The organism is Luedemannella helvata, assembly GCF_039528415.1.
GTDB lineage: Bacteria > Actinomycetota > Actinomycetes > Mycobacteriales > Micromonosporaceae > Luedemannella > Luedemannella helvata.
On record NZ_BAAALS010000016.1, the window covers coordinates 1 to 114,460 of the forward strand.

The window sequence follows — 114,460 nt, forward strand, 5'->3', positions numbered from 1 at the left end:
GCATGACGGAGATCCTCTCAAGAAAAGAGGTCTCTACCAGCACCGGGGCGGTTCATGAGGTCGCCTGGGGCTTGTGTGCGTGAGGGTGCAGTCGAGTTGCCTGGCGCGGAGGTGCTTGATCGGGCTGCGCGGCTGGCCAGATCCAAGGTTTCGTATTACGTTTGTGGGGTGGAGATACACCGGTCGGCACGCCGACACGACATTACCGATGCGGCCATGCTCCACGCCGCCACCAACCGCCTGGTCGCCTACCCGTTGCAGGACGACGAAGAGCTAGGGCCGCGCCGCGAACTGCGGCTTGGACCAGACCGGGCGGGCAATCTGCTCGAGATCGTTGTTCTCCTCCTCGACGACGACCGACAGTTGATCATCCGCGCGATGCGCATGCGACCCAAGTACCGGGATCTGCTGCCCTAACCCAAATGAGGACAAGCCATGAGCCAGCACAAGCAACCAACGCCCACCTCGGGCGGTGTCCCCGTCACCGACGACTTGGTCAACCAACTGGCCGACGAAGCCGAAGCCGGCTACGACGTCGAAGCCCTACGCCGACGCGGTGGCCGCCCGTTGATGGGCTCCGGTCCTGCCGACGTCGTGCCGGTACGGCTCGACCCAGCACTACGCGCCGCTCTGACCCGCCGCGCCGAAGCCGACAACCGCACCGCCAGCGATGTCATCCGCGACGCCCTGCGAGCCTGGCTCCACGCCGCATAACATCGACAGGCATCCTCAGCAGGCCCGACGCGCGTCAACGCGATGGTGTGCACCACGGTGCGGTGACGTGCGCCCCAGTTGATGTCACTACCGATGCCAACATCACTGGACATCTATGCGGCTCCGGGCCCGACTCGATGAAACCGCTGGTAGCCAGCGAGATCGCCGCCACTCGGCATCTGCGGTCCCGTGAAAACTCCACACGTACTATGTACTCGCAGGGACGGCGCCGGTCTTAGGCTTGTTCCTCGGTCCTGTGCTGTTCATCACGACGTGTTAGATTGACGACTGTCGCTCTATCCGGTAGCGGGCCGTCCCTTCGGCCGGTGAGGAGCCAGTCATGACACGTACCCGAATGTCCCTTGTTCTTTCCTCGGTCGCCGTGGCCACCGCGGCCGTCGGGGTCAGCCTCGTCGTCGCGCCCTCCGCAAACGCGGCGGTCGGCGACTTCGATTTCAGCAGGCCCGAGACCGTGGCGAGCAACCTGACGGCGCCCTGGGGCATGGACTTCCTCCCCGACGGGTCCGCGCTGGTCACCGAGCGCGACAGTGCACGAGTCCTGCGGGTGCGTCCCGGGTCCGCTGCCACGACGGTGACGACGGTGTCCGGGGTCGTCCCCGGCGGCGAGGGCGGGCTGCTCGGCCTGGCCGTCTCGCCCACCTTCGCCACCGACAACTACGTCTACGTCTACTACACGGCCGCGTCCGACAACCGGATCACGCGGTTCCGGCTCGACAGCCCGGGCACCCAGCAGACCGTCCTGACCGGACTGGCCAAGGCCAGCTACCACAACGGCGGCCGGATCGCGTTCGGCCCGGACGGCATGCTCTACGCGGGCGTCGGCGACGCGGGCAACACCGCCAACGCGCAGAACCAGTCCAGCCGCAACGGCAAGATCCTGCGCATGCGGCCCGACGGCAGTGTCCCCGCGGACAACCCGATCTCCGGCTCGCTCGTCTACAGCCTCGGCCACCGCAACGTGCAGGGCCTCGCGTGGGACTCGGCCGGCCGGCTCTTCGCCAGCGAGTTCGGCCAGAACACCTGGGACGAGGTCAACTACATCGTGCCGGGCGGCAACTACGGCTGGCCCAACGTCGAAGGATCGAGCTCGAACACGCAGTACCGCAACCCGATCGTCACCTGGACCACCGCGGAGGCGTCGCCGAGCGGGGCCGCGATCGTGGGCAGCAACCTGTTCGTCGCCGCGCTGCGCGGCACCCGGCTGTGGCAGGTGCCGCTCAACGGCACGTCGGCCGGCACGCCGATCGCGCAGCTCACCGGCACGTACGGGCGCCTGCGCACGGCGGAGCTGGGCCCGGACGGGTACCTGTGGGTGGCGACCAGCAACCGTGACGGGCGCGGCTCGCCGGCCTCGAACGACGACCGGATCCTGCGGTTCCCGCCGGTCGGCGGCACGCCCACGAGCGGCCCGCCGACCACGAGCGCGGCGCCGACCTCGACCCGGCCGCCGACGAGCGCCCCGCCGACCACGACGCGGCCGCCGACCAGCGGCGTCGACACGCAGGCGCCGACGGCGCCGGCCAACCTGGCGTACTCGCTGAGCGGCACGACGCTGACCCTGACCTGGACCGCGTCCACGGACAACGTCGGGGTCACGGCCTACTACATCGACGAGCAGTACTCCGACTACATCCAGCGGCGAACGGTGACCGCGCCCGCCACCTCGCTGACCATCACCATCACCAACCCCGGCGAGCTGCACCGCTACACGGCCTACGCGCGCGACGCGGCGGGCAACATCTCGCCCGCGTCGAACACGGTCAGCTTCGGCACCCCGCCCACCTGCTGGCCGCCGGCGCCGTGCAGCCCGCCGCCCACCTCACGGCCGCCGACGTCCGCGCCGCCGACCAACCCGATCGCCACCTGCGCGGTGACGTGGGAGCCCAACACCTGGTCGAACGGGTTCGTCATCAGCGTGACCCTGACCAACCGGGGCAGCGCCGCGCTGTCGAGCTGGGCGCTCACCTGGACCTGGCCCGGCAACCAGGCCATCACCGGGTACTGGAGCAGCGTCATCACCCAGTCCGGCAGCAGCGTGACCGCCCGCAACGCCGCGTGGAACGGCACTGTGGCGCCCGGGGCCAGCACGAACTTCGGCTTCCAGGGCACGTACTCCGGCACGAACGCGCGGCCCGCGACCATCAGCCTCAACGGCAGCGCCTGCGCCATCAGTTGACCCATGCGGCCATGCCGGCCTGTCGATGTCTGTCGGCAAGCCGGCATGGCCGATCGGGGGTGCGTGCTTCGTGACGGCGTGGCGCAGAATGGCTACGTCACGGCAGCGGGCATCGGGCCGCCGCCGGCGTAGGCGAGCGGGGGATGTCACGTGTCGGTCGGCGAGGCGCCGCGGGTCCGGCCACTGCGCCGGGGCGATCCCGAGCAGCTGGGGCCGTACCGGATCGTGGGGCGGCTCGGCGAGGGCGGCATGGGGACCGTCTTCTACGCCGAGAACGGGGACGGGCAGCCGGTCGCGCTCAAGGTGATCCGGCCCGAGATCGCCGATGACGACGACTTCCGGCGCCGCTTTCAGAAGGAGGTCGACCGGGCCCGCCAGGTGCCGCCCTTCTGTACCGCCGAGGTGCTCGACGCCGACACCGACCACGACCCGCCGTACCTGGTGGTCGAGTACGTCGACGGGCCCACCCTGTCCAATGTGGTGCAGGAGCGCGGGCCGCTGAGCCCGGCCAACCAGCACGGGCTGGCGGTCGGCATGGCGGTCGCGCTCACCGCGATCCACGGTGCCGGCGTCATCCACCGCGACCTCAAGCCCAGCAACGTGCTGCTGGCGCCCGGCAGCCCGAAGGTCATCGACTTCGGCATCGCCCGCGCGGTCGTCGGCCACGACCCGCAGACCCACACGGACCAGATGATGGGCACGGTCGGCTACATGGCCCCCGAGCGGCTGGAGCCGGGCAGGGTACTGACGCCGGCGGCCGACATCTTCGCCTGGGGCGCGGTGGTCGCGTTCGCGGCGACCGGCCGCACCCCGTTCCGGGCCGAGGAACCGGCCGCCGTCGCGCTGAAGATCGTCTCGGAGGAGCCTGACCTCGAAGGGCTCACGGGGCAACTGCGCGACCTTGTCGAGCTGGCGCTCGCGAAGGACCCGGCCGCCCGGCCCACCGCGCGCCAACTGGTCGACCGCCTGCTGGCCGGGGAGGGGTTCGCGAGCGCCGCGACCGACCGGCCGGCGGCCTTCGCCGAGCAGCCCGAGGTGCTCGCCGCGGCCGGGATCGTGCCCGCCACCCAGCCTGTGCCCGGGGCCGCCGACACGGCCGTGCAGCCGTCGTCGAACGCGCAGACGGTCACGCTGCCCAGCGTGGGCCGCGTCCCGGTGTCCCCGACGCCGGTCGTGCCCCGGCAACCGGTACGGGCCGGCGGAGGGCCCGCGTCGCGGGGTCCGGCCCGGCGGCCGGCCGCGGCGGGATCGTCCCGCCGCGGCAACCAGGCGCTGGTCACGATTCTCGCGGTGTGCGTGCTGCTGCTGGGCGGCACGGTGGTCGGCATCCTCACGGGGAAGATCCCGCTGCCCGATCAGGCGGCCTCCCATACCGGCCCGACCGCCGGGGCCGTCGCTCCGCCGGCGAGCGCCGGCGTGCTGACCACGCCGCCCGCCACGACGGCGCCACCCACGAGCGTGGTGCCGACCAGCGCGGTCCCGTCGAGCCCGGCGCCCCCGACCGGCCGGCAGGACACGCCGTCGCTAGCCCCCGACGCGAAGGTGGCGATTAAGGACGCCCTCTCGGCGCCGGGTCGATGGATCAACAGCACGCACTCCACCTACGACGCGTCGTGCACGCTCAAGGGCCGGCTCACAGTCACCCTGAACTACCCGAACCTCGGCTCGTACCGGTGCCAGGGGCCGTCGACCACGTTCACCGACTTCACGGTCGCCGTGGACGTGTCCATCCCGGACGCGAACAGCTGCGCGGGCGTCTGGTACCGGTTCAACAACCCCGCCGGCTACGTCCTGCAGGTCTGCAAGGAGCGCTACGTCCTGCAGACCCACATCAACTCGACCCGTAAGACGCTGACGCCGTACTACTACGTCAAGCCGGTCGCGGACGGCGAGACGATCCACGTGACCATCCGCGCCGACGGCGACACGTTCTTCTTCTACCAGGGCGACGACCTGCTGGGTGAGTTCACCGACCAGACGTTCGCGGGTGGCCGGATCATCCTCGGCGTCATCGTGCCCAGCTCGGCGTCCGTCCCCCCGGTCACCACCACGTTCTCCGACATCACTATCTGGAAGTAGGCTCCCGGCCACCTTCAGCGTGAACCATGTGCGCGGTGGGCGCGTTAGCATCGGGGGCATGCGACGCGCGGAGGCGGCGGTCTCGATCGACGCTCCTATCGAGGTGGTCTGGGCGGTGCTCACCGACCTGGCCGCCTACCCGGCATGGGACCCGTTCATCGCGTCGGCCGAGGGCGGCGTCGCCGTCGGCGACCCGCTGACGTTCGGGGTACGGCTGGCGAGCGGCCGGCGGCTGACCGTGCGGGCGAGGGTGGCCCGCAGCGTCGCGCCCACGCGCATGGGCAGTGCCCTCGTCGCCGTCCTCGAGTACGACCTCGTCGGACGGCTGGCCAGCACCAACGCGGTGCGTTCCCGGCGGCGGCACACGCTGCGGCAGGGCGCCGACGGCGTGACGGCCTACCGGGTGGAGGAGTGGTTCCGGGGCGCCGTGGCGCTGGGCGTGCCCGTGGGCCGGGTCCAGGCCGCGTTCCGGGCGCAGGTCCAGGCGCTCAAGGTCCGCGCGGAAGGGCTGCGCCACGCCGAGCGGACCGTGCCGGAGCCGGCTCCCGCGCCGACGGCCTGACGGACGCGCGCGCACAACCCCTCACCGAGCTGCTATTTTAGCACGTTATGCGATGTAAATCACTTTTTATGATGATTTGTCGTTTTCGTGTTTGGTCCGGCACGCGATCCGTCGCGGCGGTCGCCGCGGGCGTCGTCGCGGGTCTCGCGGCGGGCGCGGTGCTCGGGGCCGCGCCCGGCCTGGCCGGACCCTCCGCCGTGGAGGCGCGCGAGGGCTGGTACGACCCGTACGAGGAGAGCGTCCTCGAACTCACCAACTACGTTCGGCGGGCGTACGGGTGTGAAAACTGGCTGCGGCGCAACAACGCGCTGGAGTCCGCCGCGACGTATCACAGCCGCGAAATGGCGACGTCCCGCTCCATGAGCCATCGCGGGTACGACCGCAGCGACCCGGACGACCGCATCTACTGGGCCGGCTACAACCCGTCCAACGGCTGGGCCGAGAACATCGCCTACGGGTACGGCAGCCCGTACTCCGTGGTGCGGGCGTGGATGGACAGCCCCGGCCACCGCAGGAACATCCTGAACTGCCGGTTCCGGTCCCTGGGCGTGGGTGTCGCGCGCGCCCCGGACGGCACCCTGTACTGGACCCAGAACTTCGGCGGCAGGTAGGAGATGGCATCCCCGGCGGGATCGGACAGCGGAGCACATCCGGGCAGCTGCCTCTGTTCGCCCGTCGGGGGTGCCCGGCCGCTGCTAGTTTCCTGCGTATGGCCTGGAGATCGATCGCCGTGGTCCTCGCCGTCGCGCCGGTGCTCCTTGCGGGTCCGGCGGCCGCCAAACCGGACCCGGGCAACGGAGATCCCATCCGTCCCTCCTACATTCCCGGCTCGTTCCCGGACGAGGTGGTCGAGGTCCATGACCTCACGAACCAGGAGCGGCGCCGCGACGGCTGCCACAACGACCTCCGTGTCGACGAAGCGCTGGCCAATGCCGCCGACGACCACAGCAAGCACATGTCCGCCACCGCGAATGTGACGCACGAGGGGGAGGGGGGCAGCGGGCCGGACGACCGGATGGAGGCGGCCGGCTACGACACCAGCAAGGGTTGGGGCGAGAACATCGCCCAGGGGTACGACACCCCGGAGGCCGTGATGGCCGGGTGGATGAAGAGCAAGCCCCACCGCAAGAACATCCTCAACTGCGACTTCAAGGCGCTCGGGGTGGGCATCGCCCGGGCGGTCGACGGCACGCTCTACTGGACGCAGGACTTCGGCGGCACGTAGGCCACCGTCAGGGTTCGACGCGCTGACCCTTGCCGAGCACCACGATGCCGTTGTCGGTGACGTGGTAGCGCTCGCGGTCGCGTTCGAGGTCGACGCCGATCTCCACGCCCTCCGGGACGATCACGTTCTTGTCCAGGATGGCGTTGCGCACGACGGCGTGGCGGCCGATGTCGACGCCCTCCATCAGCACGGACCCCTCGACGTGCGCCCACGAGTGCACCCGCACGTTTGGCGAGACCACGGAGTTCTCCACGAGGCTGCCGGAGACGACCGCGCCGGGGGAGACGATCGAGCCGATGGCCCGGCCGAGGCGCTCCTGGTAGCCGTGCACGAACTTGGCCGGCGGCCAGGGGCGGTTCTCGGTGTAGATCGGCCACTGGTAGTTGTAGAGGTTGAAGATCGGCTGGATGGCGATGAGGTCCATGTTGGCCTCGTAGTACGAGTCCAGGGTCCCCACGTCGCGCCAGTAGCCCGCGTCGCGTTCCGTGGCGCCGGGCACCTTGTTGTCGCGGAAGTCGTAGACGTTGGCCTCGCCCCGGGCGACCAGCGTGGGGATGATGTTGCCGCCCATGTCGTGCTTGCTGGTCGGGTCCTTCGAGTCCTCGGTGATGGTCTCGCACAGGGCCTGGGTGGTGAACACGTAGTTGCCCATCGACGCGTAGATCTCGTCGGGGGAGTCGGGCAGGCCGACGGCGTCGGTCGGCTTCTCCCGGAAGGCCCTGATGCGCTTGCCGTCCTCGGCGACCTCGATCACGCCGAACTGGCTGGCGGTCGACAGCGGCTGGCGGATGCCGGCCACGGTGACCGCGGCGCCGGACTCGATGTGCTGAGCGACCATCTGCGACGGGTCCATCCGGTAGATGTGGTCCGCGCCGAAGACGATCACATAGTCGGGGTTCTCGTCGTTGATCAGGTTGAAGCTCTGGAAGATCGCGTCGGCGGAGCCGGCGAACCAGCGCGGGCCGAGCCGCTGCTGGGCGGGCACGGGCGCGATGTAGTTGCCGAGCAGGTTCGACATGCGCCAGGTCTTGGTGACGTGGCGGTCGAGCGAGTGCGACTTGTACTGCGTCAACACGACGATCTTGAGGTAGCCGCCGTTGACGAGGTTCGACAGCGCGAAGTCGATCATGCGGTACAGGCCCCCGAACGGGACGGCCGGTTTCGCCCGGTCGGCGGTGAGGGGGAGCAGTCGCTTGCCTTCGCCGCCGGCGAGCACCATCGCGAGAACCTTCGGCGCCACCATGCCCCGAACGTTAGCGATCAAATGCCGCTAGCACCACCCGTAACCAAAGGTCCGATGGACTAGGGTGCGTGCGTGAGGATCCTTTTCGTCGCCTCCGAGGGCCTGCCCTTCTCGAAGACCGGCGGCCTCGCCGACGTGCTGGCCGGCCTGCCCAAGGCCCTGGTCGCGCTGGGTCACGAGGTCGCCGTCGTGCTGCCGCGCAGCCGCGGCGCTGTCGAGGCGGCCCGGGTCACGCCCCGCGTCGTGGTGCCGAGTCTCACGGTCGGGCCCAGCGACCGGCCGCGGTTCCCCGCCGTGCTCGGCGACATGGTCGTCGACGGCGTGCAGTACTTCCTGCTCGACGACCCGGGGTACTTCGATCGCGAAAGTCTCTACGGCGACGCGGCGGGCGACTACCCCGACAACGCCGAGCGGTACGCGGAGTTGAGCCGGGCCGCGATCGAGATCGCCAAGCACGTCTGGCTGCCCGACGTCATCCACTGCCACGACTGGCAGGCCGCGCTCGTGCCCGTGCTGCTGCGCACGGTCTACGCCGACGATCCGGTGCTGGCCGCCGTGCGCTGCGTGCTGACGGTGCACAACCTCGGCTACCACGGGCAGTTCCCGGCCGCGACACTCGCCCGCGTCGGGCTGCCCGAGTCGCTGTTCCACATGGACCGCCTGGAGTTCTTCGGCGACATCAACTACCTCAAGGGCGGCCTCGTGTACGCCGACTACCTCACGACCGTCAGCCGCCGGTACGCCCGTGAGATCCAGACCCCGGAGGTCGGCCACGGCCTCGACGGGGTCCTCGCGACCCGGGCCGACCGGCTGGTCGGCATCCTCAACGGCGCCGACTACGCGGAGTGGAACCCGGCCGACGACCCCCGCATCGCGGCCGCGTTCTCGGCCGAGGACCTGGCCGGCAAGCGGGCGTGCCGCCGGGACCTGCTCAGCGAGTTCGCCCTGCCGGACACAGCCGGCCCGGTGCTGGGCATGGTGTCGCGGCTCGTCGACCACAAGGGTTTCGACCTGGTCACGGAGGCCCTGGACGCGCTCGTCGGTCTCGGCCTGACGATCGTGCTGCTCGGCTCGGGAGAGGCCCGGTACGAGATCGCGCTGCGGGAGTTCGCCGCCCTGCACCCCAAGCGGTGCGGGGTGCGCATCGGGTACGACGAGAAGCTCGCTCACAAGATCATTGCCGGGTCGGACATGTTCCTCATGCCCTCCCACGAGGAACCCAGCGGCCTGACCCAGCTCTACAGCCTGCGCTACGGCACCGTACCGATCGTGCGGGCGACCGGCGGGCTGCACGACTCCATCGAGCCGCACGACCCGCCGCGCAGCGTCGGCACGGGCTTCACCTTCACCGACTACACGACCGACGCCATGATCTCCTGCGTACGCCGGGCCCGCGCGGCCTACGACGACCGGTCCCGGTGGCGGCAGTTGCAGTTGGCCGGCATGGGCAAGGATTTCTCGTGGCCCGGCTCCGCCCGCAGGTACGTCGAGGTCTACGCGGCCGCGCAGGTGCTGGCCGCCGATCAGCTCGTGCCGCCACCCGACTCCGGGAGTGCCCATGTATGACGGCGTGATCTCCGGTGAGACCCACGACCCGCACGCCGTGCTGGGCGCGCACCCCCACGGCGACACGACCGTGATCCGCACGCTGCGCCGCGGCGCCGGTTCCGTGGCCGCGCTCGTCGACGGAGCGCGCCACGACATGACCCGGGTCCATGACGCGGGGGTGTTCGAGGTACAAGTGCCCGGCACGGTGACCGACTACCGCCTCGACGTGGACGGTCACGAGGTCGACGACCCGTACCGGCACCTGCCCACCCTCGGCGAGTTCGACCTGCAGCTCATCAGCGAGGGCCGGCACGAGCGGCTCTGGCACGCCCTCGGGGCGCGCCCGGCCGCCGCTGGCGCGGGCGTGGCGTTCGCCGTGTGGGCGCCCAACGCCCGCGGGGTACGCGTCTACGGCGACTTCACCGGCTGGGGCGCGCACGAGGGCTGGCCCATGCGCTCGATGGGCGCGTCCGGGGTGTGGGAACTGTACGTTCCGGACGCCGTACCCGGGCAGTTGTACAAGTACCGCGTCCTCGGCGCGGACGGTGAGTGGCGCGAGAAGACCGACCCGCTGGCGGCCTACACGGAGGTCCCGCCCCGTAACGCGGCGCGCGTCTTCCGGACCGGCCACCAGTGGGGCGACGGCGAGTGGCTGGCGCGCCGGGCCGCCGCGTCGCCGCACGTGGAGCCGGTCAGCATCTACGAGGTGCACCTGGGCTCGTGGCGTCCCGGGCTGACGTACGCGGAACTGGCCGAGCAGCTCACCGCCTACGTCGTGGCGATGGGCTTCACGCACGTGGAGTTCCTGCCGGTCATGGAGCACCCGTACGGCGGGTCGTGGGGCTACCAGGTCAGCGGCTACTACGCCCCGACGGCCCGGTTCGGCGACCCGGACGGCTTCCGCCTGCTCGTCGACGCGCTGCACCGGGCCGGCATCGGCGTGATCCTCGACTGGGTGCCCGCCCACTTCCCCAAGGACGAGTGGGCGCTGGCCCGTTTCGACGGCACCGCCCTCTACGAGCACGCCGACCCGCGCCGGGGCGAACACCCTGACTGGGGCACGTACATCTTCGACTACGGGCGCCCGGAGGTGCGCAACTTCCTCGTCGCCAACGCCCTCTACTGGTGCGAGGAGTTCCACGTCGACGGCCTGCGCGTCGACGCGGTCGCGTCCATGCTCTACCTCGACTACTCGCGCGAGCCGGGCGAGTGGGTGCCCAACTTCCAGGGTGGGCGCGAGAACCTGGAGGCGGTGTCGTTCCTGCAGGAACTCAACGCGACCGTCTACAAGCACCACCCGGGCGTGCTCATGGTCGCCGAGGAGTCCACCGCGTGGCCCGGCGTGACGAAGCCGACCAACGCCGCCGGCCTGGGCTTCGGCTTCAAGTGGAACATGGGCTGGATGCACGACACCCTGGCCTACCTGGCCAAGGACCCGGTGCACCGCCGGTGGCACCACAACCAGATGACCTTCTCCACGGTGTACGCGTGGACGGAGAACTTCATCCTGCCGATCAGCCACGACGAGGTCGTGCACGGCAAGGGATCCCTGGTCGCCAAGATGCCCGGCGACTGGTGGCGCCAGCTCGCCACCACCCGCGCCCTGCTCGCCTACATGTGGTCGCACCCGGGCAAGCAGCTGCTGTTCATGGGCGCCGAGCTGGGCGACCCGCGCGAGTGGAGCGAGGAACGCGGCCTCGACTGGGGGCTGCGCGACGACCCCGCCCGCGCTGGCGTCGGCGCCCTCGTGCGCGACCTCAACGCCGCCTACCGCGCCCACGCGGCCCTGTGGTCCAAGGACACCTCGCCCGACGGGTTCGCCTGGATCGTCGGGGACGACGCCGACCGCAACCTGTTCGCCTTCGAGCGCATCGGGGCGGACGGCACCCGCCTGGTCTGCGTGGTCAACTTCTCCGCGCTGCCGCACGAGGGGTACCGGCTGGGCCTGCCGGTGGGCGGCCGCTGGGACGAGGTCATCAACACGGACGCGCAGGCCTACGGCGGCTCCGGGGTGGGCAACCTCGGCAACGTGTGGGCCGACGCGGTGCCGGCGCACGGCCGCTCGCACTCGGCCGTCCTGCGCATTCCGCCGCTCGGCGCGCTCTGGCTGCGGCCGCACTAGCGGCAGGTCCGTGCGCTCCGCCGGTCACCCGGACGCGCCACCAACGAGTGGCGTCGATGGGTGGGCTATAACTGACGGGTGCTGATCACCTTGCGGGCCGCTGTCGCGGCAGCCGCCGTAGCGACCGTTCTCACGGCGAGCGCCGGCTGCGGCCCGGCCGCCACCACGGCGGCCCCGGCCGTACCCGCCGGCGCGACCTCCGCGGCCTCCGCTCCGACGAGTGCGACGCGTCCGCCGGCCGGCGCCACGTCGGCGAAGCCGGCCGCGACCCGCGGCACGGTGTCGACGCGGCCGACCCGCAAGCCCGACACCTCGGCCACCAGCGCGCGCACGACCCGGCCGGCGAGCGGGACCGGGCCACGCATCATCAGCGCGGCCCTCACGACGCCCGATCCGCGCGACGGCACCGGCATGCCGGTGGACGCGTTGCACCAGGAGGGCTGCGGCACGCCCGACTCGGTGAACATCCACGTTCAGGTGACCGACCCGACCGGGCGGATGAGCCGGATGTACTACGAGTACGAGGTGGCCGCCGCGGAGCCGCTGCGCGGCCGCAGCGACTTCTTCGAGATCGGCGCGATCCGCAACGGGGTCGAGAACTACAAGACCGTGATCGGGCCGATCAAGGCGCTTCCGGCCAACGCCGCCGGCGGGACGGTCACCATCACCATCCACGCCGTCAACACCGCCGGCAAGGAGGCGCCGACCCGGCAGGTGCGCGCGACCCTGCGACCCTGCCGCTGACCGGCCACGGCCCGGGTCAGCGGCGGCCCGGGGTGAGCAGGCCGCGCTCGAACGCGGCCGCCACCGCCGACGCCCGGTCCTTCACGCCCAGCTTGGCGTAGATGTGCAGCAGGTGCGTCTTCACGGTCGCCTCGCTGATGAACAGCTGCGCCGCCGCCTCCCGGTTCGTGGTGCCCTGCGCGATCAGGCCCAGCACCTCCAGCTCCCGCTGGCTCAGCGGTTCCTTGGCGGGGTTGCGCAGCTGGCCCATCAGCCGGGCCGCCACGGACGGCGACAGCACGGCCTCGCCGGCCGCGGCCGCGCGTACCGCCCGGAACAGCTCCTCGCGCGGGACGTCCTTGAGCAGGTAGCCGGTCGCGCCCGCCTCGACGGCCGGCAGCACGTCGCTGTCCGTGTCGTACGTCGTGAGCACCAGCACCCGCGACGGCACCCCGCGCTCGCGTAGCGCGGCGATCGCGGCCACGCCGTCCATGCGCGGCATGCGCAGGTCCATCAGGATCACATCAGGCAGTACGGCCGACGCGACCGTGACGGCCTCGTCCCCGGTCGCCGCCTCGCCGACCACCTCGAACCCGGGGTCGCCGGCGAACATGCCGCGCAGCCCGTCCCGCACGACCGGGTGGTCGTCGACGATCACGATCCGGATCACTGTCATGCCGTCACGATCGCCGGTACGCACGCCGAGATGGCGGTGCCCGTGCCGGGCTCGGACTCGACCGCGAGGGTGCCGGCGACCCGGCTGACCCGTTCGCGCATCGCGGACAGGCCGAAGCCGCCGTCCGTACGGTCGGGCCGCACCTGGGTGGGGTCGAAGCCGGCGCCGTCGTCGCGTACGTCCAGGGTCACGAGGTCCTCCATGTACGACAGGGTGAGGCCGACGCGCGACGCGGCGGCGTGCTTGGCCACGTTGGCCAGCGCCTCCTGGGCCGTGCGCAGCAGCGTGATCTCCAGTTCCGGCAGCAGTGGCCGGGCGTCGCCCGTGGTCACCAGTGTGGCCGGCACCCCGCTGTCGCCGGACCAGCGCTCCACCACCTCGGTGAGCGCGTCCGGCAGCCGGGCTGTCTCCAGCGGCTGCGGTCGCAGCGCGTGCACCGACCGGCGGGCCTCCGTCAGGCTGTCGCGGGCCAGGCGCGCCGCCGCGCGCACGTGCCGGCGCCACTCGTCCGGCTGCCCGGCCGCCTGCTCGGCCGCCTCCAACTGGGTGACGACGCCGGTGAGACCCTGGGCGAGCGTGTCGTGGATCTCCCGGGCCATCCGTTGGCGCTCGTCGAGCACGCCGGCCTCCCGCGCCTGGATGATCAGCTGGGCGTGCAGGCCGGCGTTCTCGGCCAGGGCCGATTCCAGCTTCTCGTTCGCCTCGGCGAGCGCGGCGATCTCGCGCTGACGCCGGGCCGTCTGCGCGTCGGTGACCCAGCTCAGCGCCATCATGGCGCTGGTGAGTGCCAGGTTGAACACCCACACCAGCCCGAAGACCATGACACCCATGAGCCCGCTGGTGAGGGTCGGGAGGCCGCCCGTCTGCGACAGGGCGGTGGAGACCGCCGTGGCGGCCACGCCGAGATAGCGCCAGCGTCCCACCAGGGCGTACACGGCGTGCAGGTACCCGCCGAAGGAGAAGAAGCCGAACAGCGGGCTGTTCACCACGAGCAGGAACGACAGGACCGCCAGGACGGCGAAGTACCCGCCCATCAGGGCGCGCCGGTGCTGCCACTGCGGGTGCAGGGTGACCATCCAGAGCATCCACAGTCCGGTCACCACGGTCAGGGCGAAGGTGCGGGCCAGCGAGTCCACCGGCCAGAACGGGGAGACCAGCCAGGTGAGCAGCATGGACACGACCAGGCACACGTACGGGACGATCGTGAGGACCCGACCCAGTTCGCGTTCCCAGCTGTCCAGCCGGCTCGCGGTGCTCACTGCCATCGGAACATTCTGGCCGCCGCCAGCCCGAACGCCACCAGGTATCCGACGAGCACGGCCACCGGGCCCAGGCCCGGCCAGTCGCCCGTTGTCGCGGCGCGCAGCGCCTCCTCGCCGGCGCCCAGCGGAGTCAGGTCGGCGATGGTGCGCAGCACGGGCGGCATGACCTCGCGCGGGATCCACAGGCCCGCGAAGAACATGAGCGGGAAGAACAGCAGCGAGCCGATCGCGGTGGCCGCCTTGCCGTTCGGCGCGACGGCGGCCACGAACAGGCCCAGCGCGAACACGGCGGCCGACGTCAGCAGGAACGCGACCGCGTACGCGACCGCGTTGCGCGGCAGCGACACGTCGAACGCGATCCGGCCCACCGCGAGGACCAGCCCCACGGCCACCAGTGCGATGAGCATGTTGGCGATGAGCTGCGCGGCCACGACGCGGACCGGGTTCACCGGCGTCGTCGACATGCGGCGCAGGATGCCCCGCTCCCGGTAGGTGGCCAGCACGACCGGCGCCGCCTGCAGCGCCAGCATGGCGAGCACGAAGATGGCCGCGATGGCGACGTACAGGTCGATGACCCGGTGGCCGCCCAGCGCCGGATCCGGCTTCCGGAACGCCTTGACGTTGCCCAGGATCGCCACGAGCACCGAGGGGAACAGCACGGCGAAGAACACCGACATCGGCTCGCGCAGGAACAGCCGCAGTTCGGTCAGGGTCAGCTTGCGCAGCGCGGTCATACCGTCGTCTCCTCGTCCGTGTCGATGGAACGGCCCGTCAGCGCGACGAAGGCGTCGTCCAGGGTGGCCTGCTCGACCCGCAGGTCGAGCGGGCGGATCTGTTCGCGGGCCAGCACGGTGACGACGGCGAGCAGCACGTCCTCGCGGCCGGTGACGAGCACCCGCGGGCCGCTGCGCGTCACGCTCGTCACCTCGGGCAGGTCGCCGAGCAGCCTGTCGTCCAGCGGCGCCGACGGGCGGAACCAGATCCGCTGCTCGTCGGCGACCTTCGCGGTCAGGCCGGCGGGCGTGTCGAGGGCCACGACCCGTCCCGCGTCGATGAGCGCGAGCCGGTCGCAGAGGCGCTCGGCCTCCTCCATGAAGTGGGTGACCAGGACGACCGTGACGCCCTTGTCGCGGATCGCCTCCACGAGCTGCCACGTGTCGCGGCGCGCCTGCGGATCCAGCCCGGTGGTCAGCTCGTCGAGGATCGCCACGCGCGGCCTGCCGATCAGCGCGAGCGCGATGGACAGCCGCTGCTTCTGCCCGCCGGAGAGCTTGCCGAACCGGGTCTTCAGCTGCGCCGTCAGGCCGAGATCGGCGATGAGCTGCCGCCAGTCCGCCGGGTCGGGATAGAACGAGGCGTAGAGGTCCAGCGCCTCCGCGACGGACAACTTCTCGGGCAGCTGGCTCTCCTGCAGTTGCACGCCCACGAGACGGCGCAGCTTCGCGCCGTCGGTGCGCGGGTCAAGGCCGAGCACCCGGATGCCGCCGCTGTCGGGCGTCCGCAGGCCCGCGATGCATTCGACCGTCGTGGTCTTGCCCGCGCCGTTCGGGCCGAGGATGCCGAAGATCTCGCCCTCCTCGACCGTGAAGGAAACGTCGTCGACGGCGACCCGCTCGCCGTACCTCTTGTTGAGGTTGCTGACCTCGATGACCGGCATACCCGTCCTCTCCCGACCCGCCCCCGTTGCGATACCAGCGTGCGGCACGCGCGCACGCCGCGAATCGACCGCGCGGCAGGCCCGGCGCCGCGCATGGGTGGACCTTCTTTATCAACCCATCGGTGGATGCGCGGCCGCCCACCCGGGCGGGAGGTGACCGGCGTGGGGGAGGGTGAGGAGGTGCGCATGGACCCGGAGCGGGCATTCGACACGTACGTCGCGGCACGGTTGGCGGCCTGGTCGCGGGTGGCGTACCTGCTCACCGGTGACCGGCACCTTGCCGAGGACCTGGTGCAGGTGACGTTCGAGCGGGTCGCCCGGCACTGGGAGCGGGTAAGCGCCAACGGCGACCCCGACCCGTACGTGCGGAAGATCCTGCACAGTCAGCACGTGTCGCTGTGGCGGCGGCGGTGGCGCGCGGTCGAGTTGCGTGCCGAGGTGCCCGACGGGCGTCCCGCGCCCGACCACGCCGCCGGCAGCGACCGCGCCGTGATGGTGCGCGACGCGTTACGCCGCCTGGCCCCGCGCCAGCGGGCCGTCCTGGTCCTGCGGTACTTCGAGGACCTCACGGAGGTCGCGGCGGCCGACGTCCTCGGCTGTTCGGTCTCCACGGTGAAGAGCCAGACGCGCGACGCCCTCGCGCGCCTGCGGGTGTTGGCCCCGGAACTGGTGGACCTGGTCGGAGCGGAGGTCGAGCGGTGACGGCACGACTACGGGAGATGATGACGGAGGCCACCGACGCCGCCCCGGCGGTGAGCCTGGCCGCCGACACGTGGCGGCGCGGGCGGCGTGCCCGCCACCGGGCCCGGGCGCTCGGGGCGGCCGCGGCGCTCGTCGTGGTCGTGGCGCTCACGACCGCGCTCGCGGCGCCGGTACGCACGGCGTCGACCGGCCCGGCCGAGGGCGGTCCGGCCGTACCGGCGCGTCTCGACCTGCCGTGGATGTGGCAGGCCACCGTGCAGCAGGACCCGCCCGGCCCGGCCGCCGTGCTGTTCGGCGGCGACGCCAGCTACCGCCTGCACGGCGCCGACCTGTTCGACAGCGAGGGCAAGCTCGCCGTCGTGGGCCGCGGCGGCGACTACCGGATGCTGCTCTACGCCGGCGTGGAGACCATCACCGCCGGGGAGGACGTGCAGCTGTCCCCGGACGGCACCCGCGTCGCGCACGACTTCGTGGTGACCCCGGAGCTGCCCGACTCCGCCGGCGGCCTCGTCATCACCGACCTCGCGACAGGCGCGAGCACCGTCTTCCCGAACCCGGCCGGCGGCGGTGCCTGCTGCACGCCGGTCGCCTGGGCCCCCGACGGCGGCTCGCTGCTGGCCCGGCAGTACACCGACGGCCACGGCGCCGCGCGGCTCGTCCTGGTGAACCTCGCCGACGGCACCAGCAGGCCCATCACCGGGTACGGGCCCACCGCGCCCCTGCGCACCGCCTCGGCCGGCGCGTTCGCCCCGGACGGGCAGCGTTTCGTGGTGGCCGAGGGCACCAAGGTCCGCCTCGCCGACCGCGCCAACGGGACGCTGTGGACGGCTGACCTCGGGCCCCGCCGGTACCTGGCCGGCGTGGGGGCCTTCACCCCGGACGGCGCCCTCATCACGACGGTCACCCTGGACGGCTGCCTCGACGACTGCGACGAGGCGGCGCTGGCGGCGCGGCGCTGGACGTTCGGCTACCTCGACGCCCGTACGGGGGCCGACGCGGCCGGCCCGGCGCTCCCCCCGGTCACCGGCCTGGCCGTACGCGCCCTGGGCTGGAGCCGTGGCACCGAGCTGGTGGCCCTGCGGTACGCCCCGGAGACCGGCGCGCACAAGCCGTCGACCGACCCGTGGTGGAACGACACCGGCTGGGAGCAGACCGGCCATGTCATGCTCCTGGGTCTCGCCCCGGGCGGCGCGACGCGAACGCTGCTCGACCCGCCCGACGGCGTGCTGAACATGGACATTCCGCGCGACCTGATCGAGGCGGGCGCCTTCGGCGGGCCGTCGTCGAGCGCGTCGATCTTCCCGGCCCGCCCGATCATCTGGGTCGCGGTCGTACCGCTGGGGTTCCTGCTGGTGGGTGCCGGGTTGGTCGGGTGGCTGACCTTCATCGTCGTACGTCGGCGCCGACGCGCGCCGGCGAGGTAGCCGGCGCCCGTGCCGGGCCGGCCCGATAGGGTCGCCGCGTGAGTGAGGGGGAGGACAAGCGCGGCGGGTCGGCCGCGTTCGCGTTCGTCATGGGCGCGGTTGCCGGCCTGGCGCTCGGCGCCGGGTTCGGGGTGCCGACCATGATCGGCGCTGCGGTCGTCGGTGGGCTGGTCGTCATGGCGACCGACCTGATCGCGCGGGCGCGGCAGCGACCGGGGGAGATCCCGGCGCTGTGGTCGCGCATCGTCGCCAGCGTCGCGCTCGCCGCGCCGCTGGGGTGGGCGCTGGGCAAGGTGACGGGCGCCGGGCCGGTCGTCGTCGCCACGGTCGCCGGGCTGGTGGCCGGGGCGCTCGGCATCAGGCCGCACAAGGTGCTGCTCGGGCCGGTGGTCGGCGCCGCGGTCGGGGTGGGGTTGTGGGCCGTGTGGGCGGACGCGCCGGGGGCGGTCGCGGCCGGCGCGGCCGTGCTCGTCTTCCGTACCGTATCGGCTCTGATCTTCAGAAATCCGCAGGTGGACCTGCTCGCCGAGCGGGTCAGCCCGCAGGCGCTGCCGTTCGTGGTGCCGCTGGTCACGCGGGCCAGCTACGTCGGCACCGGGTACGTGCGCGAGCTGGCCGAACAGGTCGGCGGCGAATACCGGGCGGCCGCGCCGGACGTCGGCATCGTCGCCTCGCTCGACGAGCTGGCCGGGCCGGGCTTCGACCCGGCGGCGGTCGACCCGCTGGTGCGCGAGTTCTACGAGCACACGACCCGGTTCACGCTCGACATCGTGCCCGAGTGGCGGCTGTGGGTGCGGCCGGGTTACCTGCTCTACCGGTGGGCGGTGGCCCGCCCGCTCGGGCAGGCCAACGTGCCGATGAACCAGCGCGAGACCCAGCGGGGGGTGCGCAGCCGCATCGACACGATCGGCCACGGCGACGCCACGATCCGCGGCTGGATCCGGTCGTTCGCCGACACGGACGAGCCCATCTACGTGGGCATCTACACGACGTACCGGCATGACGGGCGCGGCTACGTCAGCGTCGGCTTCCCGCTGCCGCACGCCTCGTTCACGGCCACGCTGGCGCCTGGAGCGCGCGCCGACGGCGGCCTGTCGTTGAGCAGCACGGGCGATACCGCCCACCCCGGTCACTACCTGACCTACGTCGACGAGGCGACGGGCGAGCTGACGTCGCTGGCCGTGCACGGCTTCGCGGAGCGGTTGGAGGTCTACGTCCGCGACGGGCAGCTGCGCGCCGAGCACGCCTTCCGGGTGTTCGGCCTGCCGTTCCTCGTGCTGCACTACCGCATGCGACGCGCGTCAGCGCAGGGTTGACCCGGTCACGCTCGGCTTGCGGGCGCCGAGGAAGAAGATCCCCGGGTACGTCTCGAAGCCGTCGGACGGGTTGCGACGCAGCGTGGAGTCCTCAATGGACATGGTGCCCGTACGGTCGTTGGAGACGAAGAAGACCGCGCCGCCGCCCTCGTTGGCATGGTTGTCCTGGATGATCGTGCCGGCCAGCCGCAGCGTGAACGTGTTGCCGTCCAGATAGATGGCGCCGCCGCTGCCGCCACCGGGGGTGCCGGCCTTGGCGGGATTCGCGCCCCGCCCGACCGCGTCGTTGTGACTGAACAGGCTGTTGAGCACTACCCACGACACGCCGATGCTGCTCAGCGCGCCACCGTTGGCGCACACGCCGCCCTGCCCCTTGGCGCCGCCGAACGTCGACCGGGTCACGTAGACCGGCCGGTCGCCCCACTGGTCGAGCGCCCGGATCGCCGCGCCGCCCAGGTCGGGCCCGGTCCGGTCGCAGCGGTTGCGCACGAACTTCGCGTTGTACACCTTGAGCTGACCGCCGCGCGCGAAGATCGCGCCGCCTCCGCCGCCCTCGGTGTCGTCGCCGGTCGAGTTGCCGTCGGCGAAGGTGAGGTTCTGCACCACGAGCTGCGGGTACTGCTGGTCGTCGCAGTGCGACGTCGTCCACACCTGCGCCTTGTCGCACGTGTTCTGGTAGAGGATGCGCCGCTTGCCGCCCCCGCTCAGGGTCACCAGGCCGCCGCCGTCGAGCACCACGCGCGTACTCGTGTTGCGGACCTTCGCCGTCGCGGACATCGTGATGGTCACCGGCGCCGGGCCGCAGTCGAAGGTGATGATCCCGCCGGCCGCGACCGCCGCGACGACCGCCTTGGACGTGCAGCCCGCCGGCGTACCCTTGCCGATCACCCTGGTCGGCCTGCTCGTGTCCACGGGCTTCGCCGCCGCCGGCACGCTCGCGCGCCCGTTGGGGTTGCCGGCGGCCAACCGCTTCACGGGCGCGGTCGTGGGCGCGGCCTTCGTCGTGGGCGCGGCCAGTGTCGCGGGCACCGGGGTGCCTGCCCCCGAGGTGCCGGCCCCCGACGTCGGCGGCGACCCGGCGGCGGGGGTGTCGGCGTCGCCCGAGCACCCGCCGAGCGCCCCGGCCAACAGGACACAGACCACCACAGCGGTACGACGGGACGCCAGCATCCGTCAGATCGTAGTGACGCGCGGCGCGCCCCGCACGGATCGGCGGGTCAAGCCGAGAAGACTTCCTCTCGTACCGGATCCGGTGCGCGAGGGCCCTTAGCGTGGCGCGCGTCCGCTGCGCTTGCGGACGACGAGGACGGACGAGTCGACCTGTGGGGGCGGGCGGAACGCGGCCCGTGGCAGGGGCCGGCCCGCGTGCAGGTCGAACCGGCGCGCCCAGCGGCCCGGTTCGTCGACGACGCGGCGCACGGCCTGCCGCTGCAACACCAGATCCGCCCGCACGAGGCGGGAGTCCGGCGCCAACAGCGCGCGCAGCAGCGTACTCGTGAGGTTGTAGGGCGGGCTGGCCACGACGCGGAACGGGCGCCGCGGCAGGCGCAGCGACGCGGCGTCGGCGTCGACCACGGACAGCGACCGGCCCGCGAACCGTTCGCGCAGGCGAGCGGCCCGGCCCGGATGCAGTTCGATGGCGATGACGCGGGCGCCGGCCGCGAGCAGGGGAGCGGTGAGCGCGCCCGTACCCGCGCCGATGTCGAGGACGAGGTCGCCGGGGCCGATGCCGGCGTCGGCGACGATCCGCGCCGCCCAGGCGTCAGTGAGCGGGTGCCAACCCCAGGCCCGCCGCGACCGCTGGGCGGCGGACACGACGCACCATGTTCATGAAGATACCCATGGCTGCGACCCTAGGGTGGGCCGCTGGGCTGGGCAAACGGTTTACGCCGAGCCAGGTCGGTGGACCGGGCCGGATACCCTCACCGCAGGTCGCGATGACGGGAGGACGCGCGTGGGTCACGTGCTGCACGTGTGCACGGCCAACCAGATCCGCTCGGCGATGGCCGAGCGGCTGATGCGGGCGGCGCTGCTGGCGCGGCACGGCACCGGGGCGGCCGACCTCATCGTCGCCAGCGCGGGGGTACAGGCGTGGAACGGCGCGCCGATGTTCCCTGAGGCGCTGGACGAGCTGCGCCGGCGCGGCATCGACGCGGCCGACTTCCGGTCGACCGTCATCGACCCGGAGGTGGTCGGCGGCGCCCGGCTGGTGCTCGTGGCCACCCGCTGGCACCGGGACATGGTCCTGGCGGTCGCGCCGGGCGCGGCGGAGTACGTGTTCACCTGGCAGGAGGCGGCCTGGCTGCTGGCCGACGCCGACCGGGCCGACATCGTGGGCGACACGCTGCCCGAACGGGTCGCCGGCCTTGCCGCGCTGGCCGCGCGGCGGCGCGCCACGCTCGGACCGGCGCCGGACGCGGTCGACGTGGTCGACCCGATCGGCGGCCCGGTCGAGGGCTACCGCCGGGCGGCCGACGAGATCGACGCGGCGCTGGGCCCGGTCGTCGCGCTGCTGTAGGCGGGCTCGCGGCCGACCCGCCGCGACAGGCGGTGCGAGGGGCGCTCCACGAGCCGGTGGAACAGCCAGGCCAGGGCCAGGCTCGCCGGCAGCGACACCAGCAGGGTGTACCCGGCGTTCGCGCGCCCGCCGAGCAGCAGCGCCGCGCTGACCACGACGGGCTCGTGCACCAGGTAGAGGCTGAACGAGACCGCGCCGAGCCAGCCGACGACCGGGTGCTCGCCGAGGCGCCGGGCGGCCGGCCACGCGACGAACAGCGTCACCAGCATGGCCGACCCGAGCACGGCCGCGGCCGTCACGACCCCGGCCAGGGCGTCCGCGTGCGCGATCGACGGTGCGGTCCACCGCGCGTTGAGCAGCAGCAGGGCGGCGGCGAGCAGCGCCCACCACGCCCCGCGCGGCACCCGGCGCGCGGCGGCGAACAGGTGCTCGCGGCCCACGGCCAGGCACACCCCGACGGCGAACATGGGCAGGTAGAGGGCGGCCGGCCCGAGGCCGGGCAGGGCGGTGACGGCCACGGCCGTGAGCAGCTTGAGCAGCCAGTACCGGCGACCGATGAGGCCGCCCGCGAGGAACATCGGCAGCAGGCAGGAGAAGGCGATCTCCCAGCGCAGTGACCACAGCGCCGAGTTGAGCGCCATGACGCTGTCCAGGGTCAGCGCGTCCAGGATGGACGCGGGGCCGGCGTGCCGGTTGAGCCAGCGGCTCGCCCCGTCGGTGACGGTGCGCGGCACAGCCCACGCGATCGCGGCCGACAGCAGCACGGCGACCGCGAGGGGCACGTAGAGGCGCACGAACCGGCGCGGGAAGTACCCGACCCACTGGTTGGGCACGCCGTCACGCAGGAACGGCAGGGCCAGCACGAACCCGGAGAGCACGAAGAACACGTACACGGCCTCGCGGCCGGCCCACAGCAGGTGCAGCGGGGAGTAGGTGAGCCACCCGGCCACGCCGTCGGGTGCGCTCCCGCGTCCGGCGTTCGCCGCGTCGAGTACGGGCTGGGTGAGCAGCGCGTGGTGGACCACCACGACGACGGCGGCGAGGCCGCGCAGCCCGTCGAGCGCGCGGTGGCGGAACTGAGGGTTGACCACGCGACGGCTAACGACCCTTTCCCGGCGCGGACACGGCGCGTCGGGGTGACACGGCACCGGGCAGCGGGCGCCACGCTGATGCCGGTCCAGGCGGGCGTGCGTGGGGTGCGTCCCAGTCTGCGGGCGGGGCATTGCCAATCCCTACTAACTCGATAGAGTTAATGGGTGACTGGAAGCCCGTTGCTGACATCGCGACGCGTGATCGATCTGATGCGCGTCGCGACCGCACTCTGTCGGTAACCGCCGCGCCGCCGCATCGATCTCACACCTGACCGGGTACGCCTTCACCGCCGAACGACGCTGCCCGCCTTCTTTCCGCGCGCCCACGTCCGCCACACGTCACGGGCGTACCCCTGAGGAGAACCCCCATGATTCGCATACCCCACCGACGGTGGTGGGCGGCCGCAGCCGCGACCACCGCCCTCGCGCTCGCCGCGGGCTGCGGCTCGTCCGACGACCCGGCCCGCGCCAGCGACGGCACGCCGGCCGACGGCGGCACGCTGACCATCGGCCTGGCCCGCGAGACGGAGTGCAAGGACCCCCAGCAGGACAACTACGGCTACGGCGGCACGATCGGCCGGCAGATCGTCGACTCGCTCACCGAACGCGACACGAACGACCTCACGAAGATCAGGCCCTGGCTCGCGAAGTCGTGGGAGGTCAGCCCGGACGCCACCACGTACACGTTCGTGCTGCGCGGCGATGTGACCTTCAGCGACGGCGCGACGTTCGACAGCTCCGTGGTGAAGTCGAACTTCGAGGCGCTCGCCGGCATCAAGGCGGCCACCGGCGCCGCGTTCGTGCAGGGCATCAAGGAGATCGCCACCCCGGACGCGACGACCGTACGGATCGTCTTCGACAAGCCCAACGCGGCGTTCCTGCAGGCGACCTCGTCGTGGCAGCTCGGCATCATCGCGCCCGCGTCGGTGGCGAAGACACCCGAACAGCGCTGCGCCGACGGTGTCCTCGGCTCAGGGCCGTTCGTGGTGGAGAAGGCCGTCTACAACGAGCAGACCACGCTCGTGAAGCGGGCGGACTACGCCTGGCCCTCCGAGGCCCGCGGCAAGACCGGCCCGGCCCGGCTCGACAAGCTCGTCTTCAAGATCGTACCGGAGGCCGCGGTGCGGACGGGCGCGCTCACCAGCGGCCAGCTCGACCTCGCCCAGGGCATCTCCTGGCAGGACGGCCCCGCGCTGGAGAAGGGCAACACCCAGCTCCTGCGCGCGGTCAACCGGGTGCCGGCCGTGTCGCTGGAGGTCAACACGTCGCGGCCGATCCTCAGCGAGCAGGCGGTGCGCAACGCCCTGTCGTGGGCGATCGACCGCAAGGCGCTCACCGAGACCGCGCACAACGGGTACACCGTGCCGGCCACCGGCTCGCTGACAGCCGCGTCGCCGTTCCACATCGACCAGCCCGACCTCGTCAAGCACGACCCGGCAGCGGCCAGGGACGCGCTGGAGAAGGCCGGCTGGACGCCCGGGGCGGACGGCATCCGGGCCCGCGACGGCCAGCGGCTGGTCATCACCGCGTCGTACGTCGGCAACCCCGACAACCAGACGTTCCTGGAGGTCATCCAGCAGCAGGTCAAGGAGGTCGGCATCGACTTCCAGCTGCGGCCGCTACCCACGGGCGAGTTCGACAAGGTCCTGGTGGCCGGCGACTACGACGTGCACCGCTGGAGCGGCGCGCTCGTGGACGGTGACGTGCTGCGCATCCTCTTCTCCACGAAGACGCTCAACAAGTCACGCCTCAGCGACGCGGGCAACGACCTGGAGCCCCTGCTGCAGAAGCAGGTCGGCATCGGCGACGCGACCGAGCGCCGCAAGGTGATCGAGGAGATCCAGAAGATCATCGTGGAGCGCGGCTACCAGATCCCGGTGTTCGACATGGTCAACCTCTGGGGCGCCACGTCGAGGCTGCACGACGTCGGCTTCGACGACTCCTCGCTGATCCTCTACGAGGCCTGGGTCGGCTGAGACCCGTCGCGGCGGGGCCGGACCCGGCCCCGCCGCTCCCCGACCCGAACGGAGGCGAGAACCGGTGCTGCGCTACGCGACCAGACGCCTGCTGCACGCGCTGCTTGTGCTGTGGGCGACCTTCACGGCCACGTTCTTCCTGCTCTACGTGTTGCCCGGCGACGCGGCCCTCAGTAAGGCCGGCGTCGGCTCGGACGGCGCCGCGCTCAACGCGGCCGACCTCGACCGCGTCCGCGCCGAGCTGGGTCTCGACCAGCCGGCGCTCATCCAGTACCTCAAGGCGCTGGGCAACGCGCTGCGGGGCGACTTCGGCACGTCCATCCAGACCGGCAGCCCGGCCACGAGGATGTACGCGGAGGCCGTACCGGAGACGCTCAAGCTCGCCGGCTCCGCGCTGCTGGTCGGGCTCGCGGTCGGCATCGCCTGGGCGCTGCTGGCCACGTACACCCGGCGCAACCTCCTGCGGCAGGCGCTGCTGGCACTGCCGGCCGCCGGGGTGTCCCTCCCGACCTTCTGGATCGGCCTGATCCTCCTGCAGTTCTTCTCGTTCCGCTGGCAGCTCCTGCCGGCCATCGGCAACGAGGGCGTCCAGAGCCTCATCCTGCCGGCCCTGGTGCTCGCGATCCCTACCGCGTCCATGTCGGCGCAGATCCTGTCGCGCAGCCTGGAGCTGACCATGCGGGCCCCCTACATCGAGACGGCCCGCGCGCGGGGCGCCTCGCGGGGCCGGGTGCTGCTCGGGCACGCCACCCGCAACTCGATCATCCCGGTGGTCACCGCACTCGGCATGACGGCCGGGCACCTCATCGGCGGCTCGGTGGTCATGGAGAGCGTGTTCTCCCGCGCGGGCGTGGGCGCGATCACCGTACGCGCGGTGAACTTCCAGGACACGCCCGTGGTCCTGGTGGCGGTCGTGTTCGCGGCGCTCGTGTTCGTCACCGTGAACCTCCTCGTCGACCTGCTCTACCCGCTCATCGACCCGCGCATCCGCCTGCGCCGCGCCCCGCTCGAGCGTCCGGTCGGCGCGCGACGGCCGGCCGCGCAGCGCCCGGTGGCCGCGCCGGAGGCGACCGCGTGAGCGTCATCGACAGCGTCCGGGCCGTTGAGTTCGCTCCGCGGCTCAAGCGGCCGAGCGTGCGACGGGTGCTGCGGCGGCCCGGGCTGGTGCTCGCCTGGATCGTGGTCGCGTTCGTCGGCGTCGCGGCCGCGTTCCCGGGCCTGCTGACCAGCCACGACCCGCTCGGCAAGACCGGCGCGCGGCTCGCGCCGCCGTCCGGCGAGCACCTGTTCGGCACGGACAACCTCGGCCGCGACCTGTTCGCCCGGGTCGTGTACGGCACGGCGGAGTCCGTGCAGGCCGTGCTCATCGCGGTGGTCGTCGGACTCGTGGTCGGCTCGCTCATCGGGCTCGTCGCGGGGTTCGTGGGCCGCTGGGTCGACGACGTCCTCATGCGGATCATCGACGTGCTGCTGGCCGTACCGACGCTCCTGATTTCGTTGGCCTTCATCGCGGCACTCGGCTTCGGCACCGTGAACATCGCGATCGCCGTCGGTATCGGCAACATCGCGTCGTTCGCCCGGGTGATGCGCTCGGAGGTGCTGCGCATCAAGGGCACCGCGTTCGTGGAGGCCACCACGTTCGCCGGCATCGGTCGGCTGCGGGTGCTCAGCCGGCACGTGCTGCCCAACGCCGCCGGGCCGGTGCTCGTGCTCGCCACGCTGGAGCTGGGGCTGGCCCTACTGAGCGTGTCGGCGCTGAGCTTCCTGGGCTTCGGCACGCCACCGCCCGCGCCGGAGTGGGGCAGCCTCGTCGCGGCCGGCCGCGACTACCTGCTCGCCGCCTGGTGGATGGCGACCCTGCCGGGCCTTGTCATCGCGGCGACCGTGCTGGCGGCCAACCGCATCGCCCGATCCGCCAACCGTGACCACGCGGTCAACTTCTAAGGGGGCCGTCATGGTGCTCACGATCGACGACCTGCGGGTCGACTACCGCGCCGGACGCGACGCGGTACGCGCGGTCGACGGGGTCAGTCTCAGCATCGCGCCGGGCGAGATCCTCGCCCTCGTCGGCGAGTCCGGTTCGGGCAAGTCCACCATCGCGCACGCCGTCATGGGCAGCCTGCCGCGCACCGCGTCGGTCACCGGCGCGATCACCTTCGCTGGCCACGACCTGACGACGCTGTCCGAGCGGCAGTTCGCCAAGCTGCGCGGTCCGGGCCTCGGGTTCATCCCGCAGGACCCGATGGTGAGCCTCAACCCGCTGCACCGGGTCGGGCGGCAGGTCGCCGAGCCGATCCGGCTGCACACTCCGGCCAGCCGCGCGCAGGCCGAGGAGCGGGCCGTCGAACTGCTCGAACGGGTCGGGCTGCCCCACCCCCGCGAGCGGCTGCGGCAGTTCCCGCACGAACTGTCCGGCGGCATGCGCCAGCGGGTCCTGATCGCCGGGGCGCTGGCCGCCGAGCCCACGCTGCTCGTGGCCGACGAGCCGACCACGGCGCTCGACGTCACCGTGCAGAAGAAGATCCTGGACGACCTCGCGAACCTGGCCCGCGACCGCGGCATCGCCGTACTGATCATCACGCACGACCTCGCGGTGGCCGGCGACCGGGCCGACCACCTCGCGGTGCTGTCCCAGGGTCGCGTCGTCGAGTACGGCACGCCGGCCGAGGTGCTGGGCCGCCCGGCGCACACCTACACGCGCACGCTGCTGGCAGCCGCGCCGGGGCTGACCGTGCGGCCGCGCCCGCAAGCGGAGCCCGCGGCCGGGGACCTGGTGCGCGTCGAGGGCGTCACGCGCCGGTTCCGGCTGCCCGACCGGGTCGCCGACGACGGGTGGTTCACCGCGGTCGACGGCGTCACGCTGAGCATCCGCCGCGGCGAGACGCTCGGCCTCGTGGGCGAGTCGGGCTCCGGTAAGTCGACACTGGCCCGGCTCGTCCTCGGGCTGGACAGCCCGTCGGTCGGCCGGGTCGCGTTCGACGGCGAGAACGTCGCCACCATGGGCCGCACGCGCAAGCGTGCGCTGCACGCGCGGGCCCAGCTGGTCTACCAGAACCCGTACGCGTCGCTGAACCCCCGGCTGACCGTGCGTCAGATCGTCCGCGAGCCGCTCGACGGCTTCGGCATCGGCGCCCGCGACGGGCGCCCGGCCCGGGTGCGCGAGCTGCTCGACCAGGTCGGGCTCAGCGCCAGCGTCGACGGCCGGCGCCCGGCCGAGCTGTCCGGCGGGCAGCGCCAGCGCGTCGCCATCGCCCGGGCGATCGCGGCCGGCCCTGACCTGCTCGTCTGCGACGAGCCGGTGTCCGCGCTCGACGTGTCGATCCAGGCGCAGATCCTCGACCTGCTCACCGGCCTGCGGCGCGACCTCGGCCTGACCCTGCTGTTCATCTCGCACGACCTCGCGGTCGTGCGGTCCATCGCCGACCGGGTCGGGGTGATGGCGGCCGGTCGGCTCGTCGAGCTGGACGACGTCGAGACCGTGTTCACCCGGCCGCGCCACGACTACACCCGGCTGCTGCTCGACGCCATCCCGGGCCAGCGGTTCGGGGACCTCGTCAACCAGGCGGGCACCCGATGACGACAGTGACGACGCTCGCGGTGGGCGCGCGGCAGCGCGACCGGGAGGGCGTACTGGACGAGGCGACCCTCGCGCTGCTCGCCGCCGACGGGTCGTTGGGGCTGGCCCCGGCCGAGGTGGCTGACCGGGTGCGCGAGGTGTCCAGCGCGGACGCCGGCGTGGGCCAGGTGCTGGCCGCCCACCACGCCGCCGTGGCGCTGGCGCCCGCGGCCGACCGGCCGGGCTGGCACGCGCTCGCCACGGTCGAGTCCTGGGCGGAGGAGCGCACGGACGACGGCCTGCTCATCAGCGGCACGGCGACGCTGTCGGCCAGCGGAGCGGTCGCCGACCGGCTGATCATCGACCGCGTTCCCGGCCCGGACGGCCAGCAGCGCGTCATCGTGATCGACGCGGCGGGCGCCGGGGTCATCGTCACGCCGGAGGAGCCCGGCATCGGCCAGCGGGCGGCCGGCGGGGCCACGGTCGCGTTCGACCGGGTACGCGTGCCGGCGTCGCGCGTCGGCCCGGTCGCGTACGACGGGGTGGGGCTGCGCTGGCGGGCCTACGACGAGCTGCTGCACCTGGCCGTGGACGTCGGCGTCCTGGAGGGCTTCCTCGCCGCCGCGCGCGATTTCGTCCTCACCAGGGCGCGACCCTGGCACGAGTCCGGCGTCGAGGAGGCGTCGCGGGACCCGCACACCATCGACGTGTTCGGCGAGGCGGTCGCCCGGGTCCGGGCGCTGCGGCTGCTGTTCGACCGGGCGGCCGACGCGGACCCGCTGCGCGTCACGACCGCCCGGTGGTACGCGCACCTGCACGGCGGGCCGCTGGTCAACGCCGTCATCGGGGTGCTCGGCGCGAGCGGCACCGCCGAGCGGTACGGCCTGGACCGCTACTGGCGCGACCTGCGCGCCCACGCGTGGCGAAACCCTCCCCACTGGACACTGAGCGAGGTCCGTCCATGAGCCAGCCGCACCTCAACGTCCCCGGCGCCCGAGCGGCGGTCCTGACGGACGACGCCGCCGCCGTCAAGGCCGCGCACGCGCTCGCCGCGCGGTGGCGCGAGGCGGGCCCGCGGCGCGACGCCGACCGGGCCGTACCCGTTGACGAGCTGGCCTGGCTGTCCGAGTCGGGGCTGCTCGCCATGACGGTGCGACCCCGCTACGGCGGCGCGGGCGTACCCACGGCCACGCTGGCGCGGGTGTTCGCCATCCTGTCGGCGGCCGACACGGCGCTGGCCCAGGTGCCGCAGAACCACTTCGGCGCCGTGTACGGGCTGGAGGCCGAGCCGGACGACGGCCGCAAGGAATTCCTGTTCGCGGAGGTGCTGCGCGGCGCCCGGTTCGGCAACGCGGGCGCCGAGCGGGGCCGGCACAGCCGCCGCCAGCCGACGACCACGATCGTCGCCGACGGCGACGACTACGTGCTCAATGGCGAGAAGGCGTACTGCACCGGGGCGCTGACGGCCGACTACGTGCCGGTGAGCGCGAGCCACCCGGACGGCTGGGTCGGCACCGCGTTCGTTCCCCGGGGCACGCCCGGTCTGGTCCTGTCGGAGGACTGGGACGCGTTCGGGCAACGGGCCACGATCAGCGGCAGCGCGACGCTCACGGACGTACGGGTGCCGGCGCGGCTGGTGTTCAACCACGCCGGCCGGCCCAGGGCGGCGACGGCGTTCCGGTACTCCCGCAGTCAGCTCACCCACGCGGCGCTGCAGGTCGGCGCGGCCGAGGAGGCCCTCGCGCTGGCCGAGCGCGCCGACGCGGGCCGGCTCGGCGGCCGGTTCGCGGCCTGGCGCGACGACCTGATCGTCGAGATCGCCGCGACCTGGGCGCTCATCGACCGGGCGGCCGACCTCATCGACGAGGTGGTCGCCGTGGGCTCGGTGACCGGGGACGCGGCGCTGGCTGTCGGGATCGCCGTCGACGAGGCGAAGGTCCTGGCGTACGAGCTGGGCCCGGCGGCCACGGACGCCCTGGCGGGCTTCCTCGGCGACCGGGCCGGCCCGCGCTTCGACCGGTACTGGCGCAACGCCCGCACGCACGCGCTGCACGACCCGGTGCGGTGGCGGCGGCACTACGTGGGCGACCACTACCTCAACGGCAACCCGCCGCCGTTCCTGTCGTGGCTGCTCACCGCCGCCAGCGACGCACCCCTGTGAGAAAGGCACGACTGATGACCGCCCCCAGTTTCCACTGGTTCCTGCCGATGTACGGCGACAACCGCGGCTACGGCGGCGACCCGCGTCCGCGCGCGGCGACCCGCGACTACATCGGCGACGTCACCCGGGCCGCCGAGGCCAACGGGTTCGAATCGTTGCTGCTGGCGACCTCGCATCGCGGCAGGGACACCTGGCTCGTCGGCGCGGCCGCCGCCGCGGCCAGCAGCTCGATCCGGTTCATCGTGGCGTTCCGGGCCGGGTACACGCTGCCGACGCTGACCGCCCAGCAGATCGAGACCTTCCAGCACCTCTACGGCGGCCGGCTCGACATCAACATCGTCACCGGCTCGGAGGGCGAGGAGCAGCGGGCGTACGGCGACGAGATCGCCAAGGAGGAGCGTTACCGGCGCACGGCCGAGTTCCTGGCCGTGCTGGACAAGGAGCTGGCCGGCGAGCGGTACGACTTCGCGGGCGACTACTACCGGCTGACCGGCGGCGGACGGCCGGAGCCGGTGTCGCGCCGGCCGCGGATCTTCTTCGGCGGCCTGTCGCCCGAATCCGCCGAGGTCGGCGCCCGGTTCGCGGACGTGCAGCTGATGTACGGCGAGACGCCGCCCATGGCGGCCGAGCACGTGGCGCGGGTCGGCGCCCTGGCCCGCGCCCACGGCCGGGAGATCGAGTTCGGCATCCGGATCCAGGTCATCTCCCGCGACCGCAGCGAGGACGCGTGGGCCGAGACGGACCGCATCCTCGCGCGGTTGACCCCGGAGCAGGTGGAGCGGCGGCAGCGCGAACTGGCGCGGCGGGCCTCCGTCGGGCAGCAGCGGGTCCAGTCGCTCAATCCGGGGGTCATCGACCGCGACCGGCTGCGCCCGTACCCGACGATCTGGTCCGGCCTGGGCCTCGTCGGCGGGGGCGGCGGCAGCACGGCGCTCGTCGGCAGCCACGAGGAGGTCGCCGAGCGCATCGAGGAGTACGTGAAGGTCGGGATCCGGCACTTCATCGTCTCGGGCGCCCCGCTCCTGGAGGAGGCCTACCGGTTCGGCGAGGGCGTCATCCCGCTGTTCCGGAAGGCGGGTGCGCATGTCGACCGCTGACCTGCTGGCGCAGGCGGAGGAGTACCTGCGCAAGGTGCGGCCGGGCGCGGCCGCCCGCGAGCGCGACCGCGAGCTGCCGCACGCGCTCGTGCGCGAGCTCGCCGCGCTGAAGCTGGGCACGCTGCGGGTGCCGCGCCGCTTCGGCGGGCCGGGCGCGAGCGTGCGCGAGACGTTCGGGTTCCTCATCGCGCTGGGCGAGGCCGACTCGAACATCGCCCAGTCGGTGCGGCCGCACTTCGGGTTCGTGGAGAGCCTCCTGCGCTCGTCCAGCGCGGCCGACCAGCGGCGCTGGTTCCCCCGGGTGCTCGCCGGGGACCTGTTCGGGCTGGCCAACGGCGAGATCGGCGCGCCCAACGGCGTCCTGCGCACCCGCATCCGCCGCGAGGGCGACCACTTCGTCGTCAACGGCAGCAAGTACTACAGCACGGGCTGCCTCTTCGCCGACTGGCTCAGTGTCTCGGCGGTCGGCGACGGCGACGAGCGGGTCTCGTTCGTCGTGCCGGCCAACCGCGACGGCGTGCGCCTTGTCGACGACTGGGACGGCATGGGCCAGCGGCTGACCGCGAGCGGCACGACGGACTTCGCCGACGTGGTCGTCCGGCCCGACGAGCTGCTCGACCGGCAGGTGGCCACCGGGTCGCGCAGCCACACGACCGCGTTCCAGCAGCTGGTCCTCGCCGCGGTCGAGGTCGGCATCGCGCGCGCTGCGTACGCGGACGCCGTCTGGTACGCCCGGGAGCGGTCGCGGCCGATCAAGCACAGCGCCGCCACCCGGTCGACGGAGGACCCGTACATCCAGCACGCGGTCGGCGAGATGGCCGCGCGGGCGTACGCGGCCGAGGCGGCAGTGCTGCGCGCCGCCGACGCGATCGACCGCGCGCTGGCGGGCGACGACCCCGCCGGCGACCCGCGACTGCTCGACCTGGCCGCCGTCGAGGTGGCCCAGGCGCAGTTCATCGCCGTCGAGGCGGCGTTGAAGAACGCCGAGCTGCTCTTCGACGTGGGCGGCGGGTCGACGACCCGCCGCGAGTACAACCTGGACCGCCACTGGCGCAACGCGCGCACGGTGGCCAACCACAACCCGCGCGCCTACAAGGCCGGGGTCGTCGGGGCGTACCGCCTCAACGGCACCCAGCCACCGACCACCGGGCTGTTCTGAACGGAAGGAGAACCACCGTGACCCACCGACTGCTGGGCCGGACCGGCGTCTGGGTGAGCCCGCTCACCCTCGGCACCATGAACTTCGGCGCCAACGCCAACGCCGACCACGACGACGGGGTACGCGTCATCCACGCGGCGCTGGACGCCGGTATCAACGTCATCGACACCGCGGACGTGTACTCGCAGGGCGAATCGGAGATCATCGTCGGCAAGGCGCTGGCCGGCGGCCGGCGCGACGACGTGGTGCTGGCCACCAAGTTCCACGGGGCCATCGGCTCGGAGGTCAACCACCGGGGCAACTCCCGGCGGTGGATCCACCGGGCCGTCGAGGACAGCCTGCGCCGCCTGGGCACGGACCACATCGACCTCTACCAGGTGCACCGGCCCGAGCCGGACACCGACATCGACGACACTTTGGGCGCGCTGACCGACCTGGTGCGCCAGGGCAAGATCCGGTACTTCGGGACGTCGACGTTCGAGCCCCACGAGATCGTCGAGGCACAGTGGACGGCGCGGGAGCGCGGTCGCGAGCGGCCGGTCACCGAGCAGCCGCCGTACTCGATCCTGGCCCGGACCGCCGAGCGCGCCGTGTTCCCCCTCGCCGAGAAGTACGGCCTGGGGATCCTGCCGTGGAGCCCGCTCGCGGGCGGCTGGCTGTCCGGCCGGTACAAGCCCGGCCAGGCCGACCCGGAGCCGTCGCCGCGCCTGCGCCGCCAGCCGGGCCGCCACGACCCCGCGCTGCCGGCCAACGTCACCAAGCGGGCGGCCGTGGACCAGCTCACCGCGCTCGCCGACGAGGCCGGCCTGTCACTGATCCACCTGGCGCTCGCGTTCGTGCTGCGCCACCCGGCCGTCAGCTCGGCGATCATCGGCCCGCGCACGCTGGAGCACCTGGAGAGCCAGCTCGGCGCCGACAAGGTCGTCCTCAGCGACGACGTGCTCGACCGCATCGACGAGATCGTGCCGCCCGGCGTGACCCTCAACGCCGCCGACACGGGCTACCAGCCCGCGTCGCTGACCGACCCCGCCCGCCGCCGTCGCCCCGCGTAACCCCAGGAGAGACCATGCCCTCGATCGACATCCACGCCCACTACCGCCACCCCGACCAGGAGTTCACCCCGGCCGCCTGGGTCTCCGCGGAGCGCCGCCAGGAGCAGCTGCGCAACGCCGAGATCCTGGTCAGCTTCGACCGCATCGTCGAGGTGTCCGACGAGGCCGGCGTGGACACCCGCGTGCTGAGCCTGCCGGCGGCCTCCCGGTTCGCCGACTTCGACACGGCCCCGCCGCGCCTGCGCGAGATCGCCGAGACGAACGACCATCTGGCCGAGGGCGTGCGGTCCCACCCGGGCCGGCTGCTCGGCCTCGCCACGATCGACGCGTACGCCGGCGACGACGCGGCCGCCGAGGTGCGCCGCTCGGTCGAGGAACTCGGCCTGTCCGGCATCGTGGTCGACTCCGGCAAGAACGACGTGTTCCTCGGCGCGCCCGAGACGGTCGCCACGCTGCAGGAGGCCGCGCTGCTCGGGGTGCCCGTGTTCGTCCACCCGGTCGGCACGAGCCTCACCCCGACGCTCATCGAGCAGGCCGGCCAGCTCGGCTCCTCGTACGGCCGGGGCCTGGCCAACGGCGTCGCCCTGCTGTCCCTGATCCACCGCGGCCTGCTCGACAGCATCCCGAACCTGCGGATCGTGTTCACCACGCTCGGCATCGGGTCGCTCGGCATCGCCGGCACCTGGCGGGCCCGGGGCGGACTGGCCAAGGAGGACGGTCGCTGGCAGGTGTACTTCGACACCATGGGCTTCGACGCGCAGAACGTCGCCTACCTGGTGAACGTCCTCGGCGCGGAGCGCGTGCTGCTGGGCAGCGACTTCCCGCACCAGGTCGACGCGACGACCGAGCGGGTGGCCCAGGCCCTCGACGGCGCCGGCATCTCCGCCGGGGACCAGGCGCTCATCCGCGGCGCGAACGCGGCCGACCTGCTGGTCCGCAAGCCGGCGGCCGCGGTCGCCTGACAGGTCAACCCTCCGGCCGGCCCTGGCCCGGGCCGGCCGGAGGCCGCCCAAGGAAGGAGCCACCATGACGGTCGCGGTGATGGAGCCGACCCGGTTCGGCCCGGTGGTCAGCCACCCCGCGCTCGACCGGGTACGCGCGGTCGTCGACGACGTGATCCGCCCGGCCGCGATCCGCACGGAGGCGGCCGCGGTCCCCGACACCCATGTCACCGCCCTGCGCGACGCCGGGCTGTTCGGCTTCGCCGTGCCTGCCGAGCACGGCGGCGCCGCGCTGCCGGCCGACGTGCTCGTCGAGGCCATGGAGGACCTGGCGGGCGCGTGCCCGGCCACCTTCCTCATCGCGTCGCAGCACACCACGCCGATCCAGTGGATTCTCGCCGCCGGCCGCCCGGAGCTGTCGGCGCTGCTGCCCGCCCTCGCCCGGGGCGAGCGCATCGGCGGCGCGGCCTTCGGCCACGTGCGCACCTGGCCCGGCCGGGTCACCGTCACCGCTGAGCGGGTGAGCGGCGGCTGGCTGTTCTCCGGCGTCTCGCCCTGGTTCTCCGGCGCCGGTCTCGTCGACACCCTCGCCCTGGGCGCGGTCGCGCCCGCCGAGGAGGCCGTGGTGCTCGCCGTGGTCGACCTGCCGGACGCCCGGGTGCGCGCCAAGCCGTTGGAGCTGGCCGCCATCAGCGGCTCACGCACGGTCGCGCTTGAGCTCACCGACCTTTTCGTACCCGATGAGCGCGTCACGACGACGCAGCCGATCGCCGAGTGGAAGGCGCAGGACGGCACGGGTGGCGCCCGCGTGTCGCCGGGCGCGCTCGGCCTGGCCCGGGCCGCGCTCGGCGACGCGCTGACCCGCTACCCCGATAGCGCCGCGCTCGGCGCGCTCGCCGACGAGGTGGCCCTGCTGCGCACCCTGTCGGACGGGCCGGGCAGCGCGGCTGACGCGGCCGAACCCGGCCGCGACAGCCTCTACTGGCGGGCCCGGTCGGTCAACCTGGCCGTGCGCGCCACGAACGCGGCCATCGTCGCGCGCGGTGGCGCCGCGCTGCTCGCCGCCGACCGCGTGCAACTGTGGGCACGCGCCGCGCTTTTCCTGCAGGTACGCGGCCTGTCCGGGCGGGTACGGGAGGCGCACCTCGCGCGCCTGGCGGCCGGCTCGCCCGGCTGGCCGGCACCGCCCCGGTGACGGATCCGGCTCCGATCCGTTAGTGCGGGTGGGGCCGCCGTGTCGGCGGCCGGGACGGGCGCCGCGCGACGCGCGCCCGGCTGGCAGCGAGGGGAGCGCGATGGCCGTAGGCCGCACGGTGGCGGATGTCCGGCGCGCGCTGCGCCGGCCGGTCACCCCGGTAGCAGCCCCGGCCCGCTCGGTCGGCGTCGACGCCGTACGCGTCCTCGGCCTGCTGGCCGTGGTCGCCGGCCACGTCTACGACCGCGAGGTGCGGCTGCTGCTGTACCCCTGGCACGTGCCGGTCTTCTTCGTGATCAGCGGCTACCTGTGGTCGCCCGGGCGGACACTGGCCGCGGAGACGCAGCGGCGGGTCCGCTCGCTGGTGCTGCCGTACCTGACGTGGCTGGCCGTCATCGCCACCATGCTCATCGCCTGGCACCTCGCCGTCGGACGGTCGCCCGCGTGGCTGCCGCCGGCGCTGGCGTGGGGCGGCGCCCGGCTCGGGCAACCGTTCTCGGCGTTCTGGTTCGTGACCGCCCTGCTGGTCGCCTGCCTGCTCTACCGGCTGGCCGAACGGGTGCCGTGGCGCTGGCGCGGGCTGGCCGTGGGCGCGGCGCTGTCGGCGGCCTATGCGGTCGGCCCCGCTCTCAAGAACGTGCCCCTGTCGGCCGGGGTCGCGGTGGCCTGCGTGGCGTTCGTGTTCGCCGGCGACGCGCTGCGCCGCTACCGCGCCCGGATCGCCGCGCCGCTACTGGTCGGCGGCCTGCTCGTCGCGGGCGGCGCGCTCGTCTTCACGACCGGGCTCAGCTCCAGCCTGAACCTCAAGGGGGCCGGCTTCGGCACGCCCTACCTGGGCTTCGCCGGGGCCGCCGCGATCTCGGCCGGGCTGGTGCTGCTGGGCGAGGCGCTCGCGGCGCACCTGCCGGGCCCGGTGCGCGACGCGATCGTCCAGCTCGCCTCGGTGGGGTTGGTCGTCGTGCTCACCCACTCGGCCGTGCTGTGGGCGCTGCGGGAGTACGACGTGCCGAATCTCGCGTTCGCCCTCGCCACGATCCTGCCGTGGCTGGCCGGCCTGCTGCTGGCCCGCACCCGCCTGGCCGTGCTCACCGTGGGGTCCGGTCCGGCCCTCGTCCGGCTGCGCCGCCCCGCACGTCCACTGTAGAGCCGGTTCCGCGCGGCGCCCGCGGTCGATACAGTACGGGCGACGCGAGGTTCGGCGACGGGAGGGCGCGTGCCGGGGGACCCGACGGTGATCGTCACGGGTGGCCGGGGCTCGATAGGCCGCGAGACCATCGCCCGCCTCGCCGCGCGCGGCTGCCCGGTCGTCGCGCTCGACCGCGAACCGCTCGCCCCGCAGACGGCCGCACTCGTGGCCCGCGAGCTGACGGTCGACCTGCTCGACGACGACGCCGTGGCGGCCGCGCTCGCCTCGGCGGCCGACCTGCCCCCGCCCAGGCACGTGATCGGCATCGCCGGCGGTGGCGACGCGGAGGAGCTGTCGCAGGCCGACCCGGCCACGGAGCCGCTTGAGGTCTTCGCCCGGGTGGTGGAGAACAACCTGCACATCGCCTTCACGACGATCCGGCACGCGGTGCCGCTGCTGCGGCAGGCGACCGGCCACCGCTCCATCACGCTGGTCGGTTCCATCAACGCCTACGGCGGCTATGGCGCGCCGGGCTACTCGGCCGCGAAGGCCGGGCTCAGCGGACTGGTGAACGCGCTGGCCACGCCGCTGGGCGCGGAGGGCATCGGGATCAGCTGCGTCGCGCTCGGCACGGTCGACACCGACAACCTGCGCCACCTCGACGAGGTGCGCGGCCGCGTCTACAACCCGGACGCGATCGCGGCCCGGGCGCCGCTACGGCGCATCCTCACCCCCGGTGAGGTCGCCGACGCCCTCGTCGCGTTCGCGCTCGACACGCCGGGGCTCACCGGCACGACGATCACACTCGACAATGGGCAGACGCGGATCCGATGAGGTCGCCGCGTCGGTCGTGGGTGCGGCTGCGGACCGCGCTCACCGACCTGGGTGAGGACCTCAACCGCTTTACCAGCGTCCTGCTGGTGGGACTCGCCGCCGGGGTCCTGCTCGCGATCGTCTGGTGGGGTGCCGCCTCCGCGCAGGCGAGCGCGCAGACCAAGGGCTTCCTGCCCCTCCTGCAGGACCAGGCGGTCAGCGCGATCACGCTGGCGATCATCGGTCTGGCCGCCTGGCTCGGCTTCCGGCTGCGCTTCCGCGACGCGAAGTCGCGCTACCTGCGTCCGTACCGGCGGGCCGTGGGAGCGGCGCCCGATCCGCTGCTGCGGGAGATCCTGGACCACCTGACGGCCGTGCGGCCCCGCCGGTCGCTGCTCGTCATCGCCGAGTCCGACCGGTTCCCCGAGCTGACCGGCGACCTGCCCCGGCTGCTCGCCCGGCGCGGCCTCGTGCCGGTCGTCGTCGACATGTCCGACGTGGACAGTCCCGTGCGCGTGCCGGCGCGCAGCCGCGAGGCGTTCGTCGCCCGGCTGGCCAGCGCCACCGGCGACGAGGCGCGGGCCCAGCGCGTCTTCACCCGGGAGGCGGACCGGGGCAAGATCGTGGTCCTGGTGGCCGGCCTCGACCTGGTCGCGGAGGCCAAGCCGCGCGCGGCCCGTCGGGCGATCATCGAGGAGCTGCTGCGCAGCTGCGTGGAGGAGCGGCTGCCCTTCGTGGCGGCCGTCTCCGACGAGCTGGCCCCGCGCATCAGCGAGGTCGCGTCCGTGCGGGTGAGCCGCACGTACGAGCTGCCGGCGCTGCGCGAGGACTTCCGCGCCCGACTCGTGGACCGTGGCGTGCCGTACGACCCGGCGGTTGAGGCGGCCGTGCGGTACGCGTTCGCGCTGCGCGACCCGTCCACCGACCCGTGGTACCTGGAACGCGCGGCCGACGCGGTGCTGATGCGCATGCGGGCCGGAGCGGAGCCCGACCGGGCGGTACGCGACCTGTTCGCCGAGCCACGCTCGTTCGTGCGGCACCTGGGCTGGCTGCGCGAGACCGCGCTGGGCCCCGACCCGGACGCGGACTCGGCGGTCGCGCGGTCGCTGTCGGCGCTCGGGCGCCTGGCCCATCATCGCCAGGAGGTGACCATCCGCTGGCGCGACGCCGCGGCCCAGCTGCCGCCCGGTGACGAGCTGGCGTTCGCGGCCGCGGTGTCCACTCTGACCCGGCGCGGCGTGATCATCCTGGCGGGGGACATGTCCGACCCGGAACTGCGCTTCGCCCACCTGGACTACCTGGCGTTGGCGGGCGCGCTGGGCCTGGGGCTCGACCCGCACGCGTGGGCCGACCTGCTCACCGTGGGCGTGCCGACCACGACGGCGCGCGCGCTCACGGCCGCGCTGCTGCTGCACCCGGACGGGGTGGCGGAGGCGTCGTTCCTGGCGGTGCTGAGTCGTCTCAAGCGCGGCGAGACACGCGACATGTCGCTCGACATGATCACCGCGGTGGTCCTGGCGCTGCGGCAGTCGGGCGTGCGCCCCGCGTTCGGCGAGCCGGAGATCGCCGCGCTGGACCGGGCCTGGCGGGCCGCGACCGACCAGTCGCGGCTGCTGTTCGTCGCCGAGACCGACCACCAGGCCGAGCTGGTGCGCTACCTGTGGCGGCAGGTCGTGCCGCCGCGCTTCCACGTCAACTCGTACCGGCTGCGACGCGCCATCTGCGCCCGGCTCGCCCGCATGGGCGCGGTGGCGTGGCGCCAGCTCGCCGACCCGTGGCGCGAGTTGGTGGCGGGCGGGGACGGCGCCGACCTCAGCGCCCTCGCCCGGCTCACCAGGACGGACTGGGTGCGGGTGGCCCTGCCGCTCGCGTCGGCGTCCTGGATCCTGCCGTCGCTGGCGGACCGGCTCAGCGGCGACGAGCAGCGGGAATGCGTGGCGCTCATCGGACGGGTCCGCACCCTGTTCACGGCCGGCGACCACGTGGACCCCGGGCTGGAGATCTCCCTGGCCGAGGGGGTGAAGTTCGCCGCGGTCGCGCGGGGGTTCGCCGCGCGCGGCATCGAGCCGGCCTGGCTGGACGAGGCCAAGCAGCTGCTGGCCGTGGTCCGGTCGTGGACGAGCGAGCAGGTGCTCTGCCAGGCGATGGCGCTCGCCACGGCCGACGGGTTCACCTTCGCCGCGCGGCACGCCGCGAAGGGCGCGCACCCCTTCGTGCGGGAGGCCGTGGCGCTGGCCCAGCGGGCGCGGCGCGCCGCGATCGACGCGTCGCCGGGCGCCGGGACCAGCCGCGAATGGATCATCACCCGGGACATCTGGTTCGACGACGTGGCCGCGCTGGAGGATGGCGGGTTCCACCTGTCGCCGGAGGCGCACCGGCTGCTGGCGCTGTCGACACTGCTCATCGATCTCGCCGAGGGCTCCCACGACGCGGCCGCCCGCGAGCACGCCGCCGCCGGCGCGCCGGCCGGGGTGAGCGCGGCCGTGGCGCGGGGCGTGGCCGCCCGGGAGCGGGCGTTCACCTCGACCGACCTGCCGCGATGCCTCGTGTCGTCCACGCACGCCGCGACGATGCTCGACGTCGACTGCGACTGCGCGTTCGACCTGTGCGGGCGCAGGATGGCCGGCCCGCTCGGCCTCCGGCACATCTCCAAGGCGTTCGCGCGGCGGGCCGAGGTGACGGCCGGGCGCCGACCGGCGCAGCGGGGGCGCAGGCCGTTCGCCCGCCGCGCGCTCGCCCACCTCTGGCAGCGCTGGGACAACTAGCGCGCGCTCAGGACGCCACAGCACCTCGCGCCAGATACGTGCCGATCTTGGGGTTGACCTGCCACCGCACCACCCCGGCCAGCTCTTTCAGCACCATGTCGTGGTTCCACTCCTGCAGGTGCGCCTCGTGCACGTTGCCGTTCTCCGGGCCCTGCGGGTACTCGACGATGGGGATCGACAAGGCCACGAAACGGGCGTTCGCGCGCGCGGCAGCCCACACCAGGCGGGCGTCGTCGAGGGTCAGGTGCTCCAGCACGTCGCCCAGAATCACCACGTCGTACGCCGTGGGCCAGGCGAAGGCGCGGATGTCCTCCCGGTAGATCACGTCATACTTCTCGTGTAGGGAGAACCGCTGCACGTACGGCTCGAAGATCTCCACGCAGCTCCACGACGCGCCCGGAGTCACGGCTCGCAGCAGGTTGGAGTAGGTGCCCATGCCGGCGCCCACGTCGAGCAGCGTCGCGGGTCGGAGTCGGGCGATCTCGTGCGAGATCCAGGCCTTGCCCTCAACCCTGCTCCTCGGCATGCCCCGCCCCCGGCGCTCGTTGTATCCCTTGTGGACGAAGGTTAGTCGCGTGATGTTTCCCGCGCCGACCCACCGGGTATGGACGGCGCGTGACCAGCCTCATCGGACAAGACCCCGCCGTGGTGCGCCAGCGCCTGTGCCGTCACCTCGTCCGCCTGCGCGGCGACCGTTCCCAGCAGGGCGTCGCTGACGCGCTCGCCTGGTCGCGGTCGAAGGTGATCCGCATCGAGAGCGGCTCGATCGGCATCTCCACGGCCGACCTGCGCGCGCTGCTCGAGCTTTACCAGGTGCGCAACCCGGCGACCGTCGAGCTGCTCGTGCACATGGCGCGGGAGAGCCGCCGCCAGGTCGGCAGCCCGTACGCCGACGTGCTGTCCCCGGAGCTGGCGTTCTACCTGCGGTACGAGGCTTCCGCGCTGCGCCTGCGGCAGTACCACCCGAACCTCGTGCCGGGCCTGCTGCAGACCGAGGAGTACGCCGAGGCGGTCATCACCGCGTTCGCCGGCGCGGACGCGTCGCGCGACATCATCAAGCGGCAGGTGGCGGCCCGCATGGCGCGCCAGGCCGTGCTGCGTGGCCGGGTGCGGGCCCACTTCGTCCTCGACGAGGCCGCCCTGCGCCGCGACCTGGGCGATCACCTGATGCGCCGGCAGCTGGCGCACCTGGCCGAGGTCGCCCGGCGGCCGAACGTGACCGTTCAGCTGCTGCCCTTCGCGGCGGGGCTGCTGGGCGGCGCCCAATGGCCGTTCGTCCTGCTCGACTTCCCGGGCGCCGAGGGCGACACGGAGACGCTGCTGTACCTGGAGGGCCGGTCCACGAGCGTCATCCGCGACGACCCGGCCGAGCTCGCCCGGCACCAGCTCGCGTTCGACGAGCTGAGCGCCGCCGCGTCCCCCATCGGGGCGGCCGGAGTTCTATAGTCGGCTGCGTGCGCGACGAGTCGGGCGGCGAGATCGGTTGGCGTAAGAGTTCCCGTAGCGGTGGTGGCGGCAACGAGTGCGTCGAGGTGGCTCTCGCGACCGACCGGGTGCTGGTCCGCGACTCGAAGGACCCGGACGGCCACCTGAGCCTGGACCGGCCGTCGTGGGCCGCGTTCCTCGCCGCCGTCAAGGCCGGCGACTTCGACTATCCCGCCTGAGCTGCGCCGTTAGGCGCGTGGTCGCTCTCTGAGGTGGCGGGACCGGTGGACAGCGTGCCGTCCCCGGCTCCCTGACGGACGCCGCGCCGACGGATCGGCCCCGCCCGGGCCGCTGTGATGCCTCACGCCCGCGGGTGGGCATAGGGCCCTCGGGTTCGGGTTGCACTTTTTGTTCCACAGCGCGTCCACACGGGTTCCACAAAAGTGCAGTCGCGTCGCGCGGACATATTCCGCCCCAGGCCGTCTGGCGGCTCAAGTACTGTATCTGTTACAGTACTTTTCGTGCTTGAGGAATTGAGGGGGAGGGCGTCGCCGGCCGGTGAGGCCTTCGCCGCTGACCTGTTGCGCGGGCATACCGAGACGATCGTGCTGGGGGTGCTGAGTCGCGGGGACAGCTACGGCTTCGAGATCTTCAAGACCATCCGGGACGCGACCGGCGGGGCGTACGAGATCAAGGAAGCGACGCTGTACGCCAGCTACCGGCGCCTGCTCAAGGACGGCCTCGTCGAGGCGTACTGGGGCGACGAGACCCAGGGCGGCCGGCGCAAGTACTACCGCATCACCGACGCGGGCCGGGCCGTCTACCGCGGCAACGTGCGGACCTGGATCGTCACGCGCGGCATCATCGATTCCTTGCTTGACCTGGGAGGGCAACCGTCATGACCACCGGAGCGGGGCTGGAGATCCACCGTCTGCTCGATGCGGCCTTCGCCGGCATCGACATGACGCCCGAGACGCAGGACCTCAAGGAGGAGATGCGGGCCAACCTCGTGGCCCGGGTCGCCGAGTTCACCGACAGCGGTGTCGGGCCGGCCGAGGCCGCCCGGCGCGCCATCGACGAGCTGGGCGACGTCCGGTCGGTCGTCGACGAGACGGCCACGGCCTTCGCGACCGTACCCGCCTGGGTGCGTCACCGGGTGCGGCCCCGGCCCGCGTACGTCGTCCGTACGGTGGTCGTTTCGCTCATGGCCGCCGGTGCGCTCGCCGTCGCCGCGCTGCCGTTCTTCGGCGTCGACATGGCGCTGGCCCTGCCGCTGGCGGCCGTCGCCGTGCTCGCCGTCGCGTGTGGCGCCATCGTGGCCGACGCGCTGCGCCAGGAGACCACGACGAGCTATCCCCTCCCGGCCCGGCGCGCGGGCGGGTTCGGCGTGGCGACCGCGCTGACGCTCGCCGGCGTCGGCACGGGCCTGCTGTGCCTGCGCGGCCTGCCGCTGGGCTGGCTCGTCGGCGCGGTGGCCGCCGTGGTCGTCGCCATCGTCGTGTTCGCCCAGCTCGGGGCCACCCACACCAACCGGCACAAGCCGTGGGTGGTGCGGATGCACGCCGAGCACGAGCGCGCGGGCGACCGGTTCAGCGAGGACCCCGCGGCGGCGGCCCGCTTCGGTCTCTACACGGCGACGATCTGGCTCGCGGCGTTCGCCGCCTTCGCCGTGCTCAGCTTCACGGTCGGCTGGGCGTGGTCGTGGCTGGCCCTCGTCGGCGCCGTGGTGGTCATGATGGTCACCCTTGCCCGCATGCTCTTCGGCACCCGCCAGACCGCCTGACTCCGGTAATCTGCTGGCCCCCGGACAGTCAAGGAGGTGCCAGCGCGGTGACGCGACCGTTCGCGCTGCCACCATGCGAACCCGGCGGGCCCGACCCGGACACCGTGGCGGCCTCCATCGCCGCGTGGGTGACCTCGCCGGACATGGCGGAGCTGGTCGGGCACTTCGGCGGCGAGGTACCCGACGCGCCCCTCGGCGCGGTGCTCGATCACCTGGCGGACTTCTCGCGGGTCTGGGACTTCCGGGGCGGTACGAGGGAACGGTTCGACAACCACCGCGTCGACTACGACCCGGACCTGGATGCCCGGCTGCGCGCGCTCATCCACGTGCTGGGCCTGGGCGGGGCGGACGGCCCCGCGCACGACCGGTACGACCACGTGATCGTGCTGGGCGGCGGCATCCGGGTGGCCCTCGGCCGGGCCGAGTACGCGGCCCGCCTGCTCGCGGCCGGCCTACGCGCCCGGACGGTCACCGGCCTGGGCAGCCTGCGCCACCGCGACGACCGCGAACACCGCGAGGGCATCCGGCTCGGGCTCGAACCGTTCGAGACCGAGGCCGACATGATGGCCGTCGGCCTGCGCCGCTACCTGGGCCTCACCGAGCCGACGACCGTCCGCGACGGAGCCGGCTGGTGGCACCGGGCCTGGGCCGACGGCGGGACGGAGGCGCACGTGCTCGCGGCCCCGTCCACCCGCCCGCCGCAGCGCGCCAACACGGCCGACACGCTCATCGGGTGGGCCGAACACGTGCACACCCCGACCCCGGCCGACCGCGTCCTGCTGATCACCAACGCGCCGTACGTGCGCCACCAGCACTGCGACGCCGTACGCCTGCTCGGCGACCGCTACGGCTGCGGCATCGAGACGCTCGGCTACGACGACGCCGTCACGCGGACGTGGGGTCGGCGGCTGCACACCACCGAACTGCTCCAGGAGGTGCGCTCATCGCTGCTCGCGACCCGCAACCTGCACACCGCCGTCGCCGCGCTCCGTTGACGCGCCGTCCTCCTCCAGCGCCGCCCCGACGACCAGCGCCTCGACCCGGTGGACAACCGCCTCCAGCTGAGTGAGCGGGAGGAACGCGACGTCCGTCTCGAACGTCATCATCACCCCGTCCGGGGCGTCATTGATCGTGAGCATGAGGCTCTTGTTGAAGGAATCGAACGGTTCCAGGCGCAGCCTGCTCGCCGGCAGCGCGGCCCGCACGTCCGCCGCAGACGGGGGCGGACTGTCCACGTCCACCGACGTCTGGGTACGGCGGTCGTTGACGAAGGACGCGAGCTCGATCTCCGACCCGCGTTCCCGCGCGACGCGGGCGACGAGCCGATCGCGGTCGACCTGGTTGTAGTACGCGTGCTTGTACACCGAGATCGTCCGCTGCCGGGTGCGGGCCACCGCCTCGTCGAAGGTCGCCCCGGCGAGGTCGAGCACGAACAGGCCGGCCTGGTTGACCGGGCTCACCGTCCGGGCGAGGCGACTGCGGAACCGGTTGTTGACGAGAACCTGCAGGACCACCGGGTGGTGCGCGGCCACCTCGGCCAGCGCCATTGCGTACGCGGTCAGCAGGATCGACGTCGTCTCCGCGCCCAGCCGCCGGGCGAGGCGCCGCAGCGCGAGACCGATCGCGGGCGACTCGTACACGTAGCGCCAGTAGCGTTCCTCGTCGGGCGGTACCGCGTGGACCGGCCCGGCCGAGCGTCGCGCCGGGATGGCGCGCAGGTGCTGCTCCCAGTACCGCAGCGCCGCGGCGCTCTGCCGTTGCGCGGCCGGCGACGCCTGCCACGCCGCCAGCTCCAGCGGGGTCATGTCCGAGATCGGCTCCTTGGCCGCGCCGGTCGCCGGGTCCCGGTCGAGCAGGTCGGTGAACATCACCATCGCCGCGATGGAGTCGAAGAGGGCATGGCCGAGAGTCGTCACCAGGTGCGTGAGCCGCCCGTCCTGGCGTACCAGCGTCATCCGTACGGGCCATTCATTGGCGTGATCGAAGTGCTTTTCCTGGTCGCTGGCCGAGACGGCCGCTGCGACCTCGGCCGGATCCGTTCCGGTCGGCGCGTCGACGAGGCGCAACGTCGCCTCACCTGTGCGGTGGACCACCTGGCGCGGCCAGCCGTGCTCGTCGAACCGGTACCGGGTGCGCATGGCCTCGAAACGACTCATGAAAAAGCGCAGCTCGTCGACGAACTCGTCGATGGTGGCGCCCTCGTCCAGCGCCCGGGTGGCGGTCATGTTCAGTGTCTTGCCGCTCGTTGTCATCCAGTCCCAGATGTGCTGCTGTCCCCAGGTCAGGTCAGCTTCGCCAGAACCGTTGCCCTCGAACGGGACCAGGATCGGATCCGCCATCGTCGCCTCCGCCACGTCGCAATGATCGGCATCCTCGACGGAGGAACAACGGCCAGTCAACGTGGCGGAGCGACCTCTTGGATCCGGCGCCGCCGTTGGCATTCGCGGCCCTGTACAAGGGCTTGGCGTCACGACATCACTCGATGTCAGACTGCGGAAGGCTCAGTGGACGGTGGGCTACCAGCCTCGTGCGCGCCACTGCGGGATGGCGGGGCGCTCGTTTCCGAGGGTGCTGTCGTCGCCGTGCCCCGGATAGAACCACGTATCGTCGGGCAGCCGCCCGAAGACCTTTGTCTCAAGGTCGTTCATGAGGGTGGTGAAGTCGGTCGGGTTCGTTGTCCGCCCGGGACCGCCGGGAAACAGCGAGTCGCCCGTGAACAGGTGCGGCGGCCCGGACGGGTCGCGGTAGAGCAGGGCGATCGAGCCCGGGGTATGCCCGACCAGGTGGATCACCTCAAGGGCGACATTGCCGACCGGTACCTCGTCGCCGTCGCGCAGGCTGCCCGACACGGCGGGCAGTTCCCCGGCGTCGGCCTCGTGGGCGAGGCTGCGCGCGCCCGTCGCCTCGACGACGTCCTCCAGCGCGAACCAGTGGTCATGGTGTCGATGGGTCGTCACGACCGTGGCGAGCCCGGCGTCACCGGTTACCGCGAGGAGCCGGTCGGGATCGTTGGCCGCGTCGATGAGCAGCTGCTCGCCCGTCTCGCGGCACCGCAGCAGGTACGCGTTGTTGTCCATGGGGCCGACGGAGACCTTGGTGATGGACAGCTCCGCCAGGTCGCGGACCGCTGCGGGTCCGCGGGGGTCCACATGCCCGGTGTACGTCACACAACGACCCTAGCGGGCCGTGTGGCCCCCGCCACCGCCAGCCGCCCCGAGCCCCGCCCTGACCTCCCCAAATACGCCCGGTACGAGCGATATTCGGTTTCCTGCCGGGCCGCGGGGGCTTACGGTCGTCGGCAACGGGGAATCGTCCCGATCGGTGATGACCGACCAGAACGGTGAGAGGAGGTGGGCCCCATGCCGGTAGCGACCGGTCACGTTGCCAGCGCCCCCTCCAGCGCGCCGGTGCATTGTTGCCGCTGTCCTGTGGCGACGAACTGAGCACCCAGTTACCGCGCACTCCTCTATGACAAGGACTGTCCGAATGACGTTCGATCTGGCGTCCCTCGGCTGGGACGCCGCATACGCCGCCGTCTTCGCCCCCTGTGCCCGGCCCGACACCCGACCAGCCCGCGTGACGCGCGTTGACCGGGGCGCCTGCACCGTGATCAGCCGCAACGGTGTCGAGCGCGCCACATTCGCCGGGACCCTGCTGTCCGCCGCCAGGCGTGACCCGTTGAGCCTGCCGTGCGCCGGTGACTGGGTCGTCCTGCGCGCCTGGCCCGACCGCCGGACGACCGTCGAGGGGGTCCTGCCCCGGCGCACGGCGCTCGTCCGGTCGGCGGCCGGCACCACGTCCCACCAGCAGGTGCTCGCCGCGAACGTGGACGCCGTCGCCATCGTGGAACCGGTCGACCCGGAGCCGGACCTGGCCCGCATCGAGCGGCTGCTCACTCTGGCCTGGGACTCGGGCGCGCAACCCCTGGTCGTGCTCACCAAGTCCGATCTCGCCCGCGACCCGGCCGCGATCGCCGCGCAGATCGGCCTGATCGCGCCGAAGACGCCCGTTCACGCCGTGAGCACGGTCGACGGGCGCGGGCTGCACCGCTTACGCCCGTTCGTCGGCAGCGGGCGCACCCTGGGCCTCGTGGGCCGGTCGGGTGCGGGCAAATCCTCGCTGGTCAACGCGCTCGCCGGCACCGCCGTCATGGGTACCCAGGAGATCCGTCGGGTGGACGGGCGCGGCCGGCACACGACCACCTACCGCGCCCTCATCCCGATCCCGGGCGGCGGGGCGGTGCTCGACACCCCCGGGTTACGCGGCGTCGGCCTCGGGGCGGCCGACGCGGGCATCGACACGGCCTTTGGCGACGTGGCGCAGCTGGCCGCGCGGTGCCAGTTCACGGACTGCCGCCACCAGGGCGAGCCGGGGTGCGCGGTCGCGGACGCGCTGGCCGTCGGGGAGCTCACGAACCGGCGCTGGGAGAACTGGCAGCGCCTGCACCGCGAGATAGCTGTCGAGACTCGCCGCAACGATGCCCGCCGGATGGCCGATGACCGGGCAAGGTGGAAGCGGAAAGCGCAGGTCCAGCGGCCGCGGGGGGTCCGCCCCTGACCTGCGCGGAAACGGGGGCGAGCGATGGCGGCGCCAGGGGTCGGCCCGGCCGACGCGCAGACGCAGGCGTTGCCCATCGTGACCTCCGCGCCGGCGCCGGGGCTCGGCTGGCGCGACGTGCGCCTGTCGCGCCAGCACACCGTGTCGGACGACGAGGCGCTACCGGTGAGCCGTACCCGCCTGATGTTGGTGTTCGGGGTCCTGGCGGTGACGGCGCTGACCACGGTGGTCGCCCTCACGGGCGGCGCGGAGCGCCCCATGGAGTCGGTGGTCGGCTTCGACGGCGCGGCCGGCGGGTCCGTGTTCGGGGACGATCCGAGCTTTGGCAGTACGCCGCAGCGCGCGCCGGTCGCGCCGCCCCCGCCGCGTCCGTCACACGGCGACAGCGGGGCGGGCCGGGCGGCGACCGGGGGCGTAGGAGCGACCCGGCAGCCGCGGGAGCCGGCCGGGGCCCGGCTGACGCCGACCGGAGTGGGGCACGCGCGGCGTCCGGGGTCGGGCCCGCACCGCGCGCCGCCACCGCGGCCGGCCGCGCCGGGCTGGCTGATCCTGGAGGCGGAGTCGCCCGACAACGACGTGGCCGGAGGTGCGCAGCGGATGCGCCGGGCGGGTGTCTTCAACGGCGGTGCGGTGTCCGGGTTGGGCCGGGCGGCGCGCGGGCAGCCGGAGGGCTGGCTGCGGTTCACGGACGTCCGGGCGCCGAGGCCGGGGCGGTACGCGGTGCTGGTGTACTACCTGACGCCGGACGGCCTGGCCGGCCGCGCGGTGGGAGCGACCGTACGGGTGGACGGCCGGGCGCCGGTGCACCTCGGGAGGTTCCCGCCGACGCGTGAGGTACGGTCGAAGATCGTATGGGTGACGCTCCGTCAGGGAGTCAACACCCTACGGTTCGGCAACGCGTGGGGACCCGCGCCGGTGATCGACCGGGTCGTGGTGCGTCCGAACGGGTGATCCAGGCCGCTCAGACGGCTGCGGAACGGGAATGTCACAGGGCCGGACTACAGTTGCCCGCGGCGGCGTTGGGCCCGCGGTTCGGGCTCCCGCCGGAGAATTCTCGTAACGACCAGTGAGGGTCTCGACGTGACCGACCGTCTGATTGTCCGTGGCGCGCGGGAGCACAACCTCCGTGACGTGAACCTCGACCTGCCCCGGGACGCGATGATCGTATTCACCGGGCTGTCCGGGTCGGGCAAGTCGAGCCTCGCGTTCGACACGATCTTCGCGGAGGGGCAGCGCCGGTACGTCGAGTCGCTGTCGTCGTACGCGCGGCAGTTCCTCGGTCAAATGGACAAACCGGACGTCGACTTCATCGAGGGTCTCTCCCCGGCCGTCTCGATCGACCAGAAGGCCACCTCGCGCAACCCGCGCTCCACGGTCGGCACGATCACCGAGGTCTACGACTACCTCCGCCTGCTCTTCGCCCGGGCCGGCGAGCCGCACTGCCCGGTCTGCGGCGCGGCGATCAGCAAGCAGACCCCGCAGCAGATCGTCGACCGGGTGCTCGCCATGCCGGAGGGCACCCGCTTCCAGGTGCTGGCGCCGGTCGTGCGCGGCCGCAAGGGGGAGTACCTCGACCTGTTCGGCGAGCTGCAGACCAAGGGCTTCGCCCGGGCCCGGGTCGACGGCGTGGTGCACCCGCTCACCGAGCCGCCCAAGCTCAAGAAGCAGGAGAAGCACACCATCGAGGTGGTCGTCGACCGGCTCGCGGTGAAGGAGTCCGCCAAGCAGCGCCTCACCGACTCCGTGGAGACGGCACTCGGCCTGGCCGCCGGCATCGTCATCCTCGACTTCGTCGACCTCCCCGAGGACGACGAGCACCGGGAGCGCAAGTTCAGCGAGCACCTGGCCTGCCCCAACGAGCACCCGCTCGCCATCGAGGACCTGGAGCCCCGCTCGTTCTCCTTCAACGCCCCCTACGGCGCGTGCCCGGAGTGCACCGGTCTGGGCACGAAGAAGGAGGTCGACCCCGAGCTGATCATTCCCGACCCGGAGCGGACGCTGCGCGAGGGCGCCATCCAACCCTGGTCGGGCGGGCACACGCTCGACTACTTCCTGCGGCTGCTGGAGGCGCTCGGCCAGGCCGAGGGCTTCGACCTGGACACCCCGTGGCGCAAGATCCCCGAGCGGGCACAGAAGGAGATCCTCTACGGCAGCGACGACCAGGTGCACGTGCGCTACCGCAACAAGTACGGGCGCGAGCGGTCCTACTACACGGGCTTCGAGGGCGTCGTGCAGTGGATCGAGCGCCGGCACTCGGACACCGAGTCGGACTGGTCGCGCGACAAGTACGAGGGCTACATGCGCGATGTGCCGTGCCCGGCGTGCGCCGGTGCCCGGCTCAAGCCCGAGGTGCTGGCCGTGACCCTGGGCGGCAAGAGCATCGCGGACGTGTGCGCGCTGTCCGTGGGGGAGTGCGCCGACTTCGTCGGGGCGCTGGAACTCAACGACCGCCAGCGGATGATCGCCGAGCGGGTGCTCAAGGAGATCAACGCGCGGCTGCGCTTCCTGGTCGACGTGGGCCTGGACTACCTGTCGCTCGACCGGGCCGCCGGCACGCTGTCCGGCGGCGAGGCGCAGCGCATCCGCCTGGCCACCCAGATCGGCTCCGGCCTCGTCGGCGTGCTGTACGTGCTGGACGAGCCGAGCATCGGCCTGCACCAGCGCGACAACCACCGCCTCATCGAGACGCTCGTGCGGCTCAAGAGCCTGGGCAACACGCTCATCGTCGTCGAGCACGACGAGGACACCATCCGCACGGCCGACTGGATCGTCGACATCGGGCCGGGCGCGGGCGAGCACGGCGGCCGCATCGTGCACAGCGGCCCGGTCAAGGAGATCTACGACAGCAAGGAGTCCATCACCGGGGCCTACCTGTCGGGTCGTAGGGAGATCCCGGTGCCGGGGGCGCGGCGCATCCAGACGCCGGGCCGCGAGCTGGCGGTGCTCGGCGCGCGCGAGCACAACCTGCGCAACCTGACGGTCACCTTCCCGCTGGGCCAGTTCATCGCGGTCACGGGCGTGTCCGGGTCGGGCAAGTCCACCCTGGTCAACGACATCCTGTACGCGGTGCTGGCCAACCAGATCAACGGCGCCCGGATGGTCCCCGGCCGGCACACCCGCGTGACCGGCCTGGAGCACCTCGACAAGGTCGTCGGCGTCGACCAGTCGCCGATCGGCCGCACGCCGCGGTCGAACCCGGCCACGTACACCGGGGTCTTCGACCACATCCGCAAGCTGTTCGCGGAGACGACCGAGGCGAAGGTCCGGGGCTACGGTCCCGGGCGGTTCTCCTTCAACGTCAAGGGCGGCCGGTGCGAGAACTGCGCGGGCGACGGCACGATCAAGATCGAGATGAACTTCCTCCCGGACGTGTACGTGCCGTGCGAGGTGTGCAAGGGCGCCCGGTACAACCGGGAGACCCTGGAGGTCCACTACAAGGGCCGCACCATCTCCGAGGTGCTGGACATGCCGATCGAGGAGGCCTCGACGTTCTTCGAGGCCATCCCGGCGATCCACCGTCACCTGAAGACCCTCGTCGATGTGGGCCTGGGGTATGTGCGGCTCGGCCAGCCGGCCCCCACCCTGTCCGGCGGTGAGGCCCAGCGCGTCAAGCTCGCCAGCGAGCTGCAGAAGCGCTCCACGGGCCGCACGGTGTACGTGCTGGACGAGCCGACCACGGGCCTGCACTTCGAGGACATCCGCAAGCTGCTGATCGTTCTGGACAGCCTGGTCGACAAGGGCAACACGGTCATCGTCATCGAGCACAACCTCGATGTGATCAAGACCGCAGACTGGATCATCGACATGGGCCCGGAGGGCGGCCACAAGGGCGGCACGGTCGTGGCGGTCGGCACGCCGGAGGAGATCGCCGAGATCCCGGAAAGTTACACCGGCCAATGGCTGCGGCACGTGCTCAAGCTCGACGGGGAGCCGAGCGGCGCCACGAAGGCCACCAGCCGCGCCGCCAAGGCCAACGGTGCCGCCGCCAGGAAGGCGGCCCGCACGACCGCCAAGGCTCCGGCGAAGGCCGCTGGGAAGTCGCGAAAGGTGACCGCACCGTAATCCACCTGCGTGAATGAGATCCCTTCATTGAGCTGGTCTTGTTTCGGGCGCGATAAGGTTCGCAAACATTCGACCGGACGGTGAACCGGACGCGGGCGGTGCCCGTTCCTCCCGTTCGTAGCCATAAAGACGAGGGAGGATCGATGAACGACCAGGATCAGCTGAGCCCGACCGGTGCCAGCAGGCGCGCGGTGCTCGCCGGCGGCGGGGCGGCCTGCCTCGCGCTGTTACTCGGCGCCTGCGGCAGCGATACGGAGACCCCACCGGCCAACACGGGGACCGGCGGCGGGCCGGCTGACGCGCCCTCCTCGGCGGCGCCCGGCGGCGGTTCGACGGGCACGGTGCTGGCCAAGGAGGCCGACATCCCGTCCGGCGGCGGTGTGGTGGTGGGCACCGTGCTCGTGGTGAAGCTGGCCGACGGCACCGTCAAGGCGTACGACGCGCACTGCCCGCACATGGGCACGCTGGTGAAGCCGCCGACGGACGGCAAGTCGGAGTGCCCGAACCACAACTCCCTGTTCGCGATCGAGGACGGGGCGCGGCTGAGCGGCCCGGCCACGAGCGGCCTCAAGGACATCCCGGTCAAGGTCGAGAACGGCAACGTCGTCGCCCAGACCTGAGGGCTCACGGGCCCGCCGGTTCGTGACGGGACCGGCGGGCCGGCCGACAGCGCGGACCGCTGGTCGGCAGGGGGTGTCAGCCCGTCAAGCTAGCCTTGCAGGCGTGCCAGTCGCGCGCGGCTCCTCCGCCTCCTACCGCCCCGCGCCGGGGACCATTCCCGAGTCACCGGGGGTCTACCGGTTCCGCGCCGCGCCCGGCCCGGGCGAGACGGCCGGCCGCGTCATCTACGTGGGCAAGGCGCGCAGCCTGCGCCAACGGCTGAACTCCTACTTCGCCGACCCGTGGACGCTGCATCCACGCACCCAGCAGATGGTCAACACGGCCGCGTCGGTCGACTGGGTCACGGTCGGCACCGAGGTCGAGGCCCTCCAGCTGGAGTACGCCTGGATCAAGGAGTACGACCCCCGGTTCAACGTCCGCTACCGCGACGACAAGTCGTACCCCTACCTGGCCGTCACCCTGGACGAGGAGTATCCCCGCCTGCTCGTGATGCGCGGCGCCAAGCGCAAGGGGGTGCGCTACTTCGGGCCCTACTCGCACGCGTGGGCCATCCGCGAGACCCTCGACCTGCTGCTGCGGGTCTTCCCCGCGCGCACCTGCTCGGCCGGGGTGTTCAAGCGGCACAGCCAGATCGGGCGGCCGTGCCTGCTCGGTGACATCGGCAAGTGCTCGGCCCCGTGCGTGGGCCGGGTCAGCGCCGAGGAGCACCGTTCGATCGTGGAGGACTTCTGCGACTTCATGGCCGGGCGCACCGACCGCATGGAGCGCCACCTGGAGCGCGCGATGCTCGCCGCGTCGCAGGAGCTGGAGTTCGAGCGGGCCGCCCGGCTGCGCGACGACCTGGCCGCCCTGCGCCGGGCCATGGAGAAGCAGTCCGTGGTCTTCGGCGACGGTACGGACGCCGACGTGATGGCGTTCGCCGACGACGAGCTGCAGGCCGCGGTCCAGGTCTTCCACGTGCGTACCGGTCGGGTGCGCGGCCAGCGCGGCTGGGTGGTGGAAAAGACCGAGGAGCTGACCGCGGGCGACCTGGTGCACCAGTTCTGCTCGCAGATCTACGGCGCGGACGACGACGTCGACATCCCGCGCGAGGTGCTCGTCCCGGAGCTGCCCCCGGACGCCGACGCGCTGGCCGAGTGGCTGTCGACCAAGCGCGGCAGCCGGGTGCACCTGCGGGTGCCGCAGCGCGGCGACAAGAAGGCGCTGATGGAGACGGTGGCGCGCAACGCGGCCGAGGCGCTGGTGCAGCACAAGCTGCGCCGGGCCGGCGACCTCACGGCGCGCAGCCAGGCGCTGGAAGAACTGGCCGAGGCGCTGGAACTGCCGGCCGCGCCGCTGCGCATCGAGTGCTACGACGTGTCGCAGATCCAGGGCACGGACGTGGTGGCCAGCATGGTCGTCTTCGAGGACGGTCTCGCCCGTAAGAGTGAATACCGCCGCTTCGCGGTGCGGGGCGCGACGGACGACACGGCCGCGATGGGGGAGGTGCTGCGCCGCCGGTTCGCGCGCTACCTGCAGGCCGCCGAGGACGCGGAGCTGGAAGGTCGCAGGTCCGCCGCCGAAGAAAATCACTTCTCCGGCGGCCTTGCGACGGACCCCGACCGCCCGCGCATCGACCCGAAGACCGGCCGCCCGGCCAAGTTCGCCTACCCGCCGCAGCTCGTGGTCGTCGACGGCGGGCAGCCGCAGGTGCAGGCGGCCGCCCGGGCGCTCGACGAGCTCGGCATCGTGGACGTGGCGCTGTGCGGGCTGGCCAAGCGCATGGAGGAGGTGTGGCTGCCGGACAACGACTTCCCGGTCATCCTGCCGCGCGCCTCCGAGGCGCTCTACCTGCTGCAGCGCGTACGCGACGAGGCGCACCGGTTCGCCATCACGTTCCACCGCGAGCGCCGGTCCAAGCGGATGACGGCCTCGGCCCTGGACGGGGTGCCCGGGCTGGGCGAGATCCGGCGCAAGGCGCTGCTGCGTCACTTCGGCTCGCTGAAGCGCCTGGCGGCCGCTACGGTCGAGGAGATCACGGAGGTGCCGGGGGTCGGCCCGCGGACGGCGCAGGCGATCCTCGCCCTCCTGGCGGGTGACGAAGCGCCGGTCCGTGGCACGGCCGGTGAGGTTACGGTCGGGGATCCGTCGGGGGCGCTTCCGGACAAAACTGACACCGCCCGCGACCCGGAAGCGTCCGACACGTAGATTTGGCCATCGCGGTGCGGGCACGTCCGGCCGCGGTGGTCGGTCGTAGGCAGGCGGCATCGGGCAGGGGGTTGCGTGACGGAGGGATCGGCTGGCGCCGAAACCGCTAAGGACCCGGGCGGCGGGACGGAGCTGGTGATCATCACCGGCGTGTCCGGCGGCGGGCGCAGCACGGTCGCGCGGGCCATGGAGAACGTCGGCTACTACGTGGTGGACAACCTGCCGCCCGCGCTGATGCTGGACATGGCCATGCTGGCGCAGCGGGCCGGCGGCGCGACCCGCAAGACCGCCATGGTCCTCGACGTGCGCTCCCGCGCGTTCTCCACCGACATCACAGGCGCGATCCACGCCCTGCGCGAGCGCGGGTTCGAGCCGCACGTGCTGTTCGTCGACGCCGACGACGAGGTGCTCATCCGGCGCTTCGAGAACGTGCGCCGCTCGCACCCGCTACAGGGCGATGGCCGGCTGTCCGACGGCATCGCGGCCGAACGCGCGCTGCTCGCCGACGCCCGCGAGTCCGCCGACGTGATCATCGACACAACCCACCTGAACGTGAACCAGCTGCGCGCCCGCACCGAGGAGCTGTTCGCCAGCGAGGACGAACGCCAGCTGCGGGTCACCGTGCTGTCCTTCGGCTTCAAGTACGGCCTGCCGCCCGACGCGGACTTCGTGGTCGACGCGCGGTTCCTGCCCAACCCGTACTGGGTGCCGGAGCTGCGCGAGCACACCGGCCGGGAGACCGAGGTCAGCCGGTACGTGCTGGGCCAGCGTGGGGCGGGCACGTTCGTGGAGACATTCGTCCGACTTATCAACGCGACCGCGCCGGGCTTCGAGCGGGAGGGCAAGCGCTACGTCACCGTGGCGGTCGGCTGCACGGGCGGCAAGCACCGCAGCGTGGCGATCGCCGAGGAGCTGGCGCGCCGGCTGCGCGAGACCCGCCTGTCCGCCCACGCCCAGCACCGTGACCTGGGGCGCGAATGACAAACGTCGTCGCCTTCGGTGGCGGGCACGGGCTCGCCACGATCCTGCGTGGCCTGCGGCTGCTGCGCGACCCGCTCGGCCTGGACATCACCGCGGTGGTCACCGTGGGCGACAACGGCGGCTCCAGCGGCCGGCTGCGGGCCGAACGGGGCGGCCTGCCCCCCGGCGACCTGCGCCAGGCCCTCGCGGCGCTGATCGACCCCGACGACCAGGTCGGCGTGGCCGCGGCCGGCGTGCTCCAGTACCGCTTCGGCGGCGCCGCGCCGCTGGCCGGGCACGCCATGGGCAACCTGCTGCTGTGTGCGCTCATGGAGCAGTCCGGCGACCCGGTGGCCGCGCTTGAGCTGGCGGGCACGCTCATGCGCGCCGGCGGGCGGGTGCTGCCGATGTCGCGTACCCCGGTCGACATCGAGGCGACCGTGCGCGGCGCGGACCCCGGCCGGCCGGGCGACGTGCTGGCGGTGCGGGGCCAGCACGCGGTCGCCGTGACGCCCGGCGAGGTGCTCAGCGTGCGTCTGGCGCCGCCCCGGCCGCAGGCGTGCGCCGAGGCGGTCGAGGCCGTGCGGGCCGCCGACTGGCTGCTGTTCGGCCCCGGGTCCTGGTACACGAGCGTGATTCCGCATCTGCTCGTCCCCCAGCTGGCCGAGGCGATCATGGCGAGCCCGGCGCAGCGGTTGGTGACCCTCAATCTCAGGGCCGAGGACGAGACGTCCGGGCTGTCGCTGCCGGATCATCTTCGGGCGCTCGGCCGTTACCTGCCTGGCCTGCGAGCAGATGTAGTTCTTGCCGACGTTAACGCGATCGGCGATCCCGCCGGGCTGCGCGTCGCGGCAGAATCGCTGGGTGCCCGGGTCGTCTCGGCCGCGGTGGCCGTCGCCGACGGCAGCCCCCGGCACAACCCGGACGCGCTGGCGCAGGCGCTGCGTTCGGTGCTGGCGACCCAACCGGCACCGGAACAGGCCGCGACCGTGCAGGACCAGGAACCCATAGGCCAGAAAGCCCCCGCGAGGTGACGACACTATGGCGATGACCGCTTCGGTCAAGGATGAACTGAGCCGGGTGGACGTGTCCAAGCCCTGCTGCCGGCGCTCCGAGATGGCGGCGCTGCTGCGCTTCGCGGGCGGGCTGCACATTGTCTCGGGCCGCGTCGTGGTGGAGGCGGAGCTCGACACCGGCGTCGCCGCCCGCCGCCTGCGGCGCGAGATCGCCGAGGTGTACGGGTACCCGAGTGAGTTTCACGTGCTCGCCTCGGGCGGCCTGCGCCGGGCCAGCCACTACATCGTGCGGGTGGTCAAGGACGGCGAGGCCCTGGCCCGCCAGACCGGGCTGCTCGACGTGCGCGGCCGGCCCGTGCGCGGCCTGCCGCCGCACGTGGTCTCGGCGAGCACCTGCTGCGCCGTGGCCGCGTGGCGCGGCGCCTTCCTGGCGCACGGGTCGTTGACCGAGCCGGGCCGTTCTTGCGCCCTGGAGATCACCTGCCCGGGTCCGGAGTCCGCGCTGGCGCTCGTGGGCGCCGCCCGCCGCATCGGCATCGCGGCGAAGGCCCGCGAGGTGCGCGGCGTCGACCGGGTCGTGGTCAAGGACGGCGACGCGATCGCCGCGCTGCTCACCCGCATCGGCGCGCACGCCAGCGTGCTCTCGTGGGAGGAGCGACGGGTACGCCGGGAGGTGCGCGCCACGGCCAACCGCCTGGCCAACTTCGACGACGCGAACCTGCGCCGCTCCGCCCGCGCCGCGGTGGCGGCCAGCGCGCGCGTCACCCGCGCGCTGGACATCCTGGGCGACGACGCGCCGTGGCACCTCACCAGCGCCGGCCGGCTGCGCCTGGAGCACCGGCAGGCCTCGCTGGAGGAGTTGGGCGCCCTCGCCGACCCGCCGCTGACGAAGGACGCGATCGCCGGCCGCATCCGCCGCCTGCTGGCCCTGGCCGACAAGCGCGCCCGCGACCTGGGCATTCCCGATACGGAGTCGGTCGTCACCGCGGAAATGCTGGCCAGCTGAGGCGCGCGTCACCCTTGAGGTTTCGACCCCGTTTCCGTGCGCTGACTCCTGCTCGGATAGTGTTTGTTGTGTGCGGCGACGAGGCCGTGGTTCGGTCTCACGCCCGGCCACTCATCGACTGCGGCGGGTGCCCGACTAGATCTAACGAGCCGGCCGGAGAGGTCGGCGCACAGTGGCGAGGAGCTGAATCCCTGTGACCATCCGGGTTGGTATCAACGGCTTTGGCCGGATCGGCCGGAACTTCTTCCGCGCCGCCCTAGTGCAGGGCGCGGACATCGAGATCGTTGGCGTCAACGACCTCACGGACAACACCACGCTCGCCCACCTGCTGAAGTACGACAGCATCCTGGGCCGCCTGGGCCAGGAGGTCAAGGCCACGGCGGACGAGATCACCGTGGGCGGCCACACCTTCAAGGCGCTGGCCGAGCGCGACCCCGGCAAGCTGCCCTGGGGCGACCTGGGCGCCGACGTGGTGATCGAGTCGACCGGTTTCTTCACGGACGCCACCAAGGCCAAGGCCCACCTCGACGGTGGCGCCAAGAAGGTCATCATCTCGGCCCCGGCCAAGAACGAGGACGTCACGGTCGTCATGGGCGTCAACCAGGACCAGTACGACCCGGCCACGCACAACATCATCTCGAACGCGAGCTGCACCACCAACTGCCTCGCGCCGATGGCCAAGGCCCTCAACGACGAGTTCGGCATCGTCAAGGGCCTGATGACCACGATCCACGCGTACACGCAGGACCAGAACCTGCAGGACGGCCCGCACAAGGACCTGCGTCGCGCCCGGGCCGCCGCGCTGAACATCGTGCCGACCTCGACCGGCGCCGCCAAGGCGATCGGCCTGGTCCTGCCGGAGCTCAAGGGCAAGCTCGACGGCTACGCGCTGCGCGTGCCGGTGCCGACCGGCTCGGCGACCGACCTCACCTTCACCGCCGGCCGCGAGACCACGGTCGAGGAGGTCAACGCGGTGGTCAAGGCCGCCGCCGAGGGCCCGCTCAAGGGCATCCTGGTCTACACCGAGGACGACATCGTCTCGACCGACATCGTGACCGACCCGGCCTCGTGCATCTTCGACGCCGGCCTCACCAAGGTCATCGGCGACCAGGTCAAGGTCGTGGGCTGGTACGACAACGAGTGGGGCTACTCGAACCGCCTCGTGGACCTCGTCAAGCTGGTGGGTTCGTCGCTGTGACGATCCGTACGCTCGACGACCTGTTGAGCGAGGGTGTTGCGGGTCGGCGCGTCCTGGTGCGCGCCGACCTCAACGTCCCGTTCGACAAGGCCAACCCGTCGGTGATCTCTGACGACGGCCGGATCCGCGCCGTCCTGCCGACCATCATCGCGCTGCGCGACGCGGGCGCCCGGGTGGTCGTCATGTCCCACCTCGGCCGCCCCAAGGGCGCGCCGGACCCGAAGTACACCCTGGCGCCGGTCGCGGTGCGGTTCAGCGAGCTGCTCGGCTCGCCGGTGGTCTTCGCCGACGACACCGTGGGCGCCTCCGCCCAGGACGCGGTGTCGCGGTTGACCGACGGCGGCGTGGTGCTGCTGGAGAATCTGCGCTTCAACCCGGGCGAGACCAGCAAGGACGAGGCCGAGCGGGGCGCGTTCGCGGCTCAGCTGGCCGCCTTCGGCGACGCGTACGTGGACGACGCGTTCGGCGCCGTGCACCGCAAGCACGCCAGCGTCTACGACGTGCCGGCCCTGCTGCCGCACTACGCGGGCGGCCTGGTGCTCCGCGAGGTCGAGGTGCTCTCGACGCTGACCGGCAACCCCGAGCGGCCCTACGTGGTCGTGCTCGGCGGCTCGAAGGTCTCCGACAAGCTCGCCGTCATCCAGGCGCTGCTGCCCAAGGTCGACACGCTGCTCATCGGCGGGGGCATGTGCTTCACCTTCCTCAAGGCCCTGGGCTACGAGGTCGGCAAGTCCCTGCTCGAGGACGACCAGGTCGACACGTGCCGTGACCTGCTCGCCAGCGGCAAGATCAAGGTGCCGACGGATGTCGTCGTGGCCGACAGGTTCGCCGCCGACGCGCAGGTCGACACGGTCACGGCCGACGCGATCCCGGCCGAGTGGCTGGGCCTCGACATCGGCCCCGACACGGTGGCCGCGTTCGCCGAGGTGCTCGGCACCGCGAAGACCGTGTTCTGGAACGGCCCGATGGGCGTGTTCGAGCTGGCGCCGTTCGCGGCCGGCACCCGGGGCGTCGCCGAGGCCATCACGAAGGTCGACGGCTTCACCGTGGTCGGCGGCGGCGACTCGGCCGCGGCCGTGCGCGCGCTCGGCCTCGACGAGTCCGCCTTCGGGCACATCTCCACCGGTGGCGGCGCCTCCCTGGAGTACCTGGAGGGCAAGACCCTCCCCGGCGTGGCCGCCCTGGAGAAGTGATGACTGAGTACACCCGCCGGCCTCTCATGGCCGGCAACTGGAAGATGAACCTGAACCACCGCGAGGCCAACAAGCTCGTCCAGGAGCTGAACTTCAGCCTCAACGAGAAGGTCTTCGCGGACGTCGAGGTGGTCGTCCTGCCGCCGTTCACGTCGATCCGGACCGTGCAGACGGCCGTCGATGGCGACAAGCTGCTCATCGGCTACGGCGCGCAGGACATCTCGCAGCACACCGCCGGCGCCTACACGGGCGAGATCTCCGGGGCGATGCTGGCCGCGCTGGGCTGCTCGTACGCGGTGGTGGGGCACTCGGAGCGCCGCGCCTACCACAACGAGGACGACGCCGTGGTGAACGCGAAGGTCAAGGCCGCGCTGGCCAGCGACATCGCGCCGATCCTGTGCGTGGGCGAGGGCCTGGAGATCCGCGAGGCCGGCACCCATGTGGCGTACACGCTCGCCCAGCTCGACGGGGCCCTGGCCGGGCTGACCGCCGAGCAGGTCAAGAAGGTCGTCGTGGCGTACGAGCCGGTCTGGGCGATCGGCACCGGCAAGACGGCCACGCCCGAAGACGCGCAGGAGGTCATCGGCGCGATCCGGGTCCGCCTGGCGGAGCTGTACGACGCCGAGGTGGCCGGGGCCACCCGGATCCTGTACGGCGGCTCGGTGAAGGCCGCCAACGCGGCCGGCATCATGGCCCAGCCCGACATCGACGGCGCCCTTGTCGGCGGCGCCAGCCTGGACGCCCAGGAGTTCGCGGGCATCTGCCGGTTCAACGAGGCCGGCGGCAGCTGATCGGCCGGGGAGGGCCCGGGCGGGCCCTCCCCGCATCAGGTGGCTCCCGCCCGCTATCCTTGACGGGCCGTCGTCGGCGTCCCATTCCGGCGGCGACACTCCATTACCCGAGAGGACTTCGACCACCATGGCGTTCGCGTACACCCTGGTCGTGCTGCTCATCATCACGAGTGTGCTGTTGACGCTGCTCATCCTGCTCCACCGCGGTAAGGGTGGCGGCCTCTCCAGCATGTTCGGCGGCGGCGTCTCCTCGAGCCTGTCCGGCTCCTCGGTCGCCGAGAAGAACCTCGACCGCTACACCATCGTGGTGGGCGTGATCTGGTTCGCCTGCATCGTCGGATTCGGCCTGTGGATCAAGCTTGCCGAAAGTGGCAGTATCTGAAATCCGCAGTTCGTCCTAGACTCAAGCGCGCGGCGTGTCACACGCCGCGCGCTGGTCTATTTCACCCCCAGTAGACCACGCGCGTCCCAGCGGTCTCCTGAGCCACATAGGCCCCAGGAGCACCGCCAGCACCATGCGCACCACCACGTAATGCGCACCACCAGGTTGTCATCCCCGGGACACCAGGAGCGAGAGTCGTGGCAAGTGGTAACGCCATTCGAGGGACCCGTGTGGGCTCTGGCCCCATGCGATGGGTCGACGCCGGTCAGGACCGCATGGAAGCGGTCGCCCGCACGTCCGTCTCCTACTGGTGCGCCAACGGCCACCAGACCGAACCGTCCTTCGCGGCCGATGTGCCCGCGCCGGCGATCTGGGAGTGCCCGCGCTGCGGCCTGCCAGCCGGCCAGGACGAGCAGAACCCCCCGGCGCGCCCCCGCGCCGAGCCGTACAAGACGCACCTGGCGTACGTGAAGGAGCGGCGCAGCGACGCGGACGCCGCGGCGATCCTGGAGGAGGCCATGCGTCGCCTCCACGAACGCCGCCCCCGCTAACGGCGCCCGCGTCCCGCTACCCCCGCCGCCCCGACCGGGGCGTCGGCCGCCGACCCCTGCCCAGGACTGCCGGCGGCGGCGCTCTTTGACGGGCCACCGGCAAGGGTTATGGATTCAATGTGTCGCTATGTCGGCCAAAGAATCCACAACTCGCGGCTGGGTGCCCGGGCGACCGCTATGGCGGTGTTAGTGGGTTAGTGGAAGGTGGGGGGGGGACGTCGCGGGCGGCCTCGCGGTCGAGGAGCCACAACGTGCGCTCCTGGCCGTGCACGCTCGCGGCCGGCAGCCGTACCGGGCCGCTGGCGGTTATCGCCGTGCCCACCGCGGACGCCTTGCCGGCCCCGGTGGCGAGCAGCCACACCTCCGTCGCCGTGTTGATGGCGACCTGGGTGAGCGTCAGCCGTACGGGTGGCGGCTTCGGCGCGCCCCGCACGGCCGTCACCGGCCGGGTGTCGTACACGGCCGGGTGCTCCGGGAAGACGGACGCGATATGGCCGTCCTCGCCGACGCCGAGCAGCACGATGTCGAAACGCGGCAGCCCCGGGGTGCCACCCCGCGAGGCCCGGGCCAGCTCGTCGGCGTAGCGGCCGGCGGCCGCCTCCGGGTCGTCGCCGTCCGGGCCGTCGCTGGCCGGCATCGGGTGCACCCGGGCCGGGTCCACCGGGAGCGCGTCGAGCAGCGCTTCGCGCGCCTGTGTCTCGTTGCGCTCCGGGTCGCCGGACGGCAGGAAGCGCTCGTCCCCCCACCAGAAGTCGACCTTGGACCAGTCGACGGCGTCGCGGGCCGGACTGTCGCGCATCGCCGCGTAGATCACCGCTGCGCTGCGCCCGCCCGTGAGGACGACCGAGGCCGTCTCCCGGTGGCTCTGCGCGTCGACGAGCCGCACGAGCAGCCGGGCCGCCGTGGCCTGCGCCAGGGACTGCGCGTCCGCGTGGACCACCACGCCTGTCTGGGACATGAGCTACCCCGCCGCCGTGCCGTTGGTCTCCTCGGCGCGCGCCTCGAGCGCCGGGTCCTGCCAGATGTGCACCCGGGTGCCGGGCCGCTCGTGCAGCCCGCTCAGTCCGGCCAGGGCGCCGAGCGCGTCCGAGTAGATCTGGTCCGCGTCCAGCCGGCGCAGCTCCTCGGCCAGTTCCTCGCCGAGCGGCCGGCGGGTCAGCGGCAGGGCGTGGTCGGGTTGCCCGCTGCGGCGGAACACGGCCGCGTCGTCGTCGCGCATGAGGCTCAGCTCGTCGCCGTTGCGGCAGGTCAGCGTCACCGTGCGCATCCGGGGCGCCGCGTTGTCGACGATGAGGGCCGGCTCGATTCCCAGCCGCGACTTCAGCCAGCCACGCATGAGCGCGGCCGTCGGGTCCTTCTCGGGCGCCGTCACCGAGGCGGCCACGATCGAGGCGTCGACCGTGTCGAACGCGCTTGCCACGAGGGTGCGCCACGGGGTGATCCGGGTCCAGGCCAGGTCGGTGTCGCCCGGGGCGTAGTCCGTGGCGCGCTCGTGCAGCGCCGCGATCGGGTCGGGCGCCTGCTTCGCGTCCGTCACCCGCCGGTCGGCCACGACCCCCAGGAAGTCGTACGCGATGCGTTCCGGCGGCTGCCCGTGCCACCACGTCACCACGGGTACGTCCGGGGCGAGCAGCGGCATGACCACCGACTCGGCGTGCAGCGCGAGGCGCCCGTACATCCGCATGACGACAGCCTCGCACGGCCCCAGGCGGCCACCCACGATGATCTCAGCGTCGAGGCGGCTCGTGTTGCGCTCGATGTCGGAGCGCACCACGATCAGCACCCGGCACGGGTGCGCGGACGCCGCGATCGTCGCGGCGGCCTCCGCCTCCCGGACGTGCTTCTCGTCGACCACCGTGATCATGGTGAGCGCCAGGCCGCTGGTGACGCCGCCCGCGCTGCGCCGCTCGGCGGCGAGTGCCTTGACCACCTCTGTGCCGGTGGTGTCCCACAGCCCGATCATGCCGCAACCCCCAGGTAGAAAGTCGTGCTCACGCGCGCCGCCATGCCCGCCCGGTCCGGGCCAGCATCTCGTCCGCCGCGCGGGGGCCCCACTCGCCAGCCCGGTAGGGTTCCGGCTTCACGCCCGCCCACGCCTCCTCCAGCGGGTCGATGACCCGCCAGCCCGCCTCCACCTCGGCGGCGTCCGGGAACAGCGTCCGGTCGCCGATGAGGACGTCGAGGATGAGCCGCTCGTACGCCTCGGGGGAGGAGTCCGTGAACGCCTCGCCGTACTGGAAGTCCATGGTGATGTCGCGGACCTCCATGGCCGTGCCCGGCACCTTGGAGCCGAACTTCAGCGTCACGCCCTCGTCGGGCTGCACCCGGATGACCAGCTGGTTGTTGCCGAGCATCTCGACGTCGGTCGGGTGGAAGGGCAGGTGCGGCGCCTGCTTGAACAGGATCGCGATCTCGGTGACCCGTCGTGGCATGCGCTTGCCGGCGCGCAGGTAGAACGGTACGCCCGCCCACCGGCGGTTCTGGATGCCCAGCGTCAGCGCGACCCACGTCTCGGTGGTCGAGTCCGCCGGGACGTTGTCCTCTTCGAGGTAACCCTTGACCCGCTCGCCGGCCACCCAGCCCTGCAGGTACTGGCCGCGTACGGTGTCGGCCGCGATGTCCTTGGGCAGGGTGATGGCGCGCAGCACCTTGAGCTTCTCGGTGCGGATCTCCGCCGCGTCGAAGCCGGTCGGCTCCTCCATGGCGACCATGGCGAGCAACTGCATGAGGTGGTTCTGCACCACGTCGCGGGCGGTACCGGTGGCGTCGTAGAACGCCCCCCGGCTGCCGATGCCGACGTCCTCGGCCATGGTGATCTGCACCGAGTCGATGTAGCGGCTGTTCCACACGGGCTCGAACATCGCGTTGGCGAAGCGCAGCGCCAGGATGTTCTGGACCGTCTCCTTGCCGAGGTAGTGGTCGATGCGGAACACGTCCTCCGCGGTGAACACGTCGTCGACCAGGTCGTTGAGCTGCTTGGCGGTCTCCATGTTCTCGCCGAACGGCTTCTCCACGACCACCCGCCGCCAGCCGCCCGACCGGGCGTTGGAGGCCAGGCCGGTGCGGCCCATCTGCTTGAGGACGGTCGGGAACGCGGTCGGGGGGATCGACAGGTAGAACGCGGCGTTGCCGTGGATGCCGTGGCTGTCGCGCATCGCGTCCAGGCAGGCGCACAGCCGGTCGAACGCGGCGTCGTCGTCGAACGAGCCGGGTACGAACTGGATGTTGCCCGACAGGCGCGCCCATACCTCGTCGCGCCAGGGCGTACGGGCGTGCTGCCGGGCGGCCTCCTTGGCGAGCGCCTCGAAGTCCCCGTGCGACCAGTCGCGGCGGGCGAAGCCGACCACGACGAAGCTGGGCGGCAGCAGGCCGCGGTTGGCGAGGTCGTAGATGCCCGGGATGAGCTTCTTGCGGGCCAGGTCGCCCGTCACGCCGAAGATGACCAGCGCGCACGGCGCGGGGATGCGGGGCAGCCGCCGGTCCTGAGGATCACGTAGCGGGTTGTGCGACTGCGGTTGCTCCGCATTCTCTGCCATCAGCCCTCCAGGCTCGATGATCCTTATTGACCACCGGCGCCGGGGTCGCCGGCGCCGGTGTGCTGCGTGTCCGCTAGGCGCCGAGCTGGCGCGCCGCCTCGAGCAGTTGGGTCACGCCGGCCGCGCGGTCGGTCAGGTGCAGCCGCAGCAGCGGCCGGCCCCGGCCCGCGAGCGCCTGCCGGTCGCCGGCGGCCTGCGCCGCCTGCAACTGCCCGAACGTGTACGGCTGGCCGGGCACGTCGAGATCGTTGACGACCGCGCCGGTGATCTGCAGGTACGCGCCGACCTGCGGGCCGCCCTTGTGGTACTGCCCGGTGGAGTGGAGGAACCGGGGGCCCCAGCCGAAGGTGACCGGGCGGCCACTCGCGCGGGCCAGCTCGGGGCGCACCCGCGCCGCGTCGGCGTCGCCGAAGCGGTCCAGGTAGGCCATCACGGCGACGTACCCGTCGGAGCCGGCCGCCGCCAGCAGCGCGGTCAGCGCCTCGGCCAGCGACGCGGGCGACCCCAGGTTCGCCGCGTACACCTCGACGGCGCCCTCGGTGAACGCCGGCGTCTCGTCGGGTGCCCCGCCGGTCAGGATCGCCTTGGTGTTGTCCTTGCTCTCGGTCACGTTCGGCTGGTCGAACGGGTTGATGCCGAGCACCCGCCCGGCGAGCGCCGTGGCGACCTCCCAGGCGAGGAACTGCGCGCCGAGCGGCCCGTTGACCGCGACGTGCGGCGCGACGCCGCCGCCCGGGAACGTGGCCGGCGGCAGGGCGCCGCCCGTGGTCACCGTGAGGACGTCGTCGCCGGTCGCGCCGGGGGAGGTCGGCGTCTCCACGACGACCGGCAGGATGCCCCTGGACAGCTTGCCGGTGGACTCCGCGATGAGCTGCTCGGCCCAGTCGCCGAGGCCCGTGATGCCCGTACCGTCGTCGACGAGCGCGACTTTGTCCCGGCCGGCCAGCGCGGCGGCGCCGAGCGCGGCGCCCAGCGCGAGGGCGGGGTTGTCGGCGTCGGCCGCGATCGTGCGGCCCAGCTCCTCGGCCTGGTCGAGCAGTTCGGCCACGTCGGCGCCGGCGAGCGCGGAGGGCACCAGGCCGAACGCGGTCAGGGCGCTGTACCGGCCGCCCACCTCGGGGTCGGCCAGGATCACGTGGGCGCCCATCTCGCGGGCGGTGGCCTCCAGCGGCGAACCGGGGTCGGTGACGACCACGAAGTGCCGGCCGATCTCGGCCGCGGGCAGCCCGGCGTCCGCGAACGCCTGCTGGTACGCCCGGCGGTGGCTGTCCGTCTCCACGGTCGAGCCCGACTTGCTGGCCACCACCACGACCGTGCGCTCGAGCCGGTCGGCCAGCGCGGTGCGCACCTGGTGCGGGTCGGTCGTGTCGAGCACGGTCAGCGGCAGGCCCAGGGTCAGCGCGATCACCTCGGGGGCCAGCGACGAGCCGCCCATGCCGGCGAGCACCACGTGGTCGAGGTCGGCCAGCTCCTCGCGGAGCGCGGCCAGCGCCGGCACCAGCTCGCGGCTGCGCTGGTAGGTGTCCACCCAGCCGAGCCGGATCTTCGACTCGGCCTCGGCGTCCTCGCCCCACAGGGTCGGGTCCTTCTGCGCGAGCAGGCCGGGGACCCCGTCGGCCACGAGCTGCTCGCGGGTACGGTCAGCGCCTTCGACCTGGCCCGCGCCGCGGACGGTGAGCCCGCCCGCGGCCTCGACGGAATCGTCCATCACACGGCCTCCAGCTGGGCCTTCACGGTGGCCAGCAGCTCGACCCAGCTCGCCTCGAACTTCTCCACGCCCTCGCGCTCCAGCACGGCCACGACATCGTCGTAGTCGATGCCGAGAGCGGCCAGCGAGTCCATGACGACCTGCGCCTGCGCGTAGGACGCCTGGGCGATGTTCGGGGTGGTCTCGCCGTGGTCGGCGTACGCGTGGATGGTCGGCTCCGGCATGGTGTTGACCGTGCCGGGGGCGACGAGCTGCTCGACGTACATGACGTCGCGGTAGTCGGGGTTCTTCGTCGAGGTGGACGCCCACAGCGGCCGCTGGGGGTGCGCCCCGGCCGCCGCCAGCTCGTCCCACTGCACGGTCGAGAAGAGCTGCTCGTAGTGCTGGTAGGCGAGCTGGGCGTTGGCGATGGCCGCCTTGCCCCGCAGCGCCTTGGCCTCGTCCGTGCCGATCTTGTCGAGGCGCTTGTCGACCTCGGAGTCGAAGCGGGAGACGAAGAAGGACGCCACCGAACCGATCTTGCTCAGGTCGTGGCCGTTGGCCCGGGCGAGCTCCAGGCCGGACAGGAACGCCGCCATGACGGCGTCGTACCGCTCAAGGCTGAAGATCAGGGTCACGTTGACGCTGATGCCCTTGCCGAGCACCTCGGAGATGGCCGCGAGACCGGGCAGGGTCGCCGGGATCTTGATGAACAGGTTCTCCCGGTCGACGAGGCGCCACAGCTCCTCGGCCTCGGCGATCGTCTTCTCGGTGTCGAACGCCAGCCGGGGGTCGACCTCGATCGACACACGGCCGTCCACGCCGCCGGAGGCGTCGTACGCGGGCCGCATGATGTCGCACGCGTTGCGCACGTCGTCCGTGGTGAAGGCCCGGATCACCGCCTCGACGTCGGCGCCGGCCGCCTTCAGCTCGCGCAGCTGGGCGTCGTAGTCGGCCGCCTCGGACAGCGCCTTCGCGAAAATCGTCGGGTTGGTCGTCACGCCCACGACGTGCTGCTCGCGGCGCAGCGCGTCCAGTCCGCCGGAGGTGATGCGGGCGCGCGAGAGGTCGTCGAGCCATACGGCCACCCCGGCGGCCGAGAGTTCTGCCAGCCTGTCAGTCATTGCCGTCTCCCTTGCGACTAGTTGCCGGTGGTGGTGCCGGTGATCTCGCCGACCTTCGCCAGCGAGGCGTGCGCCGCGGCGACCACGTGATCGGGCGTGAAGCCGAACTGCTCGAAGATCACCTGGTACGGCGCGGAGGCGCCGAAGTGCTCCAGGCTGACCGTTTCGCCACAGTCGCCGACCAGGTCCCGCCACGACATGGCCACGCCGGCCTCGACGCTGACCCGCGCCTTGATGCCGCGCGGCAGCACCTTCTCGCGGTACGCCTGGTCCTGCTCGCGGAACCACTCCTGACAGGGCATCGACACGACCCGGGTCGGGGTGCCGGCCGCCTCCAGCCGCTCGCGGGCGGTGAGGCAGATCGAGACCTCGGAGCCCGTGCCGATGAGGATGACCTGAGGTTGTCCATTGCCCGCCTCGGCCAGGATGTAACCGCCCTTGGCGACGCCCTCGGCCCCGGCGTACTCGGACCGGTCGATGACCGGCAGCGCCTGGCGGCTCAGCGCGAGCGCGCTCGGGCGGTCGGTGTGCTCCAGCGCGACCCGCCAGGCCCACGCGGTCTCGTTGGCGTCGGCCGGGCGCACCACGTCCAGTCCCGGAATCGCCCGCAGCGCGGTCAGCTGCTCCACCGGCTGGTGCGTCGGGCCGTCCTCGCCGAGGCCGACCGAGTCGTGCGTCCAGACGTAGATGACCGGCAGCTTCATGAGCGCGGCCAGCCGCACGGACGGGCGCATGTAGTCGCTGAAGATCAGGAAGGTGCCGCCGTACGGGCGGGTGCCGCCGTGCAGGGCGATGCCGTTGAGGATCGCGCCCATGCCGTGCTCGCGGATGCCGAAGTGCAGCGTGCGCCCGTACTCGTGGCCCGGGAACTCCTTGGTGGCGAACTCGGCCGGGACAAACGACGGCTCGCCCTTCATGGTGGTGTTGTTGCTCTCGGCCAGGTCGGCCGAGCCGCCCCACAGCTCCGGCAGCACGCCGGCCAGCGCGTCGAGGGTCTTGCCGGACGCGGCGCGGGTCGCGATGCCCTTGGGGTCCGCGGGGAACTGCGGCAGCGCGTCGGTCCAGCCCAGCGGGAGGGTACGCGTCGACAGCCGGTCGAACAGCGCCTTGCCGTCCGGGTTGCCGCCGGCCCAGTCGTCGAAGGTCTTCTGCCACTCGGCGTGCGCCGCACGGCCCCGGCTGGCCAGCTCGCGGGTGTGCGCGATGACGTCCTCGGCGACCTCGAAGGTCTGCACCGGGTCGAAGCCGAGCACCTCCTTGGTGGCGGCGACCTCGTCCTTGCCGAGCGCCGAGCCGTGGATCTTGCCGGTGTTCTGCTTGTTCGGGGCCGGGAAGCCGATGATCGTGCGTAGCGCGATGAACGACGGCTTGTCGGTGACCGCCTTGGCGGCCTCCAGCGCCTGGTAGAGCGCCTCGACGTCCTCGTGGTACCCGTCCGGGGTGCGCCAGTCGACCGTCTGCACGTGCCACCCGTAGGCCTCGTAGCGGGCGGCCACGTCCTCGGACTTCGCGATGCGGGTGTCGTCCTCGATGGAGATCTCGTTGTCGTCCCAGAGGAAGATCAGGTTGCCCAGCTTCTGGTGGCCCGCGAGGGCGCTCACCTCGTGGCTGATGCCCTCCTCGATGTCGCCGTCCGAGCAGAAGGCGTAGATGTAGTGGTCGAACGGGCTCGTCCCGGCCGGGGCGTCCGGGTCGAGCAGGCCCCGCTCGCGGCGCGCGGCCATGGCCATGCCGACCGCGTTGCCCAGGCCCTGACCCAGCGGGCCGGTCGTCGTCTCGACGCCCGGGGTGTGCCCGTACTCCGGGTGGCCCGGCGTCAGCGAGTTCCACTGGCGCAGCGACTTGAGGTCGTCGAGCTCCAGCCCGTACCCCGAAAGGTAGAGCTGGATGTAGAGGGTGAGGCTGCTGTGGCCGCACGACAGGACGAACCGGTCCCGACCCGCCCACGACGGATCGGTGGGGTCGTGCCGCATGACCTTCTGGAAGAGCAGGTAGGCCGCGGGCGCGAGGCTCATCGCGGTGCCAGGGTGGCCGTTGCCGGCCTTCTCCACGGCGTCCATCGCCAGGACGCGGACGGTGTCGACCGCCCGGCGGTCTAGGTCAGACCAGTCAAGAGGGCTGGTTGTCACGGCTGTTGTGCTCCTCGCGCGGACGGGCCCGCCGACGCGATCATGCCGCGTCGGACAAAGGGCGGTTAGGCCATCAGGAAGAGGCTACTCAGGTGACGCGACCGGGACGCGTCGCGCCCCGCACGGTCCGCAACGCGGGATGTGAACCTCCGGTGCGGCTGAGCGGCCGGGGTGCCGCAGCGCTCCCGCAGGCCAGGCGTACCCTGTTGGCATTCCCCAGCCCGAGCGACGCCGGAAGGTAACCAGATCGCAGTGACAGCCCTGGAGCCAGGCCGGCGGGTGCCCGCGTGAGCACGGTAGCTAATCGGCCCGTTGAGGCAGCGCAGATTCAGACGCGTCCCGTGGAGACCGTTCCGGTCGCGGCCGCCCGTTCCCGGATGGCTGTCGTGCGGGCCTACGTGGCCCTCACCAAGCCGCGGATCATCGAGCTCCTGCTGGTCACGACCATCCCGGCCATGCTGCTGGCCGACCGTTCGGTGCCGTCGCTGTGGCTCATGGCGGTCGTCCTGCTCGGCGGCGCGCTCGCCGCCGGCGCGGCCAACGCGCTGAACTGCTACATCGACCGCGACATCGACCAGCTCATGCGGCGTACGTCGCGCCGGCCGCTGCCGGCCCACACGGTCTCCGACCGCAGCGCGCTGGTGTTCGGCCTGGTGCTGGCGGTCGTGTCGACCGCCCTCATGGCCGTCTTCACGAACCTGCTGGCCACGGCCCTGACGGTCGCCGCGATCGTCTACTACGACGTGATCTACACCATGTGGCTCAAGCGCACGACGCCGCAGAACACCGTGTGGGGCGGCGCGTGCGGCTCGGCGCCGGTGCTCATCGGGTGGGCAGCCGTCACGGGTTCGCTGTCGTGGCAGGCGTGGCTCATGTTCGCGATCGTCTTCTTCTGGCAGCCGCCGCACTTCTACGCGTTGGCGATCAAGTTCAAGGACGACTACGCGCGCGCCGGCATCCCCATGCTCCCGGTGGTGGCTTCGCTACGCCGCGTAGGGGTCGAATCCGTGATCTACGCGTGGCTCACCCTGATCACGTCGGTTGCGCTCTGGTTTACCGGAATGACCTACTTGTACGGGGCCATCGCGGTCGTGACGAGCGCCCTCTTTGTTCTCGAAGCGCACCGGATGCTGGGCCGGATTCGCAGGAACGAGCAGGTCAAGCCCATGCGGCTGTTCCACTGGTCGACCTCGTACCTCACGATCCTGTTCGTGACTATCGCGATCGATGCCCTAATTCAGTCGTGAAACGCCCGAAGCCTGCCGGGCGCGCAAATTCCTCGATATCAACGAGCCGTCATCACCGACAGTTACGGCAGTCTTAGTCGGATATTTCCTGGCAATGCACATCAAACTCACGAGCGATTTTCGTAACACAGCTCACACCTGTGTCTCTGATAGGCCCCGTACGGCCCTGAGCGTGCCTAGGCTGCGAGGTATGGCAGATGGTTCCGATACGACCTTGACCGCAATGCCGGCGTGGGCGACGTCCCTTAACGGGCTCGTCGCTGGCATCCGGAACTTCGCCTCCGTCCACGGCGGGGCGACGGCGGTTATTGAGTACGTCGGCAAGCGCGGTGCCCGCATCGTGCTGGTCGGCCAGGACGGCGCTTGGGGCGACCAGTTCGCCGAGGCGACGGACGTGGCACGCTACGCCTGTGAGAAGGCCGGCGTGACCGTGGAGAACGAGTGGGAGAGGGAGTTGATGGAGCAGATCCGCCCCAGCAACGACCTCTGGCGCTCCATGGGCCGGCGCACGCTGGCCCGTTGAGCATCGTTCTCCCCTGACTCCAGCAGGAGTAACTGCGAGACATTCTCGCAGTTCGGATAGGGTCACTGACGTGATCGCCAACCATGCGACCCGGGCGAAAGCCCGGGTCGCACTCATTACCTGTCGGGACCTGGCGGACCTGGAGGACGACGACCGGCTCGTCATCGCCCCGCTGAACGCGCGGGGCGTGGCCGCCGAGCCGGTCGTCTGGGACGACCCCACGGTGGACTGGGCGCTCTATGACCTGGCCGTGCTCCGCTCGCCGTGGGACTACGCCCGCCGCCGCGACGAGTTCGTCCGCTGGGCGGCGTCCGTACCGGCCCTGGCCAACCCGGCCGCCGTCGTCGAGTGGAACACCGACAAGCGCTACCTCGCCTCGCTGGCGGCGGCCGGTGTGCCCGTCGTCCCCACCACCTGGGTCGAGCCGGGCGAGCAGGTCGACCTGCCGACCTCGGGCGAGTGGGTGATCAAACCGGCGATCAGCGCGGGCAGCGTCGACACGGGCCGGTACGACCTCTCAGACCCCGCGCACCGGCCGCTCGCCTCGGCCCACGTGGCCCGGCTGTCCTCCGCCGGCCGGGTGACCATGCTCCAGCCGTTCCTGCCGGCCGTCGACAGCTACGGCGAGACCGCGATGATCTACCTGGGCGGCCGGTTCTCCCACGCGATCCGCAAAGGCCCGATGCTCGACGGCCCGGACCTGGGCGTCGAGGGCCTCTACAAGGAGGAGGTCATCACCGCCCGCACCCCGACCGTCACCGAACACGCGGTCGCGGACGCGGTCCTGGCGGCGGCCCCCGGCGACCTTCTCTATGCCCGCGTCGACCTGATCCCGGGTCCCGATGGTTCCCCGATCCTGGTGGAACTCGAGCTCACCGAGCCGTCCCTGTTCCTCGCGTACGCCGACGGCGCCGCCGACCGCCTGGCCGCAGCCATCACCCGCGCCCTCCCGACCTGACGCGGCGCGCGCGCCACCCCAGAGGCCCGCCAAAGTCGTGCTTTTGGCGGGGCTGTGGGTGGTGTGGTTCGCCAATGTCGTGGTTTTGGCGGGGCTGTGGGTGGCGTGGTTCGCCAATGTCGTGGTTTTGGTGGCGAGGTCGGCGGTGTGGTTCGCCAATGTCGTGGTTTTGGCGGGGCTGTGGGTGGTGTGGTTCGCCAATGTCGTGCTTTTGGCGGGGCTGTGGGTGGCGTGGTTCGCCAATGTCGTGGTTTTGGTGGCGAGGTGGGCGGTGCGGTTCGCCAATGTCGTGGTTTTGGCGGGGCTGTGGGTGGCGTGGTTCGCCAATGTCGTGGTTTTGGCGGCGAGGTCGGCGGTGCGGCTCGCCAAAGTCGTGCTTTTGGCGGCGAGGTCGGCGGTGCGGCTCGCCAATGTCGTGGTTTTGGCGGGGCTGTGGGTGGTGCGGTTCGCCAATGTCGTGGTTTTGGCGGGGCTGTGGGTGGCGTGGCTCGCCAAAGTCCTGCTTTTGGCGGGACTCCGGGGGCGTGGCTCGCCAAAGTCGTGAGTTTGGTAGCGGGTCTTCCCCGTGGCGGCGCCGTCTGGGTGGGCGGCCGGGATGTACCTCGGCACGGACGGTTCGACGTGGCACGCGGTCGGCGTCCCCGGGGCGGCGGAGGCGCGACGCTTCTGCGCCCGTGCGGTCCCACCGGGGCGGTGTGCCTGATCTGGCCGACCCCGCCCGGCGCGATCACGGTTGAGCGCACGGGTGACGGCGCTGTCACCTGGTCACCGGGAGGCTTCAACGGCTGGTTCACCCCGCGCGGCGGCCTCCCTCCGCCGGACGGCGCCGCGGCGCGTCAGACCCGGGCCAGGACCGCGGCGGGGGAGACCGGAACGACGTCGGGCGCGACCGCGCGGGCGCGCAGGACGTCGTAGAGCGCCAGGGTGGCGATCCAGACGAGGCAGGCGCCGCCCATGTGCATCGCGACGAGCACCTCGGGCAGGTGGGTGAAGTACTGCACGAAGCCGATCAGCCCTTGGGCCAGCTCCACGCCCAGCAGGATTACCGCCCGGCGGATCGGCCCGCCGGTGGCGCGCACCACGAAGATCATGGCGATGGACAGGCCCAGCAGGAGCATGACCACGTCGACGTGCAGTTGGGAGATCATTTCGGGGTCGAGGCCCGTGCGGTGGGCGTTCTCGTCGCCGGCATGGGGGCCGCTGCCGGTCACCACGACCCCGGCGACCAGGACCAGGGCGCTGACGAAGACCAGAACCTGGCCGAGCCGGCGTACGGCCGAAGGCGCTTGCCACGACGGCGCCGCAGCCGCGCTCGTGGCGCTGACCAGCGCGTACGCCGCGGCGATGACCGCCATGGACCCGAGGAAGTGCAGGCCCACGACCCACGGGTTGAGGTCGGTGAGCACGGTGAAGCCGCCGATGACGCCCTGCAGCGGGATGCCGGCGAAGACAAGCAGGGCCAGGCGGGTTTCGGACCAGTCGCGGCCGCCGCGGCGGCGGCGGATCTCCGCCAGCACCACGCAGAGGACCGCGAGCGCCCCGACCACGAAGGTCAGGAGGCGGTTGCCGAACTCGATCACGCCGTGGTGGCCCATGGCGGCCGTGGTGACGTAGGACTCCTCGGTGCACCGGGGCCAGGTGGGGCAGCCGAGGCCGGAGCCGGTCAGCCGCACGACGCCCCCGGTGATCACGATGCCCACGTTGGCGGCCAGGGAGGCCAGCGCGAAGCGGCGCAGCAGGGTACGGGAGGCGAGGCTTGACACGTGGCCCATCGTACGGAGTGCCCTGAGGTGGTTCGGATCACCCGGCCCCCGGTTTGCGGGCGTCCGGCGAAATACGTAACGTAAAGGTTGTGAAAACCCTGGCAAGGTCAACTGAGGCGCCCGCCGTGGCGCCCGTTTCGCCTGCTCAGGGTGACCGTCGCACCCGCACCCGGGTCGCCGCGCTGCTCCTGGAGCACGGCGGCGCGACCGCTGGGGAATTGGGCGAGCAGCTGGGGTTGAGCCCCGCGGCCATCCGCAAGCACCTCGATGCCATGCTCGCGGACGGTCAGGTCGTCGCCCGCGAGCAGCCCGCGCGGGGACGCCGGGGCCGACCGGCCAAGATCTTTTCGCTCACGGACGCCGGCCGGGTGGCGTGTGGGCCGCATCACTACGACGACCTCGCCGGTGAGGCCCTGCGCTGGATCGCCCGCGAGCACGGCGACGCGGCCGTCGCCAGCTTCGCGGCGGCGCTGGTCAAGGCCCTGGAGCACCGTTGTGAGCAGGCCATGGGCCAAGGCGGTGACGACCCTCTCCTGCGGGCGGAGGCGCTCGCCGGTGCCCTCTCGGCCGAGGGTTACGCTGCCAGCGCCACCGTGATCGCGTCGGGCGGGCAGCTCTGCCAGCACCACTGCCCGGTCGCCCACGTGGCCGCCGAGTTCCCGCAGCTCTGCGAGGCCGAGACCCAGGTGATCTCCCGCCTGGTCGGCACGCACGTGCAGCGACTCGCCACGATCGCCAACGGCGACGGCGTCTGCACCACCTACATCCCGACCCGCCCGTTGCCGATCGCCGTCAAGAGAGCCGAGAAGGTATAGCCATGACCGAAACTGCCGCTGACCAGCTCGCTGGCCTGGGTACCTACGAGTACGGCTGGGCCGACACGGACACCGCCGGCGCGAACGCCCGTCGGGGCCTCAACGAGGAGGTCGTGCGCGACATCTCGGCCCGCAAGAACGAGCCCGAGTGGATGCTCGACCTGCGGCTCAAGGGCCTGCGGCTGTTCGACCGCAAGCCCATGCCCAACTGGGGCGCCGACCTCACCGGCATCGACTTCGACAACATCAAGTACTTCGTCCGCTCGACGGAGAAGCAGGCCGCGAGCTGGGACGACCTGCCCGAGGACATCAAGAACACGTACGACCGGCTGGGCATCCCCGAGGCGGAGAAGCAGCGCCTCGTCGCGGGCGTCGCCGCTCAGTACGAATCTGAGGTGGTTTACCACAAGATCCGTGAGGACCTGGAGCAGCAGGGCGTCGTCTTCCTCGACACCGACACCGGCCTCAAGGAGCACCCGGAGCTGTTCAAGGAGTACTTCGGCACGGTCATCCCGGTGGGCGACAACAAGTTCGCGTCGCTGAACACGGCCGTGTGGTCGGGCGGCAGCTTCATCTACGTGCCGAAGGGCGTGCACGTGGAGATCCCGCTGCAGGCCTACTTCCGGATCAACACCGAGAACATGGGCCAGTTCGAGCGGACGCTGATCATCGTCGACGAGGACGCCTACGTCCACTACGTCGAGGGCTGCACCGCGCCGATCTACTCGTCGGACTCGCTGCACTCCGCGGTCGTCGAGATCATCGTGAAGAAGGGCGCCCGCTGCCGGTACACGACCATCCAGAACTGGTCGAACAACGTCTACAACCTGGTCACCAAGCGCGCCGTGGCGCACGAGGGCGCGACCATGGAGTGGATCGACGGCAACATCGGCTCCAAGGTGACGATGAAGTACCCGGCCGTCTACATGGTCGGCGAGCACGCCAAGGGCGAGGTGCTCTCCGTCGCCATGGCCGGCGAGGGCCAGCACCAGGACGCCGGAGCGAAGATGGTGCACGCCGCGCCGCGCACCTCCAGCACGATCATCTCCAAGTCGATCGCCCGGGGCGGCGGCCGCACGAGCTACCGGGGCCTGGTCCAGGTGCTGGAGGGCTCCAGCGCCAGCAAGTCGACCGTCAAGTGCGACGCGCTGCTGGTGGACACGATCTCGCGCTCCGACACGTACCCCTATGTGGACATCCGCGAGGACGACGTGGCCATGGGCCACGAGGCGACCGTCTCGAAGGTCTCCGAGGACCAGCTCTTCTACCTGATGAGCCGCGGCCTGTCGGAGGACGAGGCCATGGCCATGATCGTCCGTGGCTTCATCGAGCCGATCGCCAAGGAACTGCCCATGGAGTACGCGCTGGAGCTCAACCGGCTGATCGAACTGCAGATGGAAGGGGCTGTGGGCTGACCGGCCCGACCGCACGATGACTCAGACACTCATGCCCGAGCAGGCCGAGGCCGGCAAGCCCGCCAAGACCAAGTCGCAGAGCCTGCGCTCGTTCGACGTCACCGACTTCCCCGCGCTCACCGGGCGCGAGGAGGAGTGGCGGTTCACCCCGCTCAAGCGCCTGCGGGGCCTGGCCACCGCGGACGGCTCGGCGCCCGCGGGTGCCGGGCTCCTGCGGGAGTACGCCGACCTGCCGGCCGGCGTCACCGTCACCACGGTCGACACGTCCGACCCTCGGGTCGGCTCGGCGCTGACCCCGTTCGACCGGATCAGCGCCCTGGCCTACGGCCACGCCGCGCAGTCGCAGGTCGTGTCCATCGCGCGCGGCGCGGAGCTGTCCGACCCGGTGCTGCTGACCGTCACCGGCGCCGGGGCCGACGGGCTCACCTTCGCGCACACGCTGATCGACGTCGGCGCGCTGGCCGAGGCGACCGTCGTTCTGGAGCAGACCGGCTCGACCACCCTGGCCGACAACGTCGAGGTGATCGTCGGCGACGGGGCCCGCCTCACGCTGGTCACGGTCGCCGACTGGGCGCCCGACGCGGTGCAGGCCCAGCACCTCAAGCTCAAGCTCGGCCGCGACGCCAAGGTGAGCCACGTGCAGGTGTCGCTGGGCGGCGACCTGGTGCGCCAGTACACCTCCGTGGAGTACACGGGCCGTGGCGGCGACGCCGACCTGTTCGGCCTGTACTTCGCCGACGGCCCGCAGCACATCGAGCACCGCCTCCTGGTGGACCACTCGGTGCCGGACTGCCGCAGCCACGTCACCTACCGGGGCGCGTTGCAGGGCAAGGGCGCGCACACGGTCTGGGTCGGCGACGTGCTGATCCAGGCGGACGCCACGGGCACCGACACGTACGAGGTGAACCGCAACCTGGTCCTGACCGACGGGGCGCGCGCCGACTCGGTGCCCAACCTGGAGATCGAGACCGGCGAGGTCGCCGGCGCCGGCCACGCGAGCGCGACCGGCCGTTTCGACGACGAGCAGCTGTTCTACCTCATGGCCCGGGGCATCCCGGAGACCGACGCCCGGCGCCTGGTGGTGCGCGGCTTCTTCGCCGAACTGCTCGGCAAGATCCCGGTCGAGTCCCTGCGTGAGCGCCTCGCCGGGGCGGTCGAGGCACGCTTGTCGGAGGCCGGGGCGTGAGCGAGTTGACCTTCGTGCGCGCGTGCGCGGCGGCCGACGTCGCCGTGGGTCACGCCGTGCCCATCGACCTGGACGGCACCGAGATCGCGGTGGTGCACGCCGAGGACGGCACCTTCTACGCCGTTTACGACGAGTGCTCCCACCAGTCGGTGCCGTTGTCCGAGGGCGAGGTCGACGGCTGCACCCTGGAGTGCTGGCTGCACGGGTCCCGCTTCGACCTGCGCACCGGCGCGCCGTCCGGCCCGCCCGCCACCGAGCCCGTACCCGTCTATCCCGTCGAGGTCCGCGACGGCGACATCTACGTCAGTCTGACGCCGAGTAATGGAGTTGTAGCACCATGAGTGAACTCGTAATCCGCGACCTTCAGGTGTCGGTGAAGCTGCCCGAGGGCGAGCTGAAGCCGATCCTGCACGGGGTCGACCTCACGGTGCGGGCCGGCGAGACCCACGCCATCATGGGCCCCAACGGCTCCGGCAAGTCCACGCTGGCGTACTCGATCGCGGGCCACCCCAAGTACGAGATCACCGGCGGCTCGGTGACCCTCGACGGCCAGGACGTGCTCGCCATGACGGTGGACGAGCGCGCCCGCGCGGGCCTGTTCCTGGCCATGCAGTACCCGGTCGAGGTGCCCGGCGTGTCCGTCGCCAACTTCCTGCGTACCGCCAAGACGGCGGTCGACGGCGAGGCGCCGAAGCTGCGCACCTGGGGCGGGGAGCTCAAGGGCGCCATGGAGCGCCTCGGCATGGACCCCGCGTTCGCCCAGCGCAACGTGAACGAGGGCTTCTCCGGCGGCGAGAAGAAGCGGCACGAGATCGTGCAGCTGGAGCTGCTCAAGCCGAAGATCGCCGTCCTCGACGAGACCGACTCCGGCCTCGACGTCGACGCGCTGCGCGTCGTCAGCGAGGGCGTGAACCGGGTGCGCGACACCGGCGACACCGGCGTCCTGCTGATCACGCACTACACCCGGATCCTGCGGTACGTGAAGCCGGACCACGTGCACGTGTTCGTCGACGGCCGCATCGTCGAGGAGGGCGGGCCGGAGCTGGCCGAGCGCCTCGAGGAGCAGGGCTACGACCGCTACAAGGTCGGCGCGGGGCCGGCTGCCGCCTGAGCGAGGAGAACGCATGAGCGCCACGTCGACCGTCATCCCCTCGGGGATGCCGCAGTACGAGGGCCAGCCGCGCTTCGACGTGGCCAAGATCCGCGCGGACTTCCCGATCCTGGATCGGGAGGTCAACGGGCACCCGCTGGTCTATCTCGACTCCGGCAACACGTCGCAGAAGCCGCGCCAGGTGATCGACGCGATCAACGAGCACCTGGCCCGGCACAACGGCAACGTGTCCCGCTCGGTGCACACGCTGGGCACGGAGGCGACGCTGGCGTACGAGGGCGCCCGGGCCAAGGTGGCCGCGTTCATCAACGCGCCGTCGGTCGACGAGGTGGTCTTCACGAAGAACTCCACCGAGGCGATCAACCTCGTGGCGTACTCGTTCCTGAACGCCTCCCTGTCGCCCAAGGGTGACCCGCGCTTCACGCTCGGCCCCGGCGACGAGATCGTGATCTCGGAGATGGAGCACCACTCCAACATCGTGCCGTGGCAGCTGCTGGCCGAGCGTACGGGCGCGACGGTGCGCTACCTCGGCATCACGGACGCCGGCCGCCTCGACGAGTCCAACCTCGACGAGGTGATCAACGAGCGCACGAAGATCGTTTCGATCGTGCACTACTCGAACATCCTCGGCACGATCAACGCGACCAGCCGGATCACCGCCCGGGTGCGCGAGGTCGGCGCGTTGCTCATGCTGGACTGCTCGCAGTCCGTGCCGCACCTGCCGATGGACGTCGTCGCGTACGACGCGGACTTCATCGCCTTCACCGGGCACAAGATGTGCGGCCCGACCGGCATCGGCGTGCTGTGGGGCCGCGGCGAGCTGCTCGCCGCGATGCCGCCGTTCCTCGGCGGCGGCTCCATGATCGAGACGGTGGCCATGAGCGGGTCCACCTTCGCCCCGCCCCCGATGCGCTTCGAGGCCGGCACGCCGCCGATCGCCGAGGCCGTGGGGCTCGGCGCCGCGGTCGACTACCTGTCCGCCGTGGGCATGCAGGCCATCAGCTGGTACGAGAAGCAGCTCACCGCGTACGCCTTGGACGCCCTCCAGGCGGTGCCCGGGCTGCGCCTGTTCGGGCCGAAGGTTCCCGTCGGGCGCGGGGGTACGCTTTCTTTCGACCTCGACGGCATCCACCCCCACGACGTGGGGCAGGTCCTCGACGCGGAGGGCGTTCAGGTGCGCGTGGGTCACCACTGCGCGCGCCCCACCTGCGTGCGCTTCGGCGTTCCGGCCATGACCAGGGCATCGTTGTACCTGTACAACACGACCGACGACATCGACGCCCTCGTCCTCGGCCTGGAAAAGGTTCGGAAGGTGTTCGCGTAATGCAGCTCGACCAGCTGTACCAGGAGATCATCCTGGACCACTACAAGAAGCCGCGTGGTCGGGGCCTCCGCGAGCCGTTCGACACGGAGGCGCACCACGTCAACCCGACGTGCGGCGACGAGGTGACCCTGCGGGTGACCCTCGACGGCGACCGGATCACGGACGTCTCCTACGAGGGCATGGGCTGTTCGATCAGCCAGGCCTCGGCGAGCGTCCTGCACGAGCTGATCGTCGGCAAGCCGGTGCCGGACGCGCTGACCCGCGTGGAGGCGTTCACCGAGCTGGTCGGCGGTCGCGGCCAGGTGGAGCCCGACGAGGCCGTCCTGGAGGACGCGGTCGCGTTCGCCGGCGTGGCCAGGTACCCCGCCCGGGTGAAGTGCGCGCTGCTGTCCTGGATGGCGTTCAAGGACGCCCTGGCGCGCGCGGTCGACCCGAGCGACGACAACAGCGGCGAGATCAAGGTGGGGGCATGAGCGAGATTACGAGCGCGTCGGTGGCCGATGTCGAGGAGGCCATGCGCGACGTCGTCGACCCGGAGCTGGGCATCAACGTGGTCGACCTGGGCCTGGTGTACGGCGTACACATCGACCAGGAGAACGTCGCCACCATCGACATGACGCTGACCTCGGCCGCCTGCCCGCTCACCGACGTGATCGAGGAGCAGGCCCGCGCCGCCCTGACCGGCGGCCCGGGTGGCGGCATCGTGAGCGACTTCCGCATCAACTGGGTGTGGCTGCCGCCGTGGGGCCCCGACAAGATCACCGATGAGGGCCGCGACCAGCTGCGCGCCCTCGGCTTCAACGTCTGACCGCCTTTGGCTGTCGAGGTTATGGATTCTTTGGCCGACATAGCGACTCATTGAATCCATAACCTCGCGGTGGCCTTGTGGGGTAATCGGTCAGGTGGTCGCCGGCTCCGGTTCGCGAGCGGGGAGCGGGGTGTGCTCGGCGTCCAGGGCCAGCTCGTCGGCGTCCGGCTCGCGCGGGGCCGGGCGGGTCAGCGCGAACAGGCCGCAGATGGCCGCGAGGAACAGGTACCCCAACGCGACCGGGCCGTTGGCGTTCCAGGCGATCTCCGGCGCGTGGATCAGGCCGATGAAGGACAGCAGCGCGCCGGCCGCCGCGAAGATCGCGGCCCACAGGAACCGTTTGTCGATGATGAACGCGACGATCGCGCCGAGGATCAGGCCGACCAGGATGGCGCCATGGCCGAGCGTGTTCAGCCCGGCGTAGAAGACACCCGCGTTGGCGAGCGCCTCGTCGCCCACGGCCGCGGCGGTCGTACCCGCCGCGCCGAGCACGTTGTCGATGAGCCCGGCCGCCCACGAGGCGATGTTCGGGATGAGCGCCGCGACCACGGCGGCCGCGTGGATGCGCGGCGTGTGCTGGAACGCCTGCGCGCCGATGAGCAGGCCGATGTAGAGCAGGATCGGCACGATCGCCGGCAGCGGCAGGATCGCCCCCAGCAGGCCGAACAGCCCGAAGAAACACAGCAGCGCGATCGCCACGCCGGTGGCCATGGAGTAGCCGCTGCGCCCGCCCGCCTTCTTCCAGCCCGGGTGGCCGATGTAGACGGCCGGCGGGAACGGCGAGCCGAGGCACGCGCCGATGAGCGCGCCCGCCCCGTCGGCGAGCAGCACGCTGCGCAGGTTGTAGCTGTCGCCGGCCGCCGCCGCGCTCTCCACGTTGGACATGCCCTCCGTGAAGTTGTAGACGCCGAGCGGGATCGCGGTCGCGAGCAGCGGCCCGATGTCGGCCAGCCCGCTGCCGAGCAGGTCGAAGTGGAAGCTGGGCAGCGCGAACGCGATGTCCTTGGCGGCCGCCGTCACGTCCGGCGCGGACATGACGCCGCCCACCCACGCGATGGCCGTACCGACCAGCAGCGCGGCCAGGCTGATCGGGATGTTGCCGGGCAGCCTGACGTCGGTGAGCAGGCCGATGAGCAGCAGCGCGAACACCGGCAGGGCCACCCACGCGAGCGCCCACATGCGGGCGGCCGGCAGCATCGAGATGAACGTGATGGAGATGCCGGCCAGCGTCCCCAGCAGCGCGGCGCGGGGGGCGAACCTGCGGATGACCGGGCCGACGAACGCCCCGATCAGCACGATCACGCCGATGATGAACGCCCAGGCGAGCCCCGCCTGCCACGCGCGTACGGCATCTTTGGTCTGCAGGTAGATCGGCAGCATGATGAGGAAGACCACGATGAACATGTGCGGCACGCTCGGCCCGTACGGCATGGCCGTGACGTCGCTGCGGTTCTCGCGCGCGGCCAGCCGCCGCGCCAGGTACGTGTAGTAGACGTTGCCGGCCACGAGGGCGATGCCGAGCGCGGGCAGGATCGTGCCGTAGACGTCGTTCGCCGGCAGGTGGACGACGCCGATGCACAGCGCGGTCAGCGTGAGGACGTTGACGAGAACGTTGATGCCCAGGCCGGAGAAGGCATTCGTGTCGCCCCGGACCCACAGGGGCAGGTTCGGATTGCGGTTGATGGAGGGGAGTTTGACCATGGCGCACTCCTCACGTCAGACGGGAACCTTGGCCTCCCGGAGGGCCTGCAGGAAGTCGGTCGAGGTGGCGACCCAGCCGAAGATGCCACCCTGCGCGGCGACCATCTCCAGGCCCACGCGCTGGAACTCGGGGAAGTACGAGCCGACGCAGTCGGACAGGACCAGGCACTCGTACCCCCGGTCGTTGGCCTCCCGCACGGTGGTGTGCACGCACACCTCGGTGGTCACGCCGACGACGACGAGGCTGGTGATGCCCTTGTCGGCGAGCAGGTCGCCCAGTTCGGTGGCGTAGAAGGCGCCCTTGCCGGGCTTGTCGATGACCGGCTCGCCGGGCGCGGGGGCCAGCTCGTCGACGATGTCGTGGCCCTCTTCGCCGCGGATCAGGATGCGCCCGCGCGGTCCCGGGTCGCCGATGCGCATGCTCGGCTTGCCGCGCCGCAGCTTGGCGGGTGGGCAGTCCGACAGGTCGGGCAGGTGGCCCTCGCGGGTGTGGATGATGAACAGGCCGAACTCCCGGCAGCCGGCCAGCAGCGCCTCGGTCGGCGCGATCGTGCGACGCAGTTGCTCGACGTCGTTGCCCAGGCTCTCCCCGAAGCCGCCGGGCTCCAGGAAGTCGCGTTGCATGTCGATGACGACGAGCGCGGTCGTCGCCGGATCGAAGGTGAACGGATAGGGAAGTGCGGGAACCGTTGCCGACATGCGGACCCTCAATTCGTTGGATCCCAGCTTGGATACAACTGATTCTCAGCAGCCGCGTTTCCGGCGCCGGCTTCCCGTGTAACGGCCCGGTGACGGGCCGCGCACATCGCTCGCGTCAGCCGGCGACTCATTGGCACCGTGAGTCGACGACTCGCTCGCGCCGTCAGCCGGCGACGAGCCACACCGCCAGCGCGGCGATGACGACGCTCGACACGACCGCCGTGACCAGCCGGCCGCGCGGGCCGGTGAGCAGCCGGCCGATCGCGGTGCCGCCGGCCGCGAGCAGCAGTTGCCAGCTCGCCGACGCGACGAACGCGGCCGCCACGAAGACGATTGAGGCGGCCACCGAGCCGTCACCGGCCGCCTGCCGCCCGATCACCAGCGCGGCGAAGTAGATGATGGTCGCCGGGTTGAGGATCGTGAGTCCCAGCAGCGCGAGATAGGCGCGGCCCGGGGTGCTCAACCCGCTCGCCCGGGTGCCCGCCGCCTGAGCCGGGCCGCGGTGGTGACGGATCGCGGAACCGGCCGTCCGCACCGCGATGACGAGCAGCGCGGCGGCCGCGATCCACCGCATCGGCGTGGCGACCGGCTCGATCGCGGCGGCCAGCGCGGCCCCGCCGAGCACGGCGGCCAGCGCGTAGAGACCGTCGGCCGTGGCCACGCCGAGCGCGCCGCCCGCTCCGACGGCGAACGACGTCCGGGCGGTGAGGCTCACGATGAGCACGGCGATGGCCCCGACGGGCACGGCGATCCCGTACCCCGCGAGCACCCCGGAAATCAGCGCGTCGACCACGCCGGCACTGTCCCAGAAACGCCCCGACTACTCGACCGAGTTACGGACGCGCCGCCTCACGCGAGCGCGGCGGCGAGCAGGTCGCGGAAGGTCTCCATCGTGGGGACGGTCGCGTCCGGGGCGTACCGGGGGTTCGCCGAGTGGCCCAGCGCGGCCGCCTCTTCGCCCGCCCGCGCCGGCGGCCGGTCGCTCGCGACGGGCGGGCCCGGGTCGGCACTCGGCGCCGGGCCGTCGTAGACGTGCACCGCCGTCGCCACGCCCGCCCGGCGCGCGCACAGGATTCCCCGGCTGAGCTGGTCGTCGATGAACCACGCGGCGTCCGCCGGCACGCCGCCCAGCGCCTGCAGCGCGAGGTGCGCGAAGCGCGGGTTCGGCTTGCGGATGCCGATCTCGTCGCTGTAGAGCTGCGCGGCGAACAGCGACGCGAGCCCTTCACGGTCGAGGAACGACCGCATCGCCGCCCCGCACAGCGTGTTGCTCACCACGGTCGCCGGCACCCCCGCCTCCCGCGCCAGCTCCAGCGACTCGCGCACCCCCGGCCGGACCTGCCACGCCGAGCCCCGGTCGATCCAGATCCGGACCAGCTCGGTGGCGTGCGCGGCGACGGCCGCCCGCGCGTCCGCGGGCCAGTCGGCCGCCACGAAGTCGGCCCAGAACCGCTCGTGCGTCAGTTCCTCAGGCTCAGGAGTACGGGCGAGAGCGTCGCGCCAGTGCGAGTACGCCCGCCGGCCCGCCGTCACGTCCGCCGTGATCTCGTCGGCGCTCAGCGCCCCGCCGACCACCTCGGTGACCCGCTGGACCAGCGCGGGCAGCCAGTCCGACCGACCGTCGGGGGTGTCGGCGAGCACGCCGCCGAAGTCGAACAGCAGAGCTTTCGGGCGTACGAGCATGGGTTGATCCTCGCGGCCGACCCGGGTGACCGGCAAGTCGGCGGGCGCGCACCCGGTAGCCTGCCCGGCATGGCGGAGAAGGTGGTCGAGATCCACACGGACGGCGCGTGCAGCGGCAACCCCGGTCCGGGCGGGTGGGGCGCGGTGCTGCGCTACGGCGACCGCGTCAAGGAGCTGCACGGCGGCGACCCCGGACCCACCACCAACAACCGCATGGAGCTGATGGCGGCCATCGAGGCGCTGGAGCACCTCACCCGCCCGGCGACCGTCCGCCTGCACACCGACAGCGTGTACGTGCGCAGCGGCATCACCCAGTGGCTGGCCGGCTGGCAGCGCAACGGCTGGCGCACCGCCAGCAAGCAGGAGGTCAAGAACGCCGACCTGTGGCGACGGCTGTCGAAGGCGTGCGAACGCCACGAGATCGAGTGGCTGTGGGTGAAGGGCCACGCCGGCGACCCCGGCAACGAGCGCGCCGACGCCCTGGCCAACCAGGGGGTCGCGGAGGCCCGGCAGCGGCGGTGACGCGTTCTACAGGTGCTTGAGCGCCTCGCGGATGGACAGCGGCGACAGGGGCGTGCGCGCGACGAAGTCACGCACGGCCTCGGGGTTTGTGCGGGCGTACTCCCGAAGTGCCCAGCCGATCGCCTTGCGGATGAAGAAGTCCGGGTGGCCGGCCTGCGCCGCGCAGTACGCGAACAGCCGTCGCGCGTCGGTCGCCGCGCCGTAGCGCAGCTGGTGCAGCAGCGCCGTGCGGACCACCCACAGGTTGTCGTCGGCGCTCCACGCGTCCATCACCTCACGCAGCTCGGGATGGGCGGCCACCAGCGGGCCGACGGTGTGCGCGGCGAGGGCGTCGACCGTGTCCCACCACGACTTCGTGGTGACCAGGGTGCGGGCGGTCGGCAGGAACGCGGCCGTGCACCGCTTGGCGTGCCGGCGCAGCACGAAGCAGGCGGCGTACTGGTATTCGCGTTCGGGTCGCGCCCAGCACGCCAGCGCGACCGTCGTCAGGTCGTCCTCGGTGGGCGGCGGCAAGTCCCTGAGGGCCGCGCGGACCAGCGACTGCTGCGCCGGCGCGCCGATGCCCAGGAACGGGAACTGGTCGCGCATGTAGGCCCGCATGGCCGGCGCCCGGTCCGGGTCGCGCGCGGCCTCGAACGACTCCGTCAGCCGGGTCAGAAACGCCTCGTGCACGGCCACAGAATTCCAGATGCGGCGGGTGACAGACTGGCGGCGTGGACATCGAGTCGGCGCAGCACTGGTGGCAGCCCGTACCGGGCTGGCTGAACACGGCCTCCTACGGCCTGCCGCCCCGGCAGGCCCTCGACGAGCTGGGCGCCATGATGGACGACTGGCGCACCGGCCGGACGTCGTGGGAGGGCTGGGACGCCTCGACGCACCGGGCCCGGGCGGCGTTCGCCCGCCTCGTCGGGGTGGACGCCGCCGACGTGGCCGTGGGTGCCGTGGTGTCCCAGCTGTTCGCGCCCGTCGCGGCGGCCGTACCGGACGGCGCCCGCGTGGTCTGCGTCGACGGCGACTTCGCCTCGACGATCTACCCGTGGGCGGTGCACGCCGATCGTGGCGTGTCCCTGCGCGCGGTGCCGCTGGCCGGGCTGGCCGAGGCCGCCCAGGACGCCGACGTGGTGGCCTTCAGCCTGGTGCAGTCCGCCGACGGCCGGGTCGCCGACTACGCGAACGTGTGCCGGGCGGCCCGCGCGGGCGGGGCGATGATCGTGGTCGACGCCACCCAGGCGTGCGGTTGGCTGCCGTTCGACGCCGGGCTCGCCGATGTGGTGGTCGTCGGGGCGTACAAGTGGCTCATGTCCCCGCGCGGGACGGCGTTCGCCTACCTCAGCCCGCAGGTCCGCGACCGGTTCCGGCCGCTGGCCGCCGGCTGGTACGCGGGCGAGGACGTGCACGCCTCCTACTACGGCCCGCCGATGCGCCTGGCCACGACCGCCCGCCGGTTCGACATCTCCCCGGCGTGGCAGGCGTGGGTCGGCACGGCGCCCGCGCTCGAGGTCGTCGAGCAACTCGGGGTCGCCGCGATCCACGAGCACAACGTGGCGCTGGCCAACCGCTTCCTGGCCGGGCTGGGCCTGCCGCCCGGCGACAGCGCCATCGTGACCGTGGACGTGCCCGGCGCGGAGCAGCGCCTCGCCGCGGCGGGCGTGCGCGCGGCCGTCCGCGCGGGCCGGGTGCGCGCCTCGTTCCACGTCTACAACACCCCGGCCGATGTCGACCTCGCCCTGGCGGCGCTGACCGGATGAGCGGGCGGCAGGCGGGCGGGCCGCGCTGGGTCGAGGTCGACCCGGCCCGGCTGCTGCGCTGGCTCGCCACGTTCGCCGAGCGCCACGGCACGCCGGTGCAGACCGTTGAGGAGTACGCGGTGCGGCTCGCGGCCCCGGACGGCTCGACGGCCGTGCTGCACCCGCCGCCCGGGGCGCCGGTGCCCGCCGACCTCGACGACCTGGTCGCCGGGGCGGCGGTGGTGCGCCGGGTGGGCCTGCTGCTGGCGCGCAAGGGCGCCGTGGCGGTCGGCGTGGCCCTGGGCGAGGAGCTGGAAGTCTCCAAGGTGGACAGCCACTACGTGCAGGGGCGTACGGCCGCCGGCGGGTGGTCGCAGCAGCGCTTCGCGCGCCGCCGCGACAACCAGGCCAAGGCGGCGGCCGGGGATGCGGCCGACCTGGTTCTTCGGCTGCTCGTCCCGGTCGCGGTGGAGCTGGCCGCGGTGGTGACGGGCGGCGACCGGCGGGCCGTGGACGCGGTGCTGGCCGATCCCCGCCTGGCCCCGGTCGCCGCGCTGCGCTCACCTCGCCTGCTCGACGTGCCGGAACCCCGCCTGGTCGTGCTCCGCGAGGCCGCCCGCCGCGCCCGCGCGGTGCCGATCCTCATCGACGACCGCTCCGCCGGCACCGGCCCCTGACGGCCACGACGCCTACGACAACGGCAAGGTGCGCACTTTGGGCGGCCTCGCAGGCCCATGTGCGCACCTTGCCGGAGGCAGGGGTTGCGGGGTCAGCTCGTGAACGTGTTGCACGCCTTCGGGTCGCCGGTGCTGTAGCCCGTGGAGAACCACTGCTTGCGCTGGGCCGAGGAGCCGTGGGTGAACTTCGACTCGTCGACGCCGCCGCCCATCTTCTTCTGGATCGCGTCGTCGCCGATCGCGGCGGCCGCCTCCAGCGCCTGGTCGATGTCGGCCTGCGTGATCGACTTGAAGATCGCCACGCCGTTGCCGGACTTCGTCTCGGTCGCGTGCTTGGCCCACACGCCGGCGTAGCAGTCGGCCTGCAGTTCCAGCTTCACCGACAGCGCGTTGGCGTTGCCCGGGTCGCGCTCCATCTGCCGGCGCACGTCCGCCTCGGTGCCGAGGATGTCCTGGATGTGGTGACCGTACTCGTGGGCCAGCACGTACGGTTGGGCGAACTCGCCGTCCGCGCCGAAGCGGCTGGCCAGCTCGTTGTAGAAGCTCAGGTCGATGTAGATGAGGTTGTCCTCCGGGCAGTAGAACGGCCCGACGCCGCTGTCGGCGTTGCCGCAGGCCGTGCTGACCGCCTGGGAGAAGAACACGGTGTCGGACATCTCGTACTGCTGGCCGAGCGTCTCGGGGAGCGCGTCCTTCCAGTAGGCCTGGATCGAGTTGATGTACAGCAGGTTGCGGCAGTCGGTGTTCTTCAGCCGGTCGGGGTTGGCCGTCGAACAGGTCTGCTCCAGGTCGCCGTTGTCGCCGCCGCCGTCGTCGCCGAACAGGGCGTTGCCGCCCATGAATCCGCCCAGCACGAGCAGCGCGAGGACGACCAGGCCGCCGATGCCGCCGCCGAGCCCGCCGATCGGGATGGGCAGGCCGGCGAGTCCGCCGCCGCCGCTGCCCCGCCGGTCAGTGACCTGACTGGTATCGGCCTCAGCGTTCTCGTTCAGCTCCATGGCACCTCTCCGAAGGGTCGCTTGTGCGTTGGCTCACAGTAGTTCTGACGCTCTGAGCCAGTACCCGATGATATTGGTTTGTTAACCGGTCGTGATCTTGACTATCCGGCCGGCTACACTTGCCTCGTGCTGCGCTGCGAAGACTGACCGCTCCGCACCGGCCGGCCGCTGAGAGAGATGAGCGCCGGGCGGTGCTTCCGTCTGTCCGTAGTCGGTCGTGACGCACTCGAGAGCGAGTCCCCTGAAATGATCACTGCCACTGGCCTGGAACTGCGGGCCGGCGCCCGCATCCTGCTGGGCGAGACCAACCTGCGCGTGCAGCCCGGCGACCGCATCGGCCTGGTCGGGCGCAACGGCGCCGGCAAGACGACGACGCTGAAGGTCCTCGCCGGCGAGGGCACCCCGCACGCGGGCGCCGTGGAGAGCCGCGGGCCCGTGGGCTACCTGCCACAGGACCCGCGCACCGGCGACCTGAACGTGACCGCCCGCGACCGGGTGCTGTCCGCGCGTGGCCTCGACGTGCTGCTCGCCGAGATGAAGCAGGTCGAGGCGAAGCTCGCCGACGACCCCACCGACAAGCTGGTGCGTCGCTACGGCGCGCTGGAGGACCAGTTCGCGGGGCTGGGCGGCTACGCGGCCGAGGCCGAGGCCGCCCGCATCTGCGCCAACCTGGGCCTGCCCGACCGGGTGCTCGCGCAGACCATCGGCACGCTCTCGGGCGGCCAGCGCCGCCGCATCGAACTGGCCCGCATCCTGTTCCGCGACGCGGCCGCCACCGGCGGCGGCATCCTGCTGCTCGACGAGCCCACCAACCACCTCGACGGCGACTCCATCACCTGGCTGCGCGGCTTCCTGTCGGGCCACAAGGGCGGGCTCATCGTCATCTCCCACGACGTCGACCTGCTCGACGCCGTGGTGAACAAGGTCTGGTACCTCGACGCGAACCGCAGCGTCGTCGACGTCTACAACGTCGGCTGGAAGACCTACCTGGAGCAACGCGAGACCGACGAGCGGCGCCGCCGCCGGGAGCGCGCCAACGCCGAGAAGAAGGCCGGCGCGCTCATGGCGCAGGCCGACAAGATGCGCGCCAAGGCCACGAAGACGGTCGCCGCGCAGAACATGGCCCGCCGCGCCGAGCGGCTGCTGTCGGGGCTGGAGGAGGAGCGCACCAGCGACAAGGTCGTGAAGGTGCGGTTCCCGACGCCGGCCGCGTGCGGCAAGACCCCGCTCACCGCCAAGGGACTGTCCAAGTCGTACGGCAGCCTGGAGATCTTCTGCGACGTGGACGTGGCGGTCGACCGCGGCTCGCGGGTGGCGATCCTCGGTCTCAACGGCGCCGGCAAGACCACCCTGCTGCGCATGCTCGCCGGCATCCTCGAGCCCGACACCGGCGAGGTCATTCCCGGGCACGGGCTGCGGCTGGGCTACTACGCCCAGGAGCACGAGACCCTCGACGTCGAGCGGACCATCCTGGAGCACATGCGCTCGGCCGCGTCGACGGCCGGCGCGGACGCGCTGACGGACACGGACCTGCGCAAGATCCTGGGCGCGTTCCTGTTCACGGGCGATGACGTGGACAAACCGGCGGGCGTGCTGTCCGGCGGTGAGAAGACCCGGCTCGCGCTCGCGCAGCTGGTCTGCTCGGGCGCCAACGTCCTGCTGCTCGACGAGCCGACGAACAACCTCGACCCGATCAGCCGGGAGCAGGTGCTCGACGCGATCGCCCGCTACCCGGGCGCCATCGTGCTCGTGACCCACGACCCGGGCGCGGTCCAGGCCCTCAAGCCCGACCGCGCGATCCTCCTCCCGGACGGCGACGAGGACGCCTGGAGCGACGACCTCCTGGAACTCGTCGAGCTGGCGTAACCGGCCGGGTCGTTACCCACATTAGGGGAGGGCTGTCAGGTAGTCGCCCGCCAATCCCAGCGAACGAGTGAATCCGGCAGCTCCATCGACAACAGCGAGTGCACTACGCCAGAAAAAATGGGCGCGCCGTCGCCGATCGCGGGTACGCGCGGAACGGCGCGCGTGCGAACCGGGCGGCGTCGTTCTCGCGCCCGCGCATGGCGCCGAATAGCGCCGCGAGGCCACGAACGGGGCGAGCGGCGTAGCCAGACCGAGTGACAATCGATTCCGCCCCGAAAATGGCGCGTTCACGGTATGGAGATGCGCCCTCGTACGCACAGCGACGGTCGCATGGTTGTGCCCGGCTGGCGCAATAGCGATCCATATCGGCAGGTCACGGCGCTGTTAGGGGTTCGGTGCGCTCGCGGATCCCGATGCCGTGGGTGGCGCCAGCATGACTGCGTGTCACATCTACGCACGGTATCGGGTACCCGACACATCCGTGCGTGTCGGTTGGCATCGAAACGATGTCTAGCGCATGATCGTCAAAGACGGTCTAATAGGTGAGACCGGGAACATCGCTCAACAGGCAGTGGTGTTTCGTAAAAACCGCTCACTGTAGGACGTGAGGAATTCGAGATGGCAGCCACCGGCACCACCACCAGCACCGAGAAAGGCCGCCGAATTGTCGGGGCCGAGCGCACCACGCTCGCCAAGGACCTGGTCAAGCGGTACACGGCGGGCGAGAGCATCCGGGCCCTGGCGGCTTCGACCGGCCGCTCGTACGGGTTCGTGCACCGGGTCCTGACCGAGTCGGGCGTTCAGCTGCGGCAGCGCGGCGGCGCGCGTCGGCGCAAGAAGGCGGCGTGAGTCCCCGGGCGTAGTGTTCCGCCCATGATGAGCTCAACCCCCCGGGAGTCCCGGTGACTGATCCAGGGGTTCGCGTGGACCGTGGTGGGCCGGTTGCGACGGTGACGTTGTGCCGGCCCCACGTCCTCAACGCCCAGACGCCGGCAACGTGGGAACGTCTCCGCGAGATCGGCCGTGAGCTGCCCGGGGACGTCCGGATCGTCGTTGTGCGCGGCGAAGGGCGCGCCTTCTCGGCCGGCCTCGACCTGGCCGCCGTGAGCGGCGGGGCCGGCGACGGGCAGCCCACCTTCCAGCGCATCGCGGAGGCGGACCCGGCCGTGGCCGAGCAGATCATCGCCGGCTACCAGGAGGCCTTCGGCTGGCTGCGCCGGCCCGACCTCATCACCGTCGCCGCCGTGCAGGGCCACGCCATCGGCGCGGGCTTCCAACTCGCCCTCGCCTGCGACCTGCGCGTCCTGACCGACGACGCGCAGTTCACCATGGCCGAGGTGACCCTCGGCCTGGTTCCCGACCTCGGCGGCACGAAGCGGCTCGTCGAACTCGTCGGCTACGCCCGGGCGCTGGACCTCTGCGTGACCGGGCGCCGGGTGCCCGCTGCCGAGGCGTACGCCATGGGCCTGGCCAATCAGGTCGTCGGCGGCGCCGAGCTGGACGCGACCGTGAACGACCTCGTGGCCCGGGTGATCGCGGCCCCCCGCGACGCCGTCATCGAGATCAAGGCCCTGCTGGCCGCCGCGAGCGAGCGCGGCTACCCGGCCCAGGAGGCGGCCGAGCGGGCCGCCCAGGTGCGCCGCATCCGCGACCTGGCCGGGCTCGGGGAGTAGCCGGGGTCCGCGTTGCGCTGAGGGCGAACACCGGAAGTCTCACCGGCCCCGCCGAGGTTGTCGGGCGTGGGGCCTAGGGTCGAAGGGCCGGCCCGGTACGGGGAGATGGAGGTGGCCCGTGGGGCATCCGATGGGCTCGGGCTCTGCCTGGGGCATGCTGCGGTCCTACCGCCGCGAGAAGGAGCTGGGCAACAAGACCGTCGACCGGCAGACGGCGCTGCGCGTGCTGCGGTTCGCCCAGCCGTACCGCACCTCGATTCTGATCTTCCTCGGCGCCGTGGTGCTCGCCTCCGGCGTGGCCGTGGCGACGCCCGTGCTCGCCGGCTGGGTGATCAACGCGATCACGGCCGGGGGGCCCGACGCCGCCGGCGAGGTGGTCCGGCTGTCGCTGCTCATCGCAGGGCTGGCGGTCGTGGACACGGCGCTGACCCTGGTGCAGCGGTTCTTCTCCTCGCGCATCGGCGAGGGCATCATCTTCCACCTGCGCACCCAGGTGTACGACCACGTGCAGCGCATGCCGCTGCAGTTCTTCACGCGTACGCAGACGGGCGCGCTCGTCAGCCGGCTCAACAACGACGTGCTGGGCGCCCAGCAGGCCTTCACCTCGACACTGTCGGGCACGGTGGGCAACCTCATCTCGCTGGTGCTCACGGCCGGCGTCATGTTCACCCTGTCCTGGCAGGTGACGCTGCTGTCGCTGCTGCTCGTGCCGGCGTTCCTGCTGCCCGCGCGCACGGTCGGCCGCCGGCTGGCCGACATCACCAAGGAGTCCTACCAGCTCGACGCGAAGATGAACGCCACCATGACCGAGCGGTTCGGCGTCGCGGGCGCCCTGCTGGTGAAGCTGTTCGGGCGCCCCGGCATGGAGGCCGACCGGTTCGCCGCCCGGGCCGCCCGGGTGCGCGACATCGGCGTGCAGCAGGCGATGTACAGCACCACCTTCTTCGCCGCGATGATGCTCATCGCGTCGCTGGCCACCGCGTTGACGTACGGCCTGGGCGGCTGGCTGGCCGTGCGCGGCACGGTGACCCCCGGCACGGTCGTCACCCTGGCGCTGCTGCTGGCCCGGCTCTACGGCCCGATCACCGCCCTGTCCAACGTCCGGGTGAACGTCCTGTCGGCCCTGGTCAGCTTCCAGCGGGTGTTCGAGGTGCTCGACCTGCCCCCGGCCATCTCCGAGAAGCCCGACCCGACGCCGATCCCGCCCGGCAGCGCCCGGGTCGAGTTCCGGGACGTGTCGTTCCGGTACCCGTCGGCCGCCGAGGTGTCGCTGGCCTCGCTGGAGGACGTCGCGTCCCTGGACCGCACCGTGTCCGAGCCGGTGCTGCGCGGGGTGTCGTTCACGGTCGAGCCCGGGCAGATGGTGGCGCTCGTCGGCCCGTCCGGTGCCGGCAAGTCCACCACGGCGATGCTGGTGCCCCGGGTGTACGACGTCACGGAGGGCGCCGTGCTCGTCGGCGACGTCGACGTGCGCGACGCGTCGCTGTCCTCGCTGCGGGACACCATCGGTGTGGTCACCCAGGACTCGCACCTGTTCCACGAGACGATCGCCGAGAACCTGCGGTACGCGAAGCCGGACGCCACGGACGACGAGCTGTGGACGGCGCTGGACCGTGCCCAGGTGGGCCCGCTCGTGCGGAGCCTGCCCGACGGGCTCGACACGGTCGTGGGGGAGCGGGGCTACCGGTTCTCCGGCGGCGAGAAGCAGCGCATCGCCATCGCCCGCCTCCTGCTCAAGGGGCCGAGCATCGTCATCCTCGACGAGGCGACCGCACACCTGGACTCGGAGTCGGAGGCCGCCGTGCAGCGCGCGCTGACGGAGGCGCTCACGGGGCGCACCGCGCTCGTGATCGCCCACCGCCTGTCGACCGTGCGCGACGCCGACCAGCTGCTCGTGCTCGACAACGGCCGCATCGTCGAGCGCGGCACGCACGACGAGCTGGTGGCGGCGGGCGGCCTCTACGCCGAGCTGTACCACACCCAGTTCGCCGTCGCCGACTCCCCGCGCCCGTTCGCCGACGCGGGCGCGGACCCCGAGCCCGTGGTGCTGGTCGCGCGCGACCGCGAGTACGGGGACTGACCAGCTACTCAGCGTAGACGCCTCATAACCGACATTGCGCGTGCATTGACATATGGCTATGCTTCTCGCCGTTCCCCGGCCCGCAACGGGAGGAGCGCCAGGTGGCCCCGGCGTCGAGGTCGTTGTCCCTTCCCCGACGGGCGCGCCCCAGGCCGCTGACACTGACGCTGTCCATCGTCGTGACCACGGTGGTCGCCGCCGTCGTCGTCGTACTGCCGAACTCGCCGGGCGCGGCCGATGCCTGCGGCACTCCGGGGCCGGCCGCGACACCCGCCCCGACCGACGTGGCCGGGCCGACGGCCGCTGAGCCGACCGACGCCGCGACCGTGACGGACGAGCCCGCCCCCGCCGCCGGCGCGGAGAGCGCCGCGCCGACCACCAGCGCCGCCACCGCGCCGGAGGCCGTCAACTGGATCGCCGACCCCGGGCCCCAGGCCGCCGTCGCCCAGCTGAACGCCGGAGCCGAGCAGCTGTTCGGCGACGACGCCAAAGCCGACCCGGACGCGACGCTGCGCGAGGGCCTCATCGGCGCCACGGTCGACCACGCCTCGCACCAGGTGGTCTACGTCGTCGATGCCGGCCGCGCCAACCTGGACACGGTGCGCGCCGAGCTCAAGAACCGGGCCCGCCTGGCGCACGAGCGGGGCGCGACCGTCCTGCGCGACCGCAGCCGCAGGGTCGACGAGTCGACCAGCTCGCTGCGCGGCGACGCGCTGACGAAGGCGCAGGCCGAGAGCCAGCTGGAGGTCACCATCGCGGTGCCGCTGCTCGACGTCGAGGTCGTGGCCGCCTGTCACACGGCCGACGAGCTGCTGGAGGTCACGCAGACCCTGCGCGCCCGCGACTGGTCCGCCAGTGCCGGCGAGGCGAGCTTCACCTTCGCGGTCGACCCGGCGACCGCGACCGTCGAGGTCACCTTCGACCCCGCGGCCACGGCGGCCGGCGACGCGCTGACCGAGCGCTTCGGCGACCGGGTACGCGTCGACTACGGCGGCGTGGCGCGCACGTCGCGCACGACCGACGGCGAGCCCCACTACGGGGCGGCGGCCATCGGCGCGAAGGGCGACCGGTTCTGCACGTCCGGCTTCACGGTCAAGCGCAACGGCTACTACGGCCAGGTGACGGCCGACCACTGCTTCGCCAACGGCGCCAGCGTCTACTCCGGTACGGAGTACGTCGGCAAGACGGCGGGCGGCTCCGGCTACCCGACCTACGACATGATGCGCATCGAGTCGGCGACGGAGGACTTCGACTCACGCATCTACACCGACCCGCGCAGCACCAGCCGGTACATCAGCGGGTACGCCGACCCGTCGGTGAACTCGTACCTCTGCGCGAGCGGGTACGTGACCCGGGCGGTCTGCGGCATCCGGGTCACCTCGACATCGGCGACACTGTGCGACAGTGACGGCTGCACGCCGGGCGTCATCCGGGCCGAGAAGCCCGGCGCCACGATCGTCAGCAAGGGCGACTCCGGCGGCCCGCTCTACGTGGAGTCGGGCAGCTCCGCCGCGGTCATCCGGGGGATGATCATCGGTATGCAGGGCTCGAGCGTCCTGTACGGCGAGCGGGTCTCGTCGATCCAGGCGCACCTGGGCGTCAGCGTCACCACGTACTAGCTCGGGAGGTCCCATGAGCGAGCGCGGCGCGGCCACGGTCCGGGCGGTGGCCATCATCGCGGCCGGCGCGTGCGTCGTCGCGGCGGCGCTGGCCGCGTGCGGCCGACCCCGCGCCCTCGACGCTTCCGCCGCGACCGAGGACACCGCGCCGCGCGTGGCCGCGGTCCGCCCGCCGGACGCGGCCGCCAAGGCACCCGAGCCGAGCATCGACATCAGCCGCCCCACCGACCTCGCCGACCTGGTGGCCAGCCGCCCGGACGTGTTCGTCGGCCTGGGCGTGGAGCGGCGCGGCGTCGTCATCGTGGCGCTCAATCCGGGCATCGACCCGGGGCCGTGGCGCCCGATCGTCGACCGGTACGCGGGCGGCCAGTCGCACCTCGTGACCGTCTGTACCCGCTCCCTGCGGGAGCTCACCGGGATCGCCAACGAACTGACCGCGCGCCGCTGGAGCCCGCGCGCGACCTCGATCTCGTTCGCGGTCGTCACCGACCCGGTGACGTGCTCGGTGCAGCTGAGTTCCGACCAGCTGACCGACGAGGAGCAGGCCGCACTGCTGGAACGCTACGGCGACGCGCTCACGATCGTGCGCGCGGCCGTTTCGCGCGCCTGACCCACACCCGGCCGAAGGCCTGCGCCACCGTGGCGCCGCGCACCCGGCGCACCGCCGGCAGGCGCCGCCGCCGCGCCTCGCCCCCGTCCCGGTAGCGCCACTGGGCCTCCCGCGTCGCCAGCTCCTCCAGCGCGCCCGCCCCCAGGGCGCCGCCCGCCCGCAGGTGGCGGGCCAGGTCGAACCCGTCGCGCAGCGACCCGCGCGTCGGCCGGGTGGTCGCCCACCGCGCGAACGTCACCGTCCACCGGGGACCAAAGGACGCCGCGAGTACGGGCCACGCCGCGGCCACCTCGCCCGCCCGCTTACGCAGCAGGGCCGCCGCTGCCGCCCGTACGCCGTCCTGGTCGAACCCCGGCGGCGCCGGCGCCCCCGTGACCAGCGCCGCCACCAACGCGGCCTGGGCCCCGGCGAGGTCCTCGCGGCTCATGCCGTCACCTCCGCTGCGCTCCGGCGCCGGCATGAGCTCAAGCTGAGCTGATGATTCGCTCGCTGGCGCTCGCTCATGCCGTAACGGCCGGGCGGCCGGCGGCCCGGGCGATCGCGTCCAGCTCGGCGCGCAACTGGTCGGCGGGCGGGTAGTGGCCGTCGCGCTCCAGCATCAGCGCCGGCGGGCGGCACCGGGCGCACAGCTGGGCGACCAGGTCGATCACCTCGGCGGGCACCGGGTCGGTGTGCGTGTCGTGGTAGCGGCCGTCGTGCTCGGCGCCGCCGGCGACGTGCACGTACGCGACGCGCTCCAACGGCAGCCGGTCGAGCAGGTCGAGCGGGTCGCCGCCGCGGTTGCGGGCGTTGGCGTACACGTTGGCGATGTCGAGCAGCAGGAGCGCGCCCGTGCGGTCGAGCAGCTCGGTCAGGAAGTCGGCCTCGTCCAGCTCGGCGTCCGGCCAGTCGAACAGGGCGGCCACCGGTTCGAGAGCCAGCGGTACGGGCAGCTCGGCCTGCGTACGGTGGACGTTGTCCACCATGGCCGCCAGGCCGTCGCGGGTGCGTGGCACGGGCAGCAGGTGACCCACCTCGACGCCGGCGGCCCGCACGAACGCCACATGTTCGCTCACCATCGGGGAGCCGAGAGCGGCGGCGCACTCGGCGAGGTGCCGGACGCGGGCCGGGTCGACCGGGTCGGCGCCGCCGAGACCCAGTCGCACCCCGTGCGGCACCACGGCGACGCCCCGCCCGCGCAGCTCGCGGAGCCCTTCGGGCAGGTGTTTCGCGGGATGGTGCAGGGACTCGGCGACCACCTCGACGAACCGCAGGCCCGGTAGGTCGGCCACGAACCCCGCGATCTCAGGTCGCCAGCCGATCCCGACCCCGTACTCGTCGGTGATCATCCCCCGCACCCGCCGCCTCCACAGCCGCCACCGCCGCCCCCGCAGCCGTCGGCACCGGCGGTGCTGCCACCGCCGCAGCCCGAGGTGCCGGCGGTCGAGCTGCCCGCCGTCCCCAACTCGCGCTGGATCTCGGCCTCCTGCGCGAAGGCCGGGTCGGCGGCCCACAACGCGCTCGCGCCGAACAGGGCCACGCCCATGGCCGCCCCGGCGGCCCCGTAGGTGGTCCACGACGGCTGCTGGCTGGGGGACAGGTGCCGGTTGCGGCTGGTCGCCTTGGCGATCGCGCGGTTGCCTGACGCGGTGCGCTCCCAGACGGTGGCCACGAGGATGATCCCGACGACGACCAACCCGGCCGTCAGCAGGATCAGATAACCCACCGGCCGGTCATTGCGCACGCCCGCGATGATGCGGGCCACACCCAGCCCGGCCAGCAGGAGGGTGAGGATGCCGCCCATGCGCAGGCGCGCCCGGTCGGCCTCCGAACGCCGCCAACCGGCCTGGTCGAGACCTTCGCGGACCTCATCGAGCGCGCGCGTGACGCCGCTGTCGGTGAGCAGGTCGCGCTGGCGGACCTGGCGCGACGCCGCGTCGTAGACGGCCCAGTCCAGGCGCGAGCCGTCCGACGGGTACGGGCCGGTGGTGGTGAGCACGCCGCCCGCGGCCGAGCCGATCGCACCGGCGGCCCGCAGCGCGGCCATCGCGGCGGTGACGGCGAGCGGCGCGCCGCCGCGCAGGTAGGCCACCTCGACCGGGGTGGCGAGCCGGTCGCTGCCGCCGCTCACGCGGTTGGCCAGCCGGTAGACGAGCGTGCCCACGACGAGCACGCCGGCCGCGATGGCGTAGAACTTCAGGAAGTCGGGACCGCTGATTCCCCAGGTGTCGCCGGGGGCGGCGATGACGGGCACGTGAAGGGTGGTGGCCACGGCCGGGTTCCTTCCGGGAGGGTGCCCCCATTGTCGGCGAGTGCCGCAACTATCACACCCGGCTGAACGGCTCCGCGTAGGCGAACTCGCCGCGCAGGTCGGCCGTGTAGGCACTCAATGTCCGCGCTTGGAAGTGCGGCGCCCATCCGGGTACGGGCGGCATAATGCCGTACTCGCCGGCGAGCCGGAACCCGAACCTCCCGTAGTAGTCCGGGTTGCCGAGCAGCACGACGATCGGCTCGTCCAGGGCGTCCGCGGCCCCGAGCACGGCGTGCACGAGCGCCGAGCCGACCCCGCGCCGCTGGTGGTCGGGGTGCACGCTCAGCGGCCCGAGGCCGAGCACGGGCGCGCCAGCCAGCGACGCGCGGGTGCACACCACGTGTCCGACCACGTCGCTGTTGACCACCGCGACCAGGGACAACGCGGGCAGCCAGGCATCAGTGGCCCGCAACTCGTCCACCAAAACGGCCTCCGGCACAGCGCCGGGCGCCTCCGGCCGCGCGAACGCGGCGGCGGTCACGTCCCGCACCGCCCCGGCCTGCGCGGCCGTCTCCCGTTGAATGAACACCACACCCGTACCCTGTCAGCCCGCCATTGAGCGGGCAAACACGTTACCGACGTGCCGCGGGGCCACACGCCGAGTGCGGTGATCGACGTGGCCGGGGACATGACCTTTCTGCTGTCGTAAGGGTCAGCCTGGGTAACCGACAAGCTCTGGTTAGTGACCGTTGGACGATCGTGCGATGTTCTCGTTCCTTTAGCATCGATTGTCGTGGGTAACGCGACAGACGCTCCCCGTTTCCAGGCTGAGCAGCGGGCACGGGCGCTGATCGATCGACAGCTCCGGGACGCCGGCTGGGCAGTGCAGGACCGCGCCGATCTGAATCTGTTCGCCGGTCAAGGCGTCGCTGTCCGCGAGATGATCATGGCGGCCGGGCACGGTCGGGCGGATTACCTGCTCTACGTCGATCAGCGGGTCGTCGGGGTGATCGAGGCCAAGCCGCAGGGCACGCCGCTATCGGGGGTGGAGTGGCAGTCCGCGAGGTATGCCGAAGGGCTTCCGCCGGTCGTACGTCTCAAGGCTTTGACCCACGACGGGCGGTTGCCTTTCGTCTTTGAGGCCAGCGGCTCGGAAACGCACTTCACCAACGGCTACGATCCGCAGCCGAGGGCGCGGCGGGTCTTCGCGTTTCCGCAGCCGGGCACCTTGGCCCGCACCATCCGCGACGCCGACGCCGATCCCGCGCGGCCGACGTGGCGGGCGAAGGTGTGCCACATGCCACCGCTGGACACGACTTTGCTGCGGCCGGCCCAGATCGCGGCGATCAAAGGGGTCGAGAAGTCCCTCGCGGAGCAGCGGTTCGACCGGTCGCTGGTGCAGATGGCCACCGGCGCCGGCAAGACCTATACCGCGGTGACCGGGTCGTACCGGCTGCTCAAGCACGGTGGCTTCACCCGCGTGCTGTTCCTGGTCGACCGCAACAACCTGGCCGACCAGACGCTGGCGGAGTTCCAGAACTACCGCACGCCCGATGACGGTCGCCGGTTCACCGAGTTGTACAACGTCGACAAGCTCGCCAGCGCCGGCATGCTGGGCAGCTCCAACGTGGTGATCTCCACGATTCAGCGGGTCTACAAAGTGCTATCCGGTGACGCCGCCCCCGAGGGGGACGACCCCGGCCTGGACGGTTTCGTCCCCGACGCCCCGGTGACCGTCGCCTACAACGCGGCCCTGCCGCCGGAGATGTTCGACCTGGTGATCGTGGACGAGGCGCACCGCTCGATCTACGGGGTGTGGCGCGGTGTGCTGGAGTATTTCGACGCCCACATCGTCGGGTTGACCGCCACCCCGGGCAAGCAGACGTTCGGCTTCTTCCGGCAGAACCTGGTGTCGGAGTACACGTATCCGCAGTCGGTCGCCGACGGTGTCAACGTTGACTTCGACCTGTACCGGATCAAGACCCGCATCAGCGAGCAGGGCTCGACGATTGACGCCGGCACGGTCGTGCCGAAGGTGGACCGCCGCACCCGCGTGCAACGCCTGGAGCGGCTTGACGAGGATCTGGAGTACACCCACAAGCAGCTCGACCGGGCGGTCACCGCCAAGTCGCAGATCCGCCTGGTACTGGAAACGTTCCGCGACAAGCTGTTCACCGAGATCTTCCCCGGCCGGACCACCGTGCCGAAGACGCTGATCTTCTGCAAGGACGACGCGCACGCCGAGGAGGTCGTCATCACCGTGCGCGAGGTGTTCGGCAAGGGCAACGACTTCGCCGCGAAGATCACCTACAGTGCGCGTGACCCCAAGGGCCAACTGCAGGCGTTTCGTACGTCGGCGAGCCTGCGCATCGCCGTCACCGTCGACATGATCGCCACCGGTACCGACGTCAAGCCGTTGGAGTGCGTGTTCTTCATGCGCGACGTGCGTTCGGCGGCGTACTTCGAACAGATGAAGGGCCGTGGCGCGCGCACCATCGCCGCAGCCGACTTCCAGGCCGTCACTCCCGACGCGACCGAGAAGACCCGGTTCGTCATCGTCGACGCCATCGGCGTCACCGAGCATGAGTTCGTCGACCCGCCCCTGAACCGGGAGAAGAGCGCGTCGCTCAAGCAACTGCTCGACAAGGCCGCCACGCTCACCCTCACCGAGGCCGAGACCGCCACCCTCGCCTCCCGGCTGTCCGCGCTGGAGTTGCAGCTCACCTCGGACGAGCGCATCGAACTCGACAAGGTCGCCGGCGGGTCGGTCCGCGACATCGTCCGGGGCCTGGTCGACGCTGTCGACCCGGACACCCAGGCCCGCGTCACCGCCGGGTCCGCGGATCCTGCGGCCGCCGTCCAAGGCCTGCTTGATTCAGCGGTACGCCCGATCGCCGCGAACCCGCAGTTGCGGCAACGGATCCTGGAACTGCGCCGGGCTCACGACCGGATCATCGACGAGGTCAGCGTCGACACCCTTGAGGACGCCTTCGGCGTGGTCGACACCTCCCGCGCACGCTCGATCGTCGAGTCCTGGCGGGCGTATCTCGACGAGCACCGCGACGAGATCACCGCCATCCAGCTACTCGCCGAAGCCCGCCAGCGACAGATCAGCTTCGCCGACATCAAGGAACTCGCCGACCGTATCCAACGCCCGCCCCGCAACTGGACCATCGACCTGATCTGGAAGGCGTACGAAGCCGTCGAGGTCGGCCTCGTCCGCCACAGCGACCGGCACACCCTCACCGACCTCGTCTCGTTGATCCGGTACACCATCGGGCAGGATGACCAACTGGTGCCCTACGCCGACCGGGTCCGCGAACGCTACGCGGGCTGGCTGCTTCAACAGCAGCAGGCCGGCGTGACCTTCAGCGACACAGAAAGGTGGTGGCTGGACCGCATGGTCGAAGTGATTGCCGCATCGGCGGGCATCAGCCCCGACGACCTCGACAACGCCCCCTTCACCGAACGTGGCGGCATCGACGGCGCCCTCCGCGACCTCGGCCCTGCGGCTAGCCACCTGATCGATCAACTCAACACGGAGCTAACCGCGTGAGCAGCTTTCCATCAGATTGGAAGCGCGTCGTTCTCGGAGATGTCCTCGACCGGATCGAAGCAGGAAGGTCGTTCTCCGGGGAGCCAAGACAAGCCGAACCTGACGAGTGGGGCATAATCAAGGTCAGCGCCATGACCTACGGAACGTTCCACGAGTATGAAAACAAGGCAGTCCCCAAAGGGACCCAATTCTCTACATCGGCAGAAATCAGGCCGGGCGATCTCATTCTTAGTAGGGCCAATACACGTGAATACGTAGGCGCTTCGGTCCTTGTAGGTGAATGTCGACCACGTCTCCTACTAAGCGATAAGAGCCTACGGCTCCATCCAAGCAGCAACGTTGATCCGCGGTGGCTCTGGTACGCATTAAGCGCGCCGAATTCGCGACGATACCTGAGCAACGTCTCCACAGGAGTCAAATCAGGTATGCGCAATATCTCCCAGACTTCGCTTCAGGCTATGCCACTGGCAATTCCACCGCTGGGTGAGCAGCGGCGGATTGTCGATATCCTCGAAGACTACCTCTCCCGCCTAGACGCCGCTAGCGGCAACTGCGACTCGAACCAACTCAAGACAGTAGGACTTAAGAGAAGCCTCTGGCAACAGGTCTTCGCCGTCCGGGCAGAGGACCAACAATGGCAGGTTGCTTCGCTGCTTGACGTAGCACGAATCGCCAACGGCCAAACCCCTAAAGGCCTCACTGATCGGCTCGTATCGACCGCCCAGGAAGATTGCATTCCCTTCTACAAGGTGGGCGACATGAATTTATCCGATGGTCGGTTCATGTCCACGGCGCGATTCTACGTGCGGAAATCTGACGCTACGTTGTTGGGCCTTCACGTCCGAACGCCCGGCACGGTTCTGCTTCCCAAGAGAGGAGGAGCAATCGCCACGAATAAGAAGCGAATCCTACAGGCGGAAGCGGCATATGACCTAAACACAATGGGGCTGGAGCCCTCTGAGCGAGTTCACGCCGAGTTCCTTTGGCATTGGCTCCAAGGGATCGACCTGAGTCGGCTAGCCGACGGATCGAACGTTCCTCAAATCAACGCCCCGCAGATTCGCGACCTGAGGCTTCCTTTGCCGCCGCTTGAAATCCAACAGGAAGTCCTCGTGCGAATGGACAAGAATTTGGGTGCATTGAACCGGCTAAATAGTGACCTGGAGCATGTTCAACGGAAAGCGGCGGCTCTCCGCTCTGCATTGCTTGCTACTGCATTTTCGGGGCGGTTGACGGGTCGGGCTAGCGACATGGATCTGGTTGGGGAGATGGCGGGTGTCTGACGCAAGGCGGCTGGTAGACAAGCTGTGGTCGTACTGCAATGTGTTGCGGGACGATGGCGTCGGCACGATTGAATACACCGAGCAGCTGACGTACCTCCTGTTCCTGAAGATGGCGCACGAGCGAGAGACCCGGCCGCTGAAGCCGGAGCGGATCGTTCCGGCGAACTGCTCGTGGCAGCGGCTGCTCGATGCAGAGGGCGACGACCTTGAGGTCACCTACCGTCACATCCTTGAGGAGTTGGCTCGCCAGCCGGGCACCCTCGGCACGATCTATCGCAAGGCGCAGAACCGTATCCAGGACGCGGCCAAGCTCAAGCGGCTCATCGTCGACCTGATCGACAAGGAGAACTGGTCGGCGACCGGCACCGACATCAAGGGCGACGCGTACGAGGAACTGTTGTCCAAGGGCGCGGAGGACATCAAGTCCGGTGCCGGGCAGTACTTCACGCCCAGGGCCGTGATCCAGGCGATGGTCGACTGCATCCAGCCGACTGTGCGGGACACGGTTGTCGACCCGGCAGCCGGCACGGGCGGCTTCCTGCTCGCCGCACACGAACACGCCTCGCGTCACGCGGAGACCCTCACGCCTACGGAACGCACCCACCTGCGCGACCACTTCGTTCACGGCGTGGAATTGGTCGACGGCACCGCCCGGCTGGCCGCGATGAACCTGCTCCTGCACGGCATCGGCACACCCACGGGCGAGAGCCTGATCGAGGGCAAGGACGCGCTGATCGCCGACCCGCGCAAGCGCTACTCCGTCGTACTTTCAAATCCGCCGTTTGGCCGCAAGTCGTCGCTGACGATGGTCGGCGCGGATGGCCGCGAGGCCCGAGAGGACCGGGAGATCGAGCGGCAGGACTTCGTGGTCACGACCGCGAACAAGCAGCTGAACTTCCTTCAGCACATCGCTACGATCCTGGACATCAACGGCCGGGCGGCGGTGGTCCTGCCCGACAATGTGCTGTTCGAGGGCGGCGCCGGAGAGACGCTGCGACGCCGGATGCTGCGGGACTTCGATCTGCACACGATGCTGCGGCTGCCCACCGGCATCTTCTACGCCCAAGGCGTCAAGGCCAACGTGTTGTTCTTCGACAAGAAGCCGGCCGCCGAACGGCCATGGACCGACCGGTTGTGGATCTACGACCTGCGCACCAACCAGCACTTCACGCTCAAGCAGAACCCGCTGCGCCGCCAGCACCTCGACGACTTCGTCTCCTGCTATCTGCCCGGAAAGCCGCGCTCCGAACGGGTTGAAACCGAGCGGTTCAAGTCCTTCACCTACGACGACCTGATCGCCCGCGACAAGGTCAACCTTGACATCACCTGGTTGCGCGATAAGTCGCTGGAGGACATGGACAACCTCCCGGCGCCCGAGATCATCGCAAGGGAAATCGTCGAGGACCTCACCGCGGCGCTCGCCGAGTTCGAGGCGGTTGCCTTGGCACTGGAGGGCGCCATGTCGCCATCGGACGGTTCGGCGGTCGTTGAGGACGGAGATCCGCTGTAACGCCCTGCCGGGAGCAGAGACATCGAACCCGTCACGCTGCCGTCAGGACGAACCTGTGGCCGAAACTGCTGCGGGCCACGTCGATGGCCCGCAGCGCGCTCGCGAGTGGCCGCGCGCGTTCGTCGTACGGCGTGTGGGCGTTCCCGAGCGTGGGAATCCGCGTGCGGGCGAGTTCCCACACCTCGACCTCGGCCGCGAGCGCGTCCAAGCCCTGCCCGCACACGCCGCAGCGGTAGCGCCTCGTCGCCGCGCGCGTCACGCACCACATCGGCGCGCCACAACACCGCAAGAGGCCCGAGAGGTAGAAGTCACCGCTCACTGGCGACCGGCAATCGCGGCCACCCGTACCAGGACCGAGACGCGGTGCGTCTGCCTGCCGTCGGCGAGCAGGCGAGTGCCGTGAACGGTCACCCATTCGAGATTCGGGTGTGCCGGTACGGGCACGTCGACCCGAAGCCGAATGGGACCGGCCCCGTAGAGGTAGTCCCGCTCCGCGATCGTCAACACTGTGCCAGGTTCGATGAGTGGCACCAGGCTCACACCCTCGGCTGGCCGGGTGAGACGTCGGGCGAATGCTCGACGAACGGTGACCAGTGCCGCGTCGCGCGGGCGCCCACTTGCGCCGTCGGATCGTGCATGAACTGTCAACCTCCACGCGGCGTTGTGCTGGTCGGGCGCGACGGCCGGGTCACGCCGGCGCCGACCATCGCACCCGTGGTACGGAAGGTTAAGAGTTTGCGCAGGCCGCAAGGGGTAGGAAACCTACCCCTACGGTGCGACGCGATCATTCCAGGCATCGCGCATCATTGGTTGCCGTCCTACCCTGGGAGCATGTCGGATCCGCACCCGCAACTGACCGTCGGACAGCGCATACAGATGCACCGGGAACGTGCGGGCAAGACGCGCGCCGTACTCGGTGGACTCATCGGCCGGTCACCCGAATGGGTGAAAGCCGTAGAGAAAGGCCGCATGCTGACCCCGCGCCTTGGGATGCTCGACAAGATCTCGATAGCGCTGCGCGTGCCGCTGGCCGACCTGGTCGGTGAGCACGAGGAACAGATCCACGCTCTGACCGGACCGGCCCACGCGGCGTTGCCTCAGGTGCGCGCGGCGCTCAACGAGTACGTGGCCGTCGGCGAGAACCCGCCGACCGACCTTCGCGACCTGGCGGCCCGGGTGTCGGACGCGTGGCGGGCCCGGCACGGCGCGGGCGAGCACCGCACCGTGATCGGGCGCCTGTTGCCCGACCTCATCCGCGAGGCGCGCCACGCGGCGCGGGCGTACGAGGGTTCCGACCGGCAGCGAGCGCAGGCGATATACGCGGACGTTCTCGGACTCGCGCAGATGTTCGTCGCCTACCAACCAGCGGCCGATGTGCTGTGGCGGCTGACCGACCGAGCGATGACCTTGGCGGTCGACTCCGGTGACCCGCAGGCCATCGGCTTGGCGGCGTGGTTCCTGGTCGAGGCGCTGCGCGACAGCGGCGATTGGGACGCCGCCATGGCCGTTAACCTCGACGCGCTGCGCGATGTCGAGGTGTGGCTGGATCGCCACGGCGGTACCGACCTCGTGGCCATGGCCGGGTCGCTGCACACCGTTGCCGCACTGACCGCAGCGCGGGCCGGGGAACAAGGCGTGGCGTGGCGGCACCTCGACGAGGCAGGGCGGCTGGCAGACCGGCTGCCGGCCGGCTACCGGCACAGCCGTACGTGGTTCAGCCAACCGGTGGTCGGGTTCTACCGCGTGAGCGTGGCCGTCGAACTGTGCCAGCACGGCGAAGCGGTACGGCAGGCTGACCGCGTCCCGCCGGACACGATCGCGTCGCGGCCACGCCGGGCGAGGCACCTCATCGAGGTAGCACGCGGCCTACACCTGGGGACCAAGAAGGAAACGCAGACCCTACGGGTACTCAACGAGGCGCTGGCGGCGGCACCGGAGACGATCCGCTACAACAGCTATGCCCGACAGATCGTGCTCGACCTGCGCGAGAAGCCCGCACCACACCGGAAAGCCGCCAACGACTTGGCTGTCGCGATGGGACTGTGACCTTTTTCTTCTGATGGCGAACGGTCGCGGACACCCCTCGCACGTCAGCCTGCCCACATGCGGTCGGCTGGTGACATGAGCACGGACGCCCCGCTGTACGAGCGCGACCCCGCCGCGTACCAGGCCTATCTGGCGGAGGGAAACCGTACGCAGCCGCGCAAGCGCGTCGGCGCCGACGTCATCTTCCGCGACGACGAAGGTCGCATCCTGCTGGTCAACCCCCGGTACAAGCCGGACTGGGATCTTCCCGGCGGAATGGCGGAGGCGAATGAGCCGCCTATCGACGCCGCTCGGCGGGAGGTGTTGGAGGAACTCGGCCTCGACTGGCGGGGCGGTCGACTGCTCGCCGTTGACTGGGTTCCGCCACACGGGCCCTGGGACGACAGCTTGATGTTCATCTTTGACGGGGGCGTTCTGTCCGGCGGGGACATCGCACGGATCACCCTTGCCGATGGCGAACTGGACAATCACGAGTTTTGTGAGCTGGGTGCGGCGCGAGATCGCCTTCGGCCCTATGTTCTGCTCCGCGTGCACGGGGCGCTCACGGCGCTCCGTGAGGGCGGCACAGCGTATCTGCACGGCGGCGGCGTCGATCGAAGGACTGGGCAAGAGCAGGCATGATCACTTGCGCGTGGCGGTCGACGACGAGGTGGTCCCGCCAATGTGTAAATCTCGTGCAAGCGCAGTGGAAGACCGTTTTGGTCCGATGGAGACACCTGATAGCGTCGGTGTCATGACTGCCGGGTGGGCCTTGGGCCCTGCACAGATCGGTGACCCGGCCGTCGTTTGACTGCCCGTCCGGCGCCGCGCGCTCGCGGCCGTCCGGGGCAGTTTTCTCTCCTCCTGCGCGTCCGTGGTCCGCCCGCGGTGAACCGCGTACAGGTCATGACGCATGCGCGTGAGGGGAGGAGGTGATCGCATGCCTCAGATCAGCTGGGCGGACTTCCAGGCCCGCCACCATGTCGGCGACGTCGTGCAGGGCCGCGTGACGTCAGTCGCGCCGTTCGGCGCGTTCGTCGAGGTCGACGGGTTCGACGGACTGCTCGTCGGCGACGGCTCGCCGGCCGTCGGCACGCTCGTGTCGGCCCGCATCCTCGGAATCGACCCCGAGAAGACGCGCTTCAGCCTGTCTGCCGCGTAACGCACCACAGCTCAGCGGTCGCGGCGCCGTCCCGGCGGCGCCGCGACCCGTGGCGGGCCGCATCAGGCCGCGATGACGGCGAGATCCGTCCGCGCGAAGTCGTCGCCGACACAGAGCAGGGGCTCCGCGGCCAGGCGGGCAACGGCGTATGTCAGGCAGTCGCCGAAGTTGAGGCTGGCGGGATGGCGTCCCTTTCCGAACCGGAGGAACGCGTCGGTCGCGACAGACCAGTGCTCGTCGGTGAAAGGAACAGCCTGGAGCCGGCTCTCCTGCACGAAGCGGGCCAGGAGGGTTTTGCCCTGCGGGCCGAGGCGAGCGGACAGAACGATCCCGGTCTCCGTGAGAGTCGGGGCGCCCACGCGCGCGTCGCTCCCGCTCATCACGACGTGTTCCAACAACGATTCCCAGCCGGGCTCCCGAAGCAGGATCGCGCACAGGGCCGAACTGTCGACGATCACACGCCCTCCGGACCGTAGCCCAGGATGCGTTCCCGCTCGGCCTTGCTCGGTGCGCTGCCGAGGAGTTCGGCGGGGACCTGCGGCCACGCCTCGTCGCTCAGGAACCGGAGCAGCCGCTGGCGTCTCTCCCGCGCGGTGCGTTCGACGAGGAGGCGAGCCTTGCGTTCCCGCAACGCGACATTGATGGCCCGGGTTTTGTTCTCACCCGTCATGGCCGCCACCTCAGCCGCCAACGCCTCGGTCTCCGCGTCCTTGATATTGAGTGCCATGGTGTAAAGCTACCCGCGATGGTAGATCTACACCATCCTGTTTCAGCGGCGGACGGCGGCTTCGACGACATCGAGGACGCGGTGCAGGTCGGCGACCGGACGGCCGTCAGCCAGGTGCAGGACGAGCCCGTCGTACGCCAGCTCCAGGAACTGGGCCAGCACGGTCACCGGTACGTCGTCGCGCAGGGCGCCCGCGTCGTGCTGGCGTTGCAGGCGCTCGCGGGTGGCCGCGGCGATGGCGGCCGAGCGGGCCGCCCAGCGGGTGGCGAACTCGGCGTCCGTGCGCAGCCGGCGAGAGACCTCCAACTGGGTGCCGAGCCAGCCGGCCACGTCGGTCTCGCCGGCACGGTCGAGCAGGTCGCGCATGACCTGGACGAGGCCGTTGCGGGCGACCGTCTCGACCATCGTGGTGACGTCGTCCTCCGCCACGGCCAGGAACAGCGAGTCCTTGTCGCGGAAGTGGTGGAAGATCGCGCCCCGGGACAGGCCGATCTGCTCCTCGAGGCGCCGCACCGTGGCACCCTCGTAGCCATAACGGGCGAAGCAGGCCCGGGCGCCGGAGAGGATCTCCTGGCGGCGGGCGTCGAGTTGGTCCTGACTCACCCTGGGCACAAGTCGATCGTGACAGGCGAGCCGGACTTTTGCAATCCGTACGTACGGCTTGTTAAAACTAGGGTCGGGCCACGACGACGCAGGCATCGTCACGACCGGTACGGGCGTCGCGCAGCAGCGTCGCGGCCACCACGAGCGGCGAGCGCTCCAGCAGGCCCGGGTAGTGCGACAGGTCCCAGCCGTCATCCAGGCCGTCCGAGTGCATCACCACGACCGTGGCCGGCGTGATCGGGTACTCGAACTCGCGGATGTCGCGGCGCTGGTGGCCCACGATGCCGGGCACGGACACCATGCCGTGGCGGGACTCCGGCTCCACCACCCAGCCGGCGATGTTGCCGATGCCGGAATACCGCAGCAGGCCCCGGCGCAGGTTCAGTTCCGCGACGGCGACGACGCCGCCGCGCGTACTCGCCAACGATCTGTGGATGTGGTCCACGGCGGCGCGCGGACCGGACACGGGCGCGACCAGGAACGCCTCGATGGCGGCGCGGCTGGCCGTCGCGGCGGCGGCCCCGTGGCCCAGCCCGTCGCAGAGCATCACCTGCCGGCGCCCGTCCAGCTCGCGGACCGCCCACCGGTCGCCGCTGATCTCCTCGCCGGGAATGGGCGAGGTCAGGCCGTCGGCCCACGGTTCGGTGGCCGGGCCCGGCCACAGCGCGGCCGTCAGGACCACGCCGGCACCCGGCCAGGCGTACCCGTCGACGTGGCTGGCGCCCGGGAGGTCAAGGGCCAGGTTGTGGCCCGGCTGGCCGATCCCCGACGGCGCGTCGGCGGACGCCAGGCCGACGACACCCACGCCGCGCTCCAGGCCGGCCCGCAGGGTGCGGACGAGCACCCAACCGGTAACCGTGCGGCGCAGCAGTTGGCCCGCCACCTCGGCGGCGACCTCGGCCACGGCCGCGATGCGCGCCTCCGGCAGCCGCAGGGCGCTGGCGACCGAGGCGGCGGCCCGGCTCACGGCGGCGACCCCCTCCGGATCGGCGACCGGCAGCCACCACTGGTCCTCGCCAACGTGGTCAGCGGCATCGGGGGAATGGGAGACCGCGGCCACGGCTCCATGATGCGTGATGGATGTCTCGTACGGTGAAGCCACCCGGGTCGGTAATCCGGTTGCGTGCGCCGCGATGCTCGGCAATGATGGCCGCTGTCCGCACCGCCCGCGTCGCACGACGCGCCGGTGCCCGGTGAGGGAAGGGAGGCTGACCTCGATGTACGCGCCTGTTGCGCGGCCGATGCCGCCTGCCCTGCTCCCGATCGCCTGACCGCTCGCCGCCGCCGCGCGCCCGCAGGTCGGATCGGGAACTTCCTTCCCTGATCGAGGAGATCCCACCGTGCGGATGCACGACTCTGAGGCGCCCAGCCGTCGACGCGGTAAGCGCCAGTTTGACGACGACACCTACCAGCCGTCCAACGACGCGTTCGGCGACGACGCCGAGCTGTTCGAGGGCCGCGGCCACCGCCGCCGGCTCGCCGACGAGGACGACACACCCGGTACGGGCGACCGCTGGTCGACCTGGGACCAGTCCACCGCGGGGGAACGCGGCCCCCGCCCGCACCCGGAGTGGCTCGTCACCGAGCTCGCCGCCGTCGACATCGAGCGGGGCCTCCTCAAGACGGGCAAGGAGGCCGACGTCTGGCTCGTCGAACGCGGCGTGCCGGACACCGACCGGCGCTGCCTGCTGGCCGCCAAGCGGTACCGCTCGTCGGAGCACCGGATGTTCCACCGCGACTCCGGCTACCTGGAAGGGCGCCGGGTGCGCGAGTCCCGCGTCAACCGGGCCATGTCGTCGCGCAGCTCCTTCGGCCGGCAGGCCATCGCCGGCCAGTGGGCCGCTGCGGAGTTCGGGGCGCTGTGCGACCTGAGGACGCTCGGCCTACCCGTGCCGTACCCGGTGCAGATCCTGGGCACCGAGGTGCTGCTGGAGTTCATCGGCGACCCCGACGGGACGGCCGCGCCGCGGTTGGCCCAGGTACGCCGCGACGAGGCCGACCTGGCCGACCTGTGGCGGCAGCTCGTCGACGCCATGTCGCTGCTCGCCCGTACCGGGCGGGCGCACGGCGACCTGTCGGCGTACAACCTGCTGGTCCACGAGGGACGGCTCGTGATGATCGACCTGCCGCAGGTCGTGGACGTCATCGCCAACCCGCGCGGGCGCGAGTTCCTGCGCCGCGACGCCATGAACGTGGCGACCTGGTTCACCGCCCACGGCCTGGACACCGCCGACGGCGAGTCGTTGGCGGAGGAGCTGGCGGAGGAAGCGGGACTGCGCTGAGAGCGGTGAACCGGATTGGTATCCCCAGGTACCAATCCGGTTCACCGCTTGCGGAGTCAGGCGGCCAGCATCTTGCGCAGGACGTAGTGCAGGATGCCGCCGTGGCGGTAGTAGTCCGCCTCGCCGGGGGTGTCGATGCGGACGACCGCGTCGAACGTGACGCCCGTGTCCGTGCTCACCGTGACCGTGCGCGGCGTGGTGCCGTCGTTGAGGGCGGTGACCCCGCTGATGGTGAACGTCTCCTCGCCGGTCAGACCCAGCGACGTGGCCGACGCCCCCGCCGGGAACTGCAGCGGCAGCACGCCCATGCCGATGAGGTTCGAGCGGTGGATGCGCTCGTACGACTCGGCGATGACGGCCTTGACGCCCAGCAGCGCGGTGCCCTTGGCGGCCCAGTCGCGCGACGAGCCGGAGCCGTACTCCTTGCCGGCGAGGATCACCAGCGGTACGCCCGCCGCCTGGTAGTTGACGCTGGCGTCGTAGATCGTCGTCACGGGGGCCCCGTCGACCGTGAAGTCGCGGGTGAAGCCGCCCTCCGTCCCGGGCGCGACCTGGTTGCGCAGGCGGATGTTGGCGAACGTGCCCCGGATCATGACCTCGTGGTTGCCGCGCCGCGACCCGTACGAGTTGAAGTCCTTGCGGTCGACCCCGTGCGACGACAGGTAGAGACCCGCCGGGGAGTCCGGCTTGATGGAGCCGGCCGGCGAGATGTGGTCGGTCGTGACCGAGTCGCCGAGCTTGGCGAGCACCCGGGCGCCGGCGATGTCCGACACGGGCGCGGGCGAGGCGGCCATGCCCTCGAAGTACGGGGGCTTGCGCACGTACGTGGAGTCGGCGGCCCACTCGAACGTGTCGCCCGCCGGGGTGGGCAGCGAGCGCCAGCGCTCGTCGCCGGCGAACACGTCGGAGTAGCCCTTGGCGAACATCTCCGCCGACACGGCCCCGTCGATGACCTCCTGTACCTCCTGC

At 71.7% G+C, this 114,460-nt stretch carries 110 protein-coding genes (1 of these 110 cut by a window edge); 75 read left to right on the plus strand and 35 right to left on the minus strand.

Annotated features, from left to right (window positions below):
- Positions 1-168 precede the first annotated feature (168 nt).
- The 7 genes from ABD191_RS16925 to ABD191_RS16955 all read left to right on the plus strand — a co-directional run bounded on the left by ABD191_RS16925 (position 169) and on the right by ABD191_RS16955 (position 6,777).
- Entirely contained in the window at positions 169-417 is a 249-nt protein-coding gene (locus tag ABD191_RS16925; RefSeq protein ID WP_344082677.1) for a hypothetical protein, read from the plus strand.
- 18 nt (positions 418-435) lie between these two features.
- Entirely contained in the window at positions 436-714 is a 279-nt protein-coding gene (locus tag ABD191_RS16930; protein ID WP_344082680.1) for a ribbon-helix-helix protein, CopG family, read from the plus strand.
- A gap of 340 nt (positions 715-1,054) precedes the next feature.
- Positions 1,055-2,911 carry a PQQ-dependent sugar dehydrogenase gene (locus ABD191_RS16935; RefSeq protein ID WP_344082682.1) on the plus strand — a complete coding sequence of 619 codons (1,857 nt, stop codon included), beginning with the start codon at positions 1,055-1,057 and terminating at the stop codon, positions 2,909-2,911.
- 150 nt (positions 2,912-3,061) lie between these two features.
- Positions 3,062-4,990: a serine/threonine protein kinase gene (locus ABD191_RS16940; RefSeq protein WP_344082684.1), complete on the plus strand. Its 1,929-nt coding sequence runs from the start codon at positions 3,062-3,064 to the stop codon at positions 4,988-4,990.
- Positions 4,991-5,048: 58 nt separating this feature from the next.
- Entirely contained in the window at positions 5,049-5,552 is a 504-nt protein-coding gene (locus ABD191_RS16945; protein WP_344082686.1) for an SRPBCC domain-containing protein, read from the plus strand.
- A 68-nt stretch (positions 5,553-5,620) separates the two neighbouring features.
- Positions 5,621-6,163 (plus strand): CAP domain-containing protein, encoded by a 543-nt coding sequence (locus ABD191_RS16950; RefSeq protein ID WP_344082688.1) that lies wholly within the window; start codon positions 5,621-5,623, stop codon positions 6,161-6,163.
- A gap of 98 nt (positions 6,164-6,261) precedes the next feature.
- The gene (locus ABD191_RS16955; protein WP_344082690.1) at positions 6,262-6,777 is read left to right on the plus strand and encodes a CAP domain-containing protein; all 516 of its coding nucleotides are present in this window, start codon (positions 6,262-6,264) and stop codon (positions 6,775-6,777) included.
- Between the two features lie 7 nt (positions 6,778-6,784).
- On the opposite strand, the gene glgC is transcribed toward ABD191_RS16955, so the two are convergent.
- The gene (gene glgC / locus ABD191_RS16960; RefSeq protein WP_425560738.1) at positions 6,785-8,020 is read right to left on the minus strand and encodes a glucose-1-phosphate adenylyltransferase; all 1,236 of its coding nucleotides are present in this window, start codon (positions 8,018-8,020) and stop codon (positions 6,785-6,787) included.
- A 72-nt stretch (positions 8,021-8,092) separates the two neighbouring features.
- Between glgC and glgA the strand changes: the two genes are divergently transcribed.
- The 3 genes from glgA (at position 8,093) to ABD191_RS16975 (ending at position 12,434) form a co-directional block, all read left to right on the plus strand.
- Positions 8,093-9,586 (plus strand): glycogen synthase GlgA, encoded by a 1,494-nt coding sequence (gene glgA / locus ABD191_RS16965; protein WP_344082692.1) that lies wholly within the window; start codon positions 8,093-8,095, stop codon positions 9,584-9,586.
- Positions 9,579-11,690: a 1,4-alpha-glucan branching protein GlgB gene (glgB, locus tag ABD191_RS16970; RefSeq protein ID WP_344082694.1), complete on the plus strand. Its 2,112-nt coding sequence runs from the start codon at positions 9,579-9,581 to the stop codon at positions 11,688-11,690. The genes glgA and glgB overlap by 8 nt, the downstream gene beginning before the upstream one ends.
- A gap of 78 nt (positions 11,691-11,768) precedes the next feature.
- On the plus strand, positions 11,769-12,434 hold the full coding sequence (locus ABD191_RS16975; protein WP_344082696.1) for a hypothetical protein: 666 nt from the start codon (positions 11,769-11,771) through the stop codon (positions 12,432-12,434).
- A gap of 16 nt (positions 12,435-12,450) precedes the next feature.
- Here the strand turns inward: ABD191_RS16975 and ABD191_RS16980 are convergent, their stop codons facing one another.
- From ABD191_RS16980 to ABD191_RS16995, 4 genes are read right to left on the minus strand one after another with little or no spacing between them, the layout of a single operon-like run.
- On the minus strand, positions 12,451-13,083 hold the full coding sequence (locus tag ABD191_RS16980) for a response regulator (protein WP_425560746.1): 633 nt from the start codon (positions 13,081-13,083) through the stop codon (positions 12,451-12,453).
- Positions 13,084-13,085: 2 nt separating this feature from the next.
- On the minus strand, positions 13,086-14,354 hold the full coding sequence (locus ABD191_RS16985; protein WP_344082700.1) for a sensor histidine kinase: 1,269 nt from the start codon (positions 14,352-14,354) through the stop codon (positions 13,086-13,088).
- Positions 14,345-15,085, minus strand: a complete 741-nt coding sequence (locus tag ABD191_RS16990) for an ABC transporter permease (protein ID WP_344082702.1) — start codon at positions 15,083-15,085, stop codon at positions 14,345-14,347. Before ABD191_RS16990 ends, ABD191_RS16985 begins: the two co-directional genes overlap by 10 nt.
- Positions 15,082-16,008 carry an ABC transporter ATP-binding protein gene (locus tag ABD191_RS16995; RefSeq protein WP_344082704.1) on the minus strand — a complete coding sequence of 309 codons (927 nt, stop codon included), beginning with the start codon at positions 16,006-16,008 and terminating at the stop codon, positions 15,082-15,084. The genes ABD191_RS16990 and ABD191_RS16995 overlap by 4 nt, the downstream gene beginning before the upstream one ends.
- Before the next feature lie 162 nt (positions 16,009-16,170).
- Between ABD191_RS16995 and ABD191_RS17000 the strand changes: the two genes are divergently transcribed.
- From ABD191_RS17000 to ABD191_RS17010, 3 genes are read left to right on the plus strand one after another with little or no spacing between them, the layout of a single operon-like run.
- Complete coding sequence (locus ABD191_RS17000) at positions 16,171-16,710, plus strand: SigE family RNA polymerase sigma factor (RefSeq protein ID WP_344082706.1); 540 nt, start codon at positions 16,171-16,173, stop codon at positions 16,708-16,710.
- Positions 16,707-18,134 (plus strand): hypothetical protein, encoded by a 1,428-nt coding sequence (locus ABD191_RS17005; RefSeq protein WP_344082708.1) that lies wholly within the window; start codon positions 16,707-16,709, stop codon positions 18,132-18,134. The genes ABD191_RS17000 and ABD191_RS17005 overlap by 4 nt, the downstream gene beginning before the upstream one ends.
- A gap of 38 nt (positions 18,135-18,172) precedes the next feature.
- On the plus strand, positions 18,173-19,450 hold the full coding sequence (locus ABD191_RS17010; RefSeq protein ID WP_344082710.1) for a hypothetical protein: 1,278 nt from the start codon (positions 18,173-18,175) through the stop codon (positions 19,448-19,450).
- Here the strand turns inward: ABD191_RS17010 and ABD191_RS17015 are convergent.
- Both ABD191_RS17015 and ABD191_RS17020 read right to left on the minus strand, forming a co-directional pair.
- Positions 19,436-20,620, minus strand: coding sequence for a hypothetical protein (locus tag ABD191_RS17015; RefSeq protein ID WP_344082712.1), 1,185 nt, complete (start codon positions 20,618-20,620; stop codon positions 19,436-19,438). The genes ABD191_RS17010 and ABD191_RS17015 overlap by 15 nt on opposite strands.
- A gap of 96 nt (positions 20,621-20,716) precedes the next feature.
- Positions 20,717-21,265 carry an rRNA adenine N-6-methyltransferase family protein gene (locus tag ABD191_RS17020; protein WP_344082714.1) on the minus strand — a complete coding sequence of 183 codons (549 nt, stop codon included), beginning with the start codon at positions 21,263-21,265 and terminating at the stop codon, positions 20,717-20,719.
- A 139-nt stretch (positions 21,266-21,404) separates the two neighbouring features.
- Here ABD191_RS17020 and ABD191_RS17025 point away from each other — a divergent pair, with 139 nt between their 5' ends.
- Positions 21,405-21,968 (plus strand): arsenate reductase/protein-tyrosine-phosphatase family protein, encoded by a 564-nt coding sequence (locus tag ABD191_RS17025; protein WP_344082716.1) that lies wholly within the window; start codon positions 21,405-21,407, stop codon positions 21,966-21,968.
- Here ABD191_RS17025 and ABD191_RS17030 read toward each other — a convergent pair.
- Positions 21,908-23,059, minus strand: a complete 1,152-nt coding sequence (locus ABD191_RS17030) for an acyltransferase family protein (RefSeq protein ID WP_344082718.1) — start codon at positions 23,057-23,059, stop codon at positions 21,908-21,910. The genes ABD191_RS17025 and ABD191_RS17030 overlap by 61 nt on opposite strands.
- 165 nt (positions 23,060-23,224) lie before the next feature.
- Here ABD191_RS17030 and ABD191_RS29280 point away from each other — a divergent pair, with 165 nt between their 5' ends.
- The 15 genes from ABD191_RS29280 to ABD191_RS17100 all read left to right on the plus strand — a co-directional run bounded on the left by ABD191_RS29280 (position 23,225) and on the right by ABD191_RS17100 (position 40,900).
- Positions 23,225-23,299 carry a putative leader peptide gene (locus tag ABD191_RS29280; RefSeq protein ID WP_425560747.1) on the plus strand — a complete coding sequence of 25 codons (75 nt, stop codon included), beginning with the start codon at positions 23,225-23,227 and terminating at the stop codon, positions 23,297-23,299.
- Positions 23,300-23,427: 128 nt separating this feature from the next.
- Positions 23,428-25,035, plus strand: a complete 1,608-nt coding sequence (locus ABD191_RS17035) for an ABC transporter substrate-binding protein (RefSeq protein ID WP_344082720.1) — start codon at positions 23,428-23,430, stop codon at positions 25,033-25,035.
- Between the two features lie 64 nt (positions 25,036-25,099).
- A complete protein-coding gene (locus ABD191_RS17040; protein ID WP_344082722.1) occupies positions 25,100-26,113 on the plus strand; it encodes an ABC transporter permease in 1,014 nt (337 codons plus the stop codon).
- On the plus strand, positions 26,110-26,979 hold the full coding sequence (locus tag ABD191_RS17045) for an ABC transporter permease (protein ID WP_344082724.1): 870 nt from the start codon (positions 26,110-26,112) through the stop codon (positions 26,977-26,979). The genes ABD191_RS17040 and ABD191_RS17045 overlap by 4 nt, the downstream gene beginning before the upstream one ends.
- A 10-nt stretch (positions 26,980-26,989) precedes the next feature.
- Positions 26,990-28,612 (plus strand): dipeptide ABC transporter ATP-binding protein, encoded by a 1,623-nt coding sequence (locus ABD191_RS17050; RefSeq protein WP_344082726.1) that lies wholly within the window; start codon positions 26,990-26,992, stop codon positions 28,610-28,612.
- Positions 28,609-29,556 carry an acyl-CoA dehydrogenase family protein gene (locus ABD191_RS17055; protein ID WP_344082728.1) on the plus strand — a complete coding sequence of 316 codons (948 nt, stop codon included), beginning with the start codon at positions 28,609-28,611 and terminating at the stop codon, positions 29,554-29,556. The genes ABD191_RS17050 and ABD191_RS17055 overlap by 4 nt, the downstream gene beginning before the upstream one ends.
- Complete coding sequence (locus ABD191_RS17060; RefSeq protein WP_344082730.1) at positions 29,553-30,752, plus strand: acyl-CoA dehydrogenase family protein; 1,200 nt, start codon at positions 29,553-29,555, stop codon at positions 30,750-30,752. Before ABD191_RS17055 ends, ABD191_RS17060 begins: the two co-directional genes overlap by 4 nt.
- Before the next feature lie 14 nt (positions 30,753-30,766).
- Positions 30,767-31,849, plus strand: coding sequence for an LLM class flavin-dependent oxidoreductase (locus tag ABD191_RS17065; protein WP_344082734.1), 1,083 nt, complete (start codon positions 30,767-30,769; stop codon positions 31,847-31,849).
- Entirely contained in the window at positions 31,836-33,008 is a 1,173-nt protein-coding gene (locus ABD191_RS17070; RefSeq protein ID WP_344082736.1) for an acyl-CoA dehydrogenase family protein, read from the plus strand. Before ABD191_RS17065 ends, ABD191_RS17070 begins: the two co-directional genes overlap by 14 nt.
- A gap of 17 nt (positions 33,009-33,025) precedes the next feature.
- Complete coding sequence (locus ABD191_RS17075) at positions 33,026-34,060, plus strand: aldo/keto reductase (RefSeq protein ID WP_344082738.1); 1,035 nt, start codon at positions 33,026-33,028, stop codon at positions 34,058-34,060.
- 14 nt (positions 34,061-34,074) lie between these two features.
- Positions 34,075-35,022 (plus strand): amidohydrolase family protein, encoded by a 948-nt coding sequence (locus ABD191_RS17080; protein ID WP_344082740.1) that lies wholly within the window; start codon positions 34,075-34,077, stop codon positions 35,020-35,022.
- Between the two features lie 64 nt (positions 35,023-35,086).
- On the plus strand, positions 35,087-36,196 hold the full coding sequence (locus ABD191_RS17085; RefSeq protein WP_344082741.1) for an acyl-CoA dehydrogenase family protein: 1,110 nt from the start codon (positions 35,087-35,089) through the stop codon (positions 36,194-36,196).
- Positions 36,197-36,296: 100 nt separating this feature from the next.
- Positions 36,297-37,340 carry an acyltransferase family protein gene (locus tag ABD191_RS17090; protein WP_344082742.1) on the plus strand — a complete coding sequence of 348 codons (1,044 nt, stop codon included), beginning with the start codon at positions 36,297-36,299 and terminating at the stop codon, positions 37,338-37,340.
- 69 nt (positions 37,341-37,409) lie between these two features.
- On the plus strand, positions 37,410-38,156 hold the full coding sequence (locus ABD191_RS17095; RefSeq protein WP_344082743.1) for an SDR family NAD(P)-dependent oxidoreductase: 747 nt from the start codon (positions 37,410-37,412) through the stop codon (positions 38,154-38,156).
- Positions 38,153-40,900, plus strand: a complete 2,748-nt coding sequence (locus tag ABD191_RS17100; RefSeq protein ID WP_344082744.1) for a hypothetical protein — start codon at positions 38,153-38,155, stop codon at positions 40,898-40,900. Before ABD191_RS17095 ends, ABD191_RS17100 begins: the two co-directional genes overlap by 4 nt.
- 7 nt (positions 40,901-40,907) lie before the next feature.
- On the opposite strand, the gene ABD191_RS17105 is transcribed toward ABD191_RS17100, so the two are convergent.
- A complete protein-coding gene (locus ABD191_RS17105; RefSeq protein WP_344082745.1) occupies positions 40,908-41,426 on the minus strand; it encodes a class I SAM-dependent methyltransferase in 519 nt (172 codons plus the stop codon).
- An 89-nt stretch (positions 41,427-41,515) separates the two neighbouring features.
- On the opposite strand from ABD191_RS17105, the gene ABD191_RS17110 reads away from it, so the two are divergent.
- The 5 genes from ABD191_RS17110 to ABD191_RS17130 all read left to right on the plus strand — a co-directional run bounded on the left by ABD191_RS17110 (position 41,516) and on the right by ABD191_RS17130 (position 45,103).
- The gene (locus tag ABD191_RS17110; RefSeq protein WP_344082746.1) at positions 41,516-42,346 is read left to right on the plus strand and encodes a helix-turn-helix domain-containing protein; all 831 of its coding nucleotides are present in this window, start codon (positions 41,516-41,518) and stop codon (positions 42,344-42,346) included.
- 8 nt (positions 42,347-42,354) lie between these two features.
- Positions 42,355-42,564, plus strand: coding sequence for a DUF397 domain-containing protein (locus ABD191_RS17115; RefSeq protein ID WP_344082747.1), 210 nt, complete (start codon positions 42,355-42,357; stop codon positions 42,562-42,564).
- Between the two features lie 282 nt (positions 42,565-42,846).
- Positions 42,847-43,227, plus strand: a complete 381-nt coding sequence (locus tag ABD191_RS17120) for a PadR family transcriptional regulator (RefSeq protein ID WP_344082748.1) — start codon at positions 42,847-42,849, stop codon at positions 43,225-43,227.
- The gene (locus tag ABD191_RS17125; RefSeq protein ID WP_344082749.1) at positions 43,224-44,108 is read left to right on the plus strand and encodes a permease prefix domain 1-containing protein; all 885 of its coding nucleotides are present in this window, start codon (positions 43,224-43,226) and stop codon (positions 44,106-44,108) included. The genes ABD191_RS17120 and ABD191_RS17125 overlap by 4 nt, the downstream gene beginning before the upstream one ends.
- Positions 44,109-44,155: 47 nt before the next feature.
- Positions 44,156-45,103, plus strand: coding sequence for a hypothetical protein (locus tag ABD191_RS17130; protein WP_344082751.1), 948 nt, complete (start codon positions 44,156-44,158; stop codon positions 45,101-45,103).
- On the opposite strand, the gene ABD191_RS17135 is transcribed toward ABD191_RS17130, so the two are convergent.
- Together ABD191_RS17135 and ABD191_RS17140 are read right to left on the minus strand one after the other, a co-directional pair.
- Positions 45,050-46,462, minus strand: coding sequence for a condensation domain-containing protein (locus ABD191_RS17135; protein WP_344082753.1), 1,413 nt, complete (start codon positions 46,460-46,462; stop codon positions 45,050-45,052). The two genes, ABD191_RS17130 and ABD191_RS17135, sit on opposite strands and share 54 nt — an antisense overlap.
- A 162-nt stretch (positions 46,463-46,624) precedes the next feature.
- Entirely contained in the window at positions 46,625-47,275 is a 651-nt protein-coding gene (locus ABD191_RS17140) for an MBL fold metallo-hydrolase (protein WP_344082755.1), read from the minus strand.
- Between the two features lie 319 nt (positions 47,276-47,594).
- On the opposite strand from ABD191_RS17140, the gene rsgA reads away from it, so the two are divergent.
- From rsgA to ABD191_RS17205, 13 genes are all read left to right on the plus strand, one after another.
- A complete protein-coding gene (gene rsgA / locus ABD191_RS17145; RefSeq protein ID WP_344082757.1) occupies positions 47,595-48,665 on the plus strand; it encodes a ribosome small subunit-dependent GTPase A in 1,071 nt (356 codons plus the stop codon).
- Positions 48,666-48,689: 24 nt separating this feature from the next.
- Positions 48,690-49,616, plus strand: coding sequence for a carbohydrate-binding protein (locus tag ABD191_RS17150; RefSeq protein WP_344082759.1), 927 nt, complete (start codon positions 48,690-48,692; stop codon positions 49,614-49,616).
- Positions 49,617-49,745: 129 nt separating this feature from the next.
- Positions 49,746-52,727, plus strand: coding sequence for an excinuclease ABC subunit UvrA (uvrA, locus tag ABD191_RS17155; protein WP_344082761.1), 2,982 nt, complete (start codon positions 49,746-49,748; stop codon positions 52,725-52,727).
- A gap of 143 nt (positions 52,728-52,870) precedes the next feature.
- The gene (locus ABD191_RS17160) at positions 52,871-53,347 is read left to right on the plus strand and encodes a Rieske (2Fe-2S) protein (RefSeq protein ID WP_344082763.1); all 477 of its coding nucleotides are present in this window, start codon (positions 52,871-52,873) and stop codon (positions 53,345-53,347) included.
- 103 nt (positions 53,348-53,450) lie between these two features.
- Positions 53,451-55,535, plus strand: a complete 2,085-nt coding sequence (gene uvrC, locus ABD191_RS17165; RefSeq protein ID WP_344082765.1) for an excinuclease ABC subunit UvrC — start codon at positions 53,451-53,453, stop codon at positions 55,533-55,535.
- A 75-nt stretch (positions 55,536-55,610) separates the two neighbouring features.
- On the plus strand, positions 55,611-56,516 hold the full coding sequence (rapZ, locus tag ABD191_RS17170; protein WP_344082767.1) for an RNase adapter RapZ: 906 nt from the start codon (positions 55,611-55,613) through the stop codon (positions 56,514-56,516).
- Positions 56,513-57,529, plus strand: a complete 1,017-nt coding sequence (locus tag ABD191_RS17175) for a gluconeogenesis factor YvcK family protein (protein WP_344082769.1) — start codon at positions 56,513-56,515, stop codon at positions 57,527-57,529. The genes rapZ and ABD191_RS17175 overlap by 4 nt, the downstream gene beginning before the upstream one ends.
- Positions 57,530-57,536: 7 nt before the next feature.
- A complete protein-coding gene (gene whiA, locus ABD191_RS17180) occupies positions 57,537-58,517 on the plus strand; it encodes a DNA-binding protein WhiA (protein ID WP_344082772.1) in 981 nt (326 codons plus the stop codon).
- A gap of 193 nt (positions 58,518-58,710) precedes the next feature.
- Entirely contained in the window at positions 58,711-59,715 is a 1,005-nt protein-coding gene (gap, locus tag ABD191_RS17185) for a type I glyceraldehyde-3-phosphate dehydrogenase (RefSeq protein WP_344082774.1), read from the plus strand.
- A complete protein-coding gene (locus tag ABD191_RS17190; protein WP_344082776.1) occupies positions 59,712-60,908 on the plus strand; it encodes a phosphoglycerate kinase in 1,197 nt (398 codons plus the stop codon). Before gap ends, ABD191_RS17190 begins: the two co-directional genes overlap by 4 nt.
- Positions 60,908-61,699, plus strand: a complete 792-nt coding sequence (tpiA, locus tag ABD191_RS17195) for a triose-phosphate isomerase (protein ID WP_344082778.1) — start codon at positions 60,908-60,910, stop codon at positions 61,697-61,699. Before ABD191_RS17190 ends, tpiA begins: the two co-directional genes overlap by 1 nt.
- Before the next feature lie 127 nt (positions 61,700-61,826).
- Complete coding sequence (gene secG, locus ABD191_RS17200; protein WP_344082780.1) at positions 61,827-62,081, plus strand: preprotein translocase subunit SecG; 255 nt, start codon at positions 61,827-61,829, stop codon at positions 62,079-62,081.
- A 197-nt stretch (positions 62,082-62,278) separates the two neighbouring features.
- Positions 62,279-62,632 (plus strand): RNA polymerase-binding protein RbpA, encoded by a 354-nt coding sequence (locus tag ABD191_RS17205; protein ID WP_344082782.1) that lies wholly within the window; start codon positions 62,279-62,281, stop codon positions 62,630-62,632.
- 175 nt (positions 62,633-62,807) lie between these two features.
- Here ABD191_RS17205 and pgl read toward each other — a convergent pair whose 3' ends face one another.
- From pgl to tkt, 6 genes are all read right to left on the minus strand, one after another.
- Positions 62,808-63,590, minus strand: coding sequence for a 6-phosphogluconolactonase (gene pgl / locus ABD191_RS17210; RefSeq protein WP_344082784.1), 783 nt, complete (start codon positions 63,588-63,590; stop codon positions 62,808-62,810).
- A 3-nt stretch (positions 63,591-63,593) separates the two neighbouring features.
- Positions 63,594-64,595 (minus strand): glucose-6-phosphate dehydrogenase assembly protein OpcA, encoded by a 1,002-nt coding sequence (locus ABD191_RS17215; RefSeq protein WP_344082785.1) that lies wholly within the window; start codon positions 64,593-64,595, stop codon positions 63,594-63,596.
- Positions 64,596-64,623: 28 nt separating this feature from the next.
- Entirely contained in the window at positions 64,624-66,168 is a 1,545-nt protein-coding gene (gene zwf / locus ABD191_RS17220; protein ID WP_344082787.1) for a glucose-6-phosphate dehydrogenase, read from the minus strand.
- 73 nt (positions 66,169-66,241) lie between these two features.
- Entirely contained in the window at positions 66,242-67,876 is a 1,635-nt protein-coding gene (locus tag ABD191_RS17225) for a glucose-6-phosphate isomerase (RefSeq protein ID WP_344082789.1), read from the minus strand.
- Positions 67,876-68,979, minus strand: coding sequence for a transaldolase (tal, locus tag ABD191_RS17230; protein ID WP_344082791.1), 1,104 nt, complete (start codon positions 68,977-68,979; stop codon positions 67,876-67,878). Before tal ends, ABD191_RS17225 begins: the two co-directional genes overlap by 1 nt.
- 17 nt (positions 68,980-68,996) lie before the next feature.
- Entirely contained in the window at positions 68,997-71,108 is a 2,112-nt protein-coding gene (tkt, locus tag ABD191_RS17235) for a transketolase (RefSeq protein WP_344082793.1), read from the minus strand.
- Between the two features lie 287 nt (positions 71,109-71,395).
- Between tkt and ABD191_RS17240 the strand changes: the two genes are divergently transcribed.
- From ABD191_RS17240 to ABD191_RS17255, 4 genes are all read left to right on the plus strand, one after another.
- A complete protein-coding gene (locus ABD191_RS17240; RefSeq protein ID WP_425560739.1) occupies positions 71,396-72,355 on the plus strand; it encodes a heme o synthase in 960 nt (319 codons plus the stop codon).
- Positions 72,356-72,545: 190 nt separating this feature from the next.
- Entirely contained in the window at positions 72,546-72,878 is a 333-nt protein-coding gene (locus ABD191_RS17245) for a hypothetical protein (RefSeq protein WP_344082797.1), read from the plus strand.
- A gap of 73 nt (positions 72,879-72,951) precedes the next feature.
- A complete protein-coding gene (locus tag ABD191_RS17250; protein WP_344082949.1) occupies positions 72,952-73,836 on the plus strand; it encodes an ATP-grasp domain-containing protein in 885 nt (294 codons plus the stop codon).
- A gap of 43 nt (positions 73,837-73,879) precedes the next feature.
- Positions 73,880-74,380, plus strand: a complete 501-nt coding sequence (locus ABD191_RS17255; RefSeq protein WP_344082799.1) for a hypothetical protein — start codon at positions 73,880-73,882, stop codon at positions 74,378-74,380.
- A 292-nt stretch (positions 74,381-74,672) separates the two neighbouring features.
- Here the strand turns inward: ABD191_RS17255 and ABD191_RS17260 are convergent, their stop codons facing one another.
- Complete coding sequence (locus ABD191_RS17260) at positions 74,673-75,608, minus strand: COX15/CtaA family protein (protein WP_425560740.1); 936 nt, start codon at positions 75,606-75,608, stop codon at positions 74,673-74,675.
- A 116-nt stretch (positions 75,609-75,724) separates the two neighbouring features.
- Here ABD191_RS17260 and ABD191_RS17265 point away from each other — a divergent pair, with 116 nt between their 5' ends.
- From ABD191_RS17265 to ABD191_RS17300, 8 genes are read left to right on the plus strand one after another with little or no spacing between them, the layout of a single operon-like run.
- Complete coding sequence (locus ABD191_RS17265) at positions 75,725-76,414, plus strand: helix-turn-helix transcriptional regulator (protein WP_344082803.1); 690 nt, start codon at positions 75,725-75,727, stop codon at positions 76,412-76,414.
- Between the two features lie 2 nt (positions 76,415-76,416).
- Entirely contained in the window at positions 76,417-77,829 is a 1,413-nt protein-coding gene (gene sufB, locus ABD191_RS17270) for a Fe-S cluster assembly protein SufB (protein WP_344082805.1), read from the plus strand.
- Positions 77,830-77,845: 16 nt separating this feature from the next.
- Positions 77,846-79,015, plus strand: a complete 1,170-nt coding sequence (gene sufD, locus ABD191_RS17275) for a Fe-S cluster assembly protein SufD (RefSeq protein WP_425560741.1) — start codon at positions 77,846-77,848, stop codon at positions 79,013-79,015.
- A 5-nt stretch (positions 79,016-79,020) separates the two neighbouring features.
- A complete protein-coding gene (locus tag ABD191_RS17280; protein WP_344082953.1) occupies positions 79,021-79,356 on the plus strand; it encodes a non-heme iron oxygenase ferredoxin subunit in 336 nt (111 codons plus the stop codon).
- Positions 79,353-80,126 carry a Fe-S cluster assembly ATPase SufC gene (gene sufC / locus ABD191_RS17285; RefSeq protein ID WP_344082807.1) on the plus strand — a complete coding sequence of 258 codons (774 nt, stop codon included), beginning with the start codon at positions 79,353-79,355 and terminating at the stop codon, positions 80,124-80,126. Before ABD191_RS17280 ends, sufC begins: the two co-directional genes overlap by 4 nt.
- A 13-nt stretch (positions 80,127-80,139) precedes the next feature.
- Positions 80,140-81,450: a cysteine desulfurase gene (locus tag ABD191_RS17290; protein ID WP_344082809.1), complete on the plus strand. Its 1,311-nt coding sequence runs from the start codon at positions 80,140-80,142 to the stop codon at positions 81,448-81,450.
- Positions 81,450-81,923: a Fe-S cluster assembly sulfur transfer protein SufU gene (gene sufU / locus ABD191_RS17295; protein ID WP_344082811.1), complete on the plus strand. Its 474-nt coding sequence runs from the start codon at positions 81,450-81,452 to the stop codon at positions 81,921-81,923. Before ABD191_RS17290 ends, sufU begins: the two co-directional genes overlap by 1 nt.
- Positions 81,920-82,258 (plus strand): metal-sulfur cluster assembly factor, encoded by a 339-nt coding sequence (locus ABD191_RS17300; RefSeq protein WP_344082813.1) that lies wholly within the window; start codon positions 81,920-81,922, stop codon positions 82,256-82,258. The genes sufU and ABD191_RS17300 overlap by 4 nt, the downstream gene beginning before the upstream one ends.
- A 90-nt stretch (positions 82,259-82,348) precedes the next feature.
- On the opposite strand, the gene ABD191_RS17305 is transcribed toward ABD191_RS17300, so the two are convergent.
- The 4 genes from ABD191_RS17305 to ABD191_RS17320 form a co-directional block, all read right to left on the minus strand.
- Positions 82,349-83,959 carry a SulP family inorganic anion transporter gene (locus tag ABD191_RS17305; protein WP_344082815.1) on the minus strand — a complete coding sequence of 537 codons (1,611 nt, stop codon included), beginning with the start codon at positions 83,957-83,959 and terminating at the stop codon, positions 82,349-82,351.
- A 15-nt stretch (positions 83,960-83,974) separates the two neighbouring features.
- Positions 83,975-84,658 (minus strand): cysteine hydrolase family protein, encoded by a 684-nt coding sequence (locus ABD191_RS17310; protein ID WP_344082817.1) that lies wholly within the window; start codon positions 84,656-84,658, stop codon positions 83,975-83,977.
- Positions 84,659-84,821: 163 nt separating this feature from the next.
- Entirely contained in the window at positions 84,822-85,451 is a 630-nt protein-coding gene (locus tag ABD191_RS17315; RefSeq protein WP_344082819.1) for a LysE family transporter, read from the minus strand.
- 56 nt (positions 85,452-85,507) lie between these two features.
- Positions 85,508-86,341: an HAD family hydrolase gene (locus tag ABD191_RS17320; protein ID WP_344082821.1), complete on the minus strand. Its 834-nt coding sequence runs from the start codon at positions 86,339-86,341 to the stop codon at positions 85,508-85,510.
- A gap of 69 nt (positions 86,342-86,410) precedes the next feature.
- On the opposite strand from ABD191_RS17320, the gene rnhA reads away from it, so the two are divergent.
- Positions 86,411-86,863 carry a ribonuclease HI gene (gene rnhA, locus ABD191_RS17325; protein ID WP_344082823.1) on the plus strand — a complete coding sequence of 151 codons (453 nt, stop codon included), beginning with the start codon at positions 86,411-86,413 and terminating at the stop codon, positions 86,861-86,863.
- Positions 86,864-86,869: 6 nt separating this feature from the next.
- Here rnhA and ABD191_RS17330 read toward each other — a convergent pair whose 3' ends face one another.
- Complete coding sequence (locus ABD191_RS17330; RefSeq protein ID WP_344082825.1) at positions 86,870-87,535, minus strand: DNA alkylation repair protein; 666 nt, start codon at positions 87,533-87,535, stop codon at positions 86,870-86,872.
- 41 nt (positions 87,536-87,576) lie between these two features.
- On the opposite strand from ABD191_RS17330, the gene ABD191_RS17335 reads away from it, so the two are divergent.
- Complete coding sequence (locus tag ABD191_RS17335) at positions 87,577-88,611, plus strand: aminotransferase class V-fold PLP-dependent enzyme (RefSeq protein WP_344082827.1); 1,035 nt, start codon at positions 87,577-87,579, stop codon at positions 88,609-88,611.
- A complete protein-coding gene (locus tag ABD191_RS17340; RefSeq protein ID WP_344082829.1) occupies positions 88,608-89,267 on the plus strand; it encodes an acVLRF1 family peptidyl-tRNA hydrolase in 660 nt (219 codons plus the stop codon). Before ABD191_RS17335 ends, ABD191_RS17340 begins: the two co-directional genes overlap by 4 nt.
- Before the next feature lie 92 nt (positions 89,268-89,359).
- Here ABD191_RS17340 and ypfJ read toward each other — a convergent pair whose 3' ends face one another.
- The gene (ypfJ, locus tag ABD191_RS17345; protein ID WP_344082831.1) at positions 89,360-90,265 is read right to left on the minus strand and encodes a KPN_02809 family neutral zinc metallopeptidase; all 906 of its coding nucleotides are present in this window, start codon (positions 90,263-90,265) and stop codon (positions 89,360-89,362) included.
- A gap of 246 nt (positions 90,266-90,511) precedes the next feature.
- On the opposite strand from ypfJ, the gene ABD191_RS17350 reads away from it, so the two are divergent.
- From ABD191_RS17350 to ABD191_RS17375, 6 genes are all read left to right on the plus strand, one after another.
- Positions 90,512-92,131, plus strand: a complete 1,620-nt coding sequence (locus ABD191_RS17350) for an ABC-F family ATP-binding cassette domain-containing protein (RefSeq protein ID WP_344082833.1) — start codon at positions 90,512-90,514, stop codon at positions 92,129-92,131.
- Positions 92,132-92,749: 618 nt separating this feature from the next.
- Positions 92,750-92,980 (plus strand): helix-turn-helix domain-containing protein, encoded by a 231-nt coding sequence (locus ABD191_RS17355; protein WP_344082835.1) that lies wholly within the window; start codon positions 92,750-92,752, stop codon positions 92,978-92,980.
- A 53-nt stretch (positions 92,981-93,033) separates the two neighbouring features.
- Entirely contained in the window at positions 93,034-93,804 is a 771-nt protein-coding gene (locus ABD191_RS17360; protein WP_344082837.1) for an enoyl-CoA hydratase/isomerase family protein, read from the plus strand.
- Positions 93,805-93,958: 154 nt separating this feature from the next.
- Positions 93,959-95,884 carry an ABC transporter ATP-binding protein gene (locus tag ABD191_RS17365; RefSeq protein WP_344082955.1) on the plus strand — a complete coding sequence of 642 codons (1,926 nt, stop codon included), beginning with the start codon at positions 93,959-93,961 and terminating at the stop codon, positions 95,882-95,884.
- A 179-nt stretch (positions 95,885-96,063) separates the two neighbouring features.
- Entirely contained in the window at positions 96,064-97,503 is a 1,440-nt protein-coding gene (locus ABD191_RS17370; RefSeq protein WP_344082839.1) for a trypsin-like serine protease, read from the plus strand.
- A gap of 13 nt (positions 97,504-97,516) precedes the next feature.
- On the plus strand, positions 97,517-98,113 hold the full coding sequence (locus ABD191_RS17375) for a hypothetical protein (protein ID WP_344082841.1): 597 nt from the start codon (positions 97,517-97,519) through the stop codon (positions 98,111-98,113).
- On the opposite strand, the gene ABD191_RS17380 is transcribed toward ABD191_RS17375, so the two are convergent.
- The 4 genes from ABD191_RS17380 to ABD191_RS17395 form a co-directional block, all read right to left on the minus strand.
- The gene (locus ABD191_RS17380) at positions 98,079-98,540 is read right to left on the minus strand and encodes an SCO6045 C-terminal-like domain-containing protein (RefSeq protein ID WP_344082843.1); all 462 of its coding nucleotides are present in this window, start codon (positions 98,538-98,540) and stop codon (positions 98,079-98,081) included. The genes ABD191_RS17375 and ABD191_RS17380 overlap by 35 nt on opposite strands.
- Before the next feature lie 73 nt (positions 98,541-98,613).
- Positions 98,614-99,438 (minus strand): MbnB/TglH/ChrH family RiPP precursor modification enzyme, encoded by an 825-nt coding sequence (locus tag ABD191_RS17385; protein ID WP_344082957.1) that lies wholly within the window; start codon positions 99,436-99,438, stop codon positions 98,614-98,616.
- A complete protein-coding gene (locus ABD191_RS17390) occupies positions 99,438-100,364 on the minus strand; it encodes a TIGR04222 domain-containing membrane protein (RefSeq protein WP_344082845.1) in 927 nt (308 codons plus the stop codon). Before ABD191_RS17390 ends, ABD191_RS17385 begins: the two co-directional genes overlap by 1 nt.
- Positions 100,365-100,416: 52 nt before the next feature.
- Positions 100,417-100,935, minus strand: coding sequence for a GNAT family N-acetyltransferase (locus tag ABD191_RS17395; RefSeq protein ID WP_344082847.1), 519 nt, complete (start codon positions 100,933-100,935; stop codon positions 100,417-100,419).
- Positions 100,936-101,136: 201 nt separating this feature from the next.
- Here ABD191_RS17395 and ABD191_RS17400 point away from each other — a divergent pair, with 201 nt between their 5' ends.
- The 3 genes from ABD191_RS17400 to ABD191_RS17410 are packed head-to-tail and all read left to right on the plus strand — an operon-like array spanning position 101,137 to position 106,692.
- The gene (locus tag ABD191_RS17400) at positions 101,137-103,899 is read left to right on the plus strand and encodes a type I restriction endonuclease subunit R (RefSeq protein ID WP_344082849.1); all 2,763 of its coding nucleotides are present in this window, start codon (positions 101,137-101,139) and stop codon (positions 103,897-103,899) included.
- Complete coding sequence (locus ABD191_RS17405) at positions 103,896-105,182, plus strand: restriction endonuclease subunit S (protein WP_344082851.1); 1,287 nt, start codon at positions 103,896-103,898, stop codon at positions 105,180-105,182. Before ABD191_RS17400 ends, ABD191_RS17405 begins: the two co-directional genes overlap by 4 nt.
- Positions 105,160-106,692, plus strand: coding sequence for a class I SAM-dependent DNA methyltransferase (locus ABD191_RS17410; protein ID WP_344082853.1), 1,533 nt, complete (start codon positions 105,160-105,162; stop codon positions 106,690-106,692). Before ABD191_RS17405 ends, ABD191_RS17410 begins: the two co-directional genes overlap by 23 nt.
- A gap of 31 nt (positions 106,693-106,723) precedes the next feature.
- Here ABD191_RS17410 and ABD191_RS17415 read toward each other — a convergent pair whose 3' ends face one another.
- Together ABD191_RS17415 and ABD191_RS17420 are read right to left on the minus strand one after the other, a co-directional pair.
- The gene (locus ABD191_RS17415; protein WP_344082855.1) at positions 106,724-106,915 is read right to left on the minus strand and encodes a hypothetical protein; all 192 of its coding nucleotides are present in this window, start codon (positions 106,913-106,915) and stop codon (positions 106,724-106,726) included.
- A gap of 92 nt (positions 106,916-107,007) precedes the next feature.
- A complete protein-coding gene (locus tag ABD191_RS17420) occupies positions 107,008-107,199 on the minus strand; it encodes a hypothetical protein (protein ID WP_344082857.1) in 192 nt (63 codons plus the stop codon).
- A gap of 324 nt (positions 107,200-107,523) precedes the next feature.
- On the opposite strand from ABD191_RS17420, the gene ABD191_RS17425 reads away from it, so the two are divergent.
- The 3 genes from ABD191_RS17425 (at position 107,524) to ABD191_RS17435 (ending at position 109,879) form a co-directional block, all read left to right on the plus strand.
- Positions 107,524-108,738, plus strand: a complete 1,215-nt coding sequence (locus tag ABD191_RS17425; protein ID WP_344082859.1) for a helix-turn-helix domain-containing protein — start codon at positions 107,524-107,526, stop codon at positions 108,736-108,738.
- Positions 108,739-108,813: 75 nt separating this feature from the next.
- Positions 108,814-109,359, plus strand: a complete 546-nt coding sequence (locus tag ABD191_RS17430) for an NUDIX domain-containing protein (protein WP_344082861.1) — start codon at positions 108,814-108,816, stop codon at positions 109,357-109,359.
- Positions 109,360-109,657: 298 nt separating this feature from the next.
- Positions 109,658-109,879, plus strand: coding sequence for a S1 RNA-binding domain-containing protein (locus ABD191_RS17435; protein ID WP_344082863.1), 222 nt, complete (start codon positions 109,658-109,660; stop codon positions 109,877-109,879).
- 62 nt (positions 109,880-109,941) lie between these two features.
- Here the strand turns inward: ABD191_RS17435 and ABD191_RS17440 are convergent, their stop codons facing one another.
- Genes ABD191_RS17440 through ABD191_RS17455 form a run of 4 tightly spaced genes read right to left on the minus strand, consistent with a single transcriptional unit; the run spans position 109,942 to position 112,269 of the window.
- Positions 109,942-110,337 (minus strand): type II toxin-antitoxin system VapC family toxin, encoded by a 396-nt coding sequence (locus ABD191_RS17440; protein ID WP_344082865.1) that lies wholly within the window; start codon positions 110,335-110,337, stop codon positions 109,942-109,944.
- Complete coding sequence (locus ABD191_RS17445; RefSeq protein ID WP_344082867.1) at positions 110,334-110,606, minus strand: type II toxin-antitoxin system VapB family antitoxin; 273 nt, start codon at positions 110,604-110,606, stop codon at positions 110,334-110,336. Before ABD191_RS17445 ends, ABD191_RS17440 begins: the two co-directional genes overlap by 4 nt.
- A gap of 42 nt (positions 110,607-110,648) precedes the next feature.
- Positions 110,649-111,218 carry a TetR/AcrR family transcriptional regulator gene (locus ABD191_RS17450; RefSeq protein WP_344082869.1) on the minus strand — a complete coding sequence of 190 codons (570 nt, stop codon included), beginning with the start codon at positions 111,216-111,218 and terminating at the stop codon, positions 110,649-110,651.
- A 58-nt stretch (positions 111,219-111,276) separates the two neighbouring features.
- Positions 111,277-112,269 carry a SpoIIE family protein phosphatase gene (locus ABD191_RS17455; protein WP_344082871.1) on the minus strand — a complete coding sequence of 331 codons (993 nt, stop codon included), beginning with the start codon at positions 112,267-112,269 and terminating at the stop codon, positions 111,277-111,279.
- 280 nt (positions 112,270-112,549) lie between these two features.
- On the opposite strand from ABD191_RS17455, the gene ABD191_RS17460 reads away from it, so the two are divergent.
- Positions 112,550-113,491, plus strand: a complete 942-nt coding sequence (locus ABD191_RS17460; protein ID WP_344082873.1) for a serine protein kinase RIO — start codon at positions 112,550-112,552, stop codon at positions 113,489-113,491.
- Between the two features lie 56 nt (positions 113,492-113,547).
- Here the strand turns inward: ABD191_RS17460 and acnA are convergent, their stop codons facing one another.
- Positions 113,548-114,460 carry the 3' end of an aconitate hydratase AcnA gene (acnA, locus tag ABD191_RS17465; RefSeq protein WP_344082875.1) on the minus strand. Its footprint extends 1,823 nt past the window's final position, so only the last 913 of its 2,736 coding nucleotides appear in the window; the start codon falls outside the window, past its right edge — the gene reads right to left on this strand; its stop codon occupies positions 113,548-113,550.

Excerpts from the sequence above, each read along its gene's own strand:
- ABD191_RS17055 (WP_344082728.1), top strand. The coding sequence starts at position 28,609 with ATGACGACAGTGACGACGCTCGCGGTGGGCGCGCGGCAGCGCGACCGG.
- ABD191_RS17425 (WP_344082859.1), top strand. The coding sequence starts at position 107,524 with ATGTCGGATCCGCACCCGCAACTGACCGTCGGACAGCGCATACAGATG.
- ABD191_RS17105 (WP_344082745.1), bottom strand. The coding sequence starts at position 41,426 with ATGCCGAGGAGCAGGGTTGAGGGCAAGGCCTGGATCTCGCACGAGATC.
- ABD191_RS17365 (WP_344082955.1), top strand. The coding sequence starts at position 93,959 with ATGCTGCGGTCCTACCGCCGCGAGAAGGAGCTGGGCAACAAGACCGTC.
- ABD191_RS16950 (WP_344082688.1), top strand. The coding sequence starts at position 5,621 with ATGATGATTTGTCGTTTTCGTGTTTGGTCCGGCACGCGATCCGTCGCG.
- sufB (WP_344082805.1), top strand. The coding sequence starts at position 76,417 with ATGACCGAAACTGCCGCTGACCAGCTCGCTGGCCTGGGTACCTACGAG.
- ABD191_RS17085 (WP_344082741.1), top strand. The coding sequence starts at position 35,087 with ATGACGGTCGCGGTGATGGAGCCGACCCGGTTCGGCCCGGTGGTCAGC.
- ABD191_RS17445 (WP_344082867.1), bottom strand. The coding sequence starts at position 110,606 with ATGGCACTCAATATCAAGGACGCGGAGACCGAGGCGTTGGCGGCTGAG.
- ABD191_RS17380 (WP_344082843.1), bottom strand. The coding sequence starts at position 98,540 with ATGAGCCGCGAGGACCTCGCCGGGGCCCAGGCCGCGTTGGTGGCGGCG.
- ABD191_RS17035 (WP_344082720.1), top strand. The coding sequence starts at position 23,428 with ATGATTCGCATACCCCACCGACGGTGGTGGGCGGCCGCAGCCGCGACC.
- ABD191_RS17060 (WP_344082730.1), top strand. The coding sequence starts at position 29,553 with ATGAGCCAGCCGCACCTCAACGTCCCCGGCGCCCGAGCGGCGGTCCTG.
- ABD191_RS17160 (WP_344082763.1), top strand. The coding sequence starts at position 52,871 with ATGAACGACCAGGATCAGCTGAGCCCGACCGGTGCCAGCAGGCGCGCG.
- ABD191_RS17260 (WP_425560740.1), bottom strand. The coding sequence starts at position 75,608 with ATGGGCCACGTGTCAAGCCTCGCCTCCCGTACCCTGCTGCGCCGCTTC.
- ABD191_RS17100 (WP_344082744.1), top strand. The coding sequence starts at position 38,153 with ATGAGGTCGCCGCGTCGGTCGTGGGTGCGGCTGCGGACCGCGCTCACC.
- ABD191_RS17305 (WP_344082815.1), bottom strand. The coding sequence starts at position 83,959 with ATGGTCAAACTCCCCTCCATCAACCGCAATCCGAACCTGCCCCTGTGG.
- ABD191_RS17340 (WP_344082829.1), top strand. The coding sequence starts at position 88,608 with ATGAGCGGGCGGCAGGCGGGCGGGCCGCGCTGGGTCGAGGTCGACCCG.
- rnhA (WP_344082823.1), top strand. The coding sequence starts at position 86,411 with ATGGCGGAGAAGGTGGTCGAGATCCACACGGACGGCGCGTGCAGCGGC.
- ABD191_RS17320 (WP_344082821.1), bottom strand. The coding sequence starts at position 86,341 with ATGCTCGTACGCCCGAAAGCTCTGCTGTTCGACTTCGGCGGCGTGCTC.
- ABD191_RS16935 (WP_344082682.1), top strand. The coding sequence starts at position 1,055 with ATGACACGTACCCGAATGTCCCTTGTTCTTTCCTCGGTCGCCGTGGCC.
- ABD191_RS17310 (WP_344082817.1), bottom strand. The coding sequence starts at position 84,658 with ATGTCGGCAACGGTTCCCGCACTTCCCTATCCGTTCACCTTCGATCCG.
- glgC (WP_425560738.1), bottom strand. The coding sequence starts at position 8,020 with ATGGTGGCGCCGAAGGTTCTCGCGATGGTGCTCGCCGGCGGCGAAGGC.
- ABD191_RS16930 (WP_344082680.1), top strand. The coding sequence starts at position 436 with ATGAGCCAGCACAAGCAACCAACGCCCACCTCGGGCGGTGTCCCCGTC.
- sufU (WP_344082811.1), top strand. The coding sequence starts at position 81,450 with ATGCAGCTCGACCAGCTGTACCAGGAGATCATCCTGGACCACTACAAG.
- ypfJ (WP_344082831.1), bottom strand. The coding sequence starts at position 90,265 with ATGGAGCTGAACGAGAACGCTGAGGCCGATACCAGTCAGGTCACTGAC.
- ABD191_RS17015 (WP_344082712.1), bottom strand. The coding sequence starts at position 20,620 with ATGCTGGCGTCCCGTCGTACCGCTGTGGTGGTCTGTGTCCTGTTGGCC.
- whiA (WP_344082772.1), top strand. The coding sequence starts at position 57,537 with ATGGCGATGACCGCTTCGGTCAAGGATGAACTGAGCCGGGTGGACGTG.
- ABD191_RS17350 (WP_344082833.1), top strand. The coding sequence starts at position 90,512 with ATGATCACTGCCACTGGCCTGGAACTGCGGGCCGGCGCCCGCATCCTG.
- rsgA (WP_344082757.1), top strand. The coding sequence starts at position 47,595 with ATGACGTTCGATCTGGCGTCCCTCGGCTGGGACGCCGCATACGCCGCC.
- ABD191_RS17090 (WP_344082742.1), top strand. The coding sequence starts at position 36,297 with ATGGCCGTAGGCCGCACGGTGGCGGATGTCCGGCGCGCGCTGCGCCGG.
- sufC (WP_344082807.1), top strand. The coding sequence starts at position 79,353 with ATGAGTGAACTCGTAATCCGCGACCTTCAGGTGTCGGTGAAGCTGCCC.
- ABD191_RS17355 (WP_344082835.1), top strand. The coding sequence starts at position 92,750 with ATGGCAGCCACCGGCACCACCACCAGCACCGAGAAAGGCCGCCGAATT.
- ABD191_RS16985 (WP_344082700.1), bottom strand. The coding sequence starts at position 14,354 with ATGGCAGTGAGCACCGCGAGCCGGCTGGACAGCTGGGAACGCGAACTG.
- ABD191_RS17300 (WP_344082813.1), top strand. The coding sequence starts at position 81,920 with ATGAGCGAGATTACGAGCGCGTCGGTGGCCGATGTCGAGGAGGCCATG.
- ABD191_RS17375 (WP_344082841.1), top strand. The coding sequence starts at position 97,517 with ATGAGCGAGCGCGGCGCGGCCACGGTCCGGGCGGTGGCCATCATCGCG.
- ABD191_RS17150 (WP_344082759.1), top strand. The coding sequence starts at position 48,690 with ATGGCGGCGCCAGGGGTCGGCCCGGCCGACGCGCAGACGCAGGCGTTG.
- ABD191_RS17435 (WP_344082863.1), top strand. The coding sequence starts at position 109,658 with ATGCCTCAGATCAGCTGGGCGGACTTCCAGGCCCGCCACCATGTCGGC.
- ABD191_RS16955 (WP_344082690.1), top strand. The coding sequence starts at position 6,262 with ATGGCCTGGAGATCGATCGCCGTGGTCCTCGCCGTCGCGCCGGTGCTC.
- ABD191_RS17175 (WP_344082769.1), top strand. The coding sequence starts at position 56,513 with ATGACAAACGTCGTCGCCTTCGGTGGCGGGCACGGGCTCGCCACGATC.
- ABD191_RS17080 (WP_344082740.1), top strand. The coding sequence starts at position 34,075 with ATGCCCTCGATCGACATCCACGCCCACTACCGCCACCCCGACCAGGAG.
- ABD191_RS17065 (WP_344082734.1), top strand. The coding sequence starts at position 30,767 with ATGACCGCCCCCAGTTTCCACTGGTTCCTGCCGATGTACGGCGACAAC.
- ABD191_RS16995 (WP_344082704.1), bottom strand. The coding sequence starts at position 16,008 with ATGCCGGTCATCGAGGTCAGCAACCTCAACAAGAGGTACGGCGAGCGG.
- secG (WP_344082780.1), top strand. The coding sequence starts at position 61,827 with ATGGCGTTCGCGTACACCCTGGTCGTGCTGCTCATCATCACGAGTGTG.
- zwf (WP_344082787.1), bottom strand. The coding sequence starts at position 66,168 with ATGGCAGAGAATGCGGAGCAACCGCAGTCGCACAACCCGCTACGTGAT.
- glgB (WP_344082694.1), top strand. The coding sequence starts at position 9,579 with ATGTATGACGGCGTGATCTCCGGTGAGACCCACGACCCGCACGCCGTG.
- ABD191_RS17125 (WP_344082749.1), top strand. The coding sequence starts at position 43,224 with ATGACCACCGGAGCGGGGCTGGAGATCCACCGTCTGCTCGATGCGGCC.
- sufD (WP_425560741.1), top strand. The coding sequence starts at position 77,846 with ATGACTCAGACACTCATGCCCGAGCAGGCCGAGGCCGGCAAGCCCGCC.
- tpiA (WP_344082778.1), top strand. The coding sequence starts at position 60,908 with ATGACTGAGTACACCCGCCGGCCTCTCATGGCCGGCAACTGGAAGATG.
- ABD191_RS16990 (WP_344082702.1), bottom strand. The coding sequence starts at position 15,085 with ATGACCGCGCTGCGCAAGCTGACCCTGACCGAACTGCGGCTGTTCCTG.
- tal (WP_344082791.1), bottom strand. The coding sequence starts at position 68,979 with ATGACTGACAGGCTGGCAGAACTCTCGGCCGCCGGGGTGGCCGTATGG.
- ABD191_RS17225 (WP_344082789.1), bottom strand. The coding sequence starts at position 67,876 with ATGGACGATTCCGTCGAGGCCGCGGGCGGGCTCACCGTCCGCGGCGCG.
- ABD191_RS16945 (WP_344082686.1), top strand. The coding sequence starts at position 5,049 with ATGCGACGCGCGGAGGCGGCGGTCTCGATCGACGCTCCTATCGAGGTG.
- ABD191_RS17290 (WP_344082809.1), top strand. The coding sequence starts at position 80,140 with ATGAGCGCCACGTCGACCGTCATCCCCTCGGGGATGCCGCAGTACGAG.
- ABD191_RS17430 (WP_344082861.1), top strand. The coding sequence starts at position 108,814 with ATGAGCACGGACGCCCCGCTGTACGAGCGCGACCCCGCCGCGTACCAG.
- pgl (WP_344082784.1), bottom strand. The coding sequence starts at position 63,590 with ATGTCCCAGACAGGCGTGGTGGTCCACGCGGACGCGCAGTCCCTGGCG.
- ABD191_RS17050 (WP_344082726.1), top strand. The coding sequence starts at position 26,990 with ATGGTGCTCACGATCGACGACCTGCGGGTCGACTACCGCGCCGGACGC.
- ABD191_RS17245 (WP_344082797.1), top strand. The coding sequence starts at position 72,546 with ATGGCAGATGGTTCCGATACGACCTTGACCGCAATGCCGGCGTGGGCG.
- ABD191_RS17215 (WP_344082785.1), bottom strand. The coding sequence starts at position 64,595 with ATGATCGGGCTGTGGGACACCACCGGCACAGAGGTGGTCAAGGCACTC.
- ABD191_RS17070 (WP_344082736.1), top strand. The coding sequence starts at position 31,836 with ATGTCGACCGCTGACCTGCTGGCGCAGGCGGAGGAGTACCTGCGCAAG.